Source organism: Bradyrhizobium sp. 1(2017) (assembly GCF_011602485.2).
Lineage (GTDB): Bacteria > Pseudomonadota > Alphaproteobacteria > Rhizobiales > Xanthobacteraceae > Bradyrhizobium.
Map to the genome: position 1 here is coordinate 7654975 of NZ_CP050022.2, position 115343 is coordinate 7770317.

The 115343-nt window shown below is 64.5% G+C and carries 95 protein-coding genes, 1 tRNA gene and 1 pseudogene (1 of these 97 running past the window's edge); 45 read left to right on the forward strand and 52 right to left on the reverse strand.

Translation table 11 applies throughout. The features are described from left to right. Positions 1–363, forward strand: the 3' end of a protein-coding gene (locus HAP40_RS36255) for an MlaD family protein (RefSeq protein ID WP_166812262.1). 459 nt of this gene lie to the left of the window's left edge; the window shows 363 of its 822 coding nt (coding positions 460–822); its start codon lies beyond the left edge, outside the window; it ends in the stop codon at positions 361–363. A 1-nt stretch (position 364) separates the two neighbouring features. Here the strand turns inward: HAP40_RS36255 and HAP40_RS36260 are convergent, their stop codons facing one another. The 11 genes and pseudogenes from HAP40_RS36260 to urtA all read right to left on the reverse strand — a co-directional run bounded on the left by HAP40_RS36260 (position 365) and on the right by urtA (position 11515). Next, positions 365–2869: an autotransporter outer membrane beta-barrel domain-containing protein gene (locus HAP40_RS36260; RefSeq protein WP_246741216.1), complete on the reverse strand. Its 2505-nt coding sequence runs from the start codon at positions 2867–2869 to the stop codon at positions 365–367. Between the two features lie 9 nt (positions 2870–2878). Next, positions 2879–2962, reverse strand: a pseudogene (locus tag HAP40_RS37450) (hypothetical protein); the annotation flags it as partial. After that, entirely contained in the window at positions 2923–3384 is a 462-nt protein-coding gene (locus HAP40_RS36270) for a hypothetical protein (protein ID WP_246741215.1), read from the reverse strand. The pseudogene HAP40_RS37450 and the gene HAP40_RS36270, both read right to left, overlap by 40 nt. Before the next feature lie 331 nt (positions 3385–3715). After that, positions 3716–4756 (reverse strand): aliphatic amidase, encoded by a 1041-nt coding sequence (locus HAP40_RS36275; RefSeq protein ID WP_166812260.1) that lies wholly within the window; start codon positions 4754–4756, stop codon positions 3716–3718. Between the two features lie 99 nt (positions 4757–4855). After that, on the reverse strand, positions 4856–5233 hold the full coding sequence (locus HAP40_RS36280) for an FmdB family zinc ribbon protein (protein ID WP_166812258.1): 378 nt from the start codon (positions 5231–5233) through the stop codon (positions 4856–4858). An 80-nt stretch (positions 5234–5313) separates the two neighbouring features. Then, entirely contained in the window at positions 5314–6543 is a 1230-nt protein-coding gene (gene fmdA, locus HAP40_RS36285) for a formamidase (protein WP_166812256.1), read from the reverse strand. A 27-nt stretch (positions 6544–6570) separates the two neighbouring features. Beyond that, the gene (urtE, locus tag HAP40_RS36290; protein ID WP_166812254.1) at positions 6571–7260 is read right to left on the reverse strand and encodes an urea ABC transporter ATP-binding subunit UrtE; all 690 of its coding nucleotides are present in this window, start codon (positions 7258–7260) and stop codon (positions 6571–6573) included. An 11-nt stretch (positions 7261–7271) separates the two neighbouring features. Then, on the reverse strand, positions 7272–8027 hold the full coding sequence (gene urtD / locus HAP40_RS36295) for an urea ABC transporter ATP-binding protein UrtD (RefSeq protein ID WP_166812252.1): 756 nt from the start codon (positions 8025–8027) through the stop codon (positions 7272–7274). Positions 8028–8038: 11 nt separating this feature from the next. Continuing rightward, positions 8039–9178, reverse strand: a complete 1140-nt coding sequence (gene urtC / locus HAP40_RS36300; protein ID WP_166812250.1) for an urea ABC transporter permease subunit UrtC — start codon at positions 9176–9178, stop codon at positions 8039–8041. Between the two features lie 17 nt (positions 9179–9195). Beyond that, positions 9196–10122 (reverse strand): urea ABC transporter permease subunit UrtB, encoded by a 927-nt coding sequence (gene urtB, locus HAP40_RS36305; RefSeq protein WP_166812248.1) that lies wholly within the window; start codon positions 10120–10122, stop codon positions 9196–9198. A 133-nt stretch (positions 10123–10255) separates the two neighbouring features. Continuing rightward, positions 10256–11515: an urea ABC transporter substrate-binding protein gene (gene urtA / locus HAP40_RS36310; RefSeq protein ID WP_166812246.1), complete on the reverse strand. Its 1260-nt coding sequence runs from the start codon at positions 11513–11515 to the stop codon at positions 10256–10258. Positions 11516–11685: 170 nt separating this feature from the next. Here urtA and HAP40_RS36315 point away from each other — a divergent pair, with 170 nt between their 5' ends. Both HAP40_RS36315 and HAP40_RS36320 read left to right on the forward strand, forming a co-directional pair. Further along, entirely contained in the window at positions 11686–15057 is a 3372-nt protein-coding gene (locus tag HAP40_RS36315) for a hybrid sensor histidine kinase/response regulator (RefSeq protein WP_166812244.1), read from the forward strand. Beyond that, the gene (locus HAP40_RS36320) at positions 15041–15967 is read left to right on the forward strand and encodes a response regulator (protein ID WP_166812242.1); all 927 of its coding nucleotides are present in this window, start codon (positions 15041–15043) and stop codon (positions 15965–15967) included. The genes HAP40_RS36315 and HAP40_RS36320 overlap by 17 nt, the downstream gene beginning before the upstream one ends. 126 nt (positions 15968–16093) lie before the next feature. On the opposite strand, the gene HAP40_RS36325 is transcribed toward HAP40_RS36320, so the two are convergent. Both HAP40_RS36325 and HAP40_RS36330 read right to left on the reverse strand, forming a co-directional pair. After that, complete coding sequence (locus HAP40_RS36325; RefSeq protein ID WP_166812240.1) at positions 16094–17596, reverse strand: flavin-containing monooxygenase; 1503 nt, start codon at positions 17594–17596, stop codon at positions 16094–16096. A 124-nt stretch (positions 17597–17720) separates the two neighbouring features. Further along, on the reverse strand, positions 17721–18479 hold the full coding sequence (locus HAP40_RS36330; protein ID WP_166812238.1) for a S1 family peptidase: 759 nt from the start codon (positions 18477–18479) through the stop codon (positions 17721–17723). A 120-nt stretch (positions 18480–18599) separates the two neighbouring features. On the opposite strand from HAP40_RS36330, the gene HAP40_RS36335 reads away from it, so the two are divergent. After that, entirely contained in the window at positions 18600–19235 is a 636-nt protein-coding gene (locus HAP40_RS36335) for an HAD-IA family hydrolase (RefSeq protein WP_166812236.1), read from the forward strand. Between the two features lie 6 nt (positions 19236–19241). Here HAP40_RS36335 and mtnA read toward each other — a convergent pair whose 3' ends face one another. The 3 genes from mtnA to HAP40_RS36350 all read right to left on the reverse strand — a co-directional run bounded on the left by mtnA (position 19242) and on the right by HAP40_RS36350 (position 21693). Then, on the reverse strand, positions 19242–20348 hold the full coding sequence (gene mtnA, locus HAP40_RS36340; protein ID WP_166812234.1) for an S-methyl-5-thioribose-1-phosphate isomerase: 1107 nt from the start codon (positions 20346–20348) through the stop codon (positions 19242–19244). 18 nt (positions 20349–20366) lie between these two features. Continuing rightward, complete coding sequence (locus HAP40_RS36345; protein WP_166812232.1) at positions 20367–21242, reverse strand: S-methyl-5'-thioadenosine phosphorylase; 876 nt, start codon at positions 21240–21242, stop codon at positions 20367–20369. A gap of 178 nt (positions 21243–21420) precedes the next feature. Continuing rightward, positions 21421–21693: a phosphopantetheine-binding protein gene (locus HAP40_RS36350; protein WP_166812230.1), complete on the reverse strand. Its 273-nt coding sequence runs from the start codon at positions 21691–21693 to the stop codon at positions 21421–21423. A 358-nt stretch (positions 21694–22051) separates the two neighbouring features. Between HAP40_RS36350 and HAP40_RS36355 the strand changes: the two genes are divergently transcribed. The 7 genes from HAP40_RS36355 (at position 22052) to HAP40_RS36385 (ending at position 31709) form a co-directional block, all read left to right on the forward strand. Beyond that, positions 22052–23269 carry an acyl-CoA dehydrogenase family protein gene (locus tag HAP40_RS36355; RefSeq protein WP_166812228.1) on the forward strand — a complete coding sequence of 406 codons (1218 nt, stop codon included), beginning with the start codon at positions 22052–22054 and terminating at the stop codon, positions 23267–23269. A gap of 55 nt (positions 23270–23324) precedes the next feature. Further along, positions 23325–24305 carry an amino acid--[acyl-carrier-protein] ligase gene (locus HAP40_RS36360; RefSeq protein ID WP_166812226.1) on the forward strand — a complete coding sequence of 327 codons (981 nt, stop codon included), beginning with the start codon at positions 23325–23327 and terminating at the stop codon, positions 24303–24305. Between the two features lie 41 nt (positions 24306–24346). Continuing rightward, the gene (locus tag HAP40_RS36365; protein ID WP_166812224.1) at positions 24347–25222 is read left to right on the forward strand and encodes an acyl-CoA acyltransferase; all 876 of its coding nucleotides are present in this window, start codon (positions 24347–24349) and stop codon (positions 25220–25222) included. Between the two features lie 251 nt (positions 25223–25473). Next, a complete protein-coding gene (locus HAP40_RS36370) occupies positions 25474–28341 on the forward strand; it encodes a PAS-domain containing protein (RefSeq protein ID WP_166812222.1) in 2868 nt (955 codons plus the stop codon). A gap of 204 nt (positions 28342–28545) precedes the next feature. After that, positions 28546–29523, forward strand: coding sequence for a tripartite tricarboxylate transporter substrate binding protein (locus HAP40_RS36375; RefSeq protein WP_166812220.1), 978 nt, complete (start codon positions 28546–28548; stop codon positions 29521–29523). 187 nt (positions 29524–29710) lie between these two features. After that, the gene (locus HAP40_RS36380; RefSeq protein ID WP_166812218.1) at positions 29711–30196 is read left to right on the forward strand and encodes a tripartite tricarboxylate transporter TctB family protein; all 486 of its coding nucleotides are present in this window, start codon (positions 29711–29713) and stop codon (positions 30194–30196) included. 4 nt (positions 30197–30200) lie between these two features. After that, positions 30201–31709, forward strand: coding sequence for a tripartite tricarboxylate transporter permease (locus tag HAP40_RS36385; RefSeq protein WP_166812216.1), 1509 nt, complete (start codon positions 30201–30203; stop codon positions 31707–31709). An 81-nt stretch (positions 31710–31790) separates the two neighbouring features. Here HAP40_RS36385 and HAP40_RS36390 read toward each other — a convergent pair whose 3' ends face one another. Next, a complete protein-coding gene (locus HAP40_RS36390) occupies positions 31791–33485 on the reverse strand; it encodes a bifunctional diguanylate cyclase/phosphodiesterase (RefSeq protein WP_166812214.1) in 1695 nt (564 codons plus the stop codon). Positions 33486–33705: 220 nt separating this feature from the next. Between HAP40_RS36390 and HAP40_RS36395 the strand changes: the two genes are divergently transcribed. Continuing rightward, positions 33706–33966 (forward strand): hypothetical protein, encoded by a 261-nt coding sequence (locus tag HAP40_RS36395; protein WP_166812212.1) that lies wholly within the window; start codon positions 33706–33708, stop codon positions 33964–33966. 6 nt (positions 33967–33972) lie between these two features. Here the strand turns inward: HAP40_RS36395 and HAP40_RS36400 are convergent, their stop codons facing one another. The 3 genes from HAP40_RS36400 to mtgA all read right to left on the reverse strand — a co-directional run bounded on the left by HAP40_RS36400 (position 33973) and on the right by mtgA (position 35794). Further along, the gene (locus tag HAP40_RS36400) at positions 33973–34626 is read right to left on the reverse strand and encodes a hypothetical protein (RefSeq protein ID WP_166812210.1); all 654 of its coding nucleotides are present in this window, start codon (positions 34624–34626) and stop codon (positions 33973–33975) included. A gap of 141 nt (positions 34627–34767) precedes the next feature. After that, positions 34768–34950, reverse strand: a complete 183-nt coding sequence (gene rpmF / locus HAP40_RS36405; protein WP_166812208.1) for a 50S ribosomal protein L32 — start codon at positions 34948–34950, stop codon at positions 34768–34770. A 169-nt stretch (positions 34951–35119) separates the two neighbouring features. After that, complete coding sequence (gene mtgA / locus HAP40_RS36410) at positions 35120–35794, reverse strand: monofunctional biosynthetic peptidoglycan transglycosylase (RefSeq protein ID WP_166812206.1); 675 nt, start codon at positions 35792–35794, stop codon at positions 35120–35122. 159 nt (positions 35795–35953) lie between these two features. Here mtgA and HAP40_RS36415 point away from each other — a divergent pair, with 159 nt between their 5' ends. Next, complete coding sequence (locus HAP40_RS36415) at positions 35954–36877, forward strand: polyprenyl synthetase family protein (RefSeq protein ID WP_166812204.1); 924 nt, start codon at positions 35954–35956, stop codon at positions 36875–36877. 9 nt (positions 36878–36886) lie between these two features. After that, positions 36887–37579, forward strand: coding sequence for a DUF1345 domain-containing protein (locus tag HAP40_RS36420; RefSeq protein WP_166812202.1), 693 nt, complete (start codon positions 36887–36889; stop codon positions 37577–37579). A gap of 54 nt (positions 37580–37633) precedes the next feature. Here the strand turns inward: HAP40_RS36420 and HAP40_RS36425 are convergent, their stop codons facing one another. Together HAP40_RS36425 and HAP40_RS36430 are read right to left on the reverse strand one after the other, a co-directional pair. Then, positions 37634–39460 (reverse strand): caspase family protein, encoded by a 1827-nt coding sequence (locus tag HAP40_RS36425; protein ID WP_166812200.1) that lies wholly within the window; start codon positions 39458–39460, stop codon positions 37634–37636. A 180-nt stretch (positions 39461–39640) separates the two neighbouring features. Continuing rightward, complete coding sequence (locus HAP40_RS36430; RefSeq protein WP_166812198.1) at positions 39641–40069, reverse strand: GFA family protein; 429 nt, start codon at positions 40067–40069, stop codon at positions 39641–39643. 121 nt (positions 40070–40190) lie between these two features. Here HAP40_RS36430 and HAP40_RS36435 point away from each other — a divergent pair, with 121 nt between their 5' ends. The 3 genes from HAP40_RS36435 (at position 40191) to HAP40_RS36445 (ending at position 43286) form a co-directional block, all read left to right on the forward strand. Then, the gene (locus tag HAP40_RS36435; protein WP_008540543.1) at positions 40191–40565 is read left to right on the forward strand and encodes a nuclear transport factor 2 family protein; all 375 of its coding nucleotides are present in this window, start codon (positions 40191–40193) and stop codon (positions 40563–40565) included. Positions 40566–40759: 194 nt separating this feature from the next. Then, complete coding sequence (gene bla / locus HAP40_RS36440) at positions 40760–41629, forward strand: class A beta-lactamase (protein ID WP_166812196.1); 870 nt, start codon at positions 40760–40762, stop codon at positions 41627–41629. A 46-nt stretch (positions 41630–41675) separates the two neighbouring features. After that, on the forward strand, positions 41676–43286 hold the full coding sequence (locus HAP40_RS36445) for a Na+/H+ antiporter (protein ID WP_246741214.1): 1611 nt from the start codon (positions 41676–41678) through the stop codon (positions 43284–43286). A 28-nt stretch (positions 43287–43314) separates the two neighbouring features. Here the strand turns inward: HAP40_RS36445 and HAP40_RS36450 are convergent, their stop codons facing one another. From HAP40_RS36450 to HAP40_RS36470, 5 genes are all read right to left on the reverse strand, one after another. Next, positions 43315–44139 (reverse strand): N-acetylmuramoyl-L-alanine amidase, encoded by an 825-nt coding sequence (locus HAP40_RS36450; protein WP_166812194.1) that lies wholly within the window; start codon positions 44137–44139, stop codon positions 43315–43317. A 207-nt stretch (positions 44140–44346) separates the two neighbouring features. Further along, entirely contained in the window at positions 44347–45243 is an 897-nt protein-coding gene (locus tag HAP40_RS36455; protein ID WP_166812192.1) for a TauD/TfdA dioxygenase family protein, read from the reverse strand. Positions 45244–45508: 265 nt separating this feature from the next. After that, the gene (gene ispG / locus HAP40_RS36460) at positions 45509–46792 is read right to left on the reverse strand and encodes a flavodoxin-dependent (E)-4-hydroxy-3-methylbut-2-enyl-diphosphate synthase (protein ID WP_166812190.1); all 1284 of its coding nucleotides are present in this window, start codon (positions 46790–46792) and stop codon (positions 45509–45511) included. Positions 46793–46804: 12 nt separating this feature from the next. Further along, positions 46805–47758: a DMT family transporter gene (locus HAP40_RS36465; protein WP_166819217.1), complete on the reverse strand. Its 954-nt coding sequence runs from the start codon at positions 47756–47758 to the stop codon at positions 46805–46807. 35 nt (positions 47759–47793) lie between these two features. Continuing rightward, positions 47794–48288 carry a Fur family transcriptional regulator gene (locus HAP40_RS36470; protein ID WP_166812189.1) on the reverse strand — a complete coding sequence of 165 codons (495 nt, stop codon included), beginning with the start codon at positions 48286–48288 and terminating at the stop codon, positions 47794–47796. Positions 48289–48445: 157 nt separating this feature from the next. Here HAP40_RS36470 and HAP40_RS36475 point away from each other — a divergent pair, with 157 nt between their 5' ends. The 3 genes from HAP40_RS36475 to HAP40_RS36485 are packed head-to-tail and all read left to right on the forward strand — an operon-like array spanning position 48446 to position 51645. Then, positions 48446–48928, forward strand: coding sequence for a MarR family winged helix-turn-helix transcriptional regulator (locus tag HAP40_RS36475; RefSeq protein ID WP_166812187.1), 483 nt, complete (start codon positions 48446–48448; stop codon positions 48926–48928). Further along, entirely contained in the window at positions 48921–50084 is a 1164-nt protein-coding gene (locus HAP40_RS36480; protein ID WP_166812185.1) for an HlyD family secretion protein, read from the forward strand. Before HAP40_RS36475 ends, HAP40_RS36480 begins: the two co-directional genes overlap by 8 nt. 4 nt (positions 50085–50088) lie before the next feature. Further along, a complete protein-coding gene (locus tag HAP40_RS36485) occupies positions 50089–51645 on the forward strand; it encodes an MDR family MFS transporter (protein ID WP_166812183.1) in 1557 nt (518 codons plus the stop codon). 179 nt (positions 51646–51824) lie between these two features. Here the strand turns inward: HAP40_RS36485 and HAP40_RS36490 are convergent, their stop codons facing one another. The 6 genes from HAP40_RS36490 to pcaF form a co-directional block, all read right to left on the reverse strand. Continuing rightward, positions 51825–52919: a phosphotransferase gene (locus HAP40_RS36490; RefSeq protein WP_166812181.1), complete on the reverse strand. Its 1095-nt coding sequence runs from the start codon at positions 52917–52919 to the stop codon at positions 51825–51827. Between the two features lie 47 nt (positions 52920–52966). Then, positions 52967–54655: a methyl-accepting chemotaxis protein gene (locus HAP40_RS36495; RefSeq protein ID WP_166812179.1), complete on the reverse strand. Its 1689-nt coding sequence runs from the start codon at positions 54653–54655 to the stop codon at positions 52967–52969. A gap of 218 nt (positions 54656–54873) precedes the next feature. Next, a complete protein-coding gene (gene pcaG / locus HAP40_RS36500; RefSeq protein ID WP_208024848.1) occupies positions 54874–55476 on the reverse strand; it encodes a protocatechuate 3,4-dioxygenase subunit alpha in 603 nt (200 codons plus the stop codon). A 1-nt stretch (position 55477) separates the two neighbouring features. Next, positions 55478–56179, reverse strand: coding sequence for a protocatechuate 3,4-dioxygenase subunit beta (pcaH, locus tag HAP40_RS36505; RefSeq protein ID WP_166812177.1), 702 nt, complete (start codon positions 56177–56179; stop codon positions 55478–55480). Positions 56180–56307: 128 nt separating this feature from the next. Then, positions 56308–57201 carry a dioxygenase gene (locus HAP40_RS36510; protein ID WP_166812176.1) on the reverse strand — a complete coding sequence of 298 codons (894 nt, stop codon included), beginning with the start codon at positions 57199–57201 and terminating at the stop codon, positions 56308–56310. Positions 57202–57317: 116 nt separating this feature from the next. After that, positions 57318–58526, reverse strand: coding sequence for a 3-oxoadipyl-CoA thiolase (gene pcaF / locus HAP40_RS36515; protein WP_166812174.1), 1209 nt, complete (start codon positions 58524–58526; stop codon positions 57318–57320). Between the two features lie 339 nt (positions 58527–58865). On the opposite strand from pcaF, the gene mutS reads away from it, so the two are divergent. After that, a complete protein-coding gene (mutS, locus tag HAP40_RS36520; RefSeq protein WP_334270876.1) occupies positions 58866–61604 on the forward strand; it encodes a DNA mismatch repair protein MutS in 2739 nt (912 codons plus the stop codon). A gap of 233 nt (positions 61605–61837) precedes the next feature. Here the strand turns inward: mutS and HAP40_RS36525 are convergent, their stop codons facing one another. The 6 genes from HAP40_RS36525 to HAP40_RS36550 all read right to left on the reverse strand — a co-directional run bounded on the left by HAP40_RS36525 (position 61838) and on the right by HAP40_RS36550 (position 67049). Continuing rightward, positions 61838–62551, reverse strand: coding sequence for a hypothetical protein (locus HAP40_RS36525; RefSeq protein ID WP_166812172.1), 714 nt, complete (start codon positions 62549–62551; stop codon positions 61838–61840). A 96-nt stretch (positions 62552–62647) separates the two neighbouring features. Continuing rightward, positions 62648–63463, reverse strand: coding sequence for a hypothetical protein (locus HAP40_RS36530; RefSeq protein ID WP_166812170.1), 816 nt, complete (start codon positions 63461–63463; stop codon positions 62648–62650). A 172-nt stretch (positions 63464–63635) separates the two neighbouring features. Next, positions 63636–64145 (reverse strand): OsmC family protein, encoded by a 510-nt coding sequence (locus HAP40_RS36535; RefSeq protein ID WP_166812168.1) that lies wholly within the window; start codon positions 64143–64145, stop codon positions 63636–63638. A gap of 56 nt (positions 64146–64201) precedes the next feature. After that, positions 64202–64987 (reverse strand): ABC transporter ATP-binding protein, encoded by a 786-nt coding sequence (locus HAP40_RS36540; RefSeq protein WP_166812166.1) that lies wholly within the window; start codon positions 64985–64987, stop codon positions 64202–64204. 3 nt (positions 64988–64990) lie between these two features. After that, on the reverse strand, positions 64991–65836 hold the full coding sequence (locus tag HAP40_RS36545) for an ABC transporter permease (RefSeq protein WP_166812164.1): 846 nt from the start codon (positions 65834–65836) through the stop codon (positions 64991–64993). 241 nt (positions 65837–66077) lie between these two features. Next, positions 66078–67049: an aliphatic sulfonate ABC transporter substrate-binding protein gene (locus HAP40_RS36550; protein ID WP_166812162.1), complete on the reverse strand. Its 972-nt coding sequence runs from the start codon at positions 67047–67049 to the stop codon at positions 66078–66080. 188 nt (positions 67050–67237) lie between these two features. On the opposite strand from HAP40_RS36550, the gene HAP40_RS36555 reads away from it, so the two are divergent. Next, a complete protein-coding gene (locus HAP40_RS36555; RefSeq protein ID WP_166812160.1) occupies positions 67238–70027 on the forward strand; it encodes a [protein-PII] uridylyltransferase in 2790 nt (929 codons plus the stop codon). A 145-nt stretch (positions 70028–70172) separates the two neighbouring features. Here the strand turns inward: HAP40_RS36555 and HAP40_RS36560 are convergent, their stop codons facing one another. After that, the gene (locus HAP40_RS36560) at positions 70173–70703 is read right to left on the reverse strand and encodes a methylated-DNA--[protein]-cysteine S-methyltransferase (protein WP_166812158.1); all 531 of its coding nucleotides are present in this window, start codon (positions 70701–70703) and stop codon (positions 70173–70175) included. A gap of 99 nt (positions 70704–70802) precedes the next feature. Here HAP40_RS36560 and HAP40_RS36565 point away from each other — a divergent pair, with 99 nt between their 5' ends. The 3 genes from HAP40_RS36565 (at position 70803) to HAP40_RS36575 (ending at position 74000) form a co-directional block, all read left to right on the forward strand. Next, a complete protein-coding gene (locus HAP40_RS36565) occupies positions 70803–71159 on the forward strand; it encodes a DUF1304 domain-containing protein (RefSeq protein WP_208024910.1) in 357 nt (118 codons plus the stop codon). A gap of 145 nt (positions 71160–71304) precedes the next feature. After that, entirely contained in the window at positions 71305–72528 is a 1224-nt protein-coding gene (locus HAP40_RS36570) for an ABC transporter substrate-binding protein (protein WP_166812154.1), read from the forward strand. A 245-nt stretch (positions 72529–72773) separates the two neighbouring features. Next, entirely contained in the window at positions 72774–74000 is a 1227-nt protein-coding gene (locus HAP40_RS36575; RefSeq protein WP_166812152.1) for an ABC transporter substrate-binding protein, read from the forward strand. Positions 74001–74199: 199 nt separating this feature from the next. Here HAP40_RS36575 and HAP40_RS36580 read toward each other — a convergent pair whose 3' ends face one another. After that, on the reverse strand, positions 74200–74625 hold the full coding sequence (locus HAP40_RS36580; RefSeq protein WP_166812150.1) for a DUF1330 domain-containing protein: 426 nt from the start codon (positions 74623–74625) through the stop codon (positions 74200–74202). 168 nt (positions 74626–74793) lie between these two features. On the opposite strand from HAP40_RS36580, the gene HAP40_RS36585 reads away from it, so the two are divergent. Together HAP40_RS36585 and HAP40_RS36590 are read left to right on the forward strand one after the other, a co-directional pair. After that, complete coding sequence (locus HAP40_RS36585) at positions 74794–76998, forward strand: transglycosylase domain-containing protein (RefSeq protein WP_166812148.1); 2205 nt, start codon at positions 74794–74796, stop codon at positions 76996–76998. Positions 76999–77318: 320 nt separating this feature from the next. Next, positions 77319–77987, forward strand: a complete 669-nt coding sequence (locus tag HAP40_RS36590; RefSeq protein ID WP_166812146.1) for a hypothetical protein — start codon at positions 77319–77321, stop codon at positions 77985–77987. Positions 77988–78126: 139 nt separating this feature from the next. Here the strand turns inward: HAP40_RS36590 and HAP40_RS36595 are convergent, their stop codons facing one another. The 4 genes from HAP40_RS36595 to HAP40_RS36610 all read right to left on the reverse strand — a co-directional run bounded on the left by HAP40_RS36595 (position 78127) and on the right by HAP40_RS36610 (position 82362). Then, positions 78127–78966 carry a M48 family metallopeptidase gene (locus HAP40_RS36595; RefSeq protein ID WP_166812144.1) on the reverse strand — a complete coding sequence of 280 codons (840 nt, stop codon included), beginning with the start codon at positions 78964–78966 and terminating at the stop codon, positions 78127–78129. 217 nt (positions 78967–79183) lie between these two features. Continuing rightward, on the reverse strand, positions 79184–80512 hold the full coding sequence (locus HAP40_RS36600) for a polyhydroxyalkanoate depolymerase (protein WP_166812142.1): 1329 nt from the start codon (positions 80510–80512) through the stop codon (positions 79184–79186). A 121-nt stretch (positions 80513–80633) separates the two neighbouring features. Further along, positions 80634–81452 (reverse strand): ABC transporter permease, encoded by an 819-nt coding sequence (locus tag HAP40_RS36605; RefSeq protein ID WP_166812140.1) that lies wholly within the window; start codon positions 81450–81452, stop codon positions 80634–80636. A gap of 106 nt (positions 81453–81558) precedes the next feature. After that, positions 81559–82362: an ABC transporter ATP-binding protein gene (locus HAP40_RS36610; protein WP_166812138.1), complete on the reverse strand. Its 804-nt coding sequence runs from the start codon at positions 82360–82362 to the stop codon at positions 81559–81561. A gap of 108 nt (positions 82363–82470) precedes the next feature. On the opposite strand from HAP40_RS36610, the gene HAP40_RS36615 reads away from it, so the two are divergent. Together HAP40_RS36615 and HAP40_RS36620 are read left to right on the forward strand one after the other, a co-directional pair. Next, entirely contained in the window at positions 82471–83793 is a 1323-nt protein-coding gene (locus HAP40_RS36615) for an ActS/PrrB/RegB family redox-sensitive histidine kinase (protein WP_166819215.1), read from the forward strand. Between the two features lie 103 nt (positions 83794–83896). Further along, positions 83897–84451, forward strand: a complete 555-nt coding sequence (locus HAP40_RS36620; RefSeq protein ID WP_166812136.1) for an ActR/PrrA/RegA family redox response regulator transcription factor — start codon at positions 83897–83899, stop codon at positions 84449–84451. Between the two features lie 113 nt (positions 84452–84564). Here the strand turns inward: HAP40_RS36620 and HAP40_RS36625 are convergent, their stop codons facing one another. Continuing rightward, on the reverse strand, positions 84565–85056 hold the full coding sequence (locus HAP40_RS36625) for an MmcB family DNA repair protein (protein WP_166812134.1): 492 nt from the start codon (positions 85054–85056) through the stop codon (positions 84565–84567). 284 nt (positions 85057–85340) lie between these two features. Here HAP40_RS36625 and HAP40_RS36630 point away from each other — a divergent pair, with 284 nt between their 5' ends. Beyond that, on the forward strand, positions 85341–87038 hold the full coding sequence (locus HAP40_RS36630; RefSeq protein ID WP_166812133.1) for an alpha-amylase family protein: 1698 nt from the start codon (positions 85341–85343) through the stop codon (positions 87036–87038). A 169-nt stretch (positions 87039–87207) separates the two neighbouring features. Here the strand turns inward: HAP40_RS36630 and HAP40_RS36635 are convergent, their stop codons facing one another. After that, positions 87208–88806, reverse strand: coding sequence for an alpha-amylase family glycosyl hydrolase (locus HAP40_RS36635; RefSeq protein WP_166812131.1), 1599 nt, complete (start codon positions 88804–88806; stop codon positions 87208–87210). Between the two features lie 174 nt (positions 88807–88980). Between HAP40_RS36635 and HAP40_RS36640 the strand changes: the two genes are divergently transcribed. Then, a complete protein-coding gene (locus HAP40_RS36640) occupies positions 88981–89649 on the forward strand; it encodes an MBL fold metallo-hydrolase (protein WP_166812129.1) in 669 nt (222 codons plus the stop codon). A 4-nt stretch (positions 89650–89653) separates the two neighbouring features. Here the strand turns inward: HAP40_RS36640 and HAP40_RS36645 are convergent, their stop codons facing one another. Continuing rightward, entirely contained in the window at positions 89654–90028 is a 375-nt protein-coding gene (locus HAP40_RS36645) for a winged helix-turn-helix transcriptional regulator (protein ID WP_166812127.1), read from the reverse strand. Between the two features lie 197 nt (positions 90029–90225). Between HAP40_RS36645 and HAP40_RS36650 the strand changes: the two genes are divergently transcribed. Continuing rightward, positions 90226–90528 (forward strand): hypothetical protein, encoded by a 303-nt coding sequence (locus tag HAP40_RS36650; protein WP_246556623.1) that lies wholly within the window; start codon positions 90226–90228, stop codon positions 90526–90528. 108 nt (positions 90529–90636) lie between these two features. On the opposite strand, the gene HAP40_RS36655 is transcribed toward HAP40_RS36650, so the two are convergent. Together HAP40_RS36655 and HAP40_RS36660 are read right to left on the reverse strand one after the other, a co-directional pair. Next, positions 90637–91806, reverse strand: a complete 1170-nt coding sequence (locus tag HAP40_RS36655) for a PHB depolymerase family esterase (protein ID WP_166812124.1) — start codon at positions 91804–91806, stop codon at positions 90637–90639. 141 nt (positions 91807–91947) lie between these two features. Beyond that, positions 91948–93360, reverse strand: a complete 1413-nt coding sequence (locus HAP40_RS36660) for an MFS transporter (protein WP_166812122.1) — start codon at positions 93358–93360, stop codon at positions 91948–91950. Positions 93361–93552: 192 nt separating this feature from the next. Between HAP40_RS36660 and HAP40_RS36665 the strand changes: the two genes are divergently transcribed. Together HAP40_RS36665 and HAP40_RS36670 are read left to right on the forward strand one after the other, a co-directional pair. Next, complete coding sequence (locus HAP40_RS36665) at positions 93553–94788, forward strand: LLM class flavin-dependent oxidoreductase (RefSeq protein ID WP_166812120.1); 1236 nt, start codon at positions 93553–93555, stop codon at positions 94786–94788. A 138-nt stretch (positions 94789–94926) separates the two neighbouring features. Beyond that, on the forward strand, positions 94927–96300 hold the full coding sequence (locus tag HAP40_RS36670) for a cytochrome P450 (RefSeq protein ID WP_166812118.1): 1374 nt from the start codon (positions 94927–94929) through the stop codon (positions 96298–96300). Positions 96301–96551: 251 nt separating this feature from the next. Here the strand turns inward: HAP40_RS36670 and HAP40_RS36675 are convergent, their stop codons facing one another. Continuing rightward, positions 96552–97391, reverse strand: a complete 840-nt coding sequence (locus HAP40_RS36675) for an SDR family NAD(P)-dependent oxidoreductase (RefSeq protein WP_166812116.1) — start codon at positions 97389–97391, stop codon at positions 96552–96554. A gap of 180 nt (positions 97392–97571) precedes the next feature. Here HAP40_RS36675 and HAP40_RS36680 point away from each other — a divergent pair, with 180 nt between their 5' ends. From HAP40_RS36680 to HAP40_RS36730, 11 genes are all read left to right on the forward strand, one after another. Next, a complete protein-coding gene (locus tag HAP40_RS36680) occupies positions 97572–98537 on the forward strand; it encodes a sensor histidine kinase (RefSeq protein WP_166812114.1) in 966 nt (321 codons plus the stop codon). A gap of 305 nt (positions 98538–98842) precedes the next feature. Further along, complete coding sequence (locus HAP40_RS36685; protein ID WP_166812112.1) at positions 98843–100579, forward strand: putative bifunctional diguanylate cyclase/phosphodiesterase; 1737 nt, start codon at positions 98843–98845, stop codon at positions 100577–100579. Positions 100580–100838: 259 nt separating this feature from the next. Continuing rightward, positions 100839–102275 (forward strand): sigma-54 interaction domain-containing protein, encoded by a 1437-nt coding sequence (locus tag HAP40_RS36690; protein ID WP_166812110.1) that lies wholly within the window; start codon positions 100839–100841, stop codon positions 102273–102275. A 322-nt stretch (positions 102276–102597) separates the two neighbouring features. Then, positions 102598–103782, forward strand: a complete 1185-nt coding sequence (locus tag HAP40_RS36695) for a substrate-binding domain-containing protein (protein WP_166812108.1) — start codon at positions 102598–102600, stop codon at positions 103780–103782. Positions 103783–103951: 169 nt separating this feature from the next. Next, a complete protein-coding gene (locus HAP40_RS36700) occupies positions 103952–104725 on the forward strand; it encodes an ABC transporter ATP-binding protein (protein WP_166812106.1) in 774 nt (257 codons plus the stop codon). Next, the gene (locus tag HAP40_RS36705; RefSeq protein WP_166812104.1) at positions 104722–105444 is read left to right on the forward strand and encodes an ABC transporter ATP-binding protein; all 723 of its coding nucleotides are present in this window, start codon (positions 104722–104724) and stop codon (positions 105442–105444) included. The genes HAP40_RS36700 and HAP40_RS36705 overlap by 4 nt, the downstream gene beginning before the upstream one ends. After that, entirely contained in the window at positions 105441–106451 is a 1011-nt protein-coding gene (locus tag HAP40_RS36710) for a branched-chain amino acid ABC transporter permease (RefSeq protein ID WP_166812102.1), read from the forward strand. Before HAP40_RS36705 ends, HAP40_RS36710 begins: the two co-directional genes overlap by 4 nt. Continuing rightward, positions 106448–107533, forward strand: coding sequence for a branched-chain amino acid ABC transporter permease (locus HAP40_RS36715; protein WP_208024846.1), 1086 nt, complete (start codon positions 106448–106450; stop codon positions 107531–107533). The genes HAP40_RS36710 and HAP40_RS36715 overlap by 4 nt, the downstream gene beginning before the upstream one ends. A 175-nt stretch (positions 107534–107708) precedes the next feature. Continuing rightward, positions 107709–110819, forward strand: a complete 3111-nt coding sequence (locus tag HAP40_RS36720) for a bifunctional diguanylate cyclase/phosphodiesterase (protein WP_166812099.1) — start codon at positions 107709–107711, stop codon at positions 110817–110819. Further along, the gene (locus HAP40_RS36725) at positions 110819–111874 is read left to right on the forward strand and encodes a sensor domain-containing diguanylate cyclase (protein WP_166812097.1); all 1056 of its coding nucleotides are present in this window, start codon (positions 110819–110821) and stop codon (positions 111872–111874) included. The genes HAP40_RS36720 and HAP40_RS36725 overlap by 1 nt, the downstream gene beginning before the upstream one ends. A 73-nt stretch (positions 111875–111947) precedes the next feature. After that, positions 111948–112024 (forward strand) — tRNA-Arg (locus HAP40_RS36730). 2486 nt (positions 112025–114510) lie between these two features. Here the strand turns inward: HAP40_RS36730 and HAP40_RS36735 are convergent. Beyond that, positions 114511–114681, reverse strand: coding sequence for a hypothetical protein (locus HAP40_RS36735; protein WP_166812095.1), 171 nt, complete (start codon positions 114679–114681; stop codon positions 114511–114513). Between the last annotated feature and the right edge of the window lie 662 nt (positions 114682–115343).

The following is a 115343-nucleotide window of genomic DNA, read 5'->3' on the forward strand; positions in this document are numbered from 1 at the left end:
AGCAACGCCCCTGCGATCAAGGAGGGTCTGCGCACGTTCGAGACCTATACTGCCGATTTCAGGAGCAAGGGCGGCGAAATCGACGCCGTCATGGCCAAGGTCGACGGCGCATTCGCCGGCTTCGACAAGGCGGTCACGAAGATCGAGGGCGTGATGCCGGGCTTCGTTAACGGCAAGGCCGACGAGCTGTTCGAGAGGATACAGGGACTGCACGAACTCGCCGATACCATGAAGAAGAAATCGGCGGGGTACCTTGAGGACATCCGCCGCTCGCTGCTCGACGTCAGCGAAACCGCCAACAAGATGGCGGGAACGCCCGTGGCGCCGCGACCGCCGCGCAAGCCCACGGAACAGAAGCGCTAACTCACCACGCATAGCGCACGAGGCCCTTGCCGGCGTAGGAGCGGGTGACGTTCGAGAACTCGCCCTCGAAGGTCGCCGAGGCGGACCAACCGTTCATCCAGTTCATCTGCACCGACGCCGTGGTCAGCGCGGAATCGCGCGCCTGCGCGGCGCCGTTCACGACGAAGGCCGATCCCGGCAGGGTCTGAAACACCGCGCCGATGGTACGATCCGGATTGTAGTCATGCGCCCAGGCGAGACGGCCACGCAGGGTCATCAGGCCGCCGGCTGCGGCAAACGAGTTGTCCGCGCGCAGACCGAGCTCGGTGCGGGTGCTGGTCACGTCCTTGGCGGTATAGTTGAGGGCGAGGACGTTGCTGCCGGCCACTGCGAACTCTGAATAGCCCGGAAGGCTGAACATGGTGGCTTGGAGCGCCGCGTAGGGCGTGACACCGATCCATGACATCGCGTGGCGATAGCCACCCTCGAGGCGACCCGAGAACGCGTTGGTATTGAACTGGGCGCGCAGCTGGTCGAACCCGGCGGCGGTGACGATGCGATTGGTGGTGACGTCCTGCCAGCCATAGGCAAGCGCGGCCGTGACATAGGCGGGTCCGGCGGTGTGGCGCACGAAAGCGCCGGCCTGGAACAGATCGGAGTGGCCCCAGCCGAGGCCGCTGACGCCGAAGCTGGTGGCGCCGCCGGCAAGCGCGAAACCGGCGATGGTCGACGGCGAGAAACGGTAGTCGAGACCGACGGCCGTGCCGTAGAGGCTGCTGGTGGTGCTGTTCGAGCCGAGGCCGGCATTGCCGTCGGTGGTCTGGGAGCCGCCGTAACCGGCTGCCCACACGTCCCAGCGCTGCTCGAAGGTCGCGGCCGGTGCCTTGCGGTAGATCGAGGCGAACGCGTCGCGCGCGTCCTTGCGGCGCGCGGCGTAGGCACTTGCGCTCACATCATCGGCATATGGCGTCGCACCTGACATGCCGCTCCGTCCCGAATTGTGGACATCCGTCAGCAGGCCGAGGAACAGGTTCATCGCGTTGAACGTCGTCTGCTGCGAGCCGGTCGCGGACTCACCGGAAGCCTGCGTCAAGCCGTTGGGGCCGAGGCCCGCGAATTCGGCTCGCAGGAAGCCGTTGGTATTGAAAAAATTCTGAAGCGTGGTGGCGACGTTCTTCTGGTTGATGTTGAGCGCGTACTTCGCACCATAGTCGAGCGTAAAATTGAGATAGACAGTGCCGCTGGGATCCACGGTGGTCGTGCCGATGAGACCACCGGGCGCGGCAACGCCGGCAAAATTGTCGGTTGCGGTGCCGGAAAACTGCATGATCGTGTATTGGGGCAATATGGTGCTGCCGGCGTAGAGCGAGACGCCGACATTGCCATTCAGGGTGACGTTGCCGAAAACGTTGGCAAAGCTCGCGGTGGTTCCGCTGCCGACCTGAACGAGGTACAGCGCCCCGGACTGCAGGGCGAGGTCGCCTTGAACCCACATGCTCGATCCCGGCCCGCCATCGCCGGGCGCGTAGATGCCGCCGTTGGCGATGACGGTATTGCCGACGATTCCCGCGCCGAACAGCGCGCCGCCCGCGTTCACGGTGGTGAGGCTCGACTGCGAGATGTTGCCGTCGACGCGCAGGATGCCGCCGTTCACGGTGGTCGTGCCGGTATAGGCGTTGGTGCCAGAGAGGATCAGCGTGCCGCTGCCGACCTTTTCGAGCGAGCCCGGACCAGCAGGACCGCAACTGCAGGGATCAAAATCGCCGATGACACCGCTGACCTCAGTCGTGCGGTTGTTGCCCCCGACGACAAGGGTGTTGCCGCCGCCGATATAGTAGAAGCCGTTGCCTTCGATCGAGCCGGCCGTGATGCGGCCGTCGCCGTTGGGACCGACGCTGACCCCGAAATTGACGATACCCGTGTCGGTCGTGATGAAGCGCGCAGTGCCGCCGGTGGAATTATCGTAGAACTCCGTCTTGCCGCCGTCCTTGGTGACGATGGTGGCATTGCCGGCCGTGGTGAACGCGCCGAAATTTGTCCGGCCGCCGGACTCGTTGATGATCGTCGCGTTGCCTGCGGTCGCCGTATCCGATCCACTCATCGTACCAAATACGGTCCCGCTGAGATCGTTGTTCACGATGGTCGCCGAGCCCGCCGACGACTGCTCGAGGAACGCGGCGCCGCCGCCGTTCTGATTGGTGATGCTGGCCGTGCCCGCATTGGTGCGGGCAAAGAAGGCGGTGAACCCTCCATCGTTGTTGATGGTCGCCCGGCCAGCCGTCGCGGTGTCGGCGCCGCCCCCGGCCAAATCACCAAAGAACAACTGGCCTCTGTTGGTGATCGCCATCGAGCTGGCGGAGGTTGCGTTGCGAAACGTTGTCAGACCGGAGAACTCATTCAGGAACGACGTGACCCCCGACATGTCGGCATTGACGACGTTGAACAGACCCTCATTGGTGACGGCGCCAATGATGCTGGCGGTATGGCTCGCATCACCAAGCTGAAGTGAGCCGCAGTTACAGATCAACGTGCCACCGGAATAGGTATTTGCGCCGAGCAGCGCCAGGAAACCGGGTCCGTCTACGGTGATGCCGCCGCTGCCAGTGATGCGCGAGGCGATCGCTGCCGACGGGTCCCCGGTCCCTGTGACATCGTTGGTGACGAACGTGGTCCCCCCGGGGCCAGTCGAAGATCGCCGCCCTGGATCGTATAGATCGAACCGTCTCCGGTGAGGTCGAAGCCCACGAGACTGGTCAGTTGCACGCCACTTGGCGTAACCGTCACCGTCCCGCCTGTTGCCGGTGTCGAAGGGCCGCCGCTGCCGAACATCGTGCCGGCCGACAACGGATCGTAAGCGGTGCTGATCGAGCCGAAGAAGTCCGTCCAATTGGTGGTGGTGGCGTCCCAGACGCCGCCACCGCCGTTGACGGCACCGTTCGGTGTGGTCTGCGATCCATTGAAGTATTGCTGGGCTCCGGCCGGGGTCGTGACGACAGCCGCGCCCAAGGCGAGGCTCGCTCCGAATGCCGCGCGAATGGCCATGGGGCTCCGGCGCGAGCCACCAGGCCCACTCGATGGCAACCAAGCCCCCACGCTCTTCCCCTTACCCCGCGGCGCCCTCAGCGGCGCCGCGCGGAACTTAGGCCATGAGGCCGGCCGGTAGAACTACGGTGCATCCAGAATCCGCCAAAGGGTCCGCATCCCGAGCCGATTCAACAGTCCATGTTGCAAGCGCGCCACGGTTTGCCGGGCGCACTTCCAATTCCGCGCATGCGCCGACGTTTCAGACCGTCGATGCATATTGACGGCCATTCACATCGATGGCCGATCATCCCCGCATCAAGCTCCGCTCAACGCGTCCTTCCGGCGAAGGCTAGTAGTTGGACGCCGCCGCCTCGTTCGGGATGCCCTCGATCGGGCACTCGTCGGTGCCGGGCGTCGAGCGGGTCATGGCCTCCACCATGTCGCGGGTGCCTTCGGGATCGGCGATCCAGTTCTTGTAGAAATCATAGGGACAGGCGGCAACGCCGCGCGGATTGTCGCCGGAATTGATCATGCCGGTGTAACCGCGGTGGACCAGCTTGTAGAGATGATTCTGCGACTGGCCGTTGCGGCGCGCGTCGCGGATCAAATGTTTCGAGAGCTGCGCGTACTGGATGCCGTAATCCTCCTCGCCGCACTCGCCGAGCGTGCGGCCATCGAAGCCGATGATCGCGGAGTGGCCGAAATAGGAATAGACGCCGTCGAAGCCGGCGGCGTTGGCAACCGCCACGTAGACATTGTTGGCCCATGCCATCGCCTTGGAGATCATGACCTGCTGCTCCTTGGCCGGATACATGTAGCCCTGGCAACGTACGATCAGCTCCGCGCCCTTCATGGCGCAGTCGCGCCAGATCTCCGGATAGTTGCCGTCGTCGCAGATGATCAGGCTGACCTTCAGGCCCTTCGGCCCGTCCGAGACATAGGTGCAATTGCCGGGATACCAGCCTTCGATCGGCACCCACGGCATGATCTTGCGATATTTCTGCACGATCTCGCCCTTGTCGTTCATCAGGATCAAGGTGTTGTAGGGCGCCTTGTGCGGATGCTCCTCGTGGCGCTCGCCGGTGAGCGAGAACACGCCCCACACTTTCGCCTTGCGGCAGGCTTCGGCGAAGATCGCGGTCTCCTCACCGGGCACGACCGAGGCCGTCTCGTACATCTCCTTGGAATCGTACATGATCCCCTGCGTGGAATACTCGGGGAAGATCACGAGGTCCATGCCGGGCAGGCCAAGCTTCATGCCGACGATCATGTCGGCGATCTTGCGGGCGTTGCCGAGCACTTCGGCCTTGGTGTGCAGGCGGGGCATCTTGTAGTTCACCACGGCAACGCCGACGGTGTCGTTGCTGCTGGAGATATCACCGTGAAGCATTGTTGAGCGCTCCTGTCTTTTATTGGTTTGAGGTCATCGCGTGCGTACTTGCGCATGATCCCATCGGAAAACCGCTGCGCACTCTTTCAGGATCATGCGTCAGTGGCTAATCATCCAGGGGCGCGCGGTCGGAAAACCCTTGGCGCCGCCCCTGGTCTTGGTCACCAGCCGCGCGGGCTTCTTCCTGTCCGACGAACCCTTGTCCTTCACGGTCTTGCCCGACGAGCAGCAGCCGCAACCGGGGCCGTGCGAGGCCTTGTATTGCGCCAGCGTCCGCGGCGCGTGCGCGCTGCGCTCGTTGACGGCGTGCGCCTTGCGCTTGTCCGCCGGCATGCAGAAGAAATTCGGTGCGGTCAGGATGACGCGCGGCGCCATCGTCTCGCAATGCGGACAGCTTTGCGGATCGTCGCATTCCGCCATCGGGCGGAGGTCCTTGAACGGACCGCAATCATCACAGAGATATTCGTAGACCGGCATTGTTGATCCCTACGCCTTTGGTGATCGCGTGTACGAAGACAGCCCCTCTCCCCGAAGGAACGGGGAGAGGGAGCGCGGCGTCATTTGTCCGGCGAGATCGGCATCTGGACATCGCCGGTGATGTGCTTGATGGGCCCAGCCGCCGACGGCATCACGTCGAAGTCGAAGATCTCGGTCGGCAGCCACAGCGTGGCGCAGGCGTTGGGCACGTCGACCACGCCGGAGATGTGGCCCTGGCACGGCGCGGTGCCGAGGATCGAATAGGCCTGCGCACCGGAGTAGCCGAATTTCTTGAGATACTCGATCGCGTTGAGGCAGGCCTGGCGATAGGCGATGTGGACGTCGAGATAATGCTGCTTGCCGGCCTCGTCGACGGAGATGCCCTCGAAGATCAGATAATCCTTGTAGTTCGGCGTGATCGGCGACGGCTTGAAGATCGGGTTCTTGATGCCGTATTTCGCCATGCCGTCCTTGATCACCTCGACCTTCAGATGCAGCCAGCCCGCCATCTCGATGGCGCCGCAGAAGGTGATCTCGCCGTCACCCTGGCTGAAGTGAAGATCGCCCATCGAGAGACCGGCCCCGGGCACGTAGACCGGGAAGTAGATCTTCGAGCCGCGCGAGAGATCCTTGATGTCGCAATTGCCGCCGTGCTCGCGCGGCGGCACGGTGCGCGCGCCCTCCGCTCCGATCTTGGCCTTGACGTCGCCCTTGGCGCGGCCGCCATGGGCGGTCGGCGCGAAAGGCGGATTGGCAAGTCCAGGCACGCGCGTCGGATTGGTCGAGATCAGCTCCGCCTCGCGCTTGTTCCAGGTGTCCAGCATTTTCGGATCGGGCAGGCAGCCGATCAGGCCGGGATGGATCAGGCCGGCAAAGTTCACCCCGGGTACGTGGCGCGACGAGGTGTAGAGACCCTTGATGTCCCAGATCGATTTCTGCGCCAGCGGGAAATGGTCCGTGAGGAAGCCGCCGCCGTTCTGCTTGGAGAAGAAGCCGTTGAAGCCCCACAGGCTTTCCTTGAGCGGACCGACGTCGAGCAGATCGACGACGAGGAGATCGCCCGGCTCGGCGCCCTTGACGCCGATCGGACCGGACAGGAAGTGCACGATCGACAGGTCGATGTCGCGCACGTCATCCGCGGAATCGTTGTTCTTGATGAAGCCGCCGGTCCAGTCATAGGTCTCGATGATGAAATCGTCACCGGGATTGACCCAAGCCACGATCGGGATATCGGGGTGCCAGCGGTTATGCACCATGTCATTTTCATAGGCCGACTTGGTGAGATCGACCTTGATCAGTGTCTCTGGCATCGAGAGGCTCCCCTTTACTACGGTTGGTTAGACGGACAGATATTTCGAGACCTGCGCGGCATCGACTGCATCGCGCGGATCGTCCCGCACGATCTCGCCGTTCTCGATCACAAGCACGCGGTCGGCGATGTCGAGCGCGAAGCTCAGGACCTGCTCGGACACGACGATCGAAAGCCCCTTCTCGTCGCGGATACGCTTCAAGGTGCGCGCCATCTCCTTGATGATCGACGGCTGGATTCCTTCGGTCGGCTCGTCCAGCAGCAGGACTTTCGGTTTGGTGACGAGCGCGCGGGCGATGGCAAGCTGCTGCTGCTGGCCACCGGAGAGATTGCCGCCGCGGCGGCCCTTCATCTCCAGCAGCACCGGGAATAATTCGTAGATATCTTCAGGCACCTCGGATCCGCCGGAGACGACGAGGCCAGTCTCGATGTTCTCCTTCACCGTCATGGTCGAGAAAATCATGCGGCCCTGCGGCACATAAGCGAGGCCCTTGGCGACGCGCTCGTAGCTCTTGAGGCCACCGAGCTCGGCGCCGTCCATGTTCACCGAGCCGCTTTTCGCCGGCAGGATCCCCATCAGCGACTTCATCAGCGTGGTCTTGCCCATGCCATTGCGGCCCATGATCGCCACGATCTCGTTGGGCGCGACCTTGACGTTGAGCCCGTGCAGCACCTCGCTCTGGCCGTAGGCGACGTGAAGGTCTGAAATTGCCAGCATCGGCGTGCTCCTTAATGCCCGAGGTACACTTCAATGACCTTGGGATCGTTCTTCACCTTCTCCATCGTCCCCTCCGAGAGGATCTGGCCCTGGTGCAACACGGTGACCTTGTGCGCGATGTCTTCGACGAACTTCATGTCGTGCTCGATCACCAGCACCGAGCGGTTCTTGATGATGCGGTTGAGCAATTCGGCGGTCTTGGCGCGTTCGGACACGCTCATCCCGGCGACGGGCTCGTCCAACATCAGGAGGTCGGGGTCCTGGATCAGCAGCATTCCGATCTCGAGCCATTGCTTCTGGCCGTGGCTGAGCTCGTCGGCATAGGTGTTGAGCTTGTCCTTGAGGAAGATCATCTCCGCGACGTCCGCGACCCGCTCCTTCACCTTCTGGTCGCGCTGAAACGTCAGCGAGCCGAACACGGTACGGCCGCGCGGAAACGAGATCTCGAGATTCTCGAAGACGGTGAGGTCCTCGAACACCGAGGGCGTCTGGAACTTGCGCCCGACTCCGGTCTGGACGATCTCGTTCTCCTTCATCCTCGTGAGCTCCTTGCCACGAAACTGAATCGAGCCCGAGGTCGCCCTGGTCTTGCCGCAGATCAGGTCGAGCACCGTGGTCTTGCCGGCGCCGTTGGGACCGATGATGACGCGAATCTCGTTCTCCTCGACGTAAAAGGAGAGATCGTTGACCGCCTTGAACCCGTCAAACGAGACGGTCAATCCGGAGACAGCGAGCAGGAATTCCTTGGGTTGATGACCGACGAGCATGATCTATCTCCTCACTCTGCCGGCGCGCCGTCGGCGACCGAGCTGTCGCTCCAGTCCGACTTCGGCTTGCGCGAGGCGAACAGCCGGTCGATGCGCGGCTGCACGTAGTCAGCCCAGAGCCCGGACAGGCCATTCGGGAAGGCGAGCACGACCGCGATGAACAGCGCACCGAGACCGAACAGCCAGAGTTGCGGGAAGGATTCCGACAGGCTGGTCTTGGCGAAATTCACCAGGATGGCGCCCCAGATTGCGCCGAAGATCGACATCCGTCCGCCGACCGCGGTGTAGATCACCATCTCGATCGACGGCACGATGCCGACAAAGGACGGCGACATGAAACCGACATTGAGCGCGAACATGGCACCGCCGATCGCGGCGAAGACCGCGGCCATGCAGAAGGCGAAGATCTTGAAATTGGCGACGCTGTAGCCGGAGAAGCGGACGCGATCCTCCTGCTCGCGCATCGCCACCAGGATGCGGCCGAGCTTGGTCAGGCGGATGAATTGCGCGATGCCGATGCAGGCGAACAGCAGCACCACCTCGACGAAGTACAAGATGACCTTGGCGTGGTCGGGCCGGATGTCCCAGCCCTTGAGCGTGCGCAGGTCGGTCATGCCGTTGATGCCGCCGGTATAGCCCTGTTGACCGACGATCAGGATGGTGAGGATGGCGGCGACGGCCTGGGTGATGATGGCGAAATAGGTGCCGCCGACGCGGCGCTTGAACATCGCGGTGCCGATGATCAGGGCGAACAGGCCGGGGACCAGGATGATGGCGAGGATCGTGAAGGTGAGACTGTGAAACGGCTGCCAGAACAGCGGCAGCGACGTGATCTGATTCCAGTCCATGAAATCAGGAATTCCTGGCGTCGACTGGATCTTCGTGTTCTCGACGCTCGATGCCTCGAGCTTGAGGAACATCGCCATGCAATAGCCGCCGAGGCCGAAGAAGACGCCCTGGCCGAGGCTCAAGATGCCGCCATAGCCCCAGCACAGCACGAGGCCGAGCGCGACAAAGGCGTAGGTCAGATATTTCGCGACCAGATTGAGCCGGAACACATCCAGCGACAACGGCAGGATCACGAACAGCACGGCGGCCAGAACGATGAAACCCATGAGCTCGGATCGATTGAAGAAGCGTGAGTTGATCATGACTTGCCTGCTTCTCGTTATTTGCGGACCTTGAGGGCGAAGAGACCCTGCGGACGCAGCATCAGGATGCCGACGACGGCGAGCAGCGTGAGCACCTTGGCCATCGAGCCGGACATGAAGAATTCGAGCGTCGATTGCGTCTGCGAGATCGAGAACGCCGAGGCGATGGTGCCGAGCAGACTGGCGGCCCCGCCGAACACGACGACGAGGAAGGTGTCCACGATGTAGAGCTGGCCCGATGTCGGCCCGGTCGAGCCGATCATCGTGAAGGCGCTGCCGGCGACACCCGCGATGCCGCAGCCGAGCCCGAACGTGTAGCGATCGACCTTCTCGGTGTTGATGCCGACGGCGCCCGCCATGATGCGGTTCTGCACGACGGCGCGGACCTGGCGGCCCCAGCGCGACATATAGAGAACATAGGCAACAGAGATGGTGATCAGCACGGTGAGGCACATCACGAAGACGCCGTTGATCGGCACCTCGATACTGTCCGTGACGTGCAACGAGCCCAGCATCCATTGCGGCAGCTCGACGCCGACCTCGCGTGCGCCGAACACGGAGCGATAGGCCTGCTGCAGCATCAGACTGAGGCCCCAGGTGGCGAGCAGCGTATCGAGCGGTCGCTTGTAGAGGTGCCGTATCAGCACCCATTCCACCAGCATGCCCAGCGCACCGGACGCGACAAAGGCCAGGATCATCGCCAGAAAGAAGTAGCCGCCGAACAGGCTCGGCAGGTAGGCCTGGAAGAGATTGGAGGTCATCCAGGTGACGTAGGCCCCGAGGATCATGAACTCACCATGGGCCATGTTGATGACGCCCATCTGGCCGAAGATGATCGCGAGCCCCAGTGCCATCAGGACGTAGACCGAGAACAGGATCAGTCCCGCAAAGCCCTGCATGACGAAGATGGAGCCAAGGTCACCAAGCGAGTAGTCGCCGAACATCGATGTCCTCCGTCGGGGAAAGGGTCCCCGCGTCGCAAGCGAGCTCGCGGCGCGTGGGGTCTTGGGCATGGACTTGCGATCCACGCCAGGGAGCGGTTTTGACTTTTGCAGAAGGGGCGCCGAACGCCGCGACTTACTGATAGCCCTTGGGGAAGGGATCGGGCTCGACGAGATCGGCGGTCTCGTAGATCAGCTCGAACTGGCCATCGAGCTTGGCGCGACCCACCCTCGTCTTCGACCAGAGGTGATGGTTTTCGTGGATGCGCACATAGCCCTCCGGCGCACCCTTGAACTCGACGCCCGGCGAAGCCGCGGCGATCTTGTCGACGTCGAAGGAGCCGGCCTTCTCCACCGTCAGCTTCCACAGCCACGGGCCGAGATAGGCAGCCTGGGTGACGTCTCCGATCACCGTCTTCTCGCCCCAGGCCTTCTTGAAGGCCGGCACGAACGCCTTGTTGTTCGGATTGTCGAGCGACTGGAAGTACTTCATGCAGGCATAGGCGCCCGCAATGTTCTCACCACCGATGCCGTCGATCTCGTCCTCGGTCACCGAGATCGTGAGTAGCGGCTGCTTGGCGAGGTCGATGCCGGCGGCCTTGAGCTGCTTGTAGAAGGCGACGTTCGAGCCGCCGACGACGTCGGTGAAGATCACGTCGGGCTTGGTCAGCTTGATCTTGTTGATGACCGAGTTGAACTGGGTCGAGCCGAGCGCGTAGTACTCCTCGCCGACGACCTTGCCCTTCAGCACGTTCTCGACATGCTTGCGCGCGATCTTGTTCGAGGTGCGCGGCCAGATGTAGTCGGAGCCAATGAAGAAGAAGGACTTCGCGCCCTTCTCCTTGGCGATCCAGTTCAAGCCGGCGAGAATCTGCTGGGTCGCCTCCTGGCCGGTGTAGATGACGTTCTTGGACTGCTCGAGGCCCTCATAGAAGGTGGGGTAGTAGAGCATGCCGTTGTACTGCTCGACCACCGGCAGCACCGCCTTGCGCGAGGCCGAGGTCCAGCAGCCCATGATGGCTGCGACCTTGTCGTTGACGAGCAGCTTCTTGGCCTTCTCGGCGAAGGTCGGCCAGTCCGAGGCGCCGTCCTCCTGGATGAACTTAATCTTGCGCCCGAGCACGCCGCCGGCGGCATTGATCTGCTCGATGGCGAGCTTTTCGGCTTCGATCGAGCCGGTCTCCGAGATCGCCATGGTGCCGGTCGCCGAGTGCAGGATGCCGACCGTCACCTCCGTGTCGGTGACAGCTAGGCCCGTGGTGTTGACTGCCGAGGTCGCGGGCGCCTGCGCAAACGACGCCTTCGGCAGCATCGTGATGGCCGGCACAGCCGCCATTCCCATCAATAGTTTGCGCCGGAGCGGCGACAACAAGCCCTTGTTTGCTTCGTCTGACATGAGCACCCCACTTTTGTTCGAGAACACGCGTTGGTGCCGTGAGGATGGCTCGAATTTGTGCAGCTCAAGCATACGCAAGATCGCGTATATTGCACCGCAAAATGCCGACGTAGGCTTTTGGTACGGAATTTGCGAGGGGCTCCGGGTCCATGTCGGGAGTGGGGTAAAGCGTGGCAGGGCGGCAGCGAATAGACCGCGTCAGGCGCCAATACAACCAATGGGTCGCCAACCAGACGCTGGAAGACTACGCGCTGCGCTTCACGGCGAAGAGCGCGCGCCGCTGGTCCGCCGCCCGCGTCGCCAACACCGCGCTCGGTGCGATCTCCTTCCTGGCGCTCGAAGCGATCGGCGGCACCATCACGCTCAATTACGGTGTTACCAACGCCACCGCCGCGATCCTCGTCGTATCAGCCATCATCTTCTTCTGCGGTGTGCCCATTGCCTATTACGCGGCCAAATGCGGCATCGACATCGACCTGCTCACGCGTGGCGCCGGCTTCGGCTATATCGGCTCGACCGTCACCTCGCTGATCTACGCCTCTTTCACCTTCATCTTCTTCGCGATCGAAGCGGTGATCCTGGCGACCGCGCTCGAAATGTGCTTCGGCATTCCGCGCCCGATCGGCTATCTGATCAGCGCGGTCGCGATCATCCCGCTCGTCACCTATGGCATCACCCTGATCAGCCGGTTCCAGCTCTGGACGCAGCCGATCTGGGTCGTCCTGCATATCCTGCCTTTTGCCGCGATCGCCTGGGCCAATCCCTATTCATTCGCCGAGTGGCGCAAATTCGCCGGCGAGCACGGCGACGCCAACGGACATTTCGATCTGCTGCTGTTCGGTGTCGCGTCGTCCGTGGTGTTTTCCCTGGTCGCGCAGATCGGCGAGCAGGTCGACTTCCTCCGGTTTCTGCCGCGCGACCGCCGCACGTCGCGAACGTCATGGTGGATCGCCCTGCTGATCGCAGGGCCCGGCTGGATCATCTTCGGCGCGCTGAAATTACTGCTCGGCTCGTTTCTCGCCTTCTTCGCGCTGGGCCACGGTCTTCCCGGCGAGCTGGCGGCCGAGCCCGCGCATATGTATCTTGAGGCGTTTCGCTATGTGCTGTCGCAGCCCGACATGGCGCTGGCGCTCACCGGCGCGTTCGTGATCCTGTCGCAGATCAAGATCAACGTCACCAATGCCTATGCCGGCTCGATTGCCTGGTCGAACTTCTTCTCGCGGCTGACGCACAGCCATCCCGGCCGCGTGGTGTGGCTGGTGTTCAACGTCATGGTGGCGCTGCTGCTGATGGAGATCGGCGTCTACAAGGCGCTGGAGCAGACGCTGGCTCTCTATTCCAACGTCGCGATCGCCTGGGTCGGCGCGCTGGTGGCCGACCTCGTCGTCAACAAGCCGCTCGGCCTGCGCCCGCCGCAGATGGAGTTCAAGCGCGCCCATCTCTACGACATCAACCCGGTCGGCGTCGGCGCCATGACCATCGCGACCATCGTCTCGATCGCGGCATTCTACGGCCTGTTCGGTCCGACGGTGAAGGCGCTGGCCGCCTTCGTCGCATTGGCCGTCGCGTTTATCACCGCGCCCGTCATCGCCTGGCTCACCGAGGGAAAATATTACATCGCGCGCAAGCCAAAAAAGAGCTGGGCCAGTATCGAGTCGATCCAGTGCTGCATCTGCGAGCACCATTTCGAGCCGGAGGACACCACCTCCTGCCCGGCCTATGCCGGCCCGATCTGCTCGCTGTGCTGCTCGCTCGATGCCCGCTGCCACGATCTCTGCAAGCCGCACGCCCGCGCTCAGGTGCAGTTCTCCGAGGCGCTCGGGAGGATCCTGCCGCAACCGATCTATCGGCGGATCAACTCGCAGTTCGGCCACTATGTCGGGGTGTTCGTTGTCTCGGCCGGCCTCGTCGCGCTGGTCCTCGGGCTGATCTATCTCCAGACCTCCGCGAGCGTGCAGGGCGAGAACCTGCTCGTCTCCAACGTGCTCTGGAAGGTGTTCTTCTCGCTCAGCATCATCATCGGCGTGGTGGCCTGGCTGTTCGTGCTGGCGCAGCAGAGCCGCCGGGCCGCGGAAGATGAAACCAAACGGCAGACGACGCTGTTGATCCAGGAGATCGACGCGCACAAGCGTACCGACGCCGAGCTGCAGCGCGCCAAGGAAGTCGCCGAATCCGCCAATCTCGCCAAGAGCCGCTATGTCGTCGGCCTGAGCCACGAGCTGCGCTCGCCGCTGAACGCCATCAGCGGCTACGCCCAGCTGCTGGAGCAGGATGCAACGCTGAGCGCGAAGCCGCGCGACCAGGTCCGTGTCGTCCGCCGCAGCGCCGATCACCTCTCCGGCCTGATCGACGGCATCCTGGATATTTCCAAGATCGAGGCGGGGCGTTTGTATCTGTCGCGCGACGAGGTGCGCCTCAGCGAATTCCTCGACCAGCTCGTCGGCATGTTCCGCCTTCAGGCCGCTGCCAAGGGCATCGACTTCGTGTTCAGGCGGCCCGCCGCGCTGCCGGTCGTCGTCTATGCCGACGAGAAGCGGCTGCGCCAGGTGCTGATCAATCTGCTTTCCAACGCGATCAAGTTCACCCAGACCGGCAGCGTGCAGTTCGTGGTGCACTATCGCAGCCCGGTCGCGGAGTTCGAGGTGATCGACACCGGCCCCGGCATCCAGGGCGACGACCTCGAGCGCATTTTCGCGCCCTTCGAGCGCGGCGCACTCGGTGCCTCGCAGCCGCAGACCGGTACCGGGCTCGGCCTCACCATCAGCCGGTTGCTCGCCGGCGTCATGGGCGGCGACATCAAGGTCATGAGCACGGTCGGCACCGGCAGCACGTTCAAGGTCAAGATCCTGCTGTCGGAGGTCACCAATCCCCAGCGCATCGCGCCGGTGGAGGCGCCGGTCTCGGGCTATCACGGTGCGCGCAAGACCATCCTCGTCACCGACGACGATCCCGTTCATCGCGACCTCCTGCGCGAGGTGCTGACGCCGCTCGGCTTCATCCTGCTCAGTGCGCCCGATGGACCGGGGTGCCTCGCGCTGGCGCAGCATTGCCGGCCCGACCTGTTCCTGCTCGACATCTCCATGCCGGGCATGGACGGCTGGACCGTGGCGGAGGCCTTGCGCGCGAACGGCCATCACCAGGCGCGCATCCTGATGGTGTCGGCGAGTGCGCTGGAGGCCCACGGCACGCCGCTGGCCCAGCCCTTCCACGACGGCTATCTGATGAAGCCGATCGACATTCCGCGGCTGCTGGAGACGATCCGCCAGCTCCTCAAGATCGAATGGCAGTACGGCTCGGATGAGATCGTCGTACCGTTCTGGCGGCCGGACACCGGATCGAGGCCGCCGGTGCGGCATATCGAGGCGCTGATCGGGCTCGGCCAGATCGGCTATGTCAAGGGTATCCAGCTGAAGCTCGACGAGATCGGCAGCGAGCACCCCGAGCATGCCGACTTCGTCGCGCAAATGCGATTGCTGGTCGATCGCTTCGATCTCGACCAGTACATGGCCACATTGAAGACGTTGCATGCGCATGAGCATTGAGCCCAAGAAGCGCGACGTCGCGCTCGTTGTCGACGACTCTCCCGAAACGCTGCGGCTGCTCACCGACGCGCTCGACGGCGCCGGCATGACGGTGATGGTCGCGCTCGACGGCGCCGCCGCGATGCGCATCGTCGACCAGATCACGCCGGACATCGTGCTCCTCGATGCGGTGATGCCCGGCATCGACGGATTCGAGACCTGCCGCCGCCTCAAGCGCGAGGCCGGCCTTGCCAATGTGCCCGTGATCTTCATGACGGGGCTCGCCGAGACCGAGCATATCGTTCGTGGACTGGAAGCTGGCGGCGTCGATTACGTGACGAAACCGATCGTGGTCGAGGAGATGCTGGCGCGCATCCGCGTCCATCTCGGCAATGCCCGCCTGACCCAGAGCGCACGGGCCGCGCTCGACGTCTCCGGCCGCTTCCTGTTTGCCGTGAACCGGCAGGGCAATTTGCTCTGGGCGACGCCGCAAGCGCAAAGGCTGCTGTCGGATCATCACGGCCCGCAGGCCGACGACTTCGCCCTGCCGCCATCACTGCTGCAATGGCTGGATCAGGCCAGGAGCAAGGGCAGCTCGAAGTCTCAGGTAGCCTCCTTGCCCGACAATCCGCAGCTCCGGTTCCATTACATGGGCGAAACCGCGCCGAACGAATTCCTGCTGAGGCTGTCCAAGGAATCCGGCAGCGCGCCGCCGCCCGAATTCGCCAGCGAGCTCGGCCTCACCACCCGCGAGGGCGAGGTGCTGGCCTGGCTCAGCAAGGGCAAGACCAACCGCGACATTGCACAGATTCTGGGCCTCAGCCCGCGCACGGTCGACAAGCATCTGGAGCAGATCTACGCCAAGCTCGGCGTGGAGAACCGCACGGCGGCTGCGGCGATCGCCACGAATGCGACGCGAAGAAATTCGTAGCGTCGCTGCAAAAGATTTGGCACGCCGTTCATCAAACCAACAGTGTCGTCCCGGGGCGCGAAGCGCGTTCCAGGACGACGGCGGAGGATGTGGCGGTCGCTATAGTTCCCTTACACGACCCCTCCCTCACCGATACACGAAAGCCTTGTCATCCAGATCCGTCTTGGGGATTTCGTCCTTCTCGGTCCAGTAATCCTGGCTGTGCTGCCATTCCGGCTTGTCGCCGCGCTTCGGCAGCAGATCCATGTTGCGCATCATGTAGCCGGGGTTGAAGTTTTCCGGATCGATCCAGGGCAGGATCGGCATGTTGTGGTCTTCGGCGCGCAGGCTCACCTCGACCTTCCTAGCGCCCCTGCTCTTCATATGTCCGAGCAGCCGGCAGACGAAATCGGCGACGAGGTCGACGCGCAGCGTCCAGCTCGCGCGAAAATAGCCGAACACCCAGACCATGTTCGGCACGCCCGTGAACATCATGCCGCGATAGGTCACGGTGTCGCCGAAGGCGAGCGGCTTGCCGTCGATCTCGAAAGCGATGTCGCCGAGTGCGGCGAGGTTGAAGCCGGTCGCGGTGACGATGACATCGGCCTCCAGCAGCTTGCCGGATTTGAGCTGAATGCCGCTCTCGACGAAGCACTCGATCTCGTCGGTGACGACGGAGGCCTTGCCGCTGGCAATGCCCTTGAACAGATCGGCATCGGGCACGAAGGCGATGCGCTGCCTCCACGGCCGGTACGTTGGCGTGAAATGCGTCTCGACGTCGTAGTCGGGTCCGAGGACCGCACTGATCTGGCCGATCAGATCCTTCTTCACCTGCTCCGGCTTGGAGACGCAAAGCTTGGTGAACGCGTCCTGCTCGAACAGAATCTTGCGCCGGACGATCTCATGGATCCACCCCTCGTCGACCTGAAGCCTGCGCAGCTCCTCCGCGATCTCGATGGCGTTGCGGCCGAGCCGAAAATAGGTAGGTGAACGCTGCAGCATGGTGACGTGCGCGCACTTGTCCGCGATGTTCGGCACCAGCGTCGCCGCGGTCGCGCCGGAGCCGATCACGACCACCTTCTTGTCCGTGAGATCGATATCGTCAGGCCATGTCTGCGGATGAACGATGCGGCCCTTGAAGCGATCGGTTCCCTTCCATTCCGGCGTGTAACCTTCCGAATGACGATAATAGCCCTGGCACATCCAGAGGAAGTTCGCGGTGAAGGTCTTTGCTTCCCCGGTGTCGGTCGTCATCGCCTCGATGGTCCAGAGATTTTGCTCGCTCGACCAGCTCGCGGAGTTGATCTTGTGCTTGTAGCGGATGTGGCGGGCGATATCGTTGTCGTCGATCACCTCCTTCATGTAGGAGAGGATCTCGTCGGCGGTGGCGATCGGCGGCCCGACCCAGGGCTTGAAGCTGTAGCCGAACGTGTGGAGGTCGCTGTCCGAGCGGATGCCGGGATAGCGATGCGTACTCCAAGTGCCGCCGAACGTCGCCTGCGTTTCCAGGATGACGTAGCTCGTGCCCGGCAGCTGCTTGTTGATGTGGTAGGCGCTGCCGATTCCGGAGATGCCGGCACCGACGATCAGCACGTCGAAATGTTCGGAAGCTTGCTTGGTGGCGGTGTGACCGCGAACGGCGACATTCATCGTTGCTTGTTGCCTTGCTTTTTCTTGTGGCCGGCCTTGGTCGGACGGCGCGTTTCCTCCGCGGCAGGCAATGTCGCCCGCCGCGCTTCCGCTTCAAAATGACATAGATCAGGTCGTGGTCAAATCAAAGTGCCGCACCCCAGCTCCGCGCGGTCTGCAGAATCCAGTCGCGGTAGAGCGTGAGCGGCGTAACCCCAGTCAACCCACCGCAACCGGCAGCGCCGTTCGGCCCCGTGGACCAGCTGACGACGCCGACGAGAACGGCACCATTCGGCCTGTCCTCGAAGACGGGACCGCCGGAATCGCCGGTACAAGCGCCGATTCCGCCGCGAACACCGTTGGTTACGGGATCGACCAACCGAATCTGGAGCGTCCCCGGCTGGCCGGTGGCGACAAGCGCAGCGACGCGCGTGATGCCGCCGCTCTTGCCGTCACCACTCGTGGTGACGCCGATGCCGGCGATGGTGAAACGGCTGCCGACCCGGATTGGAATCGTCGGCATCCCGACGGCCACCGTCGATTTTCCCTTGAGTGGAATTTCCAGTTGCAGCAGCGCCACGTCGGCAGTCGCCCGATGCGCCTGCATCGCCTGTATGTTGAAGTTCGGGTGAATAGCGACGGTGCGGACGTTCAGCAATTGCGGCTGGCCGTCGACGCTGCGATCGACGATCTTGTACTCCGCGCCAGGCTGCACGCAGTGAGCGACCGTGAGCACGAGTTTTGGTGCGATCAGGCTGCCGGTGCAGAAATTGCCACGCGAGCCGACGATGGTGACGACGGCGCGCGCCACACCCTCGGCCTGCGGCGTGCCGCCGCCCACGATGGCATGAGCGGGCGTGGCAAGCAGCGCAGCGGCCGTGACGAATGTTGCGATTGTCTTCATGGGAATACGCCTCGGCAGTCGATTCGGTCAGGGCGGGTTTGCTTCGGGCTGGTCCTTGCCGATAGCGCGTGCTAGCCGTCTTGTCAGCTATCTCCGTACGGAATTGACGAGGTCGGGACCTTGACGATCGAAGCTGTGATCTTTGATTTTGGCGGCGTGTTGACGAGCTCGCCGTTCGAGGCGTTCGCCCGGTTCGAGGTCGAGCGCGGCCTGCCCGTCGACATCATCCGGCGCACCAACGCCGCCAATCATCTGGAAAACGCCTGGGCCAGGTTTGAGCGGGCAGAGGTGGATATCGATACGTTCGATCTCCTATTCGCCGAGGAATCACGTGCCCTTGGCGCTGAGGTGCGCGGCCGCGACGTGCTGCCGCTGCTCCAGGGCGATCTGCGCCCCGAGATGGTGGAGGCGTTGAAGCGGATCAAGGCGCAGTTCAAGACCGGCTGCATCACCAACAACCTTCCGGCCAACGCCATCGGCAGCATGACCGGGCGCTCACTCTACATCGCCGAAGTGATGGTTCTGTTCGACCACGTCATCGAATCCGCCAAGATCGGCCTGCGCAAGCCCGACCCGCGCATCTACCGGCTGATGGTCGATGCGTTGAAGGTCGATGCGAAGAATTGCGTCTATCTCGACGACCTCGGCGTCAACCTGAAACCCGCGCGCGAGATGGGTATGACCACGATCAAGGTGACGAGTGGGGCGCAGGCGATTGCGGATCTCGAGAAGGCGATGGGGCTGAAGCTCTCCTAGCCGAGCCTACTCCGCGGCGGCGGCGATCCGCTCCGGGAAGGCGGCCGCGAGCGAGGCGCGGTCGGGCGTCAGCACGCCGCGCTCGGTGATCAGGCCGGTCACGAGCCGCGCCGGCGTGACATCGAACGCATAATTGGCGACCGGCGAATTCTCCGGCACGATGCGGACCGTCTCCAGCCGGCCGTCGGCGGTGCGGCCGGTCATGTCGGTGACCTCCGTGCCGCTGCGCTGCTCGATCGGGATGTCGCGGATGCCGTCATGAACGGTGAAATCGATCGTCGGGGACGGCAGCGCGACGTAGAACGGCACACCATTGTCGTGCGCGGCGAGCGCCTTCAGATAGGTGCCGATCTTGTTGCAGACGTCGCCGTTGGCGGCGACACGGTCGGTGCCCACGATGGCGAGATCGACCATACCGTGCTGCATCAGATGCCCGCCTGTATTGTCCGGGATCACGGTATGCGGCACGCCATGATGGCCGAGTTCCCAGGCGGTGAGCGAAGCGCCCTGGTTGCGCGGACGGGTCTCGTCGACCCAGACATGGATCTTGATGCCGCGCTCATGCGCGAGATAGATCGGCGCCGTCGCCGTGCCCCAATCCACCGTTGCAAGCCAGCCGGCATTGCAATGGGTGAGCACATTGACCGTCTCGCCCGGCTTCTTTGCCGCAATCGCCTCGATCAGCTTCAGACCGTTGCCGGCGATGCCGCGGTTGATCTCGACGTCCTGCTCGACGATCTCGTCGGCGCGCGCGTAGGCCGCCTCCGCGCGTTCAACCGCATCGACCGGCGACAGCGCAGTGCGCATCTCATCCAGCGCCCATTTCAGGTTGATCGCGGTCGGCCGCGCCACGACCAGCGTCTCATAGGCGCGTTTCAGGCCGGCATCCGAGGCATCCTCGCGCATCGCGAGCGCCATGCCATAGGCCGCGGTGGCGCCGATCAGCGGGGCTCCGCGCACCAGCATGTCGCGAATGGCCGCCGCCGCGTCTTCGCAGGACGTCAGTTTCGCAACGACGAACTCGTGCGGCAGCCTGCGCTGGTCGATCGCGCCGACCGACCAGCCGTCGCGCTCGCGCCAGATGCTGCGGAAATGCTTGCCGTCGACCTTCATGGCGTTCTGCCTCTCACTTCAGCCGCGCAGGATGCGTCCCGCCACCGCATCGAGCTTCTTCAGAAGCTCGGGATCACGCGCCTCGGGCGCCGTGATCAGCGCGGTATCGAGCGCACGATCCGAGCCGATCGGGCACGGCTCGTGCTCGCGTGGGAAATCCCTGGCCAACCGCGCCACCAGCGCCTTCGCCTTGTCGGCGTTCGAGGTCAGTACACGGATGATGTCCTGCACCGTGACCGCATCATGGTCGGGATGCCAGCAATCGAAATCCGTCACCATCGCGACGGTGGCATAGCAAATCTCCGCTTCGCGCGCGAGCTTGGCCTCGGGCATGTTGGTCATGCCGATCACGGAATAGCCCAACGTCTTGTAGGTCATGCTCTCGGCGTAAGTCGAGAATTGCGGCCCTTCCATGCAGACATAGGTCCCCGTCCGCGCGATAGCGAGGCCTTCGGCCTCGGCCGCTGCCGCCAGGTGAATGCGCAGCCGCGGCGAGACCGGATGCGCCATCGACACATGCGCGACGCAGCCTTTGCCGAAGAACGAGCTCTCGCGCTTATGGGTACGATCGACGAACTGATCAACGAGAACAAAGGTGCCGGGCGGCAGCTCCTCCCTGAAGGAACCGCAGGCCGACAACGAGATCAGGCTGGTGACACCGGCCCGCTTCAGCACGTCGATATTGGCGCGATAATTGATGTCGCAGGGCGATAGCCGATGGCCCTTGTCGTGCCGCGGCAGAAACACGATCGGCAGGCCCGCCATGGTGCCGCGCCGGACAGGTGCCGACGGCTCTCCCCACGGGCTCTTGATCACCTCTTCGTGCGCACCCTCAAGGCCCGGCAGATCATAGATGCCGGAGCCGCCGATGATGCCCAATACCGCTTGCGTCATACCCGCTCCACCCTGTTCGCCACGTGCGACATGGTTAAGCTATGCCAGCTTTGGGGCGGATTTGGAACGGGGGGTGGGGACGGATGCCGGTGGTGTGAGGGGCGGAGGCGCGGGCCTCGTTCTCAGCGTCGTCCCTGCGAACGCAGGGACGACACCGGGAGGGAGTTGCGGCTCTAACTTAAGCCGCCGCAGCCAAACGCAATTGGGTGGCAACCATCCGCTCCAGCGTTTCGACGGACTGGAAATTCTCCGGCGTGATCTCGGATTGCGGGATGGTGAAGTCGAACTCGGCTTCGACCCCGAGCATCAGGTTGACCATGTCCATCGAGGTCAGGCCCGCATCCACGAGCTTCGCCTGTGGCGTGATGTTCGCGGCGAGCGAGTTCTGTTCGAGAATGCCCTTCACCAGCTTGATGATGCGATTGCGCAAATCGGTATCGAAGGCCTGCATCGGCAAATTCCCATCTGTCTATCGTGGTCGGACCGGACTGACGGCTACGATGGGCACGGTCAGCCGATCCCGCAATGGCCGCGAGGATTACTTCCCTTTTCTTAGTAAACCATGACTCAGATTGACTAAAATTCAGCCCTCTTCCAGATCACTAACGCGACCCCGGAAATTCCGGCGACGCAAACAACCGGACCTTAACTGTTCGTTCGGAATTGGGCTTTGTTTACCCTCTATTTCATCGACGAATTTGAATTAAATCCGTAGCCTCGTCTCACAAGCAAAGATGGTCGGAGGATCGCTTCAGCGGCATCGCGAATGATGCCGGCGATCTCGAACGGCAAACCGGAGGCGGACGAGTATGAACGTGCGTGAAGCAGTCCTCACTGTCGACGAAATGCAGACCAGCTTCCTCGAGCAGGGTCCCTCCCTGATCGAGCGTGCCAACCGGACCGCCGCAGCGGCCGCAGCCGATGCAGACGGCGTCGATCGCGACGCCCGCTTCCCGCACAAGGCATTCGAGGTCGCACGCGAGCAGAAGCTGCTGGGTGTCATGATCCCGATCGAATTCGGCGGCTTCGGCGCCTCCATCTACGACGTCACCGACATCTGCTACACGCTCGGGCGCGCCTGCGCGTCCACCGCGATGATCTACGCGATGCACCAGACCAAGGTCGCCTGCATCGTCAGGCATGGTCACGGTATCCCCTGGATGGAAACCATGATACGCCGGGTCGCCCGCGACCAGTGGCTGCTCGCTTCCTCCACGACCGAAGGCCAGAACGGCGGCAACATCCGCGCCAGCGCGGCAGCCGTCGATCACGCCGGAGACACCGTCGCGCTGGTCCGCGACGCCACCGTGATCTCCTACGGCGCCGAAGCCGACGGCCTCGTGACCATCGCCCGGCGCGCCACCGATGCTGCGGCTTCCGACCAGGTGCTTCTGGCGCTCGCCAAGGACGATTACTCGTTGAAGCGGACGCTGGGCTGGGAAACGCTCGGCATGCGCGGCACCTGCTCGACCGGCTTCGAGCTCAAGGTCGATTGCCCCGCCGACCGCATCTTCCCCGAAGCCTATGACAAGATCCATGCCCAGACCATGACGCCGTTCGCGCATCTGTGCTGGTCGTCCGCCTGGACGGGCATCGCGGCTGCCGCCGTGACCCGCGCGCAGGCCTTCATCCGCAAGGCGGCGCGCTCGTCCGGCGGCCAGATGCCGCCGGCCGCAGCGCACTTCACCGCCGCCAAGATGTCGCTGGCCAAGCTGCGCGCGCTGATCGCGGCCAACATCGACGCTTTCGCCCGCGCCGAGCATGACGAGCGCGCGCTGAGCTCGCTCGATTTCCAGTCTTCGATCACACTGCTGAAGGTTCAGGCCTCCGAGCTCGCGGTCGAGACCGTGATGCATGCGATGCGCACCGCGGGCCTTTCCGGCTACCGCAACGACGGCGAGTTCACCATGGGCCGTCATCTGCGCGACGTGCTGTCGTCTCCGATCATGATCAACAATGACCGTATTCTCGCCAACGCCGCGACATCGACCTTGATGAGCGGCGTGCCGCTGAGCCTTCGTGACTGACGTGCTTGCCGACTGAACCAAGAAGAACAATTTCGAGATAGCAGGACATCGACCCATGAACATTGCCGTCCTCCCCGATTCGCCCGAGACCGCGCCACAGATCATCGATCCGCTCGATCATCTCGCCGACAGGCTGTTCCACCCCATGGGCTCGGACGGCGTCTACGCCCGCACCGCGCTCTATGAAGGCGTCGTCGAGCGGCTCGCTGCGCTGATCACGGGGCATCGCGAGGCCGGAACCGAGGTGATGCGCTTTCCGCCGGTGATGAGCCGGGCTCAGCTCGAGAAATCCGGCTACCTCAAGAGCTTTCCGAACCTGCTCGGCTGCGTCTGCGGCCTGCACGGCACCGAACGCGAGATCAACGCCGCGGTGAGCCGCTTCGACGCCGGCGGCGACTGGACCTCATCGCTCTCGCCGGCCGACCTCGTGCTGTCGCCGGCCGCCTGCTACCCCGTCTACCCGATCGCAGCAAGCCGCGGACAATTGCCGAAGGGCGGCCTGCGCTTCGACGTCGCCGCGGACTGCTTCCGCCGCGAGCCGTCGAAGCATCTCGACCGGCTGCAATCGTTCCGGATGCGCGAATATGTCTGCATCGGCACGGCCGACGACGTCGCCGATTTCCGCGAGCGCTGGATGGTGCGCGCGCAGGCGATCGCCCGCGACCTCGGCCTGACCTTCCGCGTCGACTATGCCAGCGATCCCTTCTTCGGCCGCGTCGGCCAGATGAAGGCGGTCAGCCAGAAGCAGCAGCAGCTCAAATTCGAGCTCCTGATCCCGCTGCGCTCGGAAGAGCAGCCGACCGCCTGCATGAGCTTCAACTATCACCGCGAGCATTTCGGCACGACCTGGGGCATCCAGGACGCCAATGGCGAACCGGCCCACACGGGCTGCGTCGCCTTCGGCATGGACCGGCTCGCGGTCGCCATGTTCCACACCCACGGCACCGATCTGTCCGCCTGGCCCGCCAAGGTCCGTGAGATCATGGGCATGCAGCCGTCCGCTTCGGCCGATGCGCATGGCGAGGGCTGGCGCTAACGAGACGGACGAGGCCGACCATTTCCACGGGCAAGACGAACGTGATCCACACCAAGGTCCGATGCCGCGAGATTACCGAGTCCGACGTCGATAAGATCGCGGACTTGCTGACGCGCGGCTTCGTCGGGCGTTCGCGCGAATACTGGATCCAGGGCCTGCGCCGGCAGGCCTTCCGATCCGTGCCGGATGGCTTTCCGCGCTTCGGCTACATGCTCGACGATGACGGCACGCCGGTCGGCGTGCTGCTGTTGATCTACACGGCGCGCAAGGACGGCGAACAGACTGCCATCCAGTGCAACCTGTCGAGCTGGTATGTCGATCCGGCCTATCGCAACTATGCTCCGCTGCTCACCAAGATCGCGCAGCGGCACAAGGACGTCACCTACCTCAACATCAGCCCGGCGCCGTGGACCTGGCCGATCATCGAGACGCAGGGATTTCGGGCCTATTGCCACGGCATCTTCTTCTCTGTGCCGGCGCTGGCGCGGGTCCCGCGCTGGAGCAAGATCGAAGTCATCTCGCAGCACGCCAAGGCGATCGAGGGACTTTCCGAAGCCGAGACCGAACTGTTGACGCGGCATGCGCGCTACAATTGTCTCAGCCTGGTCTGCCGCACGCCGAAGGGAACCTTCCCCTTCGTCCTGCAACCGGTGCGCATCCGTCGCGGCTTCATCGCACCGCCCGCGATGAAGCTGATCTATTGCCGCAACACCGCCGAATACGCCGCCTGCGCAGGCCGCATCGGCCGGCTGCTGCTGCGGCTCGGCAAGATCGCCGTGGCCGTCGATTCCAATGGCCCGGTTCCCGGCCTTGTCGGTATTTATACCGAGCGTCGCGGCCGCAAATATTTCAAGGGCCCGCACCGGCCGCAGCTCGCCGATCTCACCGACACGGAACTCGTATTGTACGGGCCGTAGGAGATCGGGCTGTCTCCGTAGCCCGCATGAGCGAAGCGACATGCGGGAAAGGCTGCCCCCGGATGTCGCTGCGCTCATCCGGGCTACGGGACGACTATGGCCTTGCCGGATGGCCGTTAGCGCGTTTGCTCTCCATCGCCAGTCACCCTCCGTAAACTACCACGCTTAAGGGAATTTTCCGGCCTCTTCGTTACGCTCGGCGGCTGAATTACGTTGCGTTAAGTCTATTGCCCGCCGAGACCGCCGACCCCATGACGTCGATCCGCGACAACGAGCTTGGTGCACGCCGCGAACAGGGCCCGGAAGCCCTGGTCGCATTGAGCCAGCTCGCGCTCGACCACATGGAGCAAGGCGTCTGCGTCTACGATGCCGACAACCGGATCGTGCTGGTCAATCAGCGTTACGTCTCCTTCTTCGACATGTCGGCCGACATCGTGCGGGTGGGCACGAGCTACCGCGAGGTGCTTGCGCACAGCGCGAGCCGCGGCAACTTTCCGGAAAGCGAGCTCGACGCGCTATACTCGGCGCGGATCGCCCAGATCGCGGGTGGCGAGCCGTTCCGGACCGAGCAGCGGCTCGCGACCGGCCTCGTCATGGCGCTGGAGCTGAAGCCGCTGCCTGGCGGCGGCTGGATGACGATCTGCGACGACGTCAGCCGCCTCGCCCGGCTCGAGGCCGAATTGCGTGTGCAGACCGAGCGCAGCCAGCATGCGCTCTCCAACATGTCTCACGGCCTGATCATGTACGACGCCGACAGCCGCGTCGTCGTCTGCAATGAACGCTTTCTGAGCCTCTACGACCTCGATCCCGAGATCGTGAAACCGGGAACGTCGCACTGTACGGTGATCGAGCATTGGATGTCGCGCGGCAATCTGCCAGGCATGCCGGGCGGGGAGTTTCACGAGCGCCGTCTCGAAGACGTGCGCGCCAGGAAGGTGAAGACCCTGCTGGTGATGCGCTACGATGGGCGGATGGTGCAGGCGGTCTCCCGCTTCCTGCCCGATGGCGGTTGGGTGACGGTGCATGAGGACGTCACCGAGCGGCTGCAATACGAGGAGACGCTGCGGCAGCAGAACTTCATCCTCGATGCCGCCATGGAGAACATGGCGCACGGACTCGCCTTCTACGACAGCGACATGCGGCTTCGCGTCTGCAACACCACTTACCGCAAGATCTACCGACTCTCGCAGGAAGAAACTAGGCCGGGCACGCATCTTTCCGAGCTGATCGAGCGATCGATGACCAACGGGGCGTTCGCGACGGAATATACCCCGGAGCAGATCCTGGAAGCCGCGCGCGCCCGGATTGCGAGCCGTGACTCCTCGCCGATGCGTCGCAGCATGTCGGACGACACCGTCATCTCGGTGCGCTACTGCGCGCTGGCCGAAGGCGGCTTCGTCGCGACCTATGAGGACATCACCGAGCGCGAACATGCCGTCGAGCAACTGAGCGAGCAGTATCGGCGCTTCGACGCCGCGCTGAACAACATGAGCCAGGGGCTGTGCATGCTCGATTCGAGCCTGCGCGTGATCGTCTGTAACCGCCGCTATGTCGAGATGTACGGCCTGTCGCCCGACGTGGTGAAGCCTGGCGTCTCGATGCGCGAGATCATGGAGCACAGCTGCGAGCTCGGCATCCATCCGAACACGACGGGTGCGCGCCTCTACGCCGACTATGTCGAGCGATTGCGCGAAGGCGAGCATACGCTGCACCGCCATTTGAGCGACGGCCGCATCATCAAGCTCAATCACAAGCGGATGGAGCACGGCGGCTGGGTCGTGACCTATGAGGACGTCACGGACCGCCACAAGGCCCAGGCCCGCGTCGCGCACATGGCGCGCCACGATTCGCTGACCGACCTGCCCAACCGCACGCTGTTCCGCGAGAAGATGAGCGAAGGGCTGAACCAGGTCGCGATCGCGGGGGGCGCGATGGCCGTGCTGTGCTTCGACCTCGACAATTTCAAGACCGTCAACGACCGCCTCGGCCACGCCGCCGGCGACCGGCTGCTGCGCTGGGTCGCGGCGCGCCTGAAGGAGAATGTCGGCGAGCACGACACCGTTGCACGGCTCGGCGGCGACGAATTCGCCGTTCTCCAGCGTGGACCGCAGCCGCAATCGGCCGAAAAGCTCGCCCGCCGCCTGGTAGAGATCATCGGCCACCCGCCGCCGATGGGAAACCAGTCGATCCATGTCGGCGTCTCCGTCGGCATCGCGATCGCACCCGATCACGGGCTCGATGCCGACGAGCTGATGAAATGCGCCGACCTCGCGCTGTACCAGGCCAAGGCGAAGGGGCGTGGCGCCTATCAGCTGTTCGAGCCCGAAATGGAGGAAGAGGCGCGCAGCCGGCACGCGCTGGAGCACGATCTGCGCGGCGCGCTGGAGGCGCGTGAATTCCATCTGGTGTTCCAGCCGCAGGTACGACTCGACAATTCCGAGCTCACCGGCTTCGAGGCGCTGCTGCGCTGGAAGCATCCCTCGCGCGGCCTGGTCTCGCCGGCCGAATTCATCCCGATCGCGGAAGAAACCGGGCTGATCGTCCCGATCGGCGAATGGGTGCTGCGCAGCGCGTGTGCGACCGCCGTCGCCTGGCCCGCCGTCACCGTTGCAGTGAACCTGTCGCCCGTGCAGTTCCGTTCGCGCGGGCTGGTGGCGATGGTCACAAGCGCGCTTGCCGAAGCGGGCCTGCCGCCGCAACGGCTCGAGCTCGAGGTCACCGAAACGGCATTGCTCGACGACAGCGAGGCGACGATCGAGATTCTGCACCAGCTTCGCGCGTTAGGGGTCCGCGTCAGCCTCGACGATTTCGGCGTCGGCTATTCCTCGCTCAGCTATTTGCGCAAGTTCCCGTTCGATCGTATCAAGATCGACCGCTCGTTCGTCGGCACGCTCGGCGAAAGCCCGGAAAGCGTGGCCATCGTCCGCACCATTGCCAGCCTCGGCTCCGTGCTCGGCGTCGAGACCACGGCGGAGGGTGTGGAAACCGCGGAGCAACTCGACTTCGTCCGTGAATGCGGCTGCACCGCGGTGCAGGGCTATTATTTCGGCAAGCCCTGTGCGGCCGCCGAGGTCGGCCATGCCATCGAGACGCTGAGTGCAATCCGGCGCGTGGCCTAACGGCTTCGCCCGCTCAAATTCCGTATCTCGGCACGCCGTCAAACGACCAATTGTCGCATGTACGGCTTCCGGCGGAGTTGCCGTCTCGCACCTTGCCCGGCACCCGCGATGGCGCTTTTCTTCTCTCGCGATTTCGTGAACAATCGCAGCTCAATAACGAGAAAACGGCGGCACGAGCGGGGCCGCTGCGAGGGAGGCGTTTCGATGTCGCGATACGGGCTGAAGACGATTGCTTTTGCCGCCATGCATGCGGTCATGGGCGCAGTGCTCTGCACGGGTGCCAGCGCGCAGGACTATCCCACAAAACCCATCACACTGATCGTGCCATGGCCGGCCGGCGGCTCGACCGACATCTCGATGCGAGCGATCGCCGACAGCGCTTCGAAAGTGCTGGGGCAGCCGATCGTGGTCGACAACAAGGCCGGCGGCGGCGGTACGGTGGGGCCGGCGACCATGGCGGCGGGGGCGAAGCCGGACGGCTACACCATCTCGCAGATTCCGATCACGGTCTTCCGCCTGCCCCTAATGCAGGAAGTGTCATGGGATCCGGCGAAGGATTTCTCCTACATCGTCCATCTCACCGGTTACACCTTCGGCGTCACCACCAACGCGGAGTCGCAGTTCAAGAGCTGGAAGGACGTGGTGGAGTTCGCCAAGGCGAACCCGGGCAAGGTGACCTACGCGACGCCGGGCACCGGCACCTCGCTGCATATCGGCATGGAGCAGATCGCCGCGATGTCCGGCATCAAGCTGACGCAGGTGCCGTTCAAGGGCGGCGCGGAGACCAATGCGGCTGTGCTCGGCCAGCACACCATGCTTCAGGCCGATTCCACGGGGTGGCGGCCGCTGGTCGACGCCGGCAAGCTGAAGCTGCTGATGGTGTGGACCGGCGCGCGGTCGCCGAACTACCCCGACGTGCCGACGCTGAAGGAGCTCGGCTATCCCATGGTCTATGATTCCCCGTTCGGCATCGCCGGCCCGAAGGGAATGGACCCGAAAATCGTCGCCAAGCTGCACGACGCCTTCAAGAAGGCGGTCGAGGACCCGGCCGTCGTGGCAACGCTCGCCAAATACGACATGGTGCCAAATTACAAGAACACCGAGGACTACAAGAAGTTCGTCGTCGAGGTCACCGAGTCCGAGCGCAAGGTGATCGATACGCTCGGGCTCGCGAAGAAATAGCGCCAGGCCACCAGCGTGTCCCGGACGCGGTGCAGCGCTTCTTCAGCGCTGCATTGCAGAGCCGGGACCTACCTTTGCCACCATGAGACCGCGGATCTGCAGCGCACCGCCATAGAACGTTGAAGACGTGCGTAAAACGCACTTATGGCTGCTGCGCAGCGTCCGGGGAACGGCCGAGAAAGCGTCGATGAACAACCACACCAACGTCAAGCTCCGCCTCAACAACTCCGAACTCTGGGGCGGATTGATCGGCCTCGCACTCGGCGGTTTCGTGATCTGGCAGGGGCTCAAGCTGAAGCTCGGCACCATCAACGATCCCGGCTCCGGCTACGTGATGTTCTACACGGGCATCCTGATCTGCGTGTTCGCGTTCTCCATCATCATCTCCGCCATCACCGAAGGCGGGCCGACGCTGGCGTCGCGCTGGGAAAATGCGCGCTGGGGCAAGCCGCTTCTCGTCATCGGCTGCCTCGCCGCATTCTCTGTCGCGCTGGAGCCGCTGGGATTCCTGCTCTCGTCGATCCCGCTGATGCTGCTGTTGTTGCGGCTGATCGATCCCGTGCGCTGGACGCTGGCGGTCCCGATTGCCGTGCTGGTGCCCCTGGGCATGTGGTGGGTGCTCAAGCGGCTTCTCTTGATCCAGCTCCCCTCGGGCCTGTTCGGGATCGGCTGACCGCATGGATACACTTGCCAATGTCGCGCATGGCTTCGGCGTCGCGCTGACCGGGATCAACCTCCTCTATTGCTTCATCGGCGTCTTCATCGGCACGCTGGTCGGCGTGCTGCCGGGCATCGGTCCGATTTCGGCGATGTCGCTGCTGCTGCCCGTGACGCTCTCGGGCACGCCGGAATCCGGCATCATCATGATGGCCGGCATCTATTACGGCTCGATGTATGGCGGCTCGACCACCTCGATCCTGGTCAACATACCCGGCGAAGCCGCCTCCGTCGTCACCTGCATCGACGGCCATCAGATGGCCAAGCAGGGTCGCGCGGGCCCAGCGCTCGGCATCTCCGCCTTCGGCTCGTTCATCGCCGGGACCTTTGCGCTGATCGCCTTGATGCTGGTGGCGCCGAAGCTCGCCAGTATCGCGATCGCGTTCGGCCCGGCCGAGTATTTCAGCCTGATGGTGCTCGGCCTCGTCGTGCTCACCTTCCTGACCCAGGGCTCGATGCCGAAGGCGCTGCTGATGGCATGTGTCGGCGTCGTGCTCGGCCTGGTCGGGCTCGACAGCATCACCGCACAGCCGCGCCTCACCTTCGGCCGCATGGAGCTGATCGACGGTATCGGGCTCGTGCCCGTCGTGATGGGCCTGTTCGGCGTCGCCGAAGTGCTGCTCAACACCGAGCAGGCCATCAAACGCGACATCATCAACGCGAAGATCACGCAGCTGCTTCCCACCCAGTCCGACTGGCAGGCGAGCGCCGGCCCGGTCGCGCGCGGCACGCTGATGGGCTTCCTGCTCGGCATCCTGCCGGGCGGCGGCGCGGTCGTGGCCTCGTTCGCGTCCTATGCGCTGGAGAAGCGACTGTCGAAAACGCCGGAGCGGTTCGGCCATGGCGCGATCGAAGGTGTCGCAGGCCCCGAATCCGCCAACAACGCGGCGGCCGGCGGCGCCTTCATTCCACTGATGACGCTGGGCATCCCGCCAAACGTGGTGATGGCATTGCTGCTCGGCGCGTTCGTGATCCACGGCCTGCAACCGGGACCGCTGATGATCACGCAGAACCCCGGTCTGTTCTGGGGCATCGTCGCCAGCATGTATATCGGCAACGTCATGCTGCTGATCCTCAATTTGCCGATGATCGGCATGTGGGTGCAGCTGCTCAAATTGCCCTACAACATCCTGTTCCCGCTGATCATCCTGTTCACGATCCTGGGCGTCTATTGCTCGAGCAACAACGTATTCGACGTCTATGTGATGATCGCATTCGGCATCATCGGCTATTTCATGCGCAAGCTCGGCTACGAGCCTGCACCGCTGGTGCTCGCCTTCGTGCTCGGTCCAATGCTGGAGAACAATCTGCGCAAGTCGCTGATCCTGTCGCAGGGCGATCTCTGGACCTTCGTGCAGCGGCCGATCTCGGCAGCGTGCCTCGCGCTCGCAATGGTGCTGCTGATCGCACCGCTGCTGCCGGCGCTGCGCAAGAAGCGGGAGCTGGTGGCGCTGGACGAGGGCGCGTGACGGGGGCGTAATCCACCGCGTCTCTCGACGCGAATAGTGGAAGGGTGGGTTACGCCTTCGGCCAACCCACCATACGATCCATCACCCCGCCGCAGGCAGCACGCTGTCCGGCGCGGCGCCCCATGGCCGCTCGGCTGATGCAAGCCCGATCAGGCGGCCCTGGATGTAATCGCAACCCCAGTCGCGCAGCATGCTTGCGGCTTCTTCGTCCTGCACCCATTCGGCGACCGTCTTGATGTCGAGGCGCCGCGCAAGATCGATCAGGGTCTGCACGAAAGCACGGTCGTCGGCGGACCGGGTGACGTTCTGCACGAAGGCACCGTCGATCTTCACGATATCCACGCCGAGCTTGCGCAAATTGCGGAACGAGGTGTAGCCGGCACCGAAATCGTCGATGGCGATGCGGCTGCCGAAATGCTTGAGCCGGCCGACGAAGGCGCGGACATCGTCGATGTCCTGAATCGCAACCGTCTCGGTGATCTCGACGATCAGCCGCTCGGCAACGCCGGGATGGGCCTGCATCAGCGATTCGATTCCCGCCCACCAGTCCGGATCCATCGTCGTATCCGGCGAGATGTTGAGGCTGAGGCAGATGTCGGGCGCGGCCGCGAGCTCGGCGACCACGAGCTCAAGCACGCGGTGATCGACCAGGCGAATCAGGCCGAGCCGTTCGGCGACGGGCACGATGTCGGGTGCGAGCAGCACCTGGCCGTTGCCCTGGTCCATCCGCACCAGGCACTCGTGGAACGCACGTTCGCGCGAGGCGGCCGCGACCACCGGCTCATAGGCGAGCTTGATGCGGCGTTCGTTCAGCGCGGTGACGATCTCGTCGGTGACGCGGATATTGACGCGGCGCTGCGCGTCGCGCGCTGCATCCGGGCGCCACGCGGCGAACGAGCCGACACGGCGGCGCTTGGCGGCATCCAGCGTCTCATGGGCGCGGTTGACGGCCTCATCGGTGTTGCGGGCATAGCGTGGCACGCTGACCGCGCCGATCGACGCGGTGACCGAGACCGGGCCGGATTTCGTCGGCATCACCTCGTCGCGGATGCCGGCGAGGAAGCGCTCGGCGGCGACGTTCATGTCGTCGACGGTGCAATTCTTCAGGATCAAGCCGAACTTGTTGCCGGAGAAGCGGCCGAGCACGTCGCCGCCGCGCAAGCGCGCGCGAATGCGCCTGGCGACGTCGAGGATCACGGCATCGGCGACGTCGAAGCCGAAGGCGTCGTTGACGCGGGCGAGATGATCGATGCCGACCAGCATGAAGGCCGCGGTCGAGCGGAAGCGGGTCGTCTCCTCGATCGCCTCGGCCAGCGCCGCGATCAGATGGGAGCGGTTGAGCTCGCCGGTCAGCGGATCGAGCCGGGCCAGCTTGGTCAGTTCCTCGTCGCGGGCATGACGCTCATTGTTGATGCGGACGGAGCCGACCGCGCGCGTGGGCCGTCCATCGGGCCCGGCAAACCAGCGGCCGGTCTCCTCGACCCAGACCACAGGATCGGAGGCACTCATGCGTACGCCGTACTCGACCCGATAGGGCGTTCCGTCGGCGCCATGCACGGCGGACGTCTGCGCCAGCGCCGCGGTCCGCAGCGTCTGCGCGGGCTCGATCAGCTTGGCGAACTCGGCCCCGGTGGCGAGCCGCTCGGCGGGAATGTCCGGGAAAACGGCGCTGACCTGCTCACTCCAGACGATGACGTCGCTGGCGATGTCCCAGGCAAACACGGCTTGGCCGAGCGCGGCCAGGATGTCGGAGGCTTGCGGCAATGCGGGGGTCAAAATCGCCTCATTTCGGGACAGCGGGAAGTCCTGAGCCGGCACAGGATAAAGCCAGATTCGCCCCTGACCCTAGGCAAAGTTCATAAACAATTTGGAAACCACGTTTCCAACGCGGCCAGGAACCAAATAGGCTCGGCCGGCATAGGCCTTGCGAGTACTGACACGCACCGGCGCCGGCGTCCCGAAACGCGACAGGCTCCCGGATCAACGGTGATGAGCGATGTTGGGTACTGATCGACTGGACGGAGCGGACAACGGCACGGGCACGGACCTCGTGCCGATGCTGCCGACGCTTGCGTGGGTCCACAAAATGCCGCTACCGCGGCCCGATCCCGGTTTCGTCACCCAGCTGATCGCCAACGCCGAGCATTTGCCCGAGACGCGCCGGCTCCGCCGTGCCTCTTCCGAAGATGCGCAGATGGCCTATGGCAGCAAACGCCCGCTGCAAAGCGTCACCGCACGGACACGGCAGGTGGCCTGAGGCTGGTCAGCGCGGCGGCGCGTCGGGAGACGGCGGCGTGCCATTGCCCGGCTGAAGATGCGGCGAGGGAATTTCCGGTGACGGCGCGCCTTGCACCGGCTTTGGTGCAGGATGATCCTTAAGCACGGACTCGGCGACGGATTGTGCCGAGGGTGCGGGCGGCTCGACCGGAGCCGGCCGCGGTGCAATCACCGGCTCGAACTTGCGCTCCGATGCCGCATCCTCCACCGGAGCGTCGGCCTGGCGCTTGGCCTTGCGTGGCGCCGCCACCGTCGTCTCGGCGACATAGGTGACACGACGGCGCGTGCGCTGGGCGATGCCGGCGAAAAAGTCGGCCATCGCGAGCAGCACCAGCAGGAAATAGGTGGAGTTGCCGAATTTGGGCCACATCACGAATTCGGCGGCGGCGGCGCCGAAGACGATCAGCGACAGCAAATGATCCATCAGGAACTTGGAGCCGGGCCGCGCACCCTTGACCACTTCGAGCAGCAGCAGCACCACGCCGAGCGCGAGCAGGAGATCGGCGAGCGTGACCGGCCAGACCTCGCCGGACACCATCGGCACCTTGAACAGGACGTCCGTAAAGGACACCGTCGGCATCAGGAAGGCGATGATGTTGTAGACCGCGAGCGGAATCAGGAGCAGCGGGAAACCGACCATCGGCAAAGCGCCTTCTCGATCAAGATATCCGGACAGGACAATGCGGCGGCGAAACATTTGCTCCGCCGCCGTCACTGTCTATCTCATGGGTTGGCCGAAGCCAGGCAGGCGAAATCATCCTACCTGAAGAAAGGTCCTGCTTCAGGACTCTTTCTTCTTCAGGACCTGGCGGCCCTTATACATGCCGGTCTTGAGGTCGAGATGGTGCGGACGACGGAGCTCGCCGGAGTCCCTGTCTTCCACATAGGTCGGCTTCTTGATGGCGTCTGCCGAGCGGCGCATGCCACGGCGCGACGGCGAGGTTTTTCTTCTCGGAACGGCCATTTCAATATCCTCTAGGGATTGGTGTCATCAGGGCATCGTCCGCGAAGGGACGGCTCAGCACCCGCAATACGAGGCGAGCTGAATGCCGATCAAGGCCGGGCTTATAGAGGAAGGCTGGCCGTAAAGCTAGGCTCTTGGGCCGGAAAATACGCCCGGAATGGGCCCGAAATCAGCGATTTTCCCGCCAGCAGGTCGCAAGCGAGCTCGCCTGCCCCCTCGCCATATAGGTCGCGGCCAGCCGCCGGACGCCCGGGCCAGGGCTCCGGGCACTGCGTTTGACCGGATTTGGCAGGATCGAGGCCAGAAGCGCGGCGTCCCGGGCGGAAAGGCTGGCGGCCGACTTGCCAAAGGCATAGGCGCTGGCCGCCTCGACGCCAAATTGCCCCTGCGGGCCGAGCTCGGCGATGTTGAGGTAAATCTCCAGGATTCGCTGCTTGGGCAGGACGAGGTCGATCCAAAGCGCCAGCGGGAATTCCAATGCCTTGCGGACGAAATCCCGCCCCTGCCAGAGGAAAAGGTTCTTTGCGACCTGCTGGGTGATGGTGGAAGCGCCCCGAAACGGCGTGCCGTCCTCCTGCGCGTCGTCAATCGCCTCGCGCAGCGCACCCCAATCGATCCCGTGATGCTTGCAGAAATGCGCATCCTCGGCCGCCACCACCGCGCGCGGCAGATAGGGCGACATCGCCGCCAGATCGATCCATTGCCTCTGCATCGGCGCGCCCCGGAGCGTGCGCCAGGCCATCAGCGTCGAAACCGGATGGCCGGCGCGGTAGAACGGCGCGATCACATAGGGCGCGAGAGCGACGACCACGAGCACCAGGAGAAGGATTTTAACGATGCGCAAATCGACCTTTCCGGCGCAAAATGAAACACGGCCACGGCTGGGCCATTAAGTCTGTGATTATTCGGGTCTTTTCCAGCACTTTTTAGGCCTTCCAAACGATTGACTGAGACGGGCGCATAAAGGATTGTCCGCCGAATTTTAGTTCTGGAGCCCTTCTTGATGACCGGCACGTCCCCGTCCGATTTCGCCAAACGTCTGGACAAGACCGCTGATGACACCGAGGCCCTGCTCGGGCGCCTGCTGTCGGACGACATCCTGCACGACGAGATCGCCCGGCCCAAGCGACTGATGGACGCAATGCGCTATTCGAGCCTCAACGGCGGCAAGCGTCTGCGGCCGTTCCTGGTGGTCGAAAGTGCCGCCGTGTTCGGTGTTTCCCGTGAAGCGGCGTTGCTCGTGGGCGCTGCGCTCGAGTGCATCCACTGCTATTCGCTGATCCACGACGATCTGCCGGCGATGGACAATTCCGACCTGCGTCGCGGCCGTCCCACCCTGCACAAGAAGACCGATGACGCGACCGCGATCCTCGCCGGCGACGGCCTGCTGACGCTCGCCTTCGACATCGTCACCCGCGACGAGATCCATCGCGACGCCAATGTGCGCCTCCTGCTGACGCGCGCGCTGGCGCGCTGCGCCGGGATCGGCGGCATGGTCGGCGGCCAGATCCTCGACCTCGCCGGCGAAGGCCGCTTTGGCGGTAACGAGCCGATCGACGTCGCGCGCATCCAGCAGATGAAGACCGGCGCGCTGCTGCGCTACGGCTGCATCGCCGGTGCCCTCCTCGGCCAGGCCTCACAGAAGGAATATCAGGCGCTCGACGATTACGGCCGCGCGCTCGGCGAAGCCTTCCAGATCGCCGACGATCTGCTCGACGTCGAAGGCGATGCGGCTGCACTCGGCAAGCCGGCCGGCGCCGATGCCGCGCTCGGCAAGACCACCTTCGTCACCCAGCTCGGTATCGAAGGCGCCAAGCAGCGCGTGCGCGATCTGCTCGCGCGGGCGGACAGCGCCGTGTCGATCTTCGGCGACCACGCCGCCGTGCTGCAGGCCGCCGCGCGCTTCGTCGCCGAACGGAAGAACTGACGCGCGACGATGGCGGCCGGCGGCAAAGAGGATCCCGTCCTCGTCCGCTTCCGGCAGATGTCGCGGCCGATGCGGCTACTTTATGCACGGCCGCGAACGTTCATCGCGCTCGCTGTCGGCATTCTCGTCTGCCTGCTGCTGCCGGGCACGCACCGTCCGGTGACACGCCTCTTGTTCGGATGGGACGCGCTGATCGCGGTCTATCTCGTGCTTGTCTATGCGATGATGCTGTGCAACGACGATCAGCACATCCGTCGCGCCGCCGCGATGCAGGACGACGGCCGCTTCGTGATCCTGCTGGTGACTGCGACCGGCGCCTTCGCCAGCATCGCGGCGATCGTTTCTGAGCTCGGCACACCGCATCGCGGTGCCCTCGAACTGACGATCGCGATCGCCACCATCGCGCTGTCCTGGGCTGCCGTGCACACGACCTTCGCGCTGCATTACGCGCACGACTATTATCGCCACGGCACGGCACGCGGCCTTCAGTTTCCGAGCGGTGGCAAGGAAGACCAGCCCGACTACTGGGATTTCGTCTACTTCTCGTTCGTGATCGGCATGACCGCCCAGGTCTCCGACGTCGGCATCACCGACAAGACCATCCGCCGTACCGCGACGGCGCACGGTATCGTGTCCTTTATCTACAACACGGCCCTGCTGGCGCTGACGGTGAACATCGCGGCGAGTGCGATTGCGACTTAGCGTCTCGGCGGCCGTCCTGGCTTTCGCCAGGACGACCATGTGGCGACACGTTTGTCAGTAACACACCTCGGCATTGGCATCATTGCCCGGGCCGCCGCCGCCGCGATATTCGAGACGGCAGCCGCGATTGACCGGACGACAGCCGGCGTTGTTGCAGAAGACCTGCCCGCCGCTCGTCGCGCGGCGCGTACCGGTCGCAGCCGCAATGCCGGCCGCGGCACCATAGCCACCCGCCGCGCCCGCAGCCACGCCCCCGGACTGACGACGCTGCCGCGCGGGACGCTCATCGCCATCGTCGCGCTTCGCGGTCGCTGGCTTGGCCGGCTTGGACGCACGCTGCTTCTCGCACTCATTGTCGTCGTTGACCGCATAGCCCTCGCGGCAGACGATCTTGCTGCATTTGTCGCCGTCGGCCTTGAAGCCGTGCTCGCACACCAGCGGACAGACGCGCGACGGCTTGGCCTTGACGGTGTCGAGCGCGTCGGTGCTCGCCACTTTCACGTCGAGCTTGGTGCCGGCATAGCGGTTGAACTGCGACAGCGACCGCTGCGAGGACGTATTCCAATTGCCATCCGCCTGCCCGGAGAAACAACCGACGCGGCCGAGCTCGGTCTGCACCGAGCGGCTGAGATCGGCCGGTGCAGTCGCAGGCGTCAGTGACGCGACGTTGGTGCCGGTAGGGCTTGCCGTGGTGGCCGGAGCAGCGCCCGGCGCCGCGGTGGCGAGGTTGACACGCTGCTGCTCGGCGGCGGCCGCCTGCTGCTGCGCCTGTTCCTTGGCCTTCTGCGCAGCAAGCTGCGCCTGCTCGGCGGCTTTCGCATCGGCGGCAGCCTTGGTTTGCGCATCTTTCTGCGCGCCGAGGGCGGCGAGGCGGTCGCGCTCGGCCTCGGCCTGCTTCGCCTTCGCGATCGCCGCGGCATGAGCCTGCTCGGCGCCAATCTTCTCGACCTGGAGCTTGGCAAGGCTCGCATAGAAACCATCGGGATGCTGGGCGAGGAAGGCATCCCATGCCGCCTTGTTGCCGACCTGCAGCGCGAGCTCGTAGTCGCGGCGGATGTCGGCCTGCGGGTTCGCGACCGAAGCCGCCGGAGCCGTAGCCGCCACCTTGACCGGCACCAGCGGCACGTCTTCACCGCCGAGCGAGCCATAGACAAACGGCTCCTGCTTGTTCCCGGTCGACTTGAGCACGTCGTCACGCACGTAGCCGAAGGCGCGGCGGACATCGAGGCCCGGCGTCGTCAAATGCTTCGACAGCGCAACGGTAAACGGGCTGTTGGCGCCGTCGCCGTCCTGCGCCGTGAAGCCGGCCTTGGCCGAATAGGCGATCAGGGTGTTGGGGCTGGACGGCTCGACCTGGGCTAGGCCCCGGCCGATACTGCGCGAGGCGACCGTGCGCTTCATCCTCTTGCCGAAAGGATTGTCGCGGCAGGCGTCCAGGATCACCAGGCGAAGCTGCTTTGCGGGCTCGACCGCGACCAGGATGCGATCGAGCGACAGCGCCTCGTCGTACACGTCGGTGTCGCGCTCGAGCTTGGCGTCAACAGGGATCAGATAGTTGGAGCCTTCGACCTCGATGCCGTGACCGGCATAGTAGACCACGGCGATGTCGGCATCGCGGGTTGCATCCGCGAAGTCGCGCAGCACCCGTCGCGTATCCAGCGCCGATAAATCGTGCCGGGAATCGACGACATCGAAGCCGGCCTCCTTCAGCGTCTTTGCCATCACCGAACCGTCATTGACGGGGTTGGCGAGCGACGGCGCGTGCTGATAGGCCGAGTTGGCGAGCACCAGCGCGACGCGCTTGCCGGCGAAAGCGGGCCCGGCGCCCAGCAGCAGCACGAGGACGAGGAGAAGCGGACAAAGTCTGAGCAGATTGCGCATGACACGACTTCCGAAGGTTCGGGGCTTTTCGAGCCCTTGGAGACCGCTTTAGCAGGATCCGCCACCGGCGCTTGTGATGGAGGTCACGAAAGCGATGGCGACGGCGGGACGAACGGCCCCTTTTGTTTGTCGCGCCAGCGCGGCCGCGGTTCGTCGGCAAAGGCGGACGAACCGGGGTCCTCAGGCACCCCCGATGTGCTCCCGATATTGCGGCAGATCGTCCGTAATTTCATGCCAGGGCGCCTTCGAGCCCACGAAAATGTGGGCGCTCGGCCGGATCGAGGGGGTATCGACCAGGGTTCCCATGGCGACATGGACCCATTTCCCCTCGCGCACCCGGGAATAGAGCAGCGAGCCGCACCGGGCACACTGGGCGTTATGGGTGGTATCGTCGCCGAAAATCATCCTCTGGTCCCCGCCCTGGACGATGCGGAGCTTATCGTGCGCGATGCCGGCGAACGGCTTGAACGCCGCGCCGGTGGTGCGACGGCAGTTCGAGCAATGGCAGTTCAACGCATAGGAGAATTCGTCGGCGACCTCGAAGCGCACGGTGCGGCAATAGCATTCGCCGATCAGGATACGAACGTTCGAATTTTCTGATGCGGTCATGGCGCTGCCTTCACTCAAACGGCTGACACACCCATAGCGCATTTTGATGCGTACGACTAAATTCGGCCCAAGCCATCAATCACAAGCCATCAATCAAAGCCATCGATCAAAGGGATGACCCATGAGCCAGAATCGTTCGAGTGTCGAAGCCGTCGTGCAATCCTATTTCGATGGCCTGTATGAGGGCGACGCCGAGAAGCTCGGCGCCATCTTCCATCCCTCGGCCGATCTGCGCTGGGTCGAGAAGGGCGAGCTCCAGGTGTTGACCGTGCCGGATTGGCTCGATCGCGTGCGCAAGCGCCCCTCCGGCAAGGCCGAAGGCAAGCCGCGCGAGGACTTCATCGTCACCATCGATCGCTCGGACGACAAGACCGCCTTCATCAAGGTCAGATGCCAGCTGCCGCCGCGCTATTTCACCGACTATCTGGTCGCGATGAAGCTCGCTGACGGCTGGCAGATCGTGTCGAAGTCGTACCGGTACGACCTGAGGGAGTGAGGGGGACTCAACCTTCCGCTGCCTGAAATCGAACCCACTCGTTCCTCATTCTCCGTCATTGCGAGCGTAGCGAAGCAATCCAGAATCTTTCCGCGGAGATGGACTGGATTGCTTCGTCGCTTCGCTCCTCGCAATGACGATGGGATGGAGCGCGGGATGTATCTCTTCGCGTCCACTTGCCCCAAGGTCCCCCGATGCTTCTCGATCGCCGCTCCCTGCTCGCCTCACTCGGCTGGATGGCCGTCTCTCCCGTGCTGGCGGCTGACGCGCCGCCGGAACTCGCGGCCTATGAACGCGAGAGCGGCGGGCGGATCGGGGTCTATGCGGAAAATCTGGCCACCGGTGCAAAGCTAGCATGGCGCGCCGACGAGCGGTTCGTCATGTGCTCGACATTCAAGGCCTCGCTCGCTGCCTGCGTGCTGGCGCGGGTCGATCGCGGCGAGGAGCGGCTTGCAGCCATGATTTCTTACGGTCAGGCCGACCTCCTGGAGTATGCGCCGGTCGCCAAACAAAATCTTGCGGCCGGCGCGATGTCGGTCGCCGACATGTGCAAGGCGATCGTCGAGCTCAGCGACAACACCTGCGCCAATCTGCTGCTGGCGCGGATTGGCGGTCCCGCCGTGCTCACGGCGTTCTGGCGATCGATCGGCGACACCACCTCGCGGCTCGACCACAACGAGCCCGAGCTCAACCGCTCGCCGCCCGGCGATTCCCGGGACACCACGACGCCCGCGGCAATGGCGGGGAACCTGCGCCGGTTGGTGCTGGGCGAAGCACTGTCGCCGGCTTCACGCGCCCGGCTCACCGAATGGATGGTGGGCTGCAAGACCGGCGCGAACCGGCTGCGTGGTGGGCTCCCCGCAAACTGGAAGATCGGCGACAAGACCGGCAACAATGGCAAGGACGCTTCGGGCGATATCGCGGTCGCCTGGCCCAGAGCCGACACCAAGCCGGAAACGCCGATCCTGATCGCGGCCTATACCCAGGGCGGCACGCCGAACCCGGCGCAGATCGAGGCCGCGTTCGCCCGCATCGGGCGCATGGTGGCCGAACGGCTGGCCTGAGCCGCGCCGCATTGACCTCCTGTCCGCTTCCGGGCCAAGACAGGCCATGATCACAGCGCAGTTTCAGACCTTTCTCATGCTGCTCGCGGTGCTGGCGGGCACCGCGCTTGCCGCCCGTCGCTTCAATATCGCGCCGGCCATTCTGCTGTTGCTGGCTGGTGTCGGCCTCGCCTTCGTGCCGGGCATGCCACCGGTGGAACTGCCGCCGGAACTGGTGCTGCTGATGGTGCTGCCGCCGCTGATCTACTCTGCGAGCGTCGCCATGAGCTGGCGCGAGTTCAAGAAAAATCTACGCCCGATCGTGCTTCTCGCCGTCGGCGCAGTGATCTTCACCGCGGCGATGGTGGCGGCGGCTACGCATTATCTGATCGGCCTGCCCTGGACCATCGGCTTCCTGCTGGGCGCCATCGTCGCGCCGCCCGACGTGGTGGCGCCGCTCGCGATCGCGCGCCGGCTGAACATGCCGCGCCGGCTCCTGGTCATCCTCGAGGGTGAAGGGCTCGTCAACGACGCCACCGCGCTGATCCTCTACCGCTTTGCACTCGCCGCGATCATGGTCGGGCATTTTTCACTGCCGCTGGCGGCCGGCGAGTTTGTCCTCATCGTCGCCGGCGAGATCGCCTTCGGCATCGGCGTCGGCTGGCTCTCCCTTCGCTTCCGCAAATGGGCAAGGGATCAGCAGGTCGAGCTGACACTGTCGCTGATCACGCCCTACGTCTCCTACTGGCTACCCGAGCATGTCGGCGGCTCCGGCGTGATCGCGACCGTCGCCTGCGGCCTCTATGTGAGCTGGAACGGCCCGCTCCTGATCTCGTCCGCGACGCGCCTGCAGGGCATCTTCTTCTGGGACCTCATCATCTACCTGATCGAGGGCCTGCTGTTCCTGCTCACCGGCTTCCAGATGCGCGCGCTCTACGAGAAATCGAAGGCGTTTCCACTCGACGACATCCTGACCGCGACCGCCGTGGTCCTGACGGTCATCGTCATCGCACGCTTCGTCTGGCTGTATCCCGCGATCTATCTGCCGCGGATATTAAGCAAGAGCTTGCGCAAGCGCGATCCGTCGCCGCCATGGCAATGGCCGTTCACGCTTGCTTTCACCGGCGTACGCGGCGCCGTGTCGCTCGCGGCGGCGCTGGCGTTGCCGTTCACGCTGCCGGGCGGCGAGGCCTTTCCGTACCGCGACCTGATCCTGTTCGTCGCTTTCGGCGTCATCTTCGTCACGCTGATCGGCGTCGGCCTGACGCTGCCGCCGGTGGTGCGCTGGCTCGGCGTTGCGGAAGCCGGCCGCAACGAGCATGTCGCCGAGCACGAGGCCGAGATCGCCGCACGCCGTCAGGCGCTAGACGCCGCACTGAAATCGCTCGACTCGATGACCGAGGAGAAGGAGGTATCCGACGAAGTCATGCGGCTCCTTCGTGCCCGCCACGAAATCCGCGTCAACCAGCTCCCGGACTCGCTCGATCCCGCCCACCACGACGTCTCCGCCGCCGGCACCGCGCTGACCCGCGAGCTGATCGTCGCCGAACGCAAATTCATCCACGATCTCCTGCGCGACGGCCAGATCACCGACGAGACAAGGCGACGGATCGAGCGAGATCTCGATCTGGAGGAAGCGAGTTTGGCGAACCGGGAGTATCGGGGCGCGCCACTGTAGACTTCCATCATTGCGATCGTGAAGCGGACTACCGTCTCTCGCAAAATTTCCTCAGCGCCGCCGCAACGGCTCCCGCGACCGCCTCCTGCCGCTCCGGCGAGTTCATCTCCATTTCCTCGTCGCGGTTGATGATCGAGCCGGCCTCGAGCAGGACTGCGGCGCTCCTCGTCCGCGACAGCACCACGAGCCCGTCATAGCGATAGACGCCCACATCCTTGTCGAGCAGCTGGCGCCGGTAGCGGCCCATCACCGGCAGGCTGTATTGGCTGGCATAGTGCAGGCCCTCCGCTTTCAGTTGCCTGCCGATCATCCGCGCCAGCATCAGGCTGGTGGCAAAGTGCGGATTGTGTTGCGACACGAACAGCGAGTGGCCCGAAAATCGGTCGCTGAAATAGCTGTTTGTGCCGTCGAATTCCCACCTCTCGAGCAGCTTGTCCGGCACCGAATCGTGATGGACCGACAGCAACAGATCGGCCCGGCCGTCATTCGCGGCACTGACGCGCTTGAACAGGCTCGGCCGCGCCTTGCCGTCCGTGACCAGCAGGCGGGTGGCGGCAAAACCCTCGGATTTGAGCCTTGCCGTGATGAGTCTTGCGAGACGGAAGTTGAAGCCGAACTCAGGATCATTGCGCGCGCTCAACGCGCCGTATGAATCCGGGGTGTGCCCGACATCCACCACGATCCTGAATTTCGGCATCTCGCATTTGGCCGGCCGCGACGGTTTTGGACTGGCTCTTGCGACCTTTCGCGCGGCAGCAGCTTCGCCGGCGTCGACAAAGGCGAGCGACGCCAGCAGGATCGACGCGACCAGCGGAATGATCCAAAATGCGATGATGCTGCGCGATTGCCCCAAGCGCTACTCCGCTGCCGCGATGCGCGATTTGTTTTCGGGAAGATTGACGCGGGAATTGGAAGGCGTCAACGCAAGACAACGCTCGTGTCCCGGACGCGGCGCGGCATCAAATGATGCGACGCAGAGCCGGGACCCAGCTTGCCGCGAGAATGGGCCCCGGCTCTGCAGCGCAAGAAGCGTTGCGCTGCGTCGGGAGCACCGGAGCCGTCACACCGGCCGCTCTCCCTTCACCGTCACCCGCGTGCCCGAGCGCGTATGCGGCCAGTAGTCCCACATCGCGCGGTGCTGGGTGCAGCGGTTGTCCCAGAACGCGATGGCATTCTCGGTCCAGCGGAAGCGGCACTGGAACAGCGGGTTCTCGGCGTGCTGGTAGAGATAAGCGAGCATCGCGTCGCTCTCATCGCGCGGAATACCGTTGATGTGGCGGGTGAAGCCGCGGTTGACGTAGAGCGCTTTCTTACCCGTCACCGGGTGCGTGCGCACGACCGGATGCTCGGCGTTCGGATAGGACGGACGATCCGCGACGCCATAATTGGCGTAGAGGCCGCGATAGATCGGCTCGCCGTCATGCAGCGCGGTTAATCCGTCGAGATAGGCCTTCATGCGATCCGACAGCGCCTCATAGGCCGCGTACATGTTGGCGAACAGCGTATCGCCGCCGCGGGGCGGGCATTGCTTGATGTAGAGGATCGAGCCCATCGGCGGCTCGAGATCGCAAGACACGTCGGAATGCCAGCCCTCGCCATTGGCCCGCGGCGAGTTCTTGTCGGCGTAGATCTTCATCAGCGCCGGGTCTTCGTCCTCATGCGGCGCGGCGGGATGGAAATGCAGCTCGCCGAACTTGCGGCCGAAGGCGAGATGCTGTTTTGGCGTAAGGTGCTGGTCGCGGAAGAAGATGACGAGGTTTTCGGCCAGCGCGCGGTGGACCTCGTCCATCTGGCGGTTGGAGGCCGTGTCGCCCTCGACGAGCCTGCCGATGTCAATGCCGGAGATTTCCGCGCCGATGATGGGCGTGAGCTTTTCGACCGCGATGGTTTCGTACGGCGCGCCGTCGTCAGTCGTGTGGCGATAGCGCGGGCCTTGCTTGCCGGCGAGTGAACTCATGGATGCGTCTCCCGATCATTGTTGATTGGGAGCATGGTAGCGCGCTGTGACAGATGCGCAATCTGCGCTGCGAACACAGCCGTCGTCCCGGACAAGCGCAGCGAAGCGGAGCGCAGATCCGGGACCCATAACCACAGGATTAGATTTGACGAAGACTCGGAGTCGCCACCTCGCACCATAACCACTCCCTGGGGTTATGGGTCCCGGGCTCGCGCTACGCGCGCCCCGGGACGACGGCGGAGTATGAGGTGCGAGCGGAGTGAAATCACTCCGCGGCGGTCACCGGCACCTGGGCGCCCTGGCCGTAGCGCTGCTCGATATAGTCGATCACCAGCGCCTTGAAGTCGGCGGAGATGGTCGGGCCGCGCAGGGTGCGGAACTTCTTGCCGTCGACGAAGACCGGCGCGGCCGGCGCTTCCCCGGTGCCGGGCAGCGATATGCCGATATTGGCGTGCTTGGATTCGCCGGGGCCGTTGACGATGCAGCCCATCACCGCGACGTTGAGCTCTTCCACGCCGGGATATTTCGTCTTCCAGCTCGGCATCTCGTCGCGGATGAAATCCTGGATCGAGCGGGCCAGCTCCTGGAACGTGGTCGAGGTGGTGCGGCCGCAGCCGGGACAGGCCGCAACCAGCGGCACGAAGGTGCGGAAGCCCATGGTCTGGAGCAATTCCTGGCCGACCTGCACCTCACGGGTGCGATCGCCGCCGGGCTCTGGCGTCAGCGAGATACGGATGGTGTCGCCGATGCCCTGCTGCAGCAGGATGCCGAGCGCGGCCGAGGACGCCACGATGCCCTTCGAGCCCATGCCGGCTTCAGTCAGACCGAGATGGATGGCGTAGTCGGAACGGGAGGCGAGATCCTGATAGACCGCGATCAGATCCTGCACGGCCGACACCTTGGCCGACAGGATGATGCGATCCTTCGGCATGCCGAGCTCTTCGGCGCGCGCGGCCGAGAGTAGCGCCGACTGGACCATGGCCTCGCGCGTCACCGCGCGCACGTCGCGCGGATGGGCGGACGCGGCGTTCTCGTCCATCAGCTTGGTCAGCAGCTCCTGGTCGAGCGAGCCCCAATTGGCGCCGATGCGGACCGGCTTGTTGTTCTTGTTGGCGATCTCGATGATGTCGGCGAACTGCGTGTCGCGCTTGTCCTTGAAACCGACATTGCCGGGATTGATGCGATACTTGGCGAGCGCTTCGGCGCAGGCCGGATAGGCCGCGAGCAGCTTGTGGCCGATATAATGGAAGTCGCCGATCAAGGGCGTGGTGATGCCGCGCTTGGCGAGGCCGTCGCGGATGTGCGGAACGGCGGCTGCGGCCTCCTCGCGGTCCACGGTGATGCGGACCATTTCGGAGCCGGCGCGCGCGAGCGCTGCGACCTGGGCGATGGTGCCGTCGATATCGGCGGTGTCGGTGTTGGTCATCGACTGCACGACGATCGGCGCGCCGCCGCCAACGGCGACGTTGCCGACCTTGACCTGGGTGGTCCGGTGCCGGGGCGCGGGACCCGCGATGTCGGAATCGAGAGGGTTTTCGAGCTTGTTCATGGGGTCCAAATATCAGGTTTTGGTGACGTTCAGCAATGCATCACGCGGCGCCGCAGCCGTTGAGCTGGGACGGTTAACTAGAAAAAGCCCAGCAATTACAAGGACCGCGGCGGCCCCGAATGTCGGGCTTAGGGTGTCGTGCATGATGAAATAGCTACCGACCACGCCAAACAAAGGGGTGATGAAGGTAAAAGCCGACAATTTGCTGGCCGAGTAGGCCTTCACCAGCGCGAACCAAAGCGTGAACGTGGTTCCAACCACCCAGATCGCCTGGAAGGCCATGAGGGCGACGGACAGGGGCGCGGGCGTATGGGTGATGGATTCGCCGAACACAAAGGCTGCCAGCCCCAGGATGGGGATCGAGGTCGCGACCTGATAGCCCAGCGCCTTCTCGGGCGCGGCGAAGCGCAGCCGCGTGCCCTTGGCGACCAGCGTGGTCGCCGCCCACAGCGCCGCGCCGCCGACGATCATGAGATCGCCGAGCAGCACCTTGGCATCGACGTCCGGCTGCGGCACGCCGATGGCGAGCGCGACGCCGGCAAAGCTCACCGCGAGCCCCAGCCATTGCGTACCGCCGAGGCGCTCGGCGAGCACCTGGTAAGAGCCGAGCGCGACGAAGAACGGCGCTGTGTAGAGGAACACCACCGCACGAGAGGCCGAGGTGAAGCGCAGGCCCTGAAAGATCAGCACGAACTCGATGCCGAACATCAACCCGGCGACGAGTCCGGGTTTCCAGGTGCCGTCACGTTCGAAGAATTTGACGCCACGAAAGGTGCCGATGATGAACAGGACCGGCAGCGCGCCCATCGAGCGGATCGTGGCCTGGAGCATCGGCGGGATGTCCGGCAGCACCAGCTTCACCGCAATCTGGTTGAAGCCCCAGGTCAGGCACAGCATCAGCATCAGGGCAATGGCGCCGGCACTGAGGGGGCGACCGGCGGACGGTATGGTTTGTGGTGACGACATTTCTTCCCGAATACCGGCTTTGTGCCGTTGTTGCTTCAAGCAGCTTTCTGACAATGGGTGCAGACGCCTGTGATCTCCACCACGGACAATTTGGGCGCGAAGCCCGAACTGCGCGCCGCGGCATTGAGATCCTTGGCGAAGGACGCCGAGGGGATCTCGCCGACCAGGCCGCAACGCTCGCAGATCAAGAACGCCACCGCGGAGGTCGCGTCGTGGTCGTGGGCGGCGCAGGCGAGATAGGCGTTGCGGCTTTCGATGCGATGCACGAGGCCGTTGGCCATCAGGAAATCGAGCGCACGATAGACCGTGATCGGCGCCGGTCGCGCCATCGACTTGGCGAGCTCATCGATCACCTCATAGGCCCCGAGCGGGCGGTGGCTGGAGAGCAGCGCCTCGAGCACCTGACGGCGGATCGGGGTGAATTTCTGCGCGCGCTGCACGCAGACCGCCTCCGCATGCGCCAGCGCATCCGCAGTGCAGCGGCCGTGATCGTGGTCAGGCGCGGGGAATGCAGGTTTTGCCAGGGTCATGCGGCCTCGCTTCTAGCATTTCGGTGCGGGAACCCAAAGCACGACCCTTCAGATGGCTGTCAGCCATGCTTTCGCTGCGGGACTGCATCCCGATAATCCGCCGCGAAATAATCATAAGCTTGCTTATTATATTCTAGGCTTATTGGAGACGAAGCTCATGACCCGCGGGTCGGTCGACCAGAATTTCCTGTTCACGCTTGCCGAGCTCTATCGCCTGCTGCGCGTCTACGCCGACAAGGAGGCGTCGCGCTTCGGCATCACCCGTGCGCAATGGGCGGTGCTGGCCAAGGTCGAGCGCAGCGAAGGCATGAAGCAATCGGAGCTCGCCGATCTCCTGGAGGTGCAGCCGATCACGCTGACCCGCCTGATCGACAAGCTTTGCGACAACGACTGGATCGAGCGGCGCAACGACGCCTCGGACCGCCGGGTCAAGCGCCTGTACCTGAAGAAGGCCGGCCGGCAGTTGCTCGGCCGGATGAGCAGCCTCAGGTCCGAGATCACCGCCAACGCGCTCGACGGCATCACCCCGGCCGATGCCCACCGTCTCCTCACCCAGCTGGAAACGATCAAGGAGAACGTGCGGAACGCGACCCAGACCAGCGGCGCGGACCAGGCACGCAAGGAGCAGCGCTATGGCTGATCAGGTTCTCAAGTTCCAGCCCGAGCAGAAGAGCGACAGCGGCAAGCCGACCAAGAAAGCCGGCACCGATCCGCGCCGGCGCCTGGTGGCGGGCTTGCGCCGCTATCGCCGCTTCCTGCTCCTGGTCGTGCTGCCTGTTGTCGTCGCCATCGGCGGCATCACCTTCTATCTGCATGGCGGCCGTTATGTCGGCACCGACGACGCCTATGTCGGCGCGCAGAAGGTGCTGGTGACGCCCGACATCTCCGGCAAGATCCAGAAAGTTGTCGTGAAGGAAGGCCAGGTCGTCAAGCAAGGTGACGAACTGTTCGAGATCGATCCCGTGCCCTTCCGCCTTGCGGTGGACGAGGCCAAAGCGCAGCTCATGCAGGCGCAGTCAACCTATGAAAACCTCCGCGCCAACATCAAGATCTACGGCGACATGCTCAATCTCGCCCAGCAGGGCGTCGATTTGAAGCAGCGCGACGTCGAGCGCAAGCAGGCGCTGGTGAAGAACAATTACGGCTCCCAGCTCGATCTCGACAACGCCGCGAACGCGCTGGTCACGTCCGGGTCCGTCGCACAATATGTCCGGCAGCAGCTCTCGACGGCGAAGACCCAGCTGCTCGGCGATCCCGACCTGCCGCTGGAAAAATTCCCGGCCTACGCCGAGGCCAAGGCCAAGCTCGACAATGCCGAGCGCAATCTCGACCACGCCGTGGTGCGCGCCTCGATGGGCGGCGTGGCAACGCAGGTCGAGCAGATCCAGCTCGGCCGCTACGTCGCCGCCGGCACGCCGGTGTTCTCCATCATCGATGTCGCCCACCCCTGGGTCGACGCCAACCCGAAGGAGAGCGACCTTACCTACGTGACTGAAGGGCAGCCCGTGAAACTCGAGGTCGACGCGTTCCCGAACCACGTCTTCAAGGGCAAGATCGGCTCGCTCTCGCCCGGCACCGGCGCGCAGTTCGCGATCCTGCCGCCGCAGAACGCCACCGGCAACTTCGTCAAGGTGGTGCAGCGCGTGCCGATCCGGATCTATTTCGACGAGACCGACAAATATGTACGGAAGCTGAAGGCCGGCATGAGCGTCTACGCCACCATCGACACCGGCCACAAGCGCTCGCTCGCCGGTCTCCTCGGCCTCTCGGCGGCCGCGAACCAGGACAAGGACTGATCCGGTGTCCGGCCCCGATGCCAGCCTGATGGTCCCCGGCCTGCGCCGGAACATGGTGACGATCTGCGCCATGACCGCGACGATCATGCAGGCGCTGGACACCACCATCGCCAACGTTGCGCTGCCCTACATGCAGGGCACGCTGTCGGCCTCGCAGGACCAGATCAACTGGGTGCTGACCTCCTACATCGTCGCCGCGGCGATCATGACCGCGCCGGTGGGCTGGATCGCCAACCGCTTCGGCCGCAAGCGCATCTTTATCATCTGCTCGGCCGGCTTCACCATGGCGTCGGTGTTGTGCGGCCTCGCGCAGGACATCAACCAGATGGTGCTGTTTCGCCTGCTGCAGGGCGTGTTCGGCGCGGCCCTGGTGCCGCTGTCACAGTCGGTGATGCTCGACTATTACACGCTCCAGGAACGCGCCAAGGCGATGTCGATCTGGGGCATGGGCGTGATGATGGGCCCGATCATGGGGCCGTCGCTCGGTGCCTGGCTGACCGAGACCTATTCCTGGCACTGGGTGTTCTTCGTCAACCTGCCGTTCGGCGCCATCACGGTGCTCGGCCTCATCGTCTTCATGGACGAGACGCGGAAGGACCTCAGCCGCAAATTCGACTGGTTCGGCTTCGCCGCGCTGGCGGTCGCGATCGGCTCGCTACAGCTCGCGCTCGACCGCGGCGAGCAATTGGGCTGGCTCGAGTCCAACGAGATCCTGGCGGAATTCATCGTCTCTGCCGCGGCCTTCTACTTCTTTCTCACGCACTCCTTCACGACCTCGACGCCGTTCATCCGCTTCGGCCTGTTTCGGGACCGCAACTTCGTTACCGGCTGCATGTTCATGATCGTGATGGGGCTGGTGCTGTTCTCGACCATGGCGCTGGCCTCGCCTTACATGCAGAACGTGATCGGCTATCCCATCATCACCGCCGGCCTGCTGCTGGCAAGCCGCGGCTTCGGCACCTTCTTCGCCATGATGCTGGTCGGCCGCATGATGCGTTATTTCGAGGCGCGCACGCTGATCATCGCCGGCCTGACGCTCACCGCGGGCTCGCTGTTCCAGATGACCGGCTGGACCGACCTGACGCAGGTGCCGGAGATCGTCACCGTCAGCGTCATCCAGGGCTTTGGCTTCGGCCTCGTCTTCGTGCCGCTCTCGACCGTGGCGTTCCTGACGCTGTCAAACGAGCTGCGCACCGACGGCACCGCGATGCTCACTTTGATGCGCAACGTCGCGAGCTCGGTCGGCATTTCCGTCGTCATCGCCGAGCTGACGCAGGGAACGCGGCGGACCTACGCGATCCTGTCCGAGCACATCAACCCGTTCAACCACGCGCTCCAGATGCCCGGTGTCAGCGGCATGATCAATCTGTCCACCGACACCGGCCGCGCCATGGCCGACAGAATGGTCGCCGTGCAGGCGCAGATCATCGCCTTCGCTCATGACTACCAGCTGGTGATGGTCTTCATCCTCTGCACCATCCCGCTCGCCTTGCTGATCGGCTCCACCAAGGCCACCCTGCGCAAGCAGGCGGCCGGGCCGGAGCACGCGGTGATGGAGTAGCAGTGTGGAGTAAGGGGTCGATCCAGCCGCAATCTCCATTGTCGTCCCGGACAAGCCAAGCGCCGATCCGGGACCCATAACCACAGGGAGGAGTTTGGCGAAGACTCGGAGTTGCCGGCTCGCGCCACAACCGCTCCCTGGGGTTATGGGTCCCTGCTTTCGCAGGGACGACACTGGAGCTACCCCAACAACTCCTCACACCCCAAATCCTCCACCGCCATCATCACCCGCTCCAGATTGTTCCACCAGATTAGCGGCGGGATGTTGACGCTCCACTGCCAGACCGGCTTGGTGATGTGCCAGAGCACCGACCGGCGATAGTCCTGGTCGAGCGCGCCGCGCGTGTAGCCGGTGACACCATGCTGCAGCAGGGTCTGGTGATAATGGTTGAGCAGGAGCCGTTCGAGCGCCTGCCTTCGCTCCGGATACCATTGCACCGCCATCATGTAGGCGAGGTCTCCGGTCGGCACGTTGATGCGCCATTGGTCGAAGTCGAAAATGCGCACGGTGTCGGCGACGCCGGGGCGCGGCAGCATGAAATTCCAGATATGGGCATCGCCATGAGCGATGGTGACATGCCGACGCGAATGATAGCGCTCGAACAGCCGCGCCGACTGCTCGATGAAGCGGCGGTAGAGAATGCGGCGCTCCTCGCTGAGGCGATCGCCGAGAAGGTCGGCGAAACGATCATAATGGCCGGCGAAGGTCTCCATCAGTTTCGCGCTGTCGTCGACACTCATCCAGCTGCCGACGGTCTCGCCGAGATCGGGATGATCCCACCAGGACGCGTGCCAGCGCGCGAGCGTCGTGACGATCGCGATTGCCTGATCGCGCGACGGCGGCAGCGGCCATTTCGTCGCGATCTCGTGGCTGCCAGTGAGGTCCTCGAGCAGGAGATACCAGGTGGGGTGCGCTTCATCGAAATGCCCGTCGAAGCAGCGCGGGACCAATCCCGGCGGCATTTTGGGCGCGAGCTGCGTGTAGAAAGCGACTTCGTTCCGGCCGCCCTGCGCAAGCGTTTTCGCGTAAGACGCTTGCGGCGTCTTGAGGATCAGGGATTGCGGAGCGCCGGCGGACTCCCCGACATAGCGCAGGCCGAGGCGGATGATATGTGACACCAGCACATCCTGCTGATGCAGCACCTTCACCTCGCGCACGGCGCCGGCGTCCAGCACGCCGCCCCTGCGCAGGGCGGCCGTCAATTGGGCGGGCTCAACGACGTCAGGCAGTGGTAAAGGTGTCATGAGAGTCACGATGCCCCTGTCCCGTGCCATCCTGCACGATCACACTCCCGGCTGCCAGCGGCGGTTCCCGCGCCCGCTCAAGCCGCCGCGGTCGAGTCCCGCACGGTCCTGACCACGACCGACCGCAGCTGTTCGAGATTGGCCGACATGCCGGCGATCGCCTGCCTGACTTCCGCGGCGCGCTCGTTCACGGAGGCGGCGTCGCGGCTGACATTGCCGATCTTGACCGAGACCTCTTGCGCCGCTGACGCCGATTCGGAGATCGAGCGCGTGATCTCCCGGGTGGCGGCGTCTTGTTCTTCCATTGCGGCGGCGACCGAGGTCGCGACGCCGTCGATTTCGACGATGTGCCCGCCCATGGTTTCGACGGCATCGACCGCGGCCTGCGTCGAGGTCTGGATCTCGGCAATCAGCCGCGTGATCTCCTCGGTGGATTTTGCGGTCTGGTCGGACAGGGATTTCACCTCGGCGGCGACCACCGCGAAGCCGCGGCCGGCCTCGCCCGCGCGCGCCGCCTCGATCGTGGCATTGAGCGCCAGGAGGTTGGTCTGACCGGCGATGCCGCCGATGAGGTCGGAGACCTCGGCGATTTTCCTGACCGAGCCGGCCAGCGCCTGGATGGTCGACCGCGCCTGCTCGCGGCCGGCGACCGCAGATTTGGTGACCGTGCTGGTCCGCGCGACCTGGCTCGCGATCTCGCGGATCGAGGCGCTCAGCTCCTCGGCCGCCGCCGAGACGGTTTGCGAGCTGCCGAGGGCCTGGGTGGACGCCGCGGCGACCGACTGCGACTGGGCGGAGAGCGAGCTTGCGATCTCGGACAGGCTGGTGGCAGCCCGCTCCACGCCATGGCTCGCCGCGCTCGCGGTGTCGACCGAGCGGCCGGTCTCGCGCTCGACGGTCTCCGCCATCTGATGCAGGGCGCCGCGCTTGGCGAGCGCGGCCTCCTGCTCCTGCCGCAGCTGCTCCTCGCGCAGCCGGGAGTTCTCGACCGCCGCCTGCTTGAACACCAGAAGCGCACCCGCCATCGAGCCGACCTCGTCCCGGCGATGCGCAAAAGGAATGTCGGCGGCGATATCGCCGGTCGCCAGCTTCTGCATCGTGTCCGTCATGCGCACGATCGGGCGTACCACGCCGAGCGCCACGCCGAGCAGGCCCGCGGCAATGAAGGCAAGGACGGCGGCGGAGACGCCGAGCAGGATGAGAAGAATCGAGCTGTCGCGGTCCGCGGCCAGCTTCTCCATGGCGGCATTCTGCTTGTTGGCGTTCTCGACGATGCTGTCGACGACGGCGCGATGCGCGGTGTAGGCGTCCTTGAGCTGCGCATAGATGCGCTCGGCGGCAACCGCGTCCTTGGCCTTGAGCGCCGGCAGGAGCTGGTCGGACGCCTTCCAGAATTTCTGCACCTCGGCATCGGATTTCGACACCAGTGCGGTCTTCAGGTCCGGCGACAGGCTGGAGGAGACCCAGAATGCCTTGCGCTCGTCGTAGTCCTTGCGGAGCTGGACCAGGCGCTCGCCATGGGCGGCAAGCTGGTCCGGCTCACGCATGGCGAGAGTGGCCTCGAGATAGGCCTCGATGATGTATTCGGGCGGCGGCAGGATATCGGCGATGAGGTCATTGCCGAGCTTGATGTCGGAATAAAGCGGGCCGCCGACCTTGAGCTCGCGCAGGGCGTAGAGGCTGGTGGAAACGACCGCCGTGAAGCCGATCGCAATGACGATGCCGAACGCAATGATCGCGGAGGACAATGAGAGACGAAATTTCATGAAACAATCCAGGAGCGCGAGCCCAATTCGCTGCCATCCTGAACGAGTATGGTAAATGCGGGATTTCCGGAGCGGGACGCATTGCCGGAAAATGCTCCGCAAAACTACGGAAATCGATCCGCAACCAATCGGATTTGGGTCAATTTGCAGCGCAGCTCCGGTCGCGATGCGCCAGATGATAAGTGCGGGCCGGCAACGGCGCTGCCGACCCAATTGACTCACACGTCGAAGAACACAGTCTCGTCGTCGCCCTGGAGCCTTAGATCGAGACGGTAAACCGGCTTGCCGGCCTCGCCCACCGCGGTCAGCGTGGCGCGGCGGTCGGCCGGCACCAGCGCCAGCACGGGATCGGCGGCGTTGCCGGCCTCGTCGCTGAAATAGATGCGGGTGTAGAGGTGCCGCAGCATGCCGCGGGCAAACACCGCGACCAGGATGTGCGGCGCCTGCGGCTTGCCATCGGGATCCGGCACCGTGCCGGGCTTGATGGTCTCGAACGCGTAGTTGCCATCCTTGTCGGTGCCGCAGCGGGCGAAGCCGCGGAAGCTCGCATTCGGCAGCGCGCGCTTGTCCTGCGGGTCGGCAAAGCGTCCCTGCGCATCGGCCTGCCAGATCTCCAGCATGCAATCGGGCACGGCGACGCCGTCACCGTCGAACACGCGGCCCTCGATGCGGATACGGTTGCCGGAAACGTCGGGCGTCAGCGTCGAGTTGGTGAACGCGTCGTTCCAGGCATATTCGCCGTTCGGCGTCAGGCCGTATTTGAAGAACGGACCGACCGTCTGCGATGGCGTGATTCCGTTGTCCTTCAGATTGTCCTGCACGTTACTTGGTCTCCATGGGGGTGGCGTTCTTACCGCGCAGCACGATGTCGAAACGGTAGCACAGCGCCCATTCGGGCTGGGTGTTCTCGAGGTCGAACGAGGAGACCATCCGCGCCCGAGCCTTCTCGTCCGGCACCGAATTGAAGATCGGGTCGAACGGGAACAGCGGATCGTTCGGGAAATACATCTGGGTCACGAGACGCGTGACGAAGGAATGGCCGAACACCGACAGGTGGATATGGGCGGGGCGCCAGGCATTGTGGTGGTTGCCCCAGGGATAGGCGCCGGGCTTGATGCTGACGAAGCGGTAATAGCCGGCAGCATCGCTGACGGTGCGGCCCGCACCGGTGAAGTTCGGATCGAGCGGCGCGGGATGCTGGTCGCGAACATGCACGTAGCGGCCGCAGGCATTGGCCTGCCAGATCTCGACCAGTGAGTTGGGCACGCCGCGGCCGTCCTCGTCGCGCACATGGCCGTGCACGATGATGCGCTCGCCGATCGGCTCGGCCGCATGCTGAGTGGTGAGGTCGCTATCGCCCTCGCGCACGGTCTCGTGGCCGTAGACCGGACCGGTCAGCTCCGACAGCGTGTGGCGCATCGGGATCAAGGGCTTGTTCGGCGCACGCTTGATCGAGCTCTTGTAGTCGGGCGACAGCGGCAGCGGATGCGCCTTGTTGCTGTCCACGGGATAGTTGAATGTCATTGGCGAACTCCTCCCCGGCCATTGTCGGTCCGGCCGGTCACGCTTCCGCCAATCATTATAGGATATAACTAATTGGGGGAAGCGGGTTTGGCGCCCCTTTCGGGGGCGCGTGTTGGCACAGGAACGCGTTATTTGATTGGCGGACGCGGCAACACCGCCTCACCGGCCTCGAGCCGGTAGGTGTGGTCGAGTGAATACCAGGGCGCGGTGACCTCGCGCGCGGTCGGATGCGGCGTCTCATGCCGCATGAAATTGCCGATCAGCGCCTGCGTCACCCCGAACTGCACGTCGCTGTCGATGTGGGGATCGTTGGGATCGTAAACCTGCGAGATCAGCACCTTGAATCCGGGCTTGAAGATCAGGGCGTGCAGATGTGCAGGCCGATACGGGTGCCGGCCTTGCGCCGTCAACAGGCGGCCGACCACGCCATCGGTCGGAATGGGATAGCCGACCATCATCACCGAACGAAAGGCGAAGCGCCCATCGGCGTCGGTCGTCAGCTTGCCGCGCAGGTTCATGTCGGCCTGCTCAGGGTCCTGGTTTTCATACAGACCGACGGGCGAAGCATGCCAGACGTCGACGTCCGCCCCGGCGACGGGACTGCCGTCCTTGTCCACGACGCGGCCGTTGACGAACAGCGGCGCACCCGGTGTCGCGGATCGCACGATCGATCCGCCATTTTCGACCCTCGGCGAGTTCAACCGCCAGAACGGCCCGAGCAGCGATTGATCGGTCTCCGTATTGCCCTGATCGCCGTTGTTCAGCAGGCACACCAGCGGCGAGACGCCGAGCGAGCCGGCCATCAGCACGACTTCGTTGTGCGTGTCGGTCGTCAGCTTGCCGAGCTCGGCGATCACGGCCGTGGCGTCGCGGAATTCCTTCTCAGTCAGGCGGACATCGCGCACGAAGCCGTGCAGATGCTTGACCAGCGAGATCATGATCTGGCGCATCCGCGGATCGGAGGTTCGCTCCATCACGGCCAAGGCCGCCCTCGTGACGTCCTGCTCACGCGCGATGATCATGCTGGCTTTTTCTCCCTGTCATTCCGGGGCGATGCGAAGCATCGAACCCGGAATCTCGAGATTCCCGGGTTCAGCCCTTCGGGCTGCCCCGGGATGACGAGACGCTGCGCGTCTCGTCAGTTCACCTTCTCGATCGCGACCGCGACGCCCTGGCCGACGCCGACGCACATGGTGGCGAGCGCAAGCTTGCCGCCGCGCTTTTCCATGCCGTGCACGGCGGTGAGCGCGAGACGGGCGCCGCTCATGCCGAGGGGATGGCCGAGCGCGATGGCGCCGCCATGCGGATTGACGAAATCCGCATCATCAGCAACGCCAAGCTGGCGCATGCAGGCGATACCCTGCGAGGCGAACGCTTCGTTCAGCTCGATCAGGTCGAAATCGCTGATCTTCTTGCCAAGCCGCTCCATCAGCTTGCGGGTCGCCGGCACCGGGCCGATGCCCATGATACGCGGCGGCACGCCGGCCGAGGCAAGGCCGAGGATGCGGGCGCGCGGCGTCAGGCCGTGCTTCTTCACCGCAGCTTCGGAGGCCAGGATCATCGCGGCGGCGCCGTCATTGACGCCGGAGGCGTTGCCGGCGGTGACGGTACCGGGATTGCGCACGATCGGCTTCAGCTTGGCGAGGCCTTCGAGCGTGGTCTCGGGACGCGGATGCTCGTCCTTGTCGACGGTGATGGGACCGGCCTTGCCGCCGGGAATGGTGATCGGCGTGATCTCCTCGGCGAAATAGCCGGCTGCGATCGCCGCACCCGCGCGCTGCTGCGAACGGATCGCGAAGGCGTCCTGGTCGGCGCGCGAGACCTGGAATTCCTCGGCGACGTTCTCGCCGGTCTCGGGCATCGCATCGACGCCATATTGCGCCTTGAGCAGCGGATTGATGAAGCGCCAGCCGATCGTGGTGTCGAAGATCTCGGCGGAGCGCGAGAAGGCTTCCTGCGCCTTGCCCATCACGAAGGGCGCGCGGGTCATCGACTCGACACCGCCGGCGATCGCAAGCTCGATCTCGCCGGAACGGATGGCGCGCCCGGCCGCACCGACCGCATCGAGGCCGGAGGCGCAGAGCCGGTTCAGGGTCTGGCCGGGAACCGAATCCGGCAAGCCCGCCAGTAACAGCGCCATGCGTGCGACGTTGCGGTTGTCCTCGCCGGCCTGGTTGGCGCAGCCGAAGAACACTTCATCCACCTGCGCCCAGTCGAGCTTGGGGTGCTTGGCCATCAGCGCCTTGATCGGCGCGGCGGCGAGATCGTCGGCGCGCACCTTGGCGAGCGAGCCGCCGAAACGGCCGATCGGGGTCCGGACGGCATCGCAGATAAAGACGTCACGCATCGTTGTTCTCCCTGAATGCCGCGGTCCGGCCCAAATTCTTCAATGTCGGCGGAGTTTTAGGAGGGTGCCCGCGGCAGGTCAATTGACGGTTTCGAGGGGGGCATATTCGACTGAACGCCATGAAATCCAACCGTCATTCCGGGGCGCCCAAAGGGCGATCCCGGAATCCATAACCACGAGCCTGGGATTATGGATTCCGGGCCTGCGCCTGACGGCGCACCCCGGAATGACGGCGGAAAATGTGGCAACCGCTTGCCCAACATGGACAGCGTGGAAAACCTCGCCTCCCCGGCCAAACCGATAGGACGCTCAGGCGAAATTTTGTAGGTTGCGCCGCCCATGACAATGCAACAGCCGATCCCCGTTCCGCCCCCCGACGACACGCCAGCTCCGCAGGCGGAAGCCGCCGCGCGCGTCACGCCGATGATGGAACAGTACCTCGAGATCAAGGCGGCGCATCAGGGCTTACTACTGTTCTACCGGATGGGCGATTTCTACGAACTGTTTTTCGAGGACGCCGAGATCGCTTCGAGGACGCTCGGCATCGTCCTGACCAAGCGCGGCAAGCATCAGGGCGCCGACATCCCGATGTGCGGGGTGCCGGTCGAGCGGTCCGAGGACTATCTGCATCGTTTAATCACCGCCGGCCATCGGGTGGCCGTGTGCGAGCAGACCGAGGATCCCGCCGCTGCGAAAGCACGCGGCAACAAGAGCGTGGTCCGTCGCGGCGTGGTGCGGCTGGTCACACCGGGCACGCTGACCGAGGACACGCTGCTCGACGCACGCGCCAACAATTATCTGCTCGCGATCGCGCGCGCCCGCGCCTCCGGCGGCGGCGACCGCTTCGGCCTCGCCTGGATCGACATCTCGACCGCCGAATTCACCGTGATGGAATGTGCGGGCGGCGAGTTCGCCGCGACGCTGGCGCGCATCAATCCGAACGAGGCCATCGTCACCGACGCGCTCTATAGCGACAACGAGCTCGGACAGACCTTGCGCGAATTGCCGGCGGTGACGCCGGTGACCCGCGACGTGTTCGACGGCGCCACCGCGGAGAAACGGCTTTGCGATTATTTCGCCGTCGCGACCATGGACGGGCTGGCGCAGCTCACCCGGCTGGAAGCCACCGCCGCAGCCGCTGCCGTCACCTATGTCGACCGCACCCAGGTCGGCAAGCACCCGCCGCTGTCGCCGCCCGCACGCGAGGCCTCGGGTGCGACCATGGCGATCGATCCGGCCACCCGCGCCAATCTCGAGCTGACGCGGACGCTCGCCGGCGAGCGCCGCGGCTCGCTGCTCGACGCCATCGATTGCACGGTGACCTCCGCCGGCTCGCGCCTGCTGGCGCAGCGGCTGGCGGCCCCGCTGACGGATGCGCCGGCGATCGCACGACGGCTCGATGCCGTCGGCGCTTTCGTTGCCGATTCCGCCGCGCGCGAGGACATCCGCAGCATCCTGCGCGGCGCGCCCGACATGTCGCGCGCTTTGGCCCGGCTCTCGGTTGGCCGCGGCGGACCGCGCGACCTCGCCGGTTTGCGCGACGGCATCATCGCCGCCGACCAGGCGCTGGCGCGGCTTGGCGAACTGGACCAGCCGCCGCAGGAGATCGCCGCGGTGATGGCGGCCTTGCAGCGTCCGTCGCGCGACCTCGCGGCTGAATTTGCCAGTGCGCTCGACGATCAACTGCCGCTGATCAAGCGCGACGGCGGGTTCGTTCGACAGGGCTACGAGCCAGCGCTGGACGAAGCGCGCAACCTGCGCGACGCCTCGCGCCTGGTCGTGGCCTCGATGCAGGCGCGCTATGCCGACCAGACGGGGGTGAAGGGCCTCAAGATCCGGCACAACAACGTGCTCGGCTATTTCGTCGAGGTTACGGCCCAGCACGGCGACAAGCTGATGTCGCCGCCGCTGAATGCGACCTTCATTCATCGCCAGACGCTGGCCGGTCAGGTGCGCTTCACGACGTCGGAACTCGGCGAGATCGAAGCCAAGATCGCCAATGCCGGTGACCGCGCGCTCGGCCTCGAGCTCGAGATATTTGAACGTCTCTCTGCCAAGGCGATGGCCATCAGCGACGATCTGCGGGCCGCCGCTCACGCTTTCGCGCTGCTCGACGTCGCGACCTCACTCGCAAAACTCGCGGTCGACGACAATTATGTGCGGCCGGAAGTGGATGGGTCACTCGGCTTTGCGATCGAGGCCGGGCGCCATCCGGTCGTGGAGCAGGCACTCAAGCGCAACGGCGAGCCGTTCATCGCCAATGCCTGCGACCTCTCGCCTGCGCCCGCACAAAAGTCCGGCCAGCTCTGGCTGCTGACCGGTCCGAACATGGCCGGTAAGTCGACCTTCCTGCGCCAGAACGCGCTCATTGCATTGCTGGCTCAAATTGGCAGCTTCGTGCCGGCGAGCCGCGCGCGCATCGGCATCGTCGACCGCCTGTTCTCGCGCGTCGGCGCCGCCGACGATCTCGCCCGCGGCCGTTCCACCTTCATGGTCGAGATGGTCGAGACCGCCGCGATCCTGAATCAGGCCGGCGAGCGCGCGCTCGTGATCCTGGACGAGATCGGCCGCGGCACGGCGACCTTCGACGGCCTCTCGATCGCCTGGGCCGCGATCGAGCATCTGCACGAGAGCAACCGCTGCCGCACGCTGTTCGCGACGCATTACCACGAGCTGACCGCGCTCTCGGCCAAACTGCCCCGGATGTTCAACGCCACCGTGCGCGTGAAGGAATGGCAGGGCAATGTCGTGTTCCTGCACGAGGTGCTGCCGGGTTCGGCCGATCGCTCCTACGGCATCCAGGTGGCGAAGCTCGCCGGCCTGCCACCGGCCGTGATCACGCGCGCCAAATCGGTGCTCTCCAAACTGGAAGCGCAGGACCGCGGCCAGACCGCGCGGGCGCTGGCGGACGACCTGCCGCTGTTCGCGGTCCCCTCGCGCGCGTCGGCCGAAGCCGCGCCGCCGAGCGAAGCCGAGCTGCTGATGGACGCGGTGAAGGCGCTGCACCCGGACGAGATGTCGCCGCGCGAGGCGCTGGACGCGCTCTATGCGCTGAAGGCCAAGCTGCCGAAGCAATGAGCGGTGCCGTAGTGTGGGTTAGCCTTGCGACTGCGCGAAGCGCAGTTCGCTGGGCGTAACCCACCACTTCTCTGCCAATAGAGAACCAAGGAGGTGGGTTACGCCTGCGGCTAACCCACCCTACCATTCCTGAGCGCTTGGCTACACCATTGCCGCCATCGCTGCCGCGCACTGCATGCTGATCGACATCTCGCTCGTCACAGTGCTCTGCTCCTCGATCGCAGCGCCGGCCCTCAGCGGCCCGCTTTCGCAAACGGCTCGATCAGCTTCATCGTAGCGGCGAAGCGGATGCTGCGCTTGCCGGCGAGCGCAGTCGCTTCCATTTCGGCGCCCTTGTCATCGCAATGGCCCGAGAAGCCGATGCCGACCTCGTAACCGCCGAACAAGGGATGCTCGTTCTTCGCCGGCGTGTGCTCCTGATTGACGAACTCGCCCTTCCAGCGGCCGTTCGCCGACGAGTAGGCGCCAAGATAATAGAAGAAGGCGTCGCCGCCGAGGATGCGGCCGTCGCGCAGCAGCATCACGCCGGTATGGCCGCCGGCAATTCCATCCAGCATCCGGATATCGATTGAATAAAGTCCGCTGACAATGCCGCCCTCGCCGACCACACCGGGCGGGGGAACGTCATCGTCGCCGAGCGGCGTCATCACGGCGCGAAACACCGAGGCGTCCTCGACCACTTCTCCCTCGAAGCGGTAGAGCTTGCCCTGCTGCCGACCGCGAATGCTGATTGTGACGGTGTCGGAGCTGACCAGCGACCTGTGCTGCAGCGACCGGCTGTGACGCTTCGTCCGGAGCCTGGCGACGATTTCGCCGTCCACGGTCTCGTAGGTGCCGAAGTGGGCGAAGGCCGTGTTGCCGCCAAGCATCTTCCCGGCATGGGCGTACAGCACGCTGCGGCCGGAGCCGTCGTTGATATCGTATTCGACCTTGTACAATCCCTCCACCGCACGCCCCGATCTTGCTCTGCAGCCAGCTTAGCGGGTCTGCCCGCTCCGGTAACCATCTATCCTGACGCAGCGCTGGGATCCCAGGCGCTTGCCTTACGAAGCGCGGCGGGGCGCATGCACCGCCCTCTTCCGCCGTCCCACCCACCACAGCGTCAGGTTCCAGCCGATGCAGGTGGCGAGCCCCATGCTGAGGCCGATCGCGGAGCTGAAATTGGCGGCCCCGAGATGCAGAACTGCAATCGCCATGCCGAAGCCGAGCAGGCCCCAGGCGGAGTTGGCGAGCACGGCGGCCGTCGGCGGGCCGCCGATGCGCGGGTGCAGGATCACCATCATGCTGGTGAACACGATCGGGTAGAGCGCGATGACGCCGCTGACGCGCGGACCGACCCAGCCCGAGGTCGAGACCACGATGGCGACCAGCGTTGCCACCAGCGAGGCACGGAACGGAATGTCGTACCAGCGGCGCGTCACCAGCGGCATCTTCACATGGCGGTACTTTGCGAGCAGCGGAATGCAGATGCCGAAGGCGACCAGGTTCACGGCGAGCCCGGCCGTCAGAGTCCAGTCGAACAGGCGGATGATCGAGGCCAGCACGATCCAGACCCCGACCGCGCTGGTGACACTCACGGCAAAGCTCTGCCGCTGCGCCAGCACGACATAGATGAGGCCCATGAAGATCGTCGCGGCGTTGATCGGAAGGCTCGACAGCGCGCCCTGTGCGATGAAGGCCGCGTCATGGTCGATCGCGAGGAAGAGGTAGGAGGGACCGGCGGACACCGGCAGGGTCGCAACCAGCGCACCGATCACCGGCCCGGAACGTTCGGTGATGACGGAGGCCGACACGACGAACGCCGCCGCAATCGCCATGCGCAGGAGGAGAAAAAGGACGAGGTGGAGGTCGAGGGACATTTTTCTTCTTACCCTCCCCTGGAGGGGGAGGGTCGGCTCGTATTGAGCGCAGCGAATATGAGCCGGGGTGGGGTGACAGTCTCTCCGCAGCGACAGTGCCCGAGTGGAGAGATCACCCACCCCGCTCGCGCTGCGCGCGATCGACCCTCCCCCTCCAGGGGAGGGTGGGCAGCTACATCCGCTGCATCGACACCGAAACCTTCGGGCCGTTCTTGATGGTCTGGTAGACCACGCAATAACGCTCGGTGAGCTTCAGCAACAGATCGAGCTTGTCCTGCGGCGCATCGGTGTCGACCTCGAAGCGGAGACGGATCTCGGCGAAGCCGACCGGGGTCTCCTTGTCGACGCCGAGCGTGCCGCGGAAATCGAGATCGCCTTCCGCATGGACGTTGCCGGTCTTGAGCGGCACCTCGATCGCGGTCGCAACCGATTTCAGCGTCACGCCGGCACAGGCGACCAGCGCCTCCAGCAGCATGTCGCCGGAACAGAGCTCGAGGCCGGAACCGCCGGTGGCGGGATGCAGGCCCGCCATCGCGATGGCGCGGCCCGTCTCGACCTTGCAGGCGATGCCTTCGCCGTCGGTCGAGCCCTTGGCCTTCAGCGTGATCAGCGCGGCCTTCGGGTCGGTCTTGTAGCGCTCCTTGATCGGAGCCTGCATCTGGCGCAGTTCAGCGGCATCCATTGTCGTTCTCTCCCGAGGAAAATCGCCCCTCGATGTAAAGGCTCAGGGAGAAATTGTCACCACCACATGGCCTCGCCGGGACCCTGGGTTGCGTCCCGGTCGGGCACGCTGCGGTCGAGCGAACGGTCGAGTGACGTCAGCACACTTCGCTTGAAATTCTCGAACAGCGGCGAGTTGCGGTCGCGCGGCCGGCCGAGATTGATCTCGATCTGGTCGAACAGCCGGCCCGGCCGTGGCCGCATCACCAGCACGCGGTCGGCCAGCACCACAGCCTCGTCGACGTCGTGGGTGACGAGGATGAGCGTCGGCCGCGTGTCGGCCCAGAGGTCGAGCAGATGATCCTGAAGGTCGCGGCGGGTGAAGGCGTCGAGCGCCGAGAACGGCTCGTCGAGCAGCAGCACCTCGGGCTGCGGCACCAGCGCGCGCGCGATCGCGACGCGCTGCGCCTGTCCGCCGGAGAGCTCGCGCGGCCAGGCCTGCGCCTTGTCAGTGAGCCCGACGCGCTCGAGCGCACGCGCGACCTTCTCGCGCCGTTCGGCTGCGGGCAGATCGGCAAGGCCGAAGCCGATATTGTCGGCGACGCTGAGCCAGGGCAAAAGCCGCGGCTCCTGGAAGATGATGCCGATCTTCGCATGCGGCGAGGCGATCGCCTCGTCGTCGAGCGTCACCGTGCCGGAGCTGGCGCGATCGAGACCGGCGATGGCGCGGAGCAACGTGGATTTGCCGCAGCCGGAGCCGCCGATGATGGCGATGATCTCGCCCTGGCGGATCTCGGCGGAGAAGCGCGCCAGCGCCTGCACGCCGTTGGGATAGGTCTTGCTGACCCGGTCGAGCGCCAGCATCGCTTAGCTCCCCTTCGTGCGGACGAAGGCATCCTGCCAGCGCAGGAACGGCGCAGCGGCAACCTCGATCAGCCAGTCCGTCAGCTTGCCGAGGATGGCGAAGATCACGATCGCGGCCAGGATCTGGGCGGGCTTGCCGAGCTGCTGGCCGTCGAGCAGGAGATAGCCGAGGCCTTCGGAGGCGCCGATCAGCTCGGCGGCCACCACGAACATCCAGCCGAGACCAAGTCCGACGCGCAAGGACACGACGTAGGCCGGCAGCACCGCGGGCAACAGGATACCGCGGATCATCGCCGGGCCGGAAAGACGGAAGGTACGGCCGACCTCGACGATCTTGCGATCGACCGAGAGGATCGCGCCCATCACGCCGAGATAGACCGGGAAAAACACGCCGACTGCGATCAGCGCGATCTTCGAGGTCTCGAAGATTCCGAGCCAGAGGATGAACAGCGGCACCCAGGCGAGCGAAGGGATCGCGCGCAGCGCCTGCACGGTCGGGTCGAGCAGCCGCCGCGCCAGCGACCAATAGCCGGAGACGGCGCCGAGCAGCGTGCCCGCGACGACGCCAAAGGCGAAGCCGAGCCCGACGCGCCACAGCGTCGCCGCGATGTGGCGCACCAGCTCGCCGGAGCGGGCGAGCTCGGTGATGGTGGCAAAGACGCGCGAGGGCGGCGGCACCAGCCGGCCGTTGGACCAGCCGGACCAGACCACCAGCTCCCAGCCGAGCGCCAGCGTCAGCGGCAGCAGCACGCCCAGCATCGGCCGCGCGTAGCGCGCCAGCCGCGAGGGCGCAGCGGCGCTCTCGGCCGGTTCAGAAGTCTGTTGCAGGACTGGCGCGTCGGAGATCATGGCCGGTAGGAAGCGCGTCTGGCGAGGGAATGCAACACTACTATTGCCGCGGCCTCGCCCGTCGTCCCGGGGCGCGCGAAGCGCGAGCCCGGGACCCATAGCCACAGGAAGATGTGGTTGCGGAGACTCGGAGTGGACCGCCGTCGCGCCAAACCACTCCCTGTGGTTATGGGTCCCGGGTTCGCTTCGCGCCCCGGGACGACGGCGGAATTTATTGCGCGCCTTTGCCTCTTGCGCTGAACTAATTCGTCGGCAGCGAAACCTGGTCGTCGATCAGGGCATCGAGCGTCGCCTTGACGTCGACCTTGGCATCGACGACGCCGGCCTGCTGCAGCGCAAGGCCGGCAGCGAGGATCGACTCGCGCTGGGGCGCGCCGATGCGGCTGTGGGTGAGCTCGGTGCGTTCCTTGAGCTGCTTGTCGACGACCGCCTCGGGCAATTTCGTCACCGCGATGAAGGTCTTCTTCAGCTCGTCGTAATTCGCCAGCGAATATTTGCGCGCTTCCTCATAGACCGCGAGCACGCGGCGGGCGGCGTCCGGATGGTCCTTCAGGAACTGCTCGCGCACATTGAGGATGCCCCAGGTGTTGGCCTCGGCCTTGCGGTAGAACAGCTTTGCGCCCTCCTCGACCTCGGCCTGCGCCATCATGGGATCGAGACCGGCCCAGGCGTCGACGTCGCCACGGATCAGCGCGGTCTTGCCGTCGGCATGCTGGAGCAGCACCGGCGTGATGTCCTTTTCGGTGAGGCCAGCGCCCAGCAGTGCGCGCACCAGGAAGATGTGCGGATCGGTGCCGCGCGTCACCGCGACGCGCTTGCCCTTGAGATCAGCAACGCTCGCGATCTTGGAGTCCTTGCCCGTCACCAGCGCGGTCCATTCGGGACGCGAATAGACGTAGATCGACTTGATCGGGTTGCCGTTGATGCGGGCCACCAGCGCCGCCGAGCCGGCGGTCGAGCCGAAATCGATCGAGCCGGCATTGAGGAATTCGAGCGCCTTGTTGGAGCCGGCCGACTGCACCCAGGTCACGGTGATGCCGTCCTTGGCGAACTCCTTCTCCAGGAGGCCCTTCTGCTTCAGCACCATCGACACGGGATTGTAGGTCGCCCAGTCGATGCGGATTTCCTTGAGCGGATCCGCCGCCCGTGCCGCGGGGGTCATTGCGAGCGCTACGGCTCCCGCCAATAGAATGCGTCGTGTAATCCTGGTCATGCCCAGCCTCCTCAAAAACTTTATTGTTTTTCAATGAGTTAAATCCAGAAATCAACGAGAAAATCCGCCCCTCGAAAGCAGGCGATCCGAGAACGAATTTGCCCAAAGCCACAGCTTTCCAGCATGGAACGACTATTGCCAGAGAATGGCGGGTGACAGCGCCTGTCGCCTCTTATATCCGGTGAGACATGGACAGCGTCGCGACCGAGCAGAAGCCAGAGACGGATGACCGCTTCGATACCGTGCGGATCACCGCCGCGGTCGATGCACTCGCCGCAAAGCACGAGGGCCGCGAGGACGCGTTCCGCACCGCCCTGGCGCAATTGCTCAAGGCCGAGCTGATCGCGGCGCGCGCCGCCGCACAGGCGATCCTCTTGAAGGACCGTCACGGCCGCCGCTGCGCCGAGCGGCTGTGTCACGTGCAGGACGAGATCATCCGCATCCTCTATTCGGCCGCGACACGTCATCTCTACCGCTCGCCGATCCCGAGCGGCGCCGAGCGCATGGCGGTGGTGGCGACCGGCGGCTATGGCCGCGGCCTGATGGCCCCCGAGTCCGACATCGATCTCTTGTTCATCCTGCCCTACAAGCAAACCGCCTGGGGCGAGCAGGTCGCCGAAGCCATCCTCTATTGCCTCTGGGACATGGGGCTCAAGGTCGGCCACGCCACGCGCTCGGTCGATGAATCGATCCGTCAAGCGCGCGGCGACATGACGATCCGCACCGCGATCCTGGAGACGCGCTTTCTGACCGGCGACAAGCCGCTTTATGACGAGCTGGTCGAGCGCTTCGACAAGGAGGTGGTGCAAGGCACCGCGTCCGAATTCGTCACCGCAAAGCTCGCCGAGCGCGAGGAGCGGCACCGCCGCGGCGGCCAGTCGCGCTATCTGGTCGAGCCCAACGTCAAGGACGGCAAGGGCGCCTTGCGCGACCTGCACACGCTGTTCTGGATCGCCAAATACGTCTATCGCGTCCGCGACACCGGCGAGCTGGTCGAGCGCGGCGTGTTCGACGCGCAGGAATATCGCAGCTTCCGCCGCTGCGCCGATTTCCTCTGGTCGGTGCGCTGCAATCTGCATTTCTATTCCGGCCGTGCCGAGGAGCGGCTTTCCTTCGACCTGCAGCGCGAGATCGCGATCCGGCTCGGCTACACCTCGCATCCCGGCATGCAGGACGTCGAGCGCTTCATGAAGCACTACTTCCTGGTCGCCAAGGAAGTCGGTAACCTCACCGCCATCCTCTGCGCCAAGCTCGAGGACCAGCAGGCCAAGCCCGCGCCGGTGTTGAGCCGGATGATGGCGCGGCTGCGGCCCAGCACCGTGAAGCGGCGCGTCCCCGATAGCGACGACTTCATCGTCGACAACAACCGCATCAACGTCGCCGCGCCCGACGTCTTCAAGCACGATCCGGTCAATCTGATCCGCATCTTCCGCCTGGCGCAGAAGAACAACCTCGCCTTCCATCCGGACGCGATGCGCGACGTGACGCGCTCGCTCAACCTGATCAACGGGCAGCTGCGCGAGAATCCCGAGGCCAACCGGCTGTTCATGGAGATCCTGACCTCCGACAACGCCGAGATCGTGCTGCGGCGGATGAACGAGACCGGCGTGCTCGGCCATTTCATCCGCGCCTTCGGCAAGATCGTCTCGATGATGCAGTTCAACATGTATCATCACTACACCGTCGACGAGCACCTGATCCGCTGCATCGGCTTCCTCCAGGACATCGAGCGCGGCGGCATCGAGGAGTTCGCGCTCGCCAGTGACCTCATGCGCAAGAGCCGGCCCGAGCACCGCGCAGTGATCTACATCGCGACGCTGCTGCACGACGTCGCCAAGGGCCGGCCCGAAGATCATTCGATCGCCGGCGCCAAGGTCGCGCGCCGGCTCTGTCCGCGGCTCGGCTTCAGCCCGGCCGATACCGAGCTGGTGGCCTGGCTGATCGAGGAGCATCTGACGATGTCCACGGTCGCGCAGTCGCGCGACCTCTCGGACCGCAAGACCATCGAGAATTTCGCCGCCGTGGTACAGTCGGTCGAGCAGATGAAGCTGCTCACGATCCTCACCACCGCCGACATCCGTGGCGTCGGCCCGGGCGTGTGGAACGGCTGGAAGGCGCAGCTCTTGCGCTCACTTTATTATGAGACCGAACCGGTGCTGACCGGCGGCTTCTCGGAGGTCGACCGCGGCAAGCGGCTCGCGGCGGCCTACGGCGAATTCCGCATGGCCTTCGCCGAATGGCCGGAGGACGAGCTCGATGCCTATATCGGCCGGCACTATCCTGCCTACTGGCTCAAGGTCGAGCTGCCGCGCAAGATCCGCCACGCCCGCTTCGTCCGCTCCAGCGAGCAGGCCGGGCACAAGCTCGCGATCAATGTCGGCTTCGACGAGGTGCGCGGCGTCACCGAGCTGACCATCTTCGCCGCCGACCATCCCTGGCTGCTGTCGATCATCGCCGGCGCCTGCGCCTCGGCCGGCGCCAACATCGTCGACGCCCAGATCTACACCACCACCGACGGCCGCGCGCTCGACACCATCTCGATCTCCCGGGAATACGACCGCGACGAGGACGAGGGAAGGCGCGCCACGCGCATCGGCGAGATGATCGAGGACGTGCTGGAAGGCAAGCTGCGCCTGCCCGAAGTGGTGGCGCGGCGCACCGTGCGCAGCAAGGCAAAGCCCTTCGTGATCGAGCCGGAAGTGACCATCAACAACCAATGGTCCGACCGCTACACCGTGATCGAGGTCTCCGGGCTCGACCGGCCCGGCCTGCTCTACGAGCTGACCACCGCAATCTCGAAGCTCAACCTCAACATCGCCTCGGCCCATGTCGCGACCTTCGGCGAGCGCGCCCGCGACGTGTTCTACGTCACCGATCTGCTGGGCGCGCAGATCAACGCGCCGACCCGCCAGGCCGCGATCAAGAGCGCGCTGACCCATGTGATGGCCGGTGACAAGGCGGTTCAGCCGGCGGCGTGACGCGGGCGCGCGCGTTTCTCTCCACTCGTCATTCCGGGGCGCCGCGCAGCGGCGAGCCCCGGAATCCATTCATCTGCACCGTCGGTGTGGCCCGATGGATTCCGGGTTCGCGCTTCGCGCGCCCCGGAATGACGAGAAGAGAGACCTAGATCTCCACCCCCTCATGCCGCAGCAGCCAGCGCTTGCGCTCCAAGCCGCCGCCATATTTCACCAGTGAACCATCGGCGCCGATCAGGCGATGGCAGGGCAACACCACGCTGATCGGGTTGGAGCCGTTGGCGTGGCCGACGGCGCGAATGGCCTTGGGCACGTCGATCTTCGCGGCGAGCGCGCCGTAGCTCATCGTGGTGCCCGCGGGGATCTGCGCAAGCGCATTCCAGACCTTCTGCTGGAACGGGGTGCCGGCGATCCGCCACGCGATGCCTGAGAGCTGGCCGAGATCGCCTTCGAAATAGCGCGACAGCGCAGTCCGCATGTCCGTCGGCGCAGGCCGATCGCTCAGATTCACCGGACCGTAGTGCAGGCGCAACAGCTCGCGCATGCGGTGCTCATAGTCCTCCCAATCGAGCGCGCGCAACGCGCCATCGGCGTCGGTGACGAGCAGGGCGATCCCGATCGGCGTCGTCAGGCGGTCGAGGCCGAAGCGTTCGGGCGTCTTGGTTGATCGAGCGGACATTGCGGTACCAGGTGAGCGAAACACGCCAGTCGCACTTGCCACGCCGGCCGTGCTAACGTCCACCCGAAAGCTGACGCTTTGGGGGAGCTCAACTTGATTTTGATCGCCAATCTTCTGGTGGCGCTGGTCGCCATTCTGCATGGCTTCTTCCTGGTCCTGGAGATGTTTCTCTGGGACAGGCCGCTGGGCCTGAAGGTGTTTCGCAATACGCCCGAGAAGGCCGAGATCACGAAGGTGCTGGCCGCCAATCAGGGACTCTATAACGGCTTCCTCGCCGCCGGCCTGATCTGGGGTCTGGTCCAAGGCAATCCCGCGTTCGCGTTCCAGATCAAAGCGTTCTTCCTGCTTTGCGTGATCGTAGCCGGCGCTTATGGCGCCGCGACCGTCAGCTCACGCATCCTGATGGTGCAGGCGCTGCCGGCAGCCATCGCGCTGGCGGCAGTGTTCCTGACTTAGCTGTCGCCTGAGACGCTACGGCGCAGCGTCGCGATCCTTGCGCGGCGCGGCGCCTTCCTCCACAATCTTCGGCAGCGATGGCGACCGTTGCAATCAACGGGAAAAGACCGTCGACCGGAAATTCCGTCAGGAGGAACATCCCAACATGAACAATCGCAGAGCTTTCCTAGCTGCAACGACGGCGCTCGCCTTCGCGTTCTCCGCCGGCCAAGCCCTCGCCCAGAAGAAATATGACATCGGCGCGAGCGACATCGAGATCAAGATCGGCCAGACCGTGCCGTTCTCCGGCGCCTATTCCGTCTATGCCAATATCGGCAAGACCCAGGCCGCCTACTTCAAGATGATCAACGATCAGGGCGGCATCAACGGCCGCAAGATCAACCTGATCCAGTATGACGACGCCTATTCGCCGCCGAAGACGGTCGAGCAGGTGCGCAAGCTGGTCGAAGGCGACGAAGTGCTGTTCACCTTCCAGCTCATCGGCACGGCAGCGAACGCCGCCGTGCAAAAATATCTCAACGGCAAGAAGGTGCCGCAGCTGCTGGCCTCGACCGGAGCGGCGCGCTTCAACGATCCGCAAAACTATCCCTGGACCATGGCCTATAATCCCAACTACGTGTCCGAGGGGCGGATCTACGCAAAATACATTCTTGCCAATCACCCCAACGCCAAGATCGGCGTGCTCTACCAGAACGACGACATGGGCCGCGACTATCTCGCGGGCCTCAAGAGCGGCCTCGGCAACAAGGCCAACATGATCGTCGGCGAAGTCTCCTACGAAGTCACCGACCCGACGGTGGACTCGCAAGTGGTCAAGCTGAAGTCGATGGGTGTCGATCTGTTCTACGATGCCTCGACGCCGAAGTTCGCCGCGCAGGCCATCAAGAAGCTTGCCGATCTCGGCTGGACGCCGGTGCACATCCTCGACATCAATGCGAGCCCGGTGTCTGCGACCCTGAAGCCCGCCGGCCTCGACATTTCCAAGGGCATCATCTCGACCAACTACGGCAAGGACCCCGGCGATCCGCAGTGGAAGGACGATGCGGGCGTGAAGGCCTTCTTCGCCTTCATGGACAAATATTTCCCGGAAGGCGACAAGCTGAACACCATCAATACCTATGCCTATTCGGTGGCTGAGCTGCTGGTGCAGGTCTTGAAGCAATGCGGCGACGATCTGACGCGCGAGAACGTGATGAAGCAGGCCGCCGGCATCAAGGGCTACACGCCGAGCCTGGCGCTGCCCGGCATCAAGATCAACACCGGGCCGAACGACTACCGCGTCAACAAGCAGATGCAGATGATGAAGTTCAACGGTGAACGCTGGGAGCTGTTCGGACCGATCATCGAAGACTCGGGCCCCTCAGGTTAGTCGCGATTTCGTAGGGTGGGTTAGCGTAGCGTAACCCCCCTCTTTGATTTCCGCGGGAAAGGAAGTGGTGGGTTACGCCAGCGGACTGCGCTTCGCGCATCCGCGGGCTAACCCACCCACGAACGGCGGTTACCTTCCCACCTTGCGTTGCAGCAACCGCTCCTCCACACTCGGTCTCAGCGATGGCGTCGGACGCGCAGTGCGTCCGGCAGACCATCGGCAATAACAGACTGAGGAAATTGCGAATGAGGAATGGAATGCTGCATCTGGCCACGGCAACGGCGCTGACCCTGGCGCTGTCGGTCTCCGCGGCCAATGCCCAGAAAAAATATGATCCGGGCGCCAGCGACACCGAGATCAAGGTCGGCCAGACCATGCCGTTTTCGGGACCGGCGTCGGCCTATTCATCGATCGGCAAGACCCAGGCCGCCTATTTCAAGATGATCAACGACCAGGGCGGCATCAACGGCCGCAAGATCAATTTGATCCAGTATGACGACGCCTATTCGCCGCCGAAGGCCGTGGAGCAGATCCGCAAGCTCGTCGAGAGCGACGAGGTGCTGCTGACGTTCCAGATCATCGGCACGCCCGTGAACGCGGCCGTCCAAAAATATCTCAATTCCAAGAAGGTGCCGCAGCTGTTCGCGGCGACCGGCGCCTCGAGGTTCACCGATCCGAAGAACTTTCCGTGGACCATGGGCTACAACCCGAACTACTTCGTCGAGGGCCGAATCTACGGCCAGTACATCCTGAAGGAGCATCCGAACGCGAAGATCGGCGTGCTCTATCAGAACGACGACCTTGGGAAAGACTATCTGAACGGCCTCAAGGCCGGCCTCGGTGACAAGGCCGCCAAGATGATCGTGACCGAAGCCTCCTACGAGGTTTCCGATCCCACGGTCGACTCGCAGATCCTCAAGATCAAGGATGCCGGCGCCGATCTGTTCTTCAGCGCGACGACGCCGAAGCAGGCCGCGCAGGCGATCAAGAAGATCGCCGAGATGGGCTGGCATCCGGTGCAGATCGTCGACATCAATGCCACCTCGGTCGGCGCGGTGCTGAAGCCGGCGGGCCTCGATGCCGCCAAGGGCCTGATCAGCGTCAATTACGGCAAGGAACCGCTCGATCCCACCTGGAAAGACGATGCCGGCATGAAGAGGTATTTCGACTTCATGGCCAAGTACTATCCTGACGGCGACAAGGACTCGAACTTCAACACCTACGGCTACAGCACGGCGCAGCTGCTGGTGCATGTGCTGAAGCAATGCGGTGACGATCTGACGCGCGAGAACGTCATGAAGCAAGCGGCCTCGCTGAAGGACGTCACCAGCGACACCGCGCTGCCCGGCATCAAGGCCAACACCTCGCCGACCGACTACCGCGTCAACAAGCAGCTTCAGATGATGAAGTTCAACGGCGAGCGCTGGGAGCTGTTCGGCCCGATCCTGGAGGATGCCGGTCCGGCGGGTTAGGCTCTCTCGTTGTCATTCCGGGGCGATGCGACAGCATCGAACTACGGTGCGCAGTTGCGCACCTGAGAATCTCGGGATTCCGGGTTCGGCTCTTCGAGCCGTCCCGGAATGACCGAGCAAAAAATCCGTAGATGGCCGGGTCATAGGCGCGCGGAAGCGACGCCGTCCTTCGGACGGCTATGCCCGGCCATGACGAGACCTAGGTCGGTATCTCGCCAAAATTCTTCCCCACCGGCAGCACCGCGTGCCGGATCAGCCGCGAGTCCTCCACGGCGGCCTGGCGGTGCTTCACCGCCTCGCGATAGACGGGATCGCGGATCATCTCGACGAAGGCCGAGACGCTCGGATATTCGGCGATGAAGCAATGGTCCCAGCGCTCGTCCTGCGGGCCGATCAGCATCAGCTCGAAGCGGCCCTGCCAGACGATGCGGCCGCCGAGGCGTTCGAACACCGGGCCGCTCTCGCGGCCATAGGTCGCATAGGCTTCCGCGCCGCTCGCCTTGCGGCCATCGGGATAGGCCGCCTCTTTGCGCAGGCGCACCAGATTGAGCATGTGGATCGGACCGGGGCGGTCGTTCTCCCGGAATTGCGCGAAGATCTCCTTGGTCGGATCGATATGGCCCATGCGAGTTCCCTCTTTCTTGATGCAGACGATCCTAGCTTCGGCGCCCGGGAACCGGAACTGCGGCCGGCGAATGCCGCACCTCCTAATCGCGCGTTAACGCCGGGGTAACCGGGCCTTAAACAGCGACCGCTAGCGTGCGGCGGGGCGGACTGACCGGGCGTTTTGCGTATGGCGTGGGGAAAGAAAAAAGGTGGGCGGAAGGAGCCGCTGTTCGGCTTGCCCGCGGCGCTCGCCGATCTGCGCCTCACCGCGGCGGACCGCATTCCCGGCGGCGAGGACAAGCCCAAGAAATCTGCGAAATCATCTCCCAAGCGCAAGAGCGAGGATGCCGGCGACGAGCCGCCGCGCGAGCGTAAGGCGCAAGCCAGCCGCAGCGGCGCCAAGCGGCGCGCGAAGTCGCGCGGCGGCTTCGGTCTCGGCCGCCTAGTCTATTGGGGCGCGGTGCTGAGCCTGTGGGGCGTAATCGCCGTCATCGGCGTCGTGATCTATGTCGGCGCCCATCTGCCGCCGATCCAGTCGCTGGAAATCCCCAAGCGGCCACCGACGATCCAGATCGTCGGCATCGACGGCAGCGTGCTGGCGCAGCGCGGCGAGATGGCCGGCGCCAATGTCGCGCTGAAGGACCTGCCGCCGTACCTGCCGAAAGCGTTCATCGCCATCGAGGACCGCCGCTTCTATTCGCATTACGGCATCGACCCGGTCGGCATCCTGCGCGCCCTCGTCACCAACGTGCTCCATCGCGGCGTCTCGCAGGGCGGCTCGACGCTGACCCAGCAACTCGCCAAGAACCTGTTCCTGACCCAGGAGCGCACCATGCAGCGCAAGCTGCAGGAGGTGGAGCTCGCGATCTGGCTGGAGCGCAAGCATTCCAAGGACGAGATTCTGGAGCTGTACCTGAACCGCGTCTATTTCGGTTCGGGCGCCTACGGCGTCGAGGCCGCGGCGCAGCGTTATTTCGGCAAGTCGGCCAAGAACGTGACGATCGCCGAAGCGGCGATGCTCGCCGGTCTCGTCAAGTCGCCCTCGCGTCTTGCACCCAACCGCAATCCCGAAGGCGCGGAGGCGCGTGCGCAGATCGTGCTCGCGGCGATGGCGGACGCGAAATTCATCACCGAAGCGCAGGCCAAGGCCTCGACCGGCCATGCCTCCTACAATGTGAAGCCGGTTGGCGCCGGCACGGTCAACTACGTCGCCGACTGGATCGGCGAGGTGCTGGACGATCTGGTCGGCCAGATCGACGACAGCATCAAGGTCGAGACCACCATCGATCCCAAGCTCCAGAGCGTGGCGGAAGCCGCCATCATCGACGAGCTCGCGGCCAAGAGCGTGAAGTTCAACGTCAGCCAGGGCGCGCTGGTGGCGATGACGCCCGACGGCGCCGTGCGCGCCATGGTCGGCGGGCGGAACTATTCCGAGAGCCAGTACAACCGCGCCGTCACCGCCAAGCGCCAGCCGGGCTCCTCGTTCAAGCCGTTCGTGTATCTCACCGCGCTCGAGCAGGGGCTGACGCCCGACACGATGCGCCAGGACGCGCCGATCGAGGTCAAGGGCTGGCGACCTGAGAATTACACGCACGAATATTTCGGGTCGGTGACGCTGACCCAGGCGCTGGCGATGTCGCTCAACACGGTCGCGATCCGCCTCGGCCTCGAGGTCGGACCGAAGAACGTGGTGCGCACCGCGCACCGGCTCGGCATCTCCTCCAAGCTCGAGCCGAACGCCTCGATTGCGCTCGGCACCTCCGAAGTCTCCGTGGTCGAGCTGGTCGGCGCCTATGCGCCGTTCGCCAATGGCGGCCTCGCGGTGACGCCGCATGTGGTGACGCGGATCAAGACGCTGGGCGGCAAGCTGCTCTACATGCGCCAGCCCGAGGAGCGCAATCAGGTCATCGACGCCCGCTATGTCGGCATGATGAACGCAATGATGCGGGAGACGCTGATATCGGGCACCGCCAAGAAGGCCGAGATTCCCGGCTGGCCGGCAGCCGGCAAGACCGGCACCAGCCAGGATTACCGCGACGCCTGGTTCATCGGCTACACCGCCAACCTCGTCACCGGCGTCTGGCTCGGCAATGACGACAACTCGCCGACCAAGAAGGCGACCGGCGGCGGCCTGCCGGTGGAAGTCTGGACGCGCTTCATGAAGACGGCGCACGAGGGCGTGCCGGTCGCAGCATTGCCGAGCACGCCAGGTGGCTGGGGCCTGTCGAATCTCGCGCAGGCGGCGTCGCAGGTATCGTCACCGACACCGGCGGGACCGCCGGCGAATGCCGGCTATCGTCCGCCGCCCCCGACGCGCGCCAATGTACGGCCGGAAGCCGCCGCGGGACTCGATGGCTGGCTGATGGACCGGCTGTTTGGTGGAAACCGATAGCTTCGGGCTGAGGACACGAGGCCCCAAGACAAAAAGTGCGAAAACAACCCCATGCACAGTAGCCGGCGACAGCAAAATCAACGGCTTGCGGAGACAGCACCGCGGGGTTGAAGCGCGCGCTGCCAGTCTGCCGTCATTCCCCGCGACGGCGAGCGACGGCAACCTGCAGATCGCGCCATCGCTTCGGCAAGTCCTGCCTATCGCGGCAAGATCGACCAGGGCCGGCGACGCTCGGAAAGCAAAAACACCAATCTCTTCAAGCTCCCGTCAGCGGCCCGGGATTTGCTCTCACAGGTTGAGCGATTGCCAGGGAGCGTTCCATGATTTCAAATCTATCCGGCGCGGCGTTGCCCCATCTGCGTCCCGCATCGGCGTCCACCTCACATGCGACATCGGGTCTTCAGCCGGTGGTGACAGCGGCGACCGAGGCGCCTGACGCGACGAGCAGCGGCTTTCGGGTTGACGTCTCCCAGGTGAAGCTGTTGCAAGGGGCGAAGCTCATATCGGTGGCGGATGTTCCGGTCGTACGCGACCTGATGGCGGCAAACTGGCTGAGGACTCACGACACCAACGCAACGCAATCATTCGTCTCGGACGACGCGCCTCAAAACACCTACGCGCAGGTGAAAGTCGACGGCAAGGTGGTGGCCACGGTCTACAATGGCGGCTCCTCGACGATGACCAACGCGGCGGCCGGGCAGATCGGCAAGCTCGAAGATCCTCCCGGCCTGGGTGGACCGGACCTGGCGCAGTGGCGCGCCGACACTTATGCGAGACTGCTTGGCGGCACCGTCGAGAAGGCGCCCACCGCCATCACGCAATCGCAATGGACGCCGCGCGAGAGCACGTCCACGACTTACAGCCGCGAACAACTCGACGCAGCCTTCCAGGCCATGCTGGCCGAGGGCCAGAAGGCGGCTGCGCAACAGCAATCGTCTTATTTGGCATCACGCACGCAGCCGGGGACGAGTGCGGATCTCAGCGCGTGAGCGTTGGACGATTTTGAAACGCGCTTTGATCGGGGAGGCAGTCCGCCGCCTGACCTTCGGTGTCGTCCCGGCCTGGTGCGCGATTGCGCACGGGGCCGGGACGACGAGAGAGTTTGGACGGCGAAACGAGTAGCCCGCCCTAATCCTCGACCCCGTACCGGTGCAGGTCGTTCCCGTGCGTGTCGAGCCACTTCTTGGCGCGTTCCATCGACGGGCACATCTTGCCGCAGACGCGCCAGAACCGGGCCGAATGGTTCATCTCGACGAGATGGGCGACCTCGTGGGCGGCGAGGTAGTCGAGCACGAAGGGCGGCGCAAGGATCAGGCGCCAGGAGAACGACAGCGAACCGGCCGAGGTGCAGGAGCCCCAGCGGCTGGACTGGTCGCGGATCGAGAGGCGCTTAACGCGGACGCCGAGCTCGGCGGCGTAGGCTTCCGCCGAGCGCTGCAGGTCGCGGCGCGCCTCGCGCTTGAGGAAATCACTGACGCGACGGTCGACATGCTCGAGCCCACCGGCGACGCAGAGAATGCGTTCACCGGACTCGCGCGTCTCGGTCCACACCGTGCCGCGCTGGCCGGCGCGATGCACGATGCGATGGGAGGTGCCGCGCAGCGGTATCACCGTGCCCGGCTGGAACGGCGCGGCCTTCGGCAATCGACCGAGACGAGCCGCGATCCACGCGCCGTGACGCTGCGCGAAATCCTTGGCGTCGGCGAGCGTGCCGCGCGGCGGCATGGTGAGAATGGCTTCGCGATCGCTCGGATGAATCCTGAGCGTGTAGCGGCGCGCGCGGCGGTGCCGGCGCAGTCGGATGGCAAAATATTGCGATCCGTGGGTGATCACGAGGGTCTTCGGTTCGTGGGGCCGCCGATAGAGGAGCGCGCGAGTGGCCATGTCTGTCAGTCCGGGGGGCAGGAGGGCGCCCGGATTCTGCCATAACCGCCGCCATGGGAAGCGCTCGGCGCAAAAACAAATCATTTGCCCAATATACAGGGGTCAGGCGACCGGGAGACCCTACAGACTGGGGTTGGAACCCGTTTTTTTCGCCCCCGCTGGATGCATGCGGCACCCCCAAGGGGTGAGTACCGACTCACTCCTATAAGACTACCTAAATACCTCGAAGCTGGAGGGAACTTACCCCTCCCGAGCCCCTCAAAAGCATCCGGATTTTCGACGGGAAAGCCGAAAAACGCGACTATTCAGCTGCGAGAGCCTGCAACGAAGCAGGATTCGCCGCCGAAACCATGAAGTCATGGATGCGCGGCACGATTTCCGACTTGAAGCGCGAGCCATTGAACACGCCGTAATGTCCAACGCCCTTCTGGACGTAGTGAACGCGGCGATGATCGGGGATCGAGCTGCACAATGCGTGCGTTGCTTCGGTCTGACCGAGGCCGGAGATGTCGTCGTTCTCGCCTTCGACCGTCATCAACGCCACACGCGTGACCCTGGAGGGATCGACGAGTGTTCCGCGGTGGGTCATCTCGCCCTTCGGCAGCGAGTGCTTCACGAACACGGTGTCGACGGTCTGCAGGTAATACTCGGCGGAGAGATCCATCACCGCGAGATATTCGTCGTAGAACTCACGGTGCTTGTCGACGAGATCGCCGTCGCCCTTCACCAGATTGGCGAAGAGCTGCTTGTGCGCATCCATGTGCCGGTCGAGATTCATGCTGATGAAGCCGTTGAGCTGCAGGAATCCCGGATAGACATCGCGCATCATGCCCGGATGCGGGAACGGCACCTTGGTGATGACGTGGTTGCGGAACCAGTCAATGCCGCGCTCCTGGGCGAGGTCGTTCACCGCGGTCGGATTGCGCCGGGTGTCGATCGGACCGCCCATCAGCGTCATCGAGGTCGGCACGAAGGGATCGCGCCGCGCCTCCATGATCGAGACCGCGGCAACGACGGGCACCGAGGGCTGGCACACCGCCATGACATGGGTGTTGCCGCCGAGAACGTGCAGCATCTCGATGATGTAATCGATGTAATCGTCGAGATCGAAGCGGCCATCGCTGAGCGGCACCATGCGGGCGTCGGCCCAATCGGTGATGTAGACCTCATGCGCGGGCAGGAAGGCTTCGACCGTGCCGCGGAGCAGCGTCGCGTAATGGCCCGACATCGGCGCCACGATCAGCACGCGCGGCTGCGGGCTGCGCAGGGGACGGGCGAACTTGCGATCGAAATAGAGCAGCCGGCAGAACGGCTTTTCCCAGACCGAGCGGACCTCGACCGGAACGCGGAGGCCGTTGACCTCGGTGTCGTTGAGACCCCATTCCGGCTTGCCGTAGCGGCGCGTGGTGCGCTCGAACAACTCGCAGGCCGCGGCGACCGACTTGCCGACTTCGGTGCGTGCCCATGGATTGAGGGGATTTTGAAACAGCAGCCTGGTCGCGTCGGTGACGGCGCGCGCCGGATTGAGAGAGGCGTGCGCCATCTCATACATCCAGTACATCGGCGTCGTCAGAACCGGACTGCCTTCGGCAGCCAGGGGCGGCGCGCCGCCAAACTCACCAATAGGCATCGTTATATTCCTCTTCGCATCGCAACATACTGCCGAATGCGTAATATTGCGTCAATGCATGGTTCCGTACATCTACGTAAGCACAACGGGAAAAACCGCCTGAATCCACGGGAAAGTGACGTTATTCCCCGCCCGACAGCAGCGAGCCGTGGCGCTTGGCGCTGCGTAAAAGGGCAAGGAAGGCTGCAAAAGATGCAGCCAGAAGGATCGCGTTGATCACCAACGCCTCCAGCATCAGATCGGTCCTGAAGGTCTGCTCGATCAGCAGTGCGCGCATCCCCTCGAAGGCGTAGGTCGGCGGCAACGCCCAGGCGACGTATTGCAGCCAGACCGGCAGCACGCTGACGGGATAATAGACACAGGCGAGCGGCAGGATCGCGAACATCAGGGTCCAGACGATGCTCTCGGCGCCGAGGCCGTTTCGCAGCACGAGGCCCGACACGAAGATGCCGACCGACCAGCTGGTGAAGATCAGATTGCAGAAGAAGGCGATCAGCGGCAGGCCGAGGGCATAGACATTGAAGTGAAACATGAACAGCGCGAGCAGGGTCATCGGAATGATCCCGATCGCGAGCCGGATCAGGCTCATGACCATCAGCGACAGCAGAAACTCGATCGGCTTCAGCGGGCTCATCATGAGGTTGCCGATGTTGCGCGCCCACATCTCCTCCAGGAACGAAATGGAGAAACCGAGCTGCCCGCGGAACAGGATGTCCCAGAGGATGACGGCGCCGATCAGCGTGCCGCCGGCGCGCGCGAAGAAATTGGCGTTTTCGGCGATGTAGAGCTGGAGGAAGCCCCAGGTGATGACTTGCAGCGCCGGCCAGTACAGCAGCTCCAGCAGCCGCGGCCAGGACGACATCAGGAGGTACCAATAGCGCAGGATCATCGCGCCGATGCGTTGCACGGAGATGCCGCGGTGAAGGGAGATGTCGGTCACTGCGGTCCCCTGTCGCCCGGATGAGCGAAGCCGCATCCGGGACTTTGCCGGCGGCGGTCCCGGGTATCGCTGCGCTCACCCGGGCTACGGCAGGAACAATGTCCCCTCACCGCGCCGCCTCCTTCGCACCGTTCACCCGGCCGCGCGCGACGTCCAGGAACACCTCCTCCAGCGTGGTGCGGTTGTAGCGGGCCATGATGGCTTCGGGCGTGTCGTCGTCCTCGATGCGGCCGCGCTTCATGATGATGACGCGGTCGCAGAGCCGCTCGACCTCGAGCATGTTGTGCGAGGCCAGGAGGATGGTGGCATCGTGCCGCTTGCGGTAGCGCTCCAGATGCGCCCGCACCCAGTCCGCGGTATCAGGGTCGAGCGAGGCGGTCGGCTCGTCCAGCAAGAGCAGCTCGGGCTGGTTGATCAGCGCCTTGGCCAGCGCGACGCGCGTCTTCTGGCCGGCGGAGAGCTTGCCGTTGGCGCGATCGATGAAATCGGTGAGGTCGAGATCGTCGGCGAGCTCGGCAATACGGCCAGCGAGGTTCTTCACCGCATAGAGCTTGCCGAACACGGTGAGGTTCTGCCGCACCGTGAGCCGCATCGGCATGTCGACATAGGGGCTTTCGAAGTTCATCCGCCCCAGCACGGCGGCGCTCTCCTCCGGCATCCGATGCCCGAGCACCTGGACGCGGCCGGCGGTCGGCAGCACCAGGCCCATGATCATCGCGATGGTCGTGGTCTTGCCGGCACCGTTGCCGCCAAGCAGCCCGGTGATGCTGCCGCGCGGAAGCGAAAAGGAGATGTCGTCGACGGCGCGGGTCTGCTTGTAGACCTTGACGAGATGATCGACCGCAATCGCCGCGGAAGGACTGCGATCCGCGACAGTCGGCCGACTTGAAGCCTCGTCATTCTCGGTCATGCTGGCCGTTCTTCTGCTATTGCAGCCGATAGCGCAAGGCTTGTAATTCCTGGGTGGTTCCGCAGGTCCAGCGTTCGTGAACGAGAAGGCGCCGCCCCATTGGCCGATATGACCGAAATTGCCGATTCCGACTTTCACCACGCGCAGCGGCATATCCGGCTGGACACGATCCTGCGGCTGCGGTGGCTCGCGGTGCTGGGCCAGCTCGCCGCGATCTTCATCGTGGCGCAGGGGCTGGAGTTCAACGTCGAGATCGCCCCCTGTGTCAGCATCATCGCCCTGTCGGCGGCACTCAACCTTGGGCTCCAGACGGCGGCCAATCCGATGCAGCGGCTGGAGCCGATGCAGGCGGCCGGCCTGCTCGCGCTCAACATCGTGGAGCTGGCGGGGCTGTTGTTCTTCACCGGCGGTCTGCAGAATCCGTTCTCGTTCCTGTTCCTGGCGCCCGTGCTGATTTCGGCCACGGCGCTGCCGGCCCGCTTCACCTTCGGCCTCGGGCTTCTCGCCGTTGCCTGCGCCTCGATCCTGTTCTTCTTCCATTTTTCGCTGCCGTGGGATTCCGACGATCCCCTGGTGCTGCCGCCAGTGTATCTCGTCGGCGTCTGGCTCTCGATCGCGCTCGCGATCGGCGTCACCAGCCTCTACTCGTTCCAGGTGACCGAGGAGGCGCGCAAGCTCGCGGACGCGCTGGCCGCAACCGAGCTGGTGCTGACGCGCGAGCAGCATCTGACCCAGCTCGACGGATTGGCGGCCGCGGCCGCGCATGAGCTCGGCACGCCGCTCGCGACCATCTTCCTGATCTCGCGCGAGCTCGAAAAGACGGTGAAGGACGCGAGCATCTCCGCCGACCTCAAGACCCTGCGCGAGCAGACCCAGCGCTGCCGCGACATCCTGAGCAAGATCACCCAGCTCTCCTCCACCGGTGCGCCATTCGACCACATGAAGCTGTCGGAGCTGATCGAGGAGGTGGTGGCACCGCACCGCGATTTCGGCGTCGACATCAAGGTACGGATCGCGGTGGCCGTCGCGGCCGAACCGGTCGGATCGCGCAATCCGGCGATCCTCTACGGCATCGGCAACATCGTCGAGAACGCGGTCGATTTCGCCCGCACCACCGTCGAGGTGAACGCATGGTGGAACAAGGATCATATCGAGCTTGTGATCTCCGACGACGGACCCGGCATCCCGCCCGATATCCTCAACCGGATCGGCGAGCCCTATCTGTCGCGGCGGCGCCCCCAGGACGAAGGCGGGAGCGAGCGGCGCGGCCTCGGGCTGGGCGTGTTCATCGCGCGCACACTGCTCGAACGCACCGGCGCCAAGGTCTCGTTTACCAACCGGACCTTTCCGGAACACGGCGCGGTGGTTCAGATCACATGGCCGAGACAGCGTTTTGAGGCTATCGAGACGCTCGAAGAAACAATAGGATAGGGCGCGACCTTGCGTCGCACAACGGCGCCGATCGACTATTTGCCGCCTTGGCACCGGTCGATCGCGACGCCATATGTCAATGTGCTGGAAAAAGGACAACACCTTGAACGCCATTGCCGAACTGAACGAACAGACCGACCGCTCGCTTCTCATCGTGGAGGACGACAAGCCGTTTCTGGAACGGCTGTCGCGCGCGATGGAGACGCGGGGCTTTGCCGTGACATCGTGCGACACCGTTTCGGACGGTCTCGCGCAGATCGGCAGATCCGCACCGGCCTTCGCGGTGGTGGATCTGCGGCTCGGCGACGGCAACGGTCTCGACGTGGTCTCGGCGCTGAAGAAGAAGCGCCCGGATGCGCGCGCGATCGTGCTCACCGGCTATGGCAACATCGCCACCGCCGTGACCGCGGTGAAGATGGGTGCGATCGATTATCTGTCGAAGCCGGCCGACGCCGACGACGTCGTTGCCGCGCTGCTCTCGACCAGCGCGGAGAAATCCGAGCTGCCGACCAACCCGATGTCGGCGGACCGCGTCCGCTGGGAGCACATCCAGCGCATCTACGAAATGTGCAACCGCAACGTCTCGGAAACGGCGCGCCGGCTGAACATGCACCGCCGCACGCTGCAGCGCATCCTGGCCAAGCGCGCGCCGAGGTGACGATCTCGTAGATCTCGTAGGGTGGGTTAGCGAAGCGCAACCCACCACTTGGCTGCCGCAACGAGAAGAGGTGGGTTACGCCTTCGGCTAACCCACCCTACGGACTATAAAAGCTATTCCCAGAAATCCGCGTGCCCTTGCGGGTCCACCAGGCGGTTGATCCGCAGCGCCGCCGCCATGGCGAAGCGTACCGTCATCTGCTTGCGCGTGGCGGCGGCGAGCTTGTGCTCGGGCGCCTCGCAATGCATGTGCGCGCCATAGGCGTCGGCGACGATCAGGCCGGTGTCGCCAGGGAAGATTTCGCAGGGCAGGTCCTGCGTGAAGGCGAAGAACAGCCGGTCGCAGTGGGCGCGGTATTCGTGCCATTTCTGATCGGCGCGCAGATCCTCGACCGACGATTTGATCTCGACGATCCAGATCTCGCCGCGCTCGTTCAGCGCCACGAGATCGGCACGCCGGCCCGACGGCAGCGGCAATTCGCTGATGCAGGAGAAGCCGAGCGAGCGTAACAGCCGCGCCGTTCCGCGCGCGACCGCCAGCGCCGTCTCCGACTGGCGGCGATCCGGCGGCGGCACGAGCGCGATGTTGCGGGCGGTGTTGTCCATGGAGGGAGGATAGCCGATTCCATGATTGGCGAACACCGTCGATAGAAGCGAGCTGCGGCCATGCACGCGGCGTCGTCCCCGCGAACGCGGCGACCCATAACCACGGGGCGGAGTTTGGCGAAGACTCGTCGTCCGGTACTCTCACCGACCACGATTGATAGATCCACGCGGTATGGGTCCCCGCGTTCGCGGGGACGACAGCGTGTGCGGAACACGGAACCTCCCTCCTCCCTCACACTTATCACGCAGCCGCCGCACCTCGGCGGGACCACCGAGGCTGCGGCATGATCGACGATCTCTGGTACAAGAACGGCGTGATCTATTGCCTGTCCGTCGGCACCTATATGGATGCCAACGGCGACGGCATCGGCGACTTCAAGGGCCTGCTGCGGCGGCTCGACTATCTGCACGGGCTCGGCATCACCACGATCTGGCTGATGCCGTTCCAGACCTCACCGGGACGTGACGACGGTTACGACATCGCCGATTATTACAGCGTCGATCGCCGCTACGGCACGCTCGGCGACTTCGTCGAATTCACCCATGGCTGCAAGCAGCGCGGCATCCGCGTCATCATCGACCTCGTCGTCAACCACACCTCGGACCAGCATCACTGGTTCAAGGAGGCGCGGCGCGACAAGAACTCGCCCTATCGCGATTGGTACGTCTGGTCGGACAAGAAGCCGGCAGGCGCCGACAAGGGCATGGTGTTTCCCGGCGTGCAGAAAACGACCTGGACGCGCGACAAGGAAGCCGGCGCGTACTACTTCCACCGCTTCTACGATTTCCAGCCCGACCTCAACACCTCGAACCCGCATGTGCAGGCCGAGATCCTGAAGATCATGGGCTTCTGGATCCAGCTCGGCGTCTCCGGCTTCCGCATGGATGCGGTGCCGTTCGTGATCGCGACCAAGGGCGCGAAGGTGAAGAAGCCGGTCGAGCAATACGACATGCTGCGCGCGTTCCGCGAATTCCTGCAATGGCGGCAGGGCGACGCCCTCATCCTCGCCGAGGCCAACGTGCTACCGAAGACGGACATGGAATATTTCGGCCGCGATGCCGACCGCATGCACATGATGTTCAACTTCCACGTCAACCAGCACCTGTTCTATGCGCTGGCCTCGGGCGATTCGCGCCCGCTGGCGAAGGCGTTGAAGGCGACCAGGCCGCGGCCGGCCACGGCGCAATGGGGCCTGTTCCTGCGCAATCACGACGAGCTCGATCTCGGGCGTCTGACCAAGGTCCAGCGCGAGATCGTGTTCAAGAAGTTCGGGCCAGACAAGGACATGCAACTCTACGACCGCGGCATCAGGCGGCGGCTCGCACCGATGCTGGGCGGCGATCGCCGGCGGCTCGAGCTCGCCTACAGCCTGATGTGCACGCTGCCGGGAACGCCCGTGATCCGCTATGGCGACGAGATCGCGATGGGCGATGACCTGGCGCTGCCCGAGCGCAATTGCGCACGCACGCCGATGCAATGGTCGACCGAGCCACATGGCGGCTTCACCAAGAGCGACAAGCCCGCCTGCCCGGTCATCGACAAGGGACCTTACGGTTTTGACCACGTCAACGTCGCCAAGCAGCGGCGCGATCCCAACTCGATGCTGAACTGGACCGAGCGCATCGTGCGCATGCGCAAGGAGGTACCCGAGGTGGGCTGGGGCGATTTCGCCATCATTCCGCTGCGCGATCCCGCCGTGTTCATCATGCGCTATGACTGGCGCAACAATTCGGTGCTGTTCGTACATAATCTCGACGACAAGCCGCGCGAGATCGCGTTCTCGGCGGGGCTATCCAGGGACGCCGGCGCGCACCTCATCAATCTGCTGACGGAAGATCACAGCCACGCCGACAAGCGTGGCCAGCATCATGTCGTGCTGGAGCCCTACGGCTATCGCTGGTACCGCGTCGGCGGGCTGGATTATCTCTTGAAGCGGAGCGACATTGACAAGAGCACCGCGGGCAACAAGCATCCGGGATGATCGCGTCGTCCTGGCGAAAGCCAGCACCCATTACCCGATAGGTCGTTGTAGCGCGTTGGCGGTAACCACAAATCTTCGCCAAACTACACCCTGGGGTAACGGGTCCTGGATCTGCGCTTTGCTTGTCCAGGACGACGTCGGGGGATGAGGCCGCCGCTTCATTCTTCCTTTACGCCGACGCGACGATGACGCCCTCGTTCCCGCGCAGATCCAGCACGCCCTCCAGCTTCTCCCCCTCGCGATCCAGGAACGTCGACAGCAGGATCTCGCTGCCGAAGCGGATGGCGCTGGTGGTTACGGCGATCGGATCGGGGCCGAGATTGAGCGCCACGACCACGGCCCTGCCGCCGGCCTCGCGGCGATAGATCAGGAGATCGCCCTGCGCCGCGATCGGGTGATAGTCGCCCGCCACCAGCGGCGGCAAAGCCTTGCGCAGGCCGACTAGGCGACGGTAAAGCGCGAGGATCGAGCGGCTGTCGGCTTCGAGGTTGACGACATTGTCCCTGGCATAGTGCTCCGGCAGCGGCAGCCAGGGCCGCACCGTGGAGAAGCCGGCGAAGTCGGACGCGTCCCATTGCATCGGCGTGCGGCAGCCGTCGCGCCCGACGCCGATTCCCGGCACGTTCTTCTCGAAGGGATCGCGCACGTCCTCCGGCGCGATCGTCACCTGATGCATGCCGATCTCGTCGCCGTAGTAGAGCGTCGGCGTGCCGCGCAGGGTCAGCAGCAGCATGGCGGCGACGCGGGCCTGCTCGGGGCCGACGCGGCTTGCGACGCGCGGACGATCGTGATTGCCGAGCACCCAGTTCGGCCAGGCGCCGCGCGGCAGCGCCTTCTCGTAATCCTCGATGATCTTCTCGATCGAGCGGGCACTCCAGAACGTCGAGAGCAGCGCAAAGTTGAACGGCATCTGCGCGCCGGTGAGGTCGTTGCCGTAGTAGGCCATCAGGCGGTGCAGCGGCAGATAGATCTCGCCGATCAGGACGCGCGCACCAAAGGCATCAGTCACGCGCCGCATCTCGGCGATCACGTCGTGCACCTCGGGCTGGTCGGTGGAATATTGCGTGAGAATCTTCTCGTTCGGCGGCCGACCCTCGACGTAATGCGGGTTCGGCGGATTGTCGCGGAATTCGGCGTCCTTGATCAGGTGCCAGATCACGTCGACGCGAAAGCCGTCGACGCCCTTCTCCAGCCAGAACCGCATCACGTCGTAGATCGCGGCGCGGACGTCGGGATTGCGCCAGTTGAGATCCGGCTGCTGGGCGAGGAAGGCGTGGTAGTAATATTGGCCCGTGGCCTCGTCGAACTGCCACGCGCTGCCGCCGAACTCGGACAGCCAGTTGTTCGGCACGCCGCCATCCGCCGCCGGATCGCGCCAGACGTACCAGTCGCGCCTGGGATTGTCGCGCGAGGCGCGGCTTTCGACGAACCAGGGATGCTGGTCGGAGGTGTGGTTGGGCACGAGGTCGAGGATCAGCTTCAGGCCATTGTCATGGGCCGCCGCGATCAGCGCATCGAAATCCGCCATGGTGCCGAACAGCGGCTCGATGCCGGTGTAGTCGGAGATGTCGTAGCCGAAATCGGCCATTGGCGAGGGGAAGATCGGCGACAGCCAGATCGCGTCGACGCCGAGCGATTTGACGTAACGCAGCCGCCTGAGGATGCCGGCGAGATCGCCGACGCCGTCGCCGTTCGAGTCCTGAAACGAGCGCGGATAGATCTGGTAGAAGATGCCGTCGCGCCACCAATTCTCGCTGCCGTGAGCCATGCCGAAAGACCACCCGAATCTGCGCCTCGCGCGGGAGAACGCGACAGCAACGCCCCGGTTCAAATTGGCAGGTCAATTGGGACGGCCGTGTGACGGCTGTTCCCGCGGGGCGCGTTCCGGCTTTCCGCCGAATCTTTTGCTTGGCGCCCTCGCAAAAATCGGCATTGTGAGGCCATGACCGATCAAAATGACACCACAGCGAAGGCCGGCGCGATCATCGTGCCCGTGACGCTGTTCGAGCAGAACTGCACCATCATCTGGGACGAGCCCACCAAGAAGGCCGTGGTGATCGATCCCGGCGGCGACGTGCCGAAAATCCTGGATGCGATCAAGCAGACCGGCGTCACCGTGGAGAAGATCTGGCTGACCCACGGCCATATCGACCATGTCGGTGGCGCCGCCGATCTGCGCGATGCGCTGAAGGTGCCGATCGAGGGCCCGCATGAGGCGGACAAGTTCCTGCTCGACAACGTGGTCGAGAGCGGCGCGCGCTTCGGCATGACGGGCGGGCGCAACTTTGCGCCGGACCGCTGGCTCGACGAGGGCGACCGCGTCTCGATCGGCGACCTGCATTTCGACATCCTGCACTGCCCCGGCCATTCGCCGGGCAGCGTGGTGTTCTTCAACAAGGATTTGCGTTTCGCCCATGTCGGGGACGTGCTGTTCGCGGGCTCGGTCGGCCGCACCGATCTGCCCGGCGGCAATCACGCAACGCTGATCGACTCGATCAAGACGAAACTGCTGCCGCTCGGCGACGATGTCGGCTTCATCTGCGGCCACGGCGCCGGCTCGAGCATCGGCCAGGAGCGGATGACCAATCCGTTCATCACGGGAGAGATGTAAGGGCCTATTCCGCGGCGTCTGCCAGCGCCGCGGGTTCGCTCAAGTTACGCTCGCCCCATTCGCGGATCGCCGCAACGACTGGCACGAAGCTCTTGCCCTTGCGGGTCAGGCGATACTCGACCTTCGGCGGCACCTCGCCGAAATCCTTGCGATCGATCAGGCCGCTTTGCGCCAGCGCCTTCAATTCGCGGCTGAGCACACGCGGGGTGATCTCCGCGCTTCCGGTCGTGCCGCGCAACAGACCGCTCCGGATCTCGCCATAGCGGCGCGGGCCGTCCTTGAGGTCCCAGACGATGCGCAGCTTGTACTTGCCGCTGATCATCTTTTGAAAAGCCGCGACCGGGCAGGCGCGCGCCGGGGATGCCGTTGCCTTCGCCATCTCGTCTGCTCCATGCGTTGGCCATTCTTGCTTTGACGCGTTTTCTTAACGCGAACCGGTATCCACTTCGCTCGAAAACGCTATGCGACGAGGATAGGAGCAACGTCGAAAAAGTCCATACTATCAATTTTGTCCATACTTGCAGGATCGTTTGCAAGGGGCAGATGATGACGCACATGACGAACAGGGAGCGTCACATGAAGCACTTCATGATCAGGTACGAGTTCAGGAACGGCACGACAGAGGCCTGGCACCAGGAGGTCGGCCGCTTCGTTAGGGCGATCGACGGCGATCCGGAGCTAAAAGGGCGGATCGGCTATCGCGTCCTGAAGAGCCGCGACGACGGCAGTTATTTCCACCTCGCCAGCGTCAGCGACGATGCCGCGCAAAAGACACTGCAATCGCGCGACTTCTTTAGGGCTTATCAGGAGATGACGCGGAAGGTCGCCGGCGGCGAGGTGACGGTGACGCCGATCGAATGGATCGGCGCCACGGCCTGAATCGTCATTCCGGCCTGTCCTGTGATTATGGGTCCCGGATCGGCGCTCCGCTTCGCTGCGCTTGTCCGGGACGACAGCTGAGTTTGTGGCGCTACCGGGTGACGAAAGCTACTTCATCAGCCCCGCGGCGGTCAGTGCGCGTGTGATGATCTGGCCGAGATCGAAGCTGCGGGTGGCTTCGCCCTTGGCGTCAGCGGGCTGTTCGGCGGCCGCGGTGCGGATCGAGCGGGCGAGATGCGGCGCGGGCGTCAGCGCCGGCTTTGCGGGCTTTGCCTCCGACTTCTTCGTCGCGTCCGGAATCCAGCCGGTGAGGCCGAAGAACTTTGCGATGTGGTAGGACGAGGAGATGCCGGCCTCGATCAGGAACGCGCCTTCCATGCCGTATCGCTGGTCGTTGTCGGCAAGTCCAAGCGGCGTGCCGTGCGCCATGTCGGTGATGGCGTAGGACTCGACCAGCGTCTCGCCGTCCTTGTTCCACCAGGCCTGACGCGGATAGCCGTCGACATTGGTCTCGGCCATCGGCACGTCAGGCAGATCGTGCAGATCGAGCCATTGCTTGACGATCTCGTTCGCATTGCCGGGATTGACGGTGCGATCGGCGCTGCCGTGCCACACCGAGATCCTCGGCCATGGCCCGCGATGGTCGGAGGCGTTCCGCACGAGATCGCCGAGATCGCGCGCGGGACGCGTCGGAGAATGAAACATGCCGTCCAGCGCCTCGCGCAGATTCGAGGCGATGCCGTAAGGAAGCCCCGCGATGACCGCACCGGCAGCAAACACTTCCGGATAGGTCGCGAGCATCACCGACGTCATGCCGCCACCGGCCGAGAGGCCCGTGATGAAGATGCGCCTGGGATCGATGCGATGCGCCTCGACCATATGCGCAATCATCTCGCGGATCGAACGCGCCTCGCCGGAGTCCCGCGCCGTGTCTTCCGGATTGAACCAGTTGAAGCAGGTGTTGCCGTTGTTGACGCGCTGCTGCTCGGGCATCAGCAGCGCGAAGCCGTAATGTCTTGCGAGTGTCGCCCACCCCGCGCCGAGATCGTAGCCGGCCGCGGTCTGACCGCAGCCATGCAGCACGACGACGAGCGCGCGCGGCCTCTGGAGCTGCGTGGGCACGAAGGCGAACATGCGCAAGGCGCCGGGATTGTCGCCGAAGCCGGTGACCTCCTGCAGCGGGCTGGATGAATCCGCACTGCGGCCGAGCTCGGCAAAGCGCAGACCGTCCAGCTTGGGCAGACGTCTCAACAGATCGACATTTCGGGCTAACGACACGGCAACTTCCTGGTGGGCGACGTTCAACGTCCAGCCAAACCAGATAGTTGCTGCATTGCAAAATAAAAAGACCGTGCGCTGTCAATCCAGCGAAAATCGCTGGGATTTCCCGCGGAATCCGCGCGCATTAACCGCAATGCCTCAACTTGATGCAGAGGCGCGGCGCATCCATGCCAGAAATGCGGCGCAGATCATGATTAAGGCCACAAACAGCGCAAGCGAGACGAGAAATCCTGCGCGCGCTGATTGCACGGCTTCGACGGCGAAGAATACCGCGCCGATTGCGGCCACTCCGGCCGCATTCCCGATCTGGGCCGTCGTGCCATAAATGCCGGAAGCCGAGCCTGCGGCGGCGGGTTTCACGCTCGACAGCACTGCACCGGAGAGCGGCGCCATCACCAGGCCCTGACCGTAGCCGAAGACGACCATCGCGAGCGCGAGCGCCATCGGCGTCGGCGCGGCCAAATGGAAGACAACAAGTGCGAGTGCAGCAAGCCCTACGATCTGGAGCACGCAGCCCTCGATCAACACCTTGGTGCCGCGATGGCGGGCTCGCACGCCGCTGTGACGCGAGGCCACGACAAAAGCGAGCGCGAGCGGAATGAAGGCGAGGCCCGCCGTGAGCGGCGGGATCTCGAGGCCGCGCTGCATGTAGAGCGTCATCACCAGATAGAACGAGAGATTGGCGGCAAAGAAGAAGAATGCCGCGCCGAGACCGCGCAGGAAGGCGACGTCCGACAGCAGCGCGAGATCGACCAGCGGCATGCCGCCGGCGCGCGCGACCTTCCGCTCCAGCTTCAGGAACGCGGCGAGGATCGCACCGCCCGTCGCCATCACCGCCCACAGCCACGGCGCCCATCCGACATCATGGCCGAACAGCAACGGGCCGATCAGGCACAAAAGGCCTGCGAACAGGACAATGCTGCCCTTGATGTCGAGCTTCGTGCCTGATCGCCGCGGCACCGACGGCATGATGCGCCAGGCGGCAGCGGCGATCACGAGCCCGCAGGGCACGTTGACGAAGAACACCGAACGCCAGCCGGTGCCGGCGAGATCGATCGTGACCAGCAGCCCACCGAGCAGGAAGCCGGCGGCGCCCGCAAGTCCGAGCACGATGCCGTAGATCGCGAAGGCGCGGCTGCGCTGACCGTCGGCGAACAGCAGGTGCAGCGTCGCCAGCACCTGCGGCACCATCAGCGCCGCGGTCGCGCCCTGTGCCAATCGCGCGACGATCAGCTCCAGCCCGGATTGCGCGAGCCCGCACCACAGCGAGGTCGCGGTGAAGCCGAGCACGCCGGCCAGGAAGATGGTCTTGGTGCCGTGGATGTCGCCGAGCCGGCCGCCGGTGACGACCAGCGTGGCATAGGCGATCAGGTAGATCGCAATGATCGACTCGATCTGCGCCGGCGACGCCTTCAGCTCCACCGCGATGGTGGGAATGGCGACGTTGACCACGAAGGCATCGACGCCGAACATGAACTGGGCGGCCACGACGATGGCCAGCACCCACCAGCGGCGGGTGGAATCACGTTGTTGTGTGACGATCTGATGCATCGGCGCATGGCTCTGGAACTTCGTTGTTCTCAGGATTTCAGATCGCAGACGGTGCCGCGATTACCTCGCAGGTAGCGAAGCTTCACGCATGGCTGCATTCCGCCGCGCGGGACATCGCGCGATTGCGTTCGTGCCATCCGGCACGTAGCTTCACCGCCTCAACAAACAGAAAATCAAGCCGGAGAGACCGCCATGGCGCGCCTGAAGTTCGGAGCCTTCCTTGCCCCGCATCACCCGATCGGGGAGCACCCGATGCTCCAGTTCCGGCGCGATCTCGACCTGGTCGAGCAGCTCGATGCGCTCGGTTATGACGAGTTCTGGTGCGGCGAGCATCATTCCTCCGGCTGGGAGATGATCGCCTCGCCCGAGATGTTCCTGGCCGCGGCCGGCGAGCGCACCAAGCGGATCAAGCTCGGCACCGGCGTGGTGTCGCTGCCCTATCACCATCCCTTCAACGTCGCCCAGCGCATGGTGCAGCTCGACCACATGACCGGCGGCCGCGCCATCTTCGGCTCCGGCCCGGGCGCGCTGGCGTCGGACGCACACACGCTCGGCATCGATCCGATGACGCAGCGCGACCGCCAGGACGAGGCGATCGGCGTGATCCGCCGCCTCTTCAATGGCGAGCGCGTCACCGCCAAGAGCGACTGGTTCACCATGAACGACGCCGCGCTGCAGATCCTGCCCTTGCAGGAGGAAATGCCGTTCGTGGTGGCTTCGCAGATCTCGCCCTCCGGCATGACGCTGGCCGGAAAATACGGCATCGGCATCATCTCGCTGGGCTCGATGACGACGCAGGGGCTGATGTCGCTGCAGCAGCAATGGCAATTCGCCGAGGACGCCGCGAAGAAGCACGGCACCACGGTGAGCCGCGCCGATTGGCGCGTGCTCCTGACGTTTCACATTGCCGAGACCCGCGAGCAGGCGCGGCGCGAGGCCGGCGCCGGGCTGATGCGCTGGCACAACGAATATAATGTCGGCACGCTGCAGCGACCGGGACTCACCGCGTTCTCCTCGCCTGACGAGGCCGTGGACAAGACCGCTTTCGTCGAGGGCGCGGCCTCCACCATCGGCACGCCCGACGATCTCGTCAAAACCATCAAGAATGTGATGCAGGTGTCCGGCGGCGTCGGCGCCATCATTGGCTTCGTGCACGACTGGGCCAATCCGGAGAACACCCGTCGCAGCTGGGACATGGTGGCGCGCTATGTCGTACCGGAGATCAACGGCTATATCGACGGCCTGCGCAGGTCGCAAAAGTTCGTGATCGAGAACCGCGCGATCTTCGAGCGCGCGGGCCAGGCCGTGATGGCCAAGATCATGCAGAACGAGAAGGCCGCCGAGGCGCTGAAGGTGACCGGCCCCGGCCGCGTCGCCATTCCCGCCGTCAATGCGCCGGATCTGCAGAAGGAAGCGGCGAAGCGATAGGCCCCTCGGCATTACGCTTGTAACGACGTTCACAACAAAGGCATACCGGCCTGTGCTATGCTGTTCCCGGTCAGCTGGCGCGGGCCGCAGCCGATCTGTGCTCGCGCGCTGTTCGGTCGGTTAACCGGAGCAATCGTCATGTCGATGCAGAATGTGGCCCCTGCGCTCGGCTTCACCCCGCCAAGGCGCAACGAGCTCACGCATATCCCCGGCGACGAGGGCTGGCCGATCATCGGCAAGACCTTTCAGGTGCTCGCCGACCCCAAGGGCCATATCGAGGCGAACGGCGCCAAATACGGCCTCGTCTATCGCACGCATTTTTTCGGCGAGACCAATGTCGTGCTGCTCGGGCCCGAGGCCAACGAGCTTGTGCTGTTCGACCAGCAGAAATTGTTTTCGTCGACGCATGGCTGGAACAAGGTCCTCGGCCTGTTGTTTCCGCGCGGCTTGATGCTGCTCGATTTCGACGAGCACCGCCTGCATCGCAAGGCGCTGTCGGTCGCGTTCAAGTCCGGTCCGATGAAGTCGTATCTGAGCGATCTCGACCGCGGTATCGCGGCGCGGGTGGCTCAATGGAAGGCCAAGCCCGGCGAGATGCAACTCTACCCGGCGATGAAGCAGCTGACGCTCGATCTCGCCGCGGCCTCCTTCCTGGGCGCCGACATCGGCCCTGAGGTCGACGAGATCAATCGCGCCTTCGTCGACATGGTCGCCGCCGCCGTCGCGCCGGTCCGCCGGCCCCTGCCCGGCACCCAGATGGCGCGCGGGGTGAAGGGACGCAAGCGCATCGTCGCCTATTTTCGCGAGCAGATCCCGCTCCGGCGCGGCAATCACGGCGGCGACGATTTGTTCTCGCAGCTCTGCCGCGCCACCCATGAGGACGGCGCGCTGCTCTCCGAGCAGGACATCATCGACCATATGAGCTTCCTGATGATGGCGGCGCACGACACGCTGACCTCATCGCTGACCTCCTTCATCGGCGAACTCGCCGCCAATCCGGACTGGCAGGACAGGCTGCGCGCCGAGGTGCTCGCGCTCGGGCTCGCCCCCGGCGCACCAAGCAGCTTCGACGACCTCGAAAAGATGCCGCTGACGGAGATGGCGTTCAAGGAGGCGCTGCGGCTCAAGCCGCCGGTCCCATCGATGCCGCGCCGCGCGATGCGCGATTTCAGCTTCAAGGGCTTTACGATCCCCGCCGGCACCGCCGTGGGCGTCAATCCGCTCTACACCCATCACATGAAGGACATCTGGCCGGAGCCGGATCGTTTCGACCCGCTGCGCTTCACCGAGGAAGCCCAGCGCAACCGCCACCGATTCGCCTTTGTGCCGTTCGGCGGCGGCGCGCATATGTGCCTCGGCCTGCACTTCGCCTACATGCAGGCGAAATGCTTCGCGCGGCATTTCCTGCAGAACATCGAGGTGTCGCTCGCGCCGGGCTACAAGCCGGACTGGCAGATGTGGCCGATCCCGAAGCCGCGGGATGGGATGAAGGTGCGGGTGCGGGCGGCGTGAGTTTTCTCGTGTCCCGGACGCGCTGCAACGCGTAGCGTTGCTGCACAGAGCCGGGACCCAGAATCTTGCGACTCGTTCAGCCTGGAGAGATGGGCCCCGGCTCTGCGGAGCCGCTCTTTGCGCCGCACCGCGTCCGGGGCACGAGGCCTCGGTGGGCAAAGGCGCATAGCGCCGTGCCCATCATCCTTCACGTAAGGAAAATTGGTGGGCACGCTTCGCTTTGCCCACCCTACGGCATCTCGGCCTCGCCGCTACGCGCCCCCGTCGAACGCCTTGCGCAAGGCGCTGAGGCCCTGCTGCTGCTGGGTCCAGTTGCGGCCGCCGGTGACGGCGCCGTCGACGACGAAATCATGGCCGTTGACGAAGCTGGACTCGTCGCTTGCCAGGAACACCGCCGCGTAGGCAATGTCGTCGGGCAGGCCGGCCCGCGGGATCGGCTGCGCGGTCTTGTAGACGTCGCGCAACATCGCAGGCGTCTGCTCGGCTGCATCGGTGGAGAGCCCCAGCGCCTTGCCGAAGATTCCGGTCGCGATCGCGCCGGGCGAGATCGAGTTGACGCGCACGTTGGATTCACCGAGCTCCATCGCGACGCATTTGGTCAGATGGATCACCGCGGCCTTGGCCGCGCCGTAGACCAGCGAGGACGAATAGCCGGCAAGACGGCCGGCGATGCTGCCATTGTTGATGATGCTGCCCGAGCCCTGCTTCCTCATATAGGGCGCGGCGTGCTTCATCCCGAGCATGACGCTGCGTACCAGCGTCGCCATCGCGGCATCGAACCGTTCGGCCTCGAGGCCCTCGATGCCCCCGGTCTGCGCCGGGCCGCCGGCATTGTTGAACAGGCAATCGATCCGGCCGAACTTGTCGACCGCGAGCGCGATCAGCGCCTGCATCTGGGCTTCGACCGTGACGTCGGTCTGGCGGAAAACGCAGGCCGCCCCGAGCTGCTTCGCCAGTGCCTCGCCTTCCGGGACGCGCCGGCCCGCGATCACAATTTTGGCACCTTCGGCAACGAAGACTTCCGCCGTACGCAATCCGATCCCGCTCGTCGCGCCGGTGATGACCGCAACCTTGCCGTCCAGCCTTCCCATGGAATGTTCCCGTTTTCGAATGATTTGATTTTCAGATGGCGGACACTGACAGATGACGGCGCCGCGACGGTCACTATTCCCGCCGGCTCGCGGTAAGGCAAGCGTTGCTTGCGCTTTCGACATGCGTAACATTCACGCCCATCGCTCGACTTTCGGACGGGCATCGCGACCGGGTTGGGCATGGGGAAGCTGATCGACGAGTTCCGCAAAGGCTGGCAGGGTGCGGCGCCGCCATCGCCCGGTCTGAGCATCGCCTTCGCGGTCGCTTGCCTGCTGGTTGCGACGCTGGCGCGCTGGGCCCTCGCGCATATGCGGCCCGACGTCTACTTCACCCCCTACTTCCCCGCCGTGTTCTTTGCCACGGCCTTCGGCGGCTTCCGCATCGGCGTCGCGACGGCGTTGTTCGGCGGCGTGCTCGGCGTCGTCGTGAATTTCGGCGATGCCTCCGCCGATCGAGCCCGGTTTGCCCTGCTGACGCTGTATTGGGTGGTCTGCGCGCTCACCATTTGGGGCGTCGAGCATTATCGCACGCTGCTGATCGAGCAGCGCCGGATTTCCAAACGCCTGATCGAGGAAGAAGAGTATCGCAAGCTGCTTGTCGACGAGCTCCAGCACCGGCTGAAGAACAAGCTGTCGACGGTGCACGCCGTGCTGCATCAGGTGCTGCACGACCAGCCGCAGGTCTGGGCGCGGATCGATCCGAGGCTACGGTCGCTGGCCACCACCGACGATCTGATCTCGCGGATCGACAAGGGGGGCTGCGACATTCGCGATCTCCTGATCGCGGAGCTCGGGCCTTACGGTCACGTCCGCTTCACGCTCAATGGCGAGCGGCTGTTCCTGCCGCCGAAGCTCGCGGTGACGCTGTCGCTGATGTTTCACGAGCTCGCCACCAACGCGGGCAAGTATGGCGCGTTCTCCGCGCCGCGCGGATTGTTGCAGGTGTCCTGGACGATCACCGGCGACCGGCTCACCGTCACGTGGGACGAGACCGAGGGACCGAGCATCGGTGAGATATCGGCGCCCGGCTTCGGCACCAAGTTGCTGAAGTCGGCGCTATCGGCCTTCGACGGCAAGACCGAAATCTCGTATCTGGCCACCGGCCTGCATTGCATCATGCAGTGTCGCATCCCCGCAAGCGGCTAGGTTGGGGAGAGGGTATCTCCGCAATCGCCTCCCCACGAGGAGAGAACCCTCACCCGGCGCGCGGCCAATTGATTCAACACAAGTTCATTCTGCCAGACCAGAAACAAGCCAAAGAGAAACACGCGCTGTTTCGCTGAGCGCATTGACCCTCTGTTAATGACGATGATCGGCGCGCGTCGCATCGTCGCAAGTTTCTTCCAAAACACCCCCGTATTTCTCCGGAGCCCTTAACCAAACTTAAGAGGGAACTGCGCATGATTGCGTGCATTGCAAAGGCGCGCTGAACAGCAAGATTCATGACTTCTATGAACGACAACAGATATTCCGGCGCGAGCGAAGCCGAACTCGGATTTCTCAAGGAAATCGTTAGAATGCTGCCAGCCGGCCTGACCGTGCAGGACGCGCATGGCGAGCTTCTGCTGGTTAACGATGCCGCGGCCGCCCAGCTCGGCATCGATGGCAGCCATCCCTCGCCCGATCTGGCGCCGCGCCGCGAAGCCTGCCGACGGGCGCTCAGCGCCGGCCAGGCCGTCGTCACCGAGGAAGCGCTTCACGATGGTGCCGCACGCCAGGTGCTGCTCACGACCCATCGTCCCGTCCGCCTCGCCGGACGCGAGCTGCTGATCTCCGCCTCCTCCGACATCACCGAGCAGAAGAACTTCGAGGACCAGCTGTTCCGCTCGGCCTATTTCGACGAGCTGACCGGGCTGCCCTCGCGGCGCGTGATCGAGCATCGCGCCAACGGCCTGCTCGGCCGCGATCGCGGCGGCGAGCGCTTTGCTCTGGCCTTTCTCGACGTCGACAATTTCAAGCACATCAACGACTATTACGGCCATACCGTTGGCGATGCGCTGCTGGTCGAGCTGTCGAGACGGCTCGGCCGCGACCTGCGCGATTCCGACATGCTCTCGCGCATCTCCGGCGACGAATTCCTGCTGCTGCTCGCGCCGATCCAGAGCCAGGAGGAGGTCGCCGAATTCATGCAGTCGACGCTGGAGCGGCTGACCGCGCCGTTCTTCATCGACAATTCGGAGCTCTTCGCCTCCACCTCGGTCGGCATCAGCCTCTACCCCGATCACGGTCGCAGCTTCGAGACCCTGCGCCAGAACGCCGACATCGCGATGTACCGCATCAAGAACGACGGCAAGGGCTCGGCGGCGTTCTTCGACGCCGGCATGGAGCGCGAGGCCCTGGCGCGGACGAAGGTCGAGCAGTCGCTGCGGCTCGCCATCCTGGAGAAGCGTTTCTGCTGCGCGTTCCAGTCCAAGGTCGACATCCGCACGGAGGCCGTGAAGGGTATCGAGGCCCTGGTGCGGCTGCGCGACGACGACGGCGTGATCCAGGCGCCCGGCTCGTTCATCAACCTGGCCAGCGAGCTCGGGCTGATCGACGAGCTGACCCATCTCGTGCTCGCCGAGATCGTCAAATCGATCGACCTGATCAACGAGACCTTCGGCGCGGAAGCGACCATCAGCATCAACGTCGCCGCCAAGCAGGCCGGCAACCCCGAATTCATGCGCAGCTTTGCGCAGGCGCTCGACGACACCGGCTTCCCGCAACGTTTCATGATCGAGGTGACGGAAGACGCCTTCGTCGCCAAGAATCATTTCCAGGCCGAGATCCTGCCGATGTTCCGCAAGCTCGGCGTCGGCATCTCGATCGACGATTTCGGCACCGGCTACTCCTCGCTCTCGGCGCTCGCCGACATCACCGCCGACGAGATCAAGATCGACCGCTCCTTCATCACCGACATCCATAAGCGTCCGCGCAGCCAGGGCATCTTGCGCGCGATCGAATCCCTGAGCGAAGCGCTCGGCATGACCGTGATCGCCGAGGGCCTCGAATCCTACGAGGAGCTGGCCTATCTCCAGGCCGCGACCAAGATTCGCTACGCGCAGGGCTATTACTTCTCCCGGCCGATCTTCCTGGAGGAGCTGAAGCTCGCAACACCCGCCGCCAGCGAGTCGCGCGCCAGCGTCGCGAGCCGCCCCACGCAGCAGAGCCGCCAGGCCTATTCGCGCGCGAGCGCGTATCGGCGGTAGGGACGCAAGCGGCGCAACAATCTCAGTGTCGTCCCAGGGCGCGCGAAGCGCGAGCCTGGGACCCATAACCCCAGGGGACAGTGTGACGCGAGGCTCCCACTCCGAGTCATCGCCAAACTTCTTCCTGTGGGTATGGGTCCCGGGTTCGCTTCGCGCCCCGGGACGACAGCAACTGCTGAGCTTGGCCTAGTGACCATTCTCCCCTTTGAAATTGCTACCCTTTTGCTAATAAACAGCCAGACTTCCCGCGAGGTACGTCATGCCCGCCTCCTCCATCAGCGATCCCGCTTATCTCCGCGCGCGCGCGATGGAGACGCTGTTCGAGCGGCTCGAGAAGCTCTGCGAGGGCGCGATTGCGATCGATCGCGGCGGGCGGGTCGCCTATGTCAACGAGAAATATCTCGCGGCGCTCGGCCTCAGCCTAACCAGTGAGGCGATCGGCCGGCCGATCGAGGAGGTCATCCCCAACAGCCTGATGCGGAAGGTGGCCGAGACCGGCGAGCCGATCCTGCTCGACATCATGGAGCTGGGCGGCGAGCAGCTGGTCGTCACCCGCATGCCGATCGAGGACGAGGACGGCCAGGTGATCGGCGCGATCGGCTTCGTGCTCTATGATCATCTCGAAAGCCTGAAACCACTGCTCGCCCGCGTCACCCAGCTCGAAAGCGACCTGCGACTGGCCCGGCGGCAATTGTCCAACGCCCGCGCCGCGCGCTTCACCTTCGCCGATTACGTCGGCACGACGCCCGCCATCGCCCAGGCCAAGGAGCTGGCGAGCCGCGCCGCGCGGCAGAGCGTCACGGTGCTGCTGACCGGCGAGACCGGAACGGGCAAGGAGATGCTGGCGCAGGCGATCCACAACGCCTCGTCGCGCGCGGACAAGCCTTTCGTCAGCGTCAATGTCGCTGCGATCCCCGACACGCTGATCGAATCGGAATTCTTCGGCACCGCGCCGGGCGCCTATACCGGCGCCGACCGCAGGGGGCGCGAGGGCAAATTCCGCATCGCCGACGGCGGCACGCTGTTCCTCGACGAGATCGGGGAGATGCCGCTGCAATTGCAGGCCAAACTGCTGCGCGTGCTGCAGGAGCGCGAGATCGAGCCGCTCGGCTCGGACAAGATCTCCCGGGTGGACGTGCGCGTCGTCGCCGCCACCAATGTCGACCTGCGCAAGCGCGTCAGCGACGGCACGTTCCGCCCCGACCTCTACTATCGCCTCAACGTGCTCTCGATCGACCTGCCGCCGCTACGCAAATGTCTCGCAGATCTCCCCGACATCTGCACGCGGCTGATCGAGGACATCAGCGCCTCCGGCGATTTCGTCAACGTGAAGATCACGCCGAGCGGGCTTTCGGCGCTCGCGCGCTACGACTGGCCCGGCAATGTCCGCGAGCTCCGCAACATTCTCGAGCGCGCGATGATCCTGAGCGATTCCGGGCGGCTGACCGGCGATGACTTCGTCCACATCTTGCCGGTTGGCGCGGATGCAAGCCCGGCGCCGGCGCAACGGATGACCGGATCGGTCGTTCCTTACGCCGAAGCCGAGGCCGAGTTCGAGAAGCACACGCTGGAACAGGCACTCGCCGCCAGCAACGGCCAGATCACGGAAGCCGCGCGCATGCTCCGTATCTCGCGTGCGACCTTCTACAAGAAGCTCGCCAAATTCGGCCTCGCATCCGGATCGCCGCCCGTCTGAGTTTCGAGACGGCACCTGTCCGGAGTCTCAGATTCCTGACACCATACCCCGCGGCCTTCGCCTGAACCCCTCGCCGACAATTGCCGTATTTTCAGCCACTCCCGCGCAAAGCGCCGCCTCTGGCGCGGAGCTTGCTCTGGGCCGGCGAGAGGAAATGCAGGGCCGGGATCGTTAACGCGGCTCGCGGCGATCCGGCACGCATACGTCAACAGACTGTCACATGCAGCGTCATGCAAGCACACCCGGAAGGTGGAATTGCAATGTCTGCACACTTGTGCAAATCGCTTTGACCAAGGCAGTTCATTCAAGGAGGGACCCCATCGTGCGTCGATCACTCGTCATAACAACAGCCATCCTCGCGCTCGCCGCGAGCACCTCCGCCCGGGCCGACGATCTCAAGGTCGCGCTGATCTACGGCAAGACCGGCCCGCTCGAGGCCTATGCCAAGCAGACCGAAACCGGCCTGAAAATGGGCTTCGAATACGCCACCAAGGGCACCATGACGCTCGACGGCCGCAAGATCGTCATCATCACCAAGGACGACCAGGGCAAGCCCGACCTCTCGAAGGCCGCGCTCGCGGAAGCCTATCAGGACGACAAGGCCGACATCGCGATCGGCACGACCTCGTCGGCCGCGGCACTCGCCATTCTGCCCGTTGCCGAGGAGAACAAGAAGATCCTGATCGTCGAGCCCGCGGTCGCGGATCAGATTACCGGCGAGAAGTGGAACCGCTACATCTTCCGCACCGCGCGCAACTCCTCGCAGGATGCGATCTCCAACGCGGTCGCGATCGGCAAGCAAGGCGTTACCGTCGCGACGCTGGCGCAGGACTACGCGTTCGGCCGCGACGGCGTCGCCGCGTTCAAGGAGGCCCTGGCCAAGACCGGCGCGACGCTCGCTGCCGAGGAATATGCTCCGACCTCGACCACCGACTTCACCGCGGTCGGCCAGCGCCTGTTCGACGCGCTGAAGGACAAGCCGGGCCGCAAGGTGATCTGGGTGATCTGGGCCGGCGCCGGCAATCCGCTGGCCAAGCTCCAGGACATGGATCCGAAGCGCTACGGTATCGAACTGTCGACCGGCGGCAACATCTTGCCGGCGCTCGCGGCCTATAAGAGCCTGCCCGGCATGGAAGGCGCGACCTATTATTTCTACGAGATCCCGAAGAACCCGGTGAACGACTGGTTCGTCGCCGAGCATCAGAAGCGCTTCAACGCGCCGCCGGACTTCTTCACCGCCGGCGGTTTCGCCGCCGCGATGTCGGTCGCGACCGCCGTCACCAAGGCGAAGTCGACCGACACCGAGAAGCTGATCACGGCGATGGAAGGCCTGGAGTTCGACACGCCGAAGGGCAAGATGGTGTTCCGGAAAGAGGACCATCAGGCGCTGCAGAGCATGTATCACTTCAAGGTCAAGGTCGATCCGAACGTCGCCTGGGCCGTGCTCGACCCGGTGCGCGAGCTGAAGATCGAGGACATGGACGTTCCGGTCCGCAACAAGCGCTGAGTTCTTCACCTCTCCCGCTTGCGGGAGAGGTCGTCGCGAAGCGCCGGGTGAGGGCTTTCTCCTCTGGGGGATTTGTCCCATTGCGGAGATACCCTCTCCCCTACCCTCCCCGGGGGAGGGGGCGCTCCGTGATAGTGGATACAGCCCAACTCTCACTCACCAGACTGTCATGACGCTGACCCTCGAAACCCGCGACCTCACCATCCGCTTTGGCGGCCATGTCGCGGTCAACAACGTCACCTGCACGTTCCGCCCGGGAGAGCTCACCGCGATCGTCGGGCCGAACGGCGCCGGGAAGACCACCTATTTCAATCTGATCTCAGGTCAGTTGCGCGCCTCGAGCGGAAGCATCCTGTTCGGCGGCACCGACATCACCCAGAATTCCGCGCCGATGCGGACCCGTGCGGGTCTCGGGCGCGCGTTCCAGCTCACCAATCTGTTCCCGAACCTGACCGTGGAGGAGAATGTCCGCCTCGCGGTGCAGGCGGCCAATGGCACGCATTACGACATGCTGCGGCCCTGGATGGTCCGCCGCGACCTGATCGCGCGGGCCGACGCCATCCTCGACCAGGTCGCGCTCGGCAGCCGCCGCGGCGTCGCCGCGACCGTGCTGTCGCATGGCGACCAGCGCAAGCTGGAGGTGGCGCTGATGATCGCGCTGGAGCCGAAAGTGTTCATGTTCGACGAGCCGACCGCGGGCATGAGCATCGACGAGGTGCCGGTCGTCTTGAACCTGATCGCGCAGCTCAAGCAGGACAGGAGCAAGATCATCCTGCTGGTCGAGCACAAGATGGACGTGGTGCGCTCGCTGGCCGACCGCATCATCGTGCTGCATAACGGGCAGCTCGTTGCGGACGGGCCGCCGGCCGAGGTGATCGCCTCGCCGATCGTGCAGGAAGCCTATCTCGGCGTCGCCCCCAAGAACGCAGAGAGCGTCGCATGACCGATCTCCTCACGCTCTCCGGCGTGCACACCCATATCGGCCGCTATCACATCCTCCAGGGCATCGACCTCGCGGTCCCGCAGGGGCAGGTCACGATGCTGCTCGGCCGCAACGGCGCCGGCAAGACCACGACGCTGCGCACCATCATGGGCCTGTGGCAGGCCTCGCACGGCGAGATCAGTCTCGCCGGGATGCGCATCGAGAGCCGCGCCACGCCCGACATCGCGCGGCTCGGCGTCGGCTATGTGCCGGAGAGCATGGCCGTGTTCTCCGACCTCACGGTCAAGGAGAATCTGGTGCTGGCGGCGCGCGACGGGCCGCTCGACGACAGCCAGCTCGACTGGATCTTCGGCTTCTTCCCGGCGCTGCGCCGGTTCTGGCTGTCGCGGGCGGGAAGCCTCTCGGGCGGACAGAAGCAGATGTTGTCGATCGCGCGTGCCATCATCGAACCGCGCAAGCTGCTCCTGATCGACGAGCCGACCAAGGGCCTCGCGCCCGCCATCGTGATGGCACTGATCGAGTGCCTGAGGGAGATCAAGCGCAAGGGCGCCACCATCCTGCTGGTCGAGCAGAATTTCTTCGCTGCCCGCGAGCTCGGCGACAAGGTGCTGGTCATGGACAACGGCACCATCGTCCACCGCGGCGAGATGGCGGCGCTGGCCGCCGACGTGCCGCTGCAGGAGCGGCTGCTCGGCCTGAGCCTGGAGGCACATCAGTGACTGACCTTGCCGCAAACGATCCGCTGCCGAAGCCGAAGCGCGACCTCGCGCCGATCCTGCTGCCGGTCGCGCTCGCCCTTGCCATGATCCCGCTGATCGGCTCGACCTCGTCCTGGCTGACGCTGACCGTCGCGAGTCTCGCCATGGGCATGATGATCTTCATCATGGCTTCCGGCCTGACGCTCGTGTTCGGCCTGATGGACGTGCTCAATTTCGGCCATGGCGCCTTCATCGCGGTCGGCGCCTATGTCGCGACCCTGGTGCTGGCGCCGTTCGCAGCCTCCATCCAGGCGGATTCGCTCTGGGTCAATCTCGCGGTGCTGGCCCCGGCAGCGCTGCTGTCGATGGCGGTCTCGGGCGCGCTCGGCCTGGTCGTCGAGCGCGTGCTGATCCTTCCCGTCTATGGCCAGCATCTGAAGCAGATCCTGATGACCACGGGCGGCCTGATCGTCGCCGAGCAGACGCTCTATGCGCTGTGGGGGCCGCAGATCATCCCGACGCCGCTGCCGACCTCGCTACGGGGGTCCTTCATCCTCGACGACGTCGCCATTGCAAAATATCGCGTGCTGGCGATGCTGATCGGCCTCGCCATCTTCATCGCGATCCAGCTCGTGCTCAACCGCAGCAAGCTCGGACTTCTGATCCGTGCCGGCGTCGAGAACCGCGAGATGGTGGAGGCGCTCGGCTATCGCATCCGCCGCCTGTTCCTCGGCGTGTTCATGACGGGATCGGCGCTCGCCGGGCTCGGCGGCGTGATGTGGGCGCTCTATCGCGAGCAGGTTCACGCCTCCATGAGCGACGACCTCACCGTGCTGATCTTCATCGTCGTCATCATCGGCGGGCTCGGGTCGATCGGCGGCTGTTTCATCGGCGCCATCCTGGTGGCGATGGTGGCCAATTACGGCGGCTTCCTGGTGCCGAAACTCGCCCTCGTCTCCAACATCCTGCTGATGGTCGCCATTCTGATGTGGCGGCCGCGCGGCCTCTATGCGGTGACCAGCCGATGATGATCCTCTCCGGCGACCCGCCGCGCAGCCGCGTCCTCACGCTGGTTCTCGTCCTCATCATCCTGGCGCTGGCGGCAACGCCGTTCCTGTTCCCGGGCGCCAAGGCGCTGAACGTCGCGGCCAAGATCTGCGTCTTTGCCGCGCTGGTCGCGTCCTACGATCTGCTGCTCGGTTACACCGGCTCGGTGTCGTTCGCCCACACCATGTTCTACGGCATCGGCAGCTACGCGATCGCCATCGCGCTGTACGGCATGGGCCCGAACTGGGCAGCGGTCGCAACCGGCATCGTCATCGGCCTGCCGCTCGCAGCACTGCTGGCGCTCGCGATCGGGCTGTTCTCGCTGCGGGTCGCCGCGATCTTCTTTGCCATGATCACGCTCGCGGTCGCCTCGGCCTTCCAGGTGCTGGCCTCGCAGCTCTCCTGGCTGACCGGCGGTGAGGACGGACGCAGCTTTCAGCTGCCCGAGCTGCTCCGGCCCGGCACCGTGCTGATCTCCAAGAACCTGTTCGGCTTCGAGATCAACGGCCGCATCCTGACCTTCTACCTGGTGTTCGCCATTTCGGCACTGATGATCCTCGCGCTGCTGCGGGTGGTGAATTCGCCGTTCGGGCGCGTGCTCCAGGCGATCCGCGAGAACCGTTTCCGCGCCGAGGCGCTCGGCTTCCGCACCGTCTTCCATCTGACCTACGCCAACTGCCTCGCCGCGCTGGTCGCCGCGAGCGCCGGCATCCTGAACGCGCTGTGGCTGCGCTATGCCGGGCCCGACACCTCGCTCAGCTTCTCGATCATGCTGGACATCCTGCTGATGGTCGTGATCGGCGGCATGGGCACGATCTACGGCGCGATCATCGGCGCCACCATCTTCATCCTCGCCCAGAACTATTTGCAATCGCTGATGGGGGTCGCGTCCACGGCGGCGTCGGAAGCCGGCCTGCCGCTGCTGCCGGGTCTGCTGCATCCCGACCGCTGGCTGCTGTGGCTCGGCCTGCTCTTCATCGCCAGCGTCTATTTCTTCCCCACCGGCGTGGTCGGACGGCTGCGCAAGGCCGGCGGCGACAAGAGCGCGGGCACCTCGCATTAAGCAGCGATTAACGATGCAGCGCAGCGGTTATGCTGCAGATGGCGCAAACCGCGACGCGATTCGCGCCGGGCGGCAGCGAGATGCGACTGCGCAGCCGGATTAATGCTTAGCTAACTGGTTTTCCTAAGGTTTGCGCCATTTGTGCGGTGTATTTCTGTCCCTCCAGGGAGGGGATATGCACCAGGTCTTTGCAGGGATCGCCGCCGGAATGTCGCTAGCCGTGAACAACGGCTGGAGGGCGGCGATGCGGCGTGGCCCCGTGCTGTGGTTGACCCTGTGCGGCGTGTTGCTGGTCGCCGGGATCTTCACCGTGACCGCCATGGCCGTCGGCGAGTTTCGCGAGCGCACCCTGGTCAACCGCGAGCGCGAGCTGGAGAACACGGTACAGCTGATCGCGCGGCACTTCGACCAGCAATTCGAGGATTCCGACGTCGTCGCCACCGATGTGATCGGACAGATGAACCTGCCTGACATCGCCTCGCCCGCGATGTTCCGCGAGCGCATGTCCACGCCTGCGACGAACCAGATGCTGCGCAGCAAGATCAGCTCGGTGTCCTATCTCGGCGATATCGCGATCTACGATGCCGAGGGCGAACTGATCAACTGGTCGCGGGCCCAGCCGCTGCCCAAGATCAACGTCTCCTCGCGCGCCTATTTCCAGTCGTTCAAATCCAACCTGACGTCCGAGCCGGTCATCCTGGAATCCGTCCGCAGCTTCATCATCGGCAAATGGACCACGGTGGTCGCGCGGCGTCTGAGCGGCCCCGACGGCACCTTCCTCGGCGCATTGGTCCGGCGGATCGATCCGGACAGCTATCAGAAATATTTCGCATCTGTCGCGCTGGCCGAGGGCACCGCGATCTCGCTGTTCGATCGCCAAGGCAAGATGCTGGCGCGCTACCCCCACCTCGAGGAAATGATCGGACGGAGCTTCAAGGACGCGCCGCTGATGCGGAAGGTGCTGACCAAGGGCGGTCAGCACACGCTCCGCGTCACGAGCCCGGTCGATGGCGAGGAGCGGCTCGGCTCCGCCGCGTCGCTGATGCATTTCCCGCTCGTCATCGTCGCCACCAACACCACGGCGGCAGCGCTTGCCGACTGGCGGCAGCAGACCGGCTTCATGGTCGCAACGGCCGGCTTCTCGGCCGCCGTGATCGCGCTCATTCTTTATCTGATCATTCGCCAGATCAACCGGCAGAACCGCGAAGCCCAGGAGCGGATCGAGGCGGAGCGGCTTCGGCTCGACACCGCCTTGAACAATATGACGCAAGGGCTGATCCTGTACGACGCCGCCGGATACATCGTCACCTGCAACCGCCGCTATGCCGATATGTTCGGCCTGTCCCACGACGTCATCAAGCCCGGCTGCCACATCCGCGAGGCAATGTACCATCGCAAGGAGCGCGGTGCCTTCGACGGCGACGTCGAGGCATTCTGCACCGACGTCATGAGGATCGTCGGTGAAGGCACGGTCTCCACGAGATTGCATCAGCTGGCCAACGGCCGCGCCTTCCAGGTCATCAACACCCCGCTCGCGCAGGGCGGATGGGTGGCCACGATCGAGGACATCACCGAGCGCCGCAACCTGGAGCAGGAGCGCGACCGAAACCACACCTTCCTGCGCGAGATCATCGACCATATCCCCTCGCAGATTACCGTGAAGGACGCCCGAACGCGGCAATATCTGCTGCTCAACGGCGTCGCCGAACAGCTGTTCGGCCAGTCTCGTCAGGACGTCGTGGGCAAGACCGCCTTCGACATATTCCCCGAGATACCTGCCGCGCGCATCACCGAAGACGACAGCAGAGCGTTGAACTCGGCCAAGGGGCTGTTCAAGGACGAACATGCCTGGCAGATGCCGGGTATGGGGCTGCGCTACATCACGTCGACACGGATCGGCATTCGCGATGAAGCTGGCGAGCCACGCTATCTCATCCATGTCATTGATGACGTCACCGAGCGGCGGCGCGCCGACGAGAAGATCGCGCACATGGCGCATTACGATGCGCTGACCGATCTGCCGAACCGCACGCTGTTCCGCGAGCAGATCGAACGCGAGCTGGCGAAGGCCTCCGACAGCTGCCAGTTCGCCCTGCTCTATATCGACGTCGACGAGTTCAAGGGCATCAACGATTCGCTCGGCCATCACGTCGGTGACGAGCTGCTGAAGGCGATCGCGAGCCGCCTGCGCGGCTGCCTGACGCAGGGCGACCTCATCGCGCGTCTCGGCGGCGACGAATTCGCGGTCATCCAGACCGGAATCTCCTCCTCCGCGGACGTCGTGGCGTTCGTGACGCGGATCTACGAGGCGATCCGGCAGCCCTATCATTGTCTCGGCCATCAGCTCTCCACCGACGCGAGCATCGGCATCGCGCTGGCGCCGCAGGACGGCTCCGACCTCGATCAGCTCATCAAGAATGCCGACCTCGCGATGTACGGCGCCAAGGCCGAGGGACGTCGCACCCACCGCTTCTTCGAGCCGGCGATGGATGCAAGCGCCAAGGCGCGCCTGACCATGGAACAGGATCTGCGCCAGGCCCTGGTCAATGGCGGCTTCGAGATTCACTACCAGCCGCTGGTGGACCTACGCTCCGGCGAGGTCTCGGGCTGCGAAGCGCTGCTGCGCTGGCGTCACCCCGACCGCGGCATGGTATCGCCGGCGGAGTTCATTCCGGTCGCCGAGGACACCGGCCTGATCAACGAGCTCGGCGACTGGGTGTTGCGCATGGCCTGCAACGAGGCCGCGACCTGGCCCGCGCATGTCCGCGTCGCCGTCAACGTCTCGCCGGTGCAGCTCAAATGCGACACGCTGGCCTTGCGGATCGCCGGCGCGCTCGCCGCGTCCGGGCTGGACCCGCGCCGGCTCGAGCTCGAGATCACCGAGGCCGTGCTGATCCGCGACGACGAGGCGGCGCTCTCGATCCTGCATCAGCTCCGTTCGATCGGCGTCCGCATCGCGCTCGACGATTTCGGCACCGGCTATTCCTCGCTGAGCTATCTCAAGCGCTTCCCGTTCGACAAGATCAAGATCGACCGCTGCTTCGTCGCCGACATCGCGGAGACGAGCGGGGCCCCGGTCATCGTGCAGGCCGTGGTGAACATCGCCGCCGCCAGCAACATGACCACGGTCGCCGAGGGTGTCGAGACCGAGGCCCAGCGCGAGATGCTGCGTAACCTCGGCTGCACGGAGATGCAGGGCTATCTGTTCAGCGCGCCGAAGCCGGCCAGCGAGGTGCGAAAGCTGTTCGGCTCCGGCGGTACCGTGCCGGTGGCGGCGGTGGCGTGATGGCGAAGCCGCGCAAGAGCTCCACGAAGTCCGTCGACGTCGTGGATTCCTATGCAGTGCGGCTGATGCAACATCTGGTGGTGCCGACCTTCGTGATCGACCCCAAGCGCCGCGTCGTGATCTGGAACAGGGCCTGCGAGCGGCTGACCGGCGTCGCCGCCTCGGAGGTGATCGGCACGAGCAAGCACTGGCAGGCCTTCTACGAGACACGGCGCCCTTGCCTTGCCGATATCGTCGCGCTCGACCGGCCGGAGCAGCTGCCGGAATTCTATTCGGAATATGCCGCGCGCGGCCATAACGGCCTCGGCTTTTCAGCGGAGAACTGGTGCGTGATGCCAAAGCTCGGCAGCCAGCTCTATCTCGCCATCGACGCCGGCCCGATCCATGACGAGGCCGGCAACCTGATCGCGGTAGTGGAGACGCTGCGCGATCTCACCGACCAGAAGCGCGCGGAAATGGCGCTGAAGGAGCTCGCCACCAAGGACGGGCTGACCGGCCTGTCGAACCGCCGCGCCTTCGACCAGATGCTGATGAGCGAATGGGGCCGCGCCCAGCGCACGCAGAAGCCGCTGGCGCTGCTGTTCGTCGACGTCGACCATTTCAAGCTGTTCAACGACCGCCACGGCCATCAGAGCGGCGACGAATGCCTGCGTGCGGTCGCCGCCGCCGTCAGCCGGCACGCCATGCGTCCGCTCGACCTCGCCAGCCGCTATGGCGGCGAGGAGTTCGCGCTGATCCTGCCGGACATGGATTGCGACAGCGCCTGCACCGTCGCCGAGGAGATCCGCTGCGCCGTCATGGCCCTGCAGATCGCCCACGGCGCCATGGGGGCCGGCGGCCACGTCACCCTCAGCGTCGGCGTCGCCAGCCACATTCCCACCGGCGCCGATGGCGGCCCCGACCGGCTGCTCGGCGCAGCCGACGAGGCGCTCTATGTGGCCAAACGGCTCGGCCGCAACCGCGTCATCTGCGCCGAACGGGTTCTCGCCGAATTCGCCGCCCTCGGCCGGGAGGCCGCAGCGGTTCCGGGCCCTGTCAGGCGCAAAACGGCTTGAAAACGCTTCTGGCGCAATGTGGCGGGAAGCGGTTGCCCGCCCCTCGCCAATCGGCTACATGAAACCTCGACTAGCACCCGTAGCTCAGCTGGATAGAGCGTTGCCCTCCGAAGGCAAAGGTCACACGTTCGAATCGTGTCGGGTGCGCCATATAAAACAAGCACTTAGTCGATTTTCTGTTTCTTTCCCATCCGGTCGGGTAAGCACCGGGTAAGCAGCAGGATTGCCTTCGTGATGCGCCGAGGTCTTTTGCTCACGGTTGTGACCGCGTCTCTCACTCTCACTCAAGCATTCGCATGGGACGGCACCAACACGGCGCTGGGGCGACGAGGTGCGGTTATCAGAATCGAGCCGCAATTCGTCTGCCAGGGCTGCGGCAGCCGCGGGGCCGACGTGCGACCTGACTTCGAGCGCGGCGATCCACGGCGAGCAATCACAAGTAGGAAAGAGGCCGCCAACTAAGGCGGTTTACTTCATTGGAAAAAACGCCACCCGCTTAATATGTGTCGCGGGCAGCGGCTTCCCAGCCCCGGGTGGGTTTGCAAAACCCCGGTGGCAGCACAAATTGCATATCCACATCGTGGTGTCTGAGCAAAATTGCTCACTCTCCAAAGACCGGCGCAACTGAGGCCTTACCGGAAAAAGAGGCCAATGGTGACAGCCGCTACCGGCAGCATCCCCAGCGCAATCACAACACCACGATAAACCCACTCGTTACTCATTGGGAAAAAGTAGCACGTCTGGAAACAGCATGATGAGCAGAATTGCTCACTTCGCGATGTACAGCAGGTAGGCGAAGCCGGCTGCCAGCAGCCGCTAGCCAGATAAGCGAGAGCCGGAAGTGCCTGGTGTACCGATCCATGGCATTCATTGAACGTTTATTGAGCTAGATCCAGGTTGCCTGCCTTCACTCCGGCGGCTGCAAGGTCGTGGCACTGACGGAGTCTGAGCAAAATTGCTCACTTTCATACCGTCCGTTTCGCGACAATTAGCGCCTTACTTGGCCGGGATGTCCTTGCACCTCAGGGCCGCTTTGTCGGACTCTAGCAGTTCGATGGCCGCGCGCATCATGGCGAGACTAAACCGGTCCATGCCCGGCGTTGCCAGCCTGCGAAAGTGTTGGATCTCATCCTCGATCTGATCGCACTTGTGACACATGGACGACCCGCCTAAGGTGGCGGGAGCAATAAGCTCTCAGTCACCGATAAAAGCCCGGGGGCGGAGCGATGATCCCTTTTTAACTCCCCGGCTCCCAGACGTTCCTAATCAAACTGGCCCTATTCTTCATCGGGAAATTTACCGACCTCACTTCCGGGGTTGCGAGCCCTGAGAGGTCAACCAATTCTCAATCCTGGCTCGCTTCAGCAAGCCCTCATTTTGCCCTTCGGAATGTCTCGACTCGCGACCGAAGAGAGCGCAAGGTGACGCCCATCACCGCCTAATCATCGGCAGTTATCGGTGACTGAGAGTGTTGTGCTCCCGCCTAGTGCGAGCGAGCTCATGCCAGACACTCAGAACCGTCCGATTTGTCCTGGCTGCAACCGCTCAATGACTTTAGAGCTTCAGCCGGACGGTAAACCCCCGCGTACCTTCCAGTGTCTGGATTGCGATCGGCCGGACCCCATGACCTCGCCAGTGGTCGAACGGGTACTTAAAAATCTTCGACCGCCAGAGTAAAGGCAGCCCACGGCCCCGAGGCGGCCTCAAGTCATCCTCCGAGACCGATACCGGATGTTGGTGATCCGGGACAACAATCGTGCGTCCGCTCCCCGGAATGGTCTGGACTGGACCAAGCGATATACCTGGATTGCTGGGGCAGCTCTGAAAAACCGGCAGCATGATCCGATCAAGATGCCGACGACACCTTAAAGGACTCGCATTTGGCACGAGCCAAGCGCCTAATGGCGGATGCTCATGTTCCAAGCCGCACGTTGAGGCCGGAGGCCATACGATGAGTGACGATCAGGAACGATCCCTTCGCCAAGCTGCCCAAGCGAACAGAGAACGCCTTGCAGTCGCGCATCGCGAGGGAGTCATGCAAGAAGAGGCAGAAAAGGCCGTTATTGTTCGCCAAAACATGGCGCGCCTCAAGGAGCAAAGATTAGCCAAGGAAGCACAGGGGGCTCGGAAGGCGATCTCCAAAGCAAACCAGCCCCCAGCGTCCGAGCCAAGGCGATTCAGATAAAAGGATGCGGAGACGGAGGCCGTCGCCCGTGTCCAGACGGGAGCTGCACGAGAGCGGCACTTACGTGCGTCTGCGCTCTATCTCCACCGAGTAGCGGTCCCGTGCAGCCTGGATAGAGGTCCGCACCGAATCCGCAGCACAGTGCCGAGAGGTCTGCTCAGGCCTATGAGGGCAGAAGCGCCAACTGAGACGAGCCAGTCCAACATAAGTAAGCGAGATGTCCGGCCAAGATCACGCACCAGCCGTACCAGGCGTTGAATATCCAGATGCCTCGTTGCGTGCCGGGATCAGGCGCTCGCTCGAAGATGACAATTTGATACCCTTCCCTAGGTTAGAGGAACGAACTCTCCAGCGAGCCATTGAGATCTAGGTCTGTGGCGCGACACTCTTGCGTCATCCATTCGGAACGGCCCGTCGACCGATGCGCGCGTTGGCGATGGGCCGATCCTCGTCAGGCCGTCTCAGTTGGCGCTCGACGCTTTCTGATCTCATCCTCGATCTCACTGATCAACTGGACGATTTCTGGCACATCCATGCCATCGAGTGCAGCGCCGACGGCGTCCTTGTAACGCTGTACGATTGTCAACTCATCTTTTGAAAGAGGTTCAGCACGATTCTTCATCGCCATCCCCCATTTGAGGCGCGAGCACTGCGGCTCTCAGTCACCCATTGGGGGAAGACTGAGAAGATACGCCTTCAAAGGCTTCCTCTACAGGTCAGCCCGTAGGTTCTTCCCCCTGCAATCTCCTTCATCAAACGGATCGTTTGCTCGCACACGGGCTTGTTAGGGTTTTCGCCGCACGACTTTATATATGGGAGCATCTCAGCTTCCGCGTGCGTCACTGCATAGGCTGCCGCTGATGCACAGGCGTTGTCGGCAGAGGATGGCCGCTCCGGGACCTGAAACTCATACGCGTGCGCGCAAGCCACGCCCCCGACGAGCGCGGCGAAAATGATTCCGCAAGTCCTGAGGAAGGTCGGCGACCAGGGCATCAAGTGAGCACGGGATACCATAATGCGCATCCTCGGTTGGGCGTGAGCGCTGCCTGGGGCTCACAGTCACCGATAGAAGCCAATACCCGCGCGATGATGTTTAGACAGTGCGCTTCTTATCCTTGGAAAGCAAACTCAATTTCAGAAGGACCCCAGTGTGTCACGCCTCGCAAGCCACTCATCCTAGTCTCGCAATATGAGAACAAGTGGTCATGAGCAGCATGGATCGACTGCATTGCCAATCTTGCCCCAAGGTCGGCTCAAACACCCTGCGGGGGGTACCGATTGCAA

Bases quoted from the DNA above. Each gene is read 5' to 3' on its own strand.
- HAP40_RS36690 (WP_166812110.1), top strand. From the start codon at position 100,839: ATGCCCGCCTCCTCCATCAGCGATCCCGCTTATCTCCGCGCGCGCGCG.
- HAP40_RS36685 (WP_166812112.1), top strand. From the start codon at position 98,843: ATGAACGACAACAGATATTCCGGCGCGAGCGAAGCCGAACTCGGATTT.
- HAP40_RS36625 (WP_166812134.1), bottom strand. From the start codon at position 85,056: ATGGACAACACCGCCCGCAACATCGCGCTCGTGCCGCCGCCGGATCGC.
- HAP40_RS36455 (WP_166812192.1), bottom strand. From the start codon at position 45,243: ATGAGTTCACTCGCCGGCAAGCAAGGCCCGCGCTATCGCCACACGACT.
- HAP40_RS36595 (WP_166812144.1), bottom strand. From the start codon at position 78,966: ATGATTTGTTTTTGCGCCGAGCGCTTCCCATGGCGGCGGTTATGGCAG.
- HAP40_RS36645 (WP_166812127.1), bottom strand. From the start codon at position 90,028: ATGGCGAAGGCAACGGCATCCCCGGCGCGCGCCTGCCCGGTCGCGGCT.
- HAP40_RS36345 (WP_166812232.1), bottom strand. From the start codon at position 21,242: ATGACGCAAGCGGTATTGGGCATCATCGGCGGCTCCGGCATCTATGAT.
- HAP40_RS36715 (WP_208024846.1), top strand. From the start codon at position 106,448: ATGATGATCCTCTCCGGCGACCCGCCGCGCAGCCGCGTCCTCACGCTG.
- HAP40_RS36560 (WP_166812158.1), bottom strand. From the start codon at position 70,703: ATGTCCGCTCGATCAACCAAGACGCCCGAACGCTTCGGCCTCGACCGC.
- HAP40_RS36375 (WP_166812220.1), top strand. From the start codon at position 28,546: ATGTCGCGATACGGGCTGAAGACGATTGCTTTTGCCGCCATGCATGCG.
- HAP40_RS36350 (WP_166812230.1), bottom strand. From the start codon at position 21,693: ATGCAGGCCTTCGATACCGATTTGCGCAATCGCATCATCAAGCTGGTG.
- mutS (WP_334270876.1), top strand. From the start codon at position 58,866: ATGACAATGCAACAGCCGATCCCCGTTCCGCCCCCCGACGACACGCCA.
- HAP40_RS36600 (WP_166812142.1), bottom strand. From the start codon at position 80,512: ATGCCTATTGGTGAGTTTGGCGGCGCGCCGCCCCTGGCTGCCGAAGGC.
- HAP40_RS36355 (WP_166812228.1), top strand. From the start codon at position 22,052: ATGAACGTGCGTGAAGCAGTCCTCACTGTCGACGAAATGCAGACCAGC.
- urtC (WP_166812250.1), bottom strand. From the start codon at position 9,178: ATGATCAACTCACGCTTCTTCAATCGATCCGAGCTCATGGGTTTCATC.
- HAP40_RS36535 (WP_166812168.1), bottom strand. From the start codon at position 64,145: ATGGATGCCGCTGAACTGCGCCAGATGCAGGCTCCGATCAAGGAGCGC.
- HAP40_RS36550 (WP_166812162.1), bottom strand. From the start codon at position 67,049: ATGACCAGGATTACACGACGCATTCTATTGGCGGGAGCCGTAGCGCTC.
- ispG (WP_166812190.1), bottom strand. From the start codon at position 46,792: ATGAACAAGCTCGAAAACCCTCTCGATTCCGACATCGCGGGTCCCGCG.
- HAP40_RS36615 (WP_166819215.1), top strand. From the start codon at position 82,471: ATGACCGAAATTGCCGATTCCGACTTTCACCACGCGCAGCGGCATATC.
- HAP40_RS36665 (WP_166812120.1), top strand. From the start codon at position 93,553: ATGGCGCGCCTGAAGTTCGGAGCCTTCCTTGCCCCGCATCACCCGATC.
- HAP40_RS36650 (WP_246556623.1), top strand. From the start codon at position 90,226: ATGAAGCACTTCATGATCAGGTACGAGTTCAGGAACGGCACGACAGAG.
- HAP40_RS36490 (WP_166812181.1), bottom strand. From the start codon at position 52,919: ATGGCACGGGACAGGGGCATCGTGACTCTCATGACACCTTTACCACTG.
- HAP40_RS36640 (WP_166812129.1), top strand. From the start codon at position 88,981: ATGACCGATCAAAATGACACCACAGCGAAGGCCGGCGCGATCATCGTG.
- pcaH (WP_166812177.1), bottom strand. From the start codon at position 56,179: ATGACATTCAACTATCCCGTGGACAGCAACAAGGCGCATCCGCTGCCG.
- HAP40_RS36425 (WP_166812200.1), bottom strand. From the start codon at position 39,460: ATGCGCAATCTGCTCAGACTTTGTCCGCTTCTCCTCGTCCTCGTGCTG.
- HAP40_RS36445 (WP_246741214.1), top strand. From the start codon at position 41,676: ATGATCACAGCGCAGTTTCAGACCTTTCTCATGCTGCTCGCGGTGCTG.
- HAP40_RS36630 (WP_166812133.1), top strand. From the start codon at position 85,341: ATGATCGACGATCTCTGGTACAAGAACGGCGTGATCTATTGCCTGTCC.
- HAP40_RS36610 (WP_166812138.1), bottom strand. From the start codon at position 82,362: ATGACCGAGAATGACGAGGCTTCAAGTCGGCCGACTGTCGCGGATCGC.
- HAP40_RS36475 (WP_166812187.1), top strand. From the start codon at position 48,446: ATGACCCGCGGGTCGGTCGACCAGAATTTCCTGTTCACGCTTGCCGAG.
- HAP40_RS36395 (WP_166812212.1), top strand. From the start codon at position 33,706: ATGTTGGGTACTGATCGACTGGACGGAGCGGACAACGGCACGGGCACG.
- bla (WP_166812196.1), top strand. From the start codon at position 40,760: ATGCTTCTCGATCGCCGCTCCCTGCTCGCCTCACTCGGCTGGATGGCC.
- HAP40_RS36480 (WP_166812185.1), top strand. From the start codon at position 48,921: ATGGCTGATCAGGTTCTCAAGTTCCAGCCCGAGCAGAAGAGCGACAGC.
- urtD (WP_166812252.1), bottom strand. From the start codon at position 8,027: ATGCTCGTCGGTCATCAACCCAAGGAATTCCTGCTCGCTGTCTCCGGA.
- HAP40_RS36585 (WP_166812148.1), top strand. From the start codon at position 74,794: ATGGCGTGGGGAAAGAAAAAAGGTGGGCGGAAGGAGCCGCTGTTCGGC.
- HAP40_RS36420 (WP_166812202.1), top strand. From the start codon at position 36,887: ATGGCGGCCGGCGGCAAAGAGGATCCCGTCCTCGTCCGCTTCCGGCAG.
- HAP40_RS36370 (WP_166812222.1), top strand. From the start codon at position 25,474: ATGACGTCGATCCGCGACAACGAGCTTGGTGCACGCCGCGAACAGGGC.
- HAP40_RS36435 (WP_008540543.1), top strand. From the start codon at position 40,191: ATGAGCCAGAATCGTTCGAGTGTCGAAGCCGTCGTGCAATCCTATTTC.
- HAP40_RS36545 (WP_166812164.1), bottom strand. From the start codon at position 65,836: ATGATCTCCGACGCGCCAGTCCTGCAACAGACTTCTGAACCGGCCGAG.
- HAP40_RS36415 (WP_166812204.1), top strand. From the start codon at position 35,954: ATGACCGGCACGTCCCCGTCCGATTTCGCCAAACGTCTGGACAAGACC.
- HAP40_RS36495 (WP_166812179.1), bottom strand. From the start codon at position 54,655: ATGAAATTTCGTCTCTCATTGTCCTCCGCGATCATTGCGTTCGGCATC.
- HAP40_RS36320 (WP_166812242.1), top strand. From the start codon at position 15,041: ATGCGCATGAGCATTGAGCCCAAGAAGCGCGACGTCGCGCTCGTTGTC.
- HAP40_RS36675 (WP_166812116.1), bottom strand. From the start codon at position 97,391: ATGGGAAGGCTGGACGGCAAGGTTGCGGTCATCACCGGCGCGACGAGC.
- HAP40_RS36270 (WP_246741215.1), bottom strand. From the start codon at position 3,384: ATGGCCATTCGCGCGGCATTCGGAGCGAGCCTCGCCTTGGGCGCGGCT.
- HAP40_RS36530 (WP_166812170.1), bottom strand. From the start codon at position 63,463: ATGTCCCTCGACCTCCACCTCGTCCTTTTTCTCCTCCTGCGCATGGCG.
- fmdA (WP_166812256.1), bottom strand. From the start codon at position 6,543: ATGCCAGAGACACTGATCAAGGTCGATCTCACCAAGTCGGCCTATGAA.
- HAP40_RS36555 (WP_166812160.1), top strand. From the start codon at position 67,238: ATGGACAGCGTCGCGACCGAGCAGAAGCCAGAGACGGATGACCGCTTC.
- HAP40_RS36700 (WP_166812106.1), top strand. From the start codon at position 103,952: ATGACGCTGACCCTCGAAACCCGCGACCTCACCATCCGCTTTGGCGGC.
- HAP40_RS36275 (WP_166812260.1), bottom strand. From the start codon at position 4,756: ATGCTTCACGGTGATATCTCCAGCAGCAACGACACCGTCGGCGTTGCC.
- HAP40_RS36680 (WP_166812114.1), top strand. From the start codon at position 97,572: ATGGGGAAGCTGATCGACGAGTTCCGCAAAGGCTGGCAGGGTGCGGCG.
- HAP40_RS36380 (WP_166812218.1), top strand. From the start codon at position 29,711: ATGAACAACCACACCAACGTCAAGCTCCGCCTCAACAACTCCGAACTC.
- HAP40_RS36720 (WP_166812099.1), top strand. From the start codon at position 107,709: ATGCACCAGGTCTTTGCAGGGATCGCCGCCGGAATGTCGCTAGCCGTG.
- urtB (WP_166812248.1), bottom strand. From the start codon at position 10,122: ATGTTCGGCGACTACTCGCTTGGTGACCTTGGCTCCATCTTCGTCATG.
- HAP40_RS36705 (WP_166812104.1), top strand. From the start codon at position 104,722: ATGACCGATCTCCTCACGCTCTCCGGCGTGCACACCCATATCGGCCGC.
- HAP40_RS36510 (WP_166812176.1), bottom strand. From the start codon at position 57,201: ATGATCATCGCGCGTGAGCAGGACGTCACGAGGGCGGCCTTGGCCGTG.
- pcaF (WP_166812174.1), bottom strand. From the start codon at position 58,526: ATGCGTGACGTCTTTATCTGCGATGCCGTCCGGACCCCGATCGGCCGT.
- HAP40_RS36575 (WP_166812152.1), top strand. From the start codon at position 72,774: ATGAGGAATGGAATGCTGCATCTGGCCACGGCAACGGCGCTGACCCTG.
- mtnA (WP_166812234.1), bottom strand. From the start codon at position 20,348: ATGAAGGTCGACGGCAAGCATTTCCGCAGCATCTGGCGCGAGCGCGAC.
- HAP40_RS36580 (WP_166812150.1), bottom strand. From the start codon at position 74,625: ATGGGCCATATCGATCCGACCAAGGAGATCTTCGCGCAATTCCGGGAG.
- HAP40_RS36735 (WP_166812095.1), bottom strand. From the start codon at position 114,681: ATGAAGAATCGTGCTGAACCTCTTTCAAAAGATGAGTTGACAATCGTA.
- HAP40_RS36670 (WP_166812118.1), top strand. From the start codon at position 94,927: ATGTCGATGCAGAATGTGGCCCCTGCGCTCGGCTTCACCCCGCCAAGG.
- HAP40_RS36635 (WP_166812131.1), bottom strand. From the start codon at position 88,806: ATGGCTCACGGCAGCGAGAATTGGTGGCGCGACGGCATCTTCTACCAG.
- HAP40_RS36280 (WP_166812258.1), bottom strand. From the start codon at position 5,233: ATGCCGGTCTACGAATATCTCTGTGATGATTGCGGTCCGTTCAAGGAC.
- HAP40_RS36385 (WP_166812216.1), top strand. From the start codon at position 30,201: ATGGATACACTTGCCAATGTCGCGCATGGCTTCGGCGTCGCGCTGACC.
- HAP40_RS36325 (WP_166812240.1), bottom strand. From the start codon at position 17,596: ATGAATGTCGCCGTTCGCGGTCACACCGCCACCAAGCAAGCTTCCGAA.
- HAP40_RS36465 (WP_166819217.1), bottom strand. From the start codon at position 47,758: ATGTCGTCACCACAAACCATACCGTCCGCCGGTCGCCCCCTCAGTGCC.
- HAP40_RS36330 (WP_166812238.1), bottom strand. From the start codon at position 18,479: ATGAAGACAATCGCAACATTCGTCACGGCCGCTGCGCTGCTTGCCACG.
- HAP40_RS36430 (WP_166812198.1), bottom strand. From the start codon at position 40,069: ATGACCGCATCAGAAAATTCGAACGTTCGTATCCTGATCGGCGAATGC.
- HAP40_RS36360 (WP_166812226.1), top strand. From the start codon at position 23,325: ATGAACATTGCCGTCCTCCCCGATTCGCCCGAGACCGCGCCACAGATC.
- HAP40_RS36470 (WP_166812189.1), bottom strand. From the start codon at position 48,288: ATGACCCTGGCAAAACCTGCATTCCCCGCGCCTGACCACGATCACGGC.
- HAP40_RS36660 (WP_166812122.1), bottom strand. From the start codon at position 93,360: ATGCATCAGATCGTCACACAACAACGTGATTCCACCCGCCGCTGGTGG.
- HAP40_RS36400 (WP_166812210.1), bottom strand. From the start codon at position 34,626: ATGGTCGGTTTCCCGCTGCTCCTGATTCCGCTCGCGGTCTACAACATC.
- HAP40_RS36570 (WP_166812154.1), top strand. From the start codon at position 71,305: ATGAACAATCGCAGAGCTTTCCTAGCTGCAACGACGGCGCTCGCCTTC.
- HAP40_RS36590 (WP_166812146.1), top strand. From the start codon at position 77,319: ATGATTTCAAATCTATCCGGCGCGGCGTTGCCCCATCTGCGTCCCGCA.
- rpmF (WP_166812208.1), bottom strand. From the start codon at position 34,950: ATGGCCGTTCCGAGAAGAAAAACCTCGCCGTCGCGCCGTGGCATGCGC.
- urtE (WP_166812254.1), bottom strand. From the start codon at position 7,260: ATGCTGGCAATTTCAGACCTTCACGTCGCCTACGGCCAGAGCGAGGTG.
- HAP40_RS36725 (WP_166812097.1), top strand. From the start codon at position 110,819: ATGGCGAAGCCGCGCAAGAGCTCCACGAAGTCCGTCGACGTCGTGGAT.
- urtA (WP_166812246.1), bottom strand. From the start codon at position 11,515: ATGTCAGACGAAGCAAACAAGGGCTTGTTGTCGCCGCTCCGGCGCAAA.
- HAP40_RS36540 (WP_166812166.1), bottom strand. From the start codon at position 64,987: ATGCTGGCGCTCGACCGGGTCAGCAAGACCTATCCCAACGGCGTGCAG.